Origin of the sequence: Rhodopseudomonas sp. (assembly GCF_013377015.1) — a bacterium.
GTDB lineage: Bacteria > Pseudomonadota > Alphaproteobacteria > Rhizobiales > Xanthobacteraceae > JARJEH01.
The window spans coordinates 1,233,895-1,348,444 of sequence record NZ_JACABA010000002.1 but is presented as its reverse complement, the minus strand read 5'-3'; the positions used below and the strand labels follow the sequence as shown (position 1 = coordinate 1,348,444).

100 protein-coding genes (2 of these 100 running past the window's edge) are annotated in these 114,550 nt (G+C 64.2%); 47 read left to right on the top strand and 53 right to left on the bottom strand.

Going from position 1 to position 114,550, the window contains the following annotated elements; translation table 11 throughout:
• The 6 genes from glyS to HXX15_RS14795 form a co-directional block, all read right to left on the bottom strand.
• A protein-coding gene (glyS, locus tag HXX15_RS14820; RefSeq protein ID WP_296516820.1) for a glycine--tRNA ligase subunit beta crosses the window boundary here: on the bottom strand, positions 1 to 970 show its beginning. 1,271 nt of this gene lie to the left of the window's left edge; 970 of the gene's 2,241 nt are visible here — the first part of the coding sequence; its start codon is at positions 968 to 970; the stop codon falls past the left edge of the window.
• Positions 970 to 1,902 (bottom strand): glycine--tRNA ligase subunit alpha, encoded by a 933-nt coding sequence (locus HXX15_RS14815; protein WP_296516819.1) that lies wholly within the window; start codon positions 1,900 to 1,902, stop codon positions 970 to 972. Before HXX15_RS14815 ends, glyS begins: the two co-directional genes overlap by 1 nt.
• Positions 1,903 to 2,325: 423 nt before the next feature.
• Positions 2,326 to 2,517 (bottom strand): hypothetical protein, encoded by a 192-nt coding sequence (locus tag HXX15_RS14810; RefSeq protein ID WP_296516818.1) that lies wholly within the window; start codon positions 2,515 to 2,517, stop codon positions 2,326 to 2,328.
• A gap of 101 nt (positions 2,518 to 2,618) precedes the next feature.
• Positions 2,619 to 3,530 carry a S49 family peptidase gene (locus tag HXX15_RS14805; protein WP_296516817.1) on the bottom strand — a complete coding sequence of 304 codons (912 nt, stop codon included), beginning with the start codon at positions 3,528 to 3,530 and terminating at the stop codon, positions 2,619 to 2,621.
• A 273-nt stretch (positions 3,531 to 3,803) separates the two neighbouring features.
• Positions 3,804 to 4,568 carry a methyltransferase gene (locus tag HXX15_RS14800; RefSeq protein WP_296516816.1) on the bottom strand — a complete coding sequence of 255 codons (765 nt, stop codon included), beginning with the start codon at positions 4,566 to 4,568 and terminating at the stop codon, positions 3,804 to 3,806.
• Positions 4,561 to 4,788: a DUF2007 domain-containing protein gene (locus HXX15_RS14795; protein ID WP_296516815.1), complete on the bottom strand. Its 228-nt coding sequence runs from the start codon at positions 4,786 to 4,788 to the stop codon at positions 4,561 to 4,563. The genes HXX15_RS14800 and HXX15_RS14795 overlap by 8 nt, the downstream gene beginning before the upstream one ends.
• 237 nt (positions 4,789 to 5,025) lie before the next feature.
• On the opposite strand from HXX15_RS14795, the gene HXX15_RS14790 reads away from it, so the two are divergent.
• Positions 5,026 to 6,036, top strand: coding sequence for a polyprenyl synthetase family protein (locus HXX15_RS14790; protein WP_296516814.1), 1,011 nt, complete (start codon positions 5,026 to 5,028; stop codon positions 6,034 to 6,036).
• 34 nt (positions 6,037 to 6,070) lie between these two features.
• Here HXX15_RS14790 and HXX15_RS14785 read toward each other — a convergent pair whose 3' ends face one another.
• The 3 genes from HXX15_RS14785 to HXX15_RS14775 form a co-directional block, all read right to left on the bottom strand.
• Positions 6,071 to 6,961 carry a 4-(cytidine 5'-diphospho)-2-C-methyl-D-erythritol kinase gene (locus HXX15_RS14785; RefSeq protein WP_296516813.1) on the bottom strand — a complete coding sequence of 297 codons (891 nt, stop codon included), beginning with the start codon at positions 6,959 to 6,961 and terminating at the stop codon, positions 6,071 to 6,073.
• Positions 6,962 to 6,974: 13 nt separating this feature from the next.
• A complete protein-coding gene (locus HXX15_RS14780) occupies positions 6,975 to 8,753 on the bottom strand; it encodes a tetratricopeptide repeat protein (protein ID WP_296516812.1) in 1,779 nt (592 codons plus the stop codon).
• 249 nt (positions 8,754 to 9,002) lie between these two features.
• On the bottom strand, positions 9,003 to 10,661 hold the full coding sequence (locus HXX15_RS14775; protein WP_296516811.1) for an electron transfer flavoprotein-ubiquinone oxidoreductase: 1,659 nt from the start codon (positions 10,659 to 10,661) through the stop codon (positions 9,003 to 9,005).
• A 234-nt stretch (positions 10,662 to 10,895) separates the two neighbouring features.
• Between HXX15_RS14775 and HXX15_RS14770 the strand changes: the two genes are divergently transcribed.
• Positions 10,896 to 11,735 carry a uracil-DNA glycosylase gene (locus tag HXX15_RS14770; RefSeq protein WP_296516810.1) on the top strand — a complete coding sequence of 280 codons (840 nt, stop codon included), beginning with the start codon at positions 10,896 to 10,898 and terminating at the stop codon, positions 11,733 to 11,735.
• 3 nt (positions 11,736 to 11,738) lie between these two features.
• Here the strand turns inward: HXX15_RS14770 and HXX15_RS14765 are convergent, their stop codons facing one another.
• The 3 genes from HXX15_RS14765 to HXX15_RS14755 form a co-directional block, all read right to left on the bottom strand.
• Positions 11,739 to 13,250: a glycosyltransferase family 39 protein gene (locus HXX15_RS14765; protein WP_296516809.1), complete on the bottom strand. Its 1,512-nt coding sequence runs from the start codon at positions 13,248 to 13,250 to the stop codon at positions 11,739 to 11,741.
• A gap of 76 nt (positions 13,251 to 13,326) precedes the next feature.
• Entirely contained in the window at positions 13,327 to 14,061 is a 735-nt protein-coding gene (locus HXX15_RS14760) for a ribonuclease HII (RefSeq protein WP_296516808.1), read from the bottom strand.
• A gap of 79 nt (positions 14,062 to 14,140) precedes the next feature.
• The gene (locus HXX15_RS14755; RefSeq protein WP_296516807.1) at positions 14,141 to 15,301 is read right to left on the bottom strand and encodes a PA0069 family radical SAM protein; all 1,161 of its coding nucleotides are present in this window, start codon (positions 15,299 to 15,301) and stop codon (positions 14,141 to 14,143) included.
• A 164-nt stretch (positions 15,302 to 15,465) separates the two neighbouring features.
• Between HXX15_RS14755 and HXX15_RS14750 the strand changes: the two genes are divergently transcribed.
• The 4 genes from HXX15_RS14750 to HXX15_RS14735 all read left to right on the top strand — a co-directional run bounded on the left by HXX15_RS14750 (position 15,466) and on the right by HXX15_RS14735 (position 20,753).
• A complete protein-coding gene (locus HXX15_RS14750; protein WP_296516806.1) occupies positions 15,466 to 17,394 on the top strand; it encodes a hypothetical protein in 1,929 nt (642 codons plus the stop codon).
• 15 nt (positions 17,395 to 17,409) lie between these two features.
• On the top strand, positions 17,410 to 19,035 hold the full coding sequence (locus HXX15_RS14745; RefSeq protein WP_296516805.1) for a PEP/pyruvate-binding domain-containing protein: 1,626 nt from the start codon (positions 17,410 to 17,412) through the stop codon (positions 19,033 to 19,035).
• Positions 19,036 to 19,165: 130 nt separating this feature from the next.
• Positions 19,166 to 19,729: a glycosyl transferase gene (locus HXX15_RS14740; RefSeq protein WP_296516804.1), complete on the top strand. Its 564-nt coding sequence runs from the start codon at positions 19,166 to 19,168 to the stop codon at positions 19,727 to 19,729.
• A gap of 97 nt (positions 19,730 to 19,826) precedes the next feature.
• A complete protein-coding gene (locus HXX15_RS14735; protein ID WP_296516803.1) occupies positions 19,827 to 20,753 on the top strand; it encodes a helix-turn-helix domain-containing GNAT family N-acetyltransferase in 927 nt (308 codons plus the stop codon).
• A 66-nt stretch (positions 20,754 to 20,819) separates the two neighbouring features.
• Here HXX15_RS14735 and moaB read toward each other — a convergent pair whose 3' ends face one another.
• Both moaB and HXX15_RS14725 read right to left on the bottom strand, forming a co-directional pair.
• Positions 20,820 to 21,380, bottom strand: coding sequence for a molybdenum cofactor biosynthesis protein B (moaB, locus tag HXX15_RS14730; protein ID WP_296516802.1), 561 nt, complete (start codon positions 21,378 to 21,380; stop codon positions 20,820 to 20,822).
• A gap of 72 nt (positions 21,381 to 21,452) precedes the next feature.
• Complete coding sequence (locus tag HXX15_RS14725) at positions 21,453 to 22,385, bottom strand: neutral zinc metallopeptidase (RefSeq protein WP_296516801.1); 933 nt, start codon at positions 22,383 to 22,385, stop codon at positions 21,453 to 21,455.
• 402 nt (positions 22,386 to 22,787) lie between these two features.
• Between HXX15_RS14725 and HXX15_RS14720 the strand changes: the two genes are divergently transcribed.
• Both HXX15_RS14720 and HXX15_RS14715 read left to right on the top strand, forming a co-directional pair.
• The gene (locus HXX15_RS14720) at positions 22,788 to 23,921 is read left to right on the top strand and encodes a site-specific DNA-methyltransferase (RefSeq protein WP_296516800.1); all 1,134 of its coding nucleotides are present in this window, start codon (positions 22,788 to 22,790) and stop codon (positions 23,919 to 23,921) included.
• 194 nt (positions 23,922 to 24,115) lie between these two features.
• Positions 24,116 to 24,796 (top strand): glutathione S-transferase N-terminal domain-containing protein, encoded by a 681-nt coding sequence (locus HXX15_RS14715; protein WP_296516799.1) that lies wholly within the window; start codon positions 24,116 to 24,118, stop codon positions 24,794 to 24,796.
• 3 nt (positions 24,797 to 24,799) lie between these two features.
• Here HXX15_RS14715 and HXX15_RS14710 read toward each other — a convergent pair whose 3' ends face one another.
• From HXX15_RS14710 to mutY, 3 genes are all read right to left on the bottom strand, one after another.
• Positions 24,800 to 26,128: a methyl-accepting chemotaxis protein gene (locus HXX15_RS14710; RefSeq protein WP_296516798.1), complete on the bottom strand. Its 1,329-nt coding sequence runs from the start codon at positions 26,126 to 26,128 to the stop codon at positions 24,800 to 24,802.
• Complete coding sequence (locus tag HXX15_RS14705) at positions 26,091 to 26,627, bottom strand: PAS domain-containing protein (RefSeq protein ID WP_296516797.1); 537 nt, start codon at positions 26,625 to 26,627, stop codon at positions 26,091 to 26,093. Before HXX15_RS14705 ends, HXX15_RS14710 begins: the two co-directional genes overlap by 38 nt.
• Before the next feature lie 179 nt (positions 26,628 to 26,806).
• Positions 26,807 to 27,931, bottom strand: a complete 1,125-nt coding sequence (gene mutY, locus HXX15_RS14700) for an A/G-specific adenine glycosylase (RefSeq protein WP_296516796.1) — start codon at positions 27,929 to 27,931, stop codon at positions 26,807 to 26,809.
• 6 nt (positions 27,932 to 27,937) lie between these two features.
• On the opposite strand from mutY, the gene HXX15_RS14695 reads away from it, so the two are divergent.
• From HXX15_RS14695 to HXX15_RS14655, 9 genes are all read left to right on the top strand, one after another.
• Positions 27,938 to 28,438 (top strand): DciA family protein, encoded by a 501-nt coding sequence (locus HXX15_RS14695; RefSeq protein ID WP_296516795.1) that lies wholly within the window; start codon positions 27,938 to 27,940, stop codon positions 28,436 to 28,438.
• Positions 28,439 to 28,570: 132 nt separating this feature from the next.
• On the top strand, positions 28,571 to 29,239 hold the full coding sequence (locus HXX15_RS14690) for a DsbA family protein (protein WP_296516794.1): 669 nt from the start codon (positions 28,571 to 28,573) through the stop codon (positions 29,237 to 29,239).
• 556 nt (positions 29,240 to 29,795) lie between these two features.
• Positions 29,796 to 33,260 (top strand): chromosome segregation protein SMC, encoded by a 3,465-nt coding sequence (gene smc, locus HXX15_RS14685; RefSeq protein ID WP_296516793.1) that lies wholly within the window; start codon positions 29,796 to 29,798, stop codon positions 33,258 to 33,260.
• Positions 33,261 to 33,445: 185 nt separating this feature from the next.
• Positions 33,446 to 34,417, top strand: coding sequence for a small ribosomal subunit Rsm22 family protein (locus HXX15_RS14680; protein ID WP_296516965.1), 972 nt, complete (start codon positions 33,446 to 33,448; stop codon positions 34,415 to 34,417).
• A gap of 85 nt (positions 34,418 to 34,502) precedes the next feature.
• Positions 34,503 to 34,883, top strand: a complete 381-nt coding sequence (locus HXX15_RS14675; protein WP_296516792.1) for a hypothetical protein — start codon at positions 34,503 to 34,505, stop codon at positions 34,881 to 34,883.
• 257 nt (positions 34,884 to 35,140) lie between these two features.
• Positions 35,141 to 35,698: a LemA family protein gene (locus HXX15_RS14670; protein ID WP_296516791.1), complete on the top strand. Its 558-nt coding sequence runs from the start codon at positions 35,141 to 35,143 to the stop codon at positions 35,696 to 35,698.
• Positions 35,699 to 35,872: 174 nt separating this feature from the next.
• Positions 35,873 to 37,048 (top strand): M48 family metallopeptidase, encoded by a 1,176-nt coding sequence (locus HXX15_RS14665; protein WP_296516790.1) that lies wholly within the window; start codon positions 35,873 to 35,875, stop codon positions 37,046 to 37,048.
• Between the two features lie 324 nt (positions 37,049 to 37,372).
• Positions 37,373 to 38,149 carry a hypothetical protein gene (locus tag HXX15_RS14660; RefSeq protein ID WP_296516789.1) on the top strand — a complete coding sequence of 259 codons (777 nt, stop codon included), beginning with the start codon at positions 37,373 to 37,375 and terminating at the stop codon, positions 38,147 to 38,149.
• A 57-nt stretch (positions 38,150 to 38,206) separates the two neighbouring features.
• Positions 38,207 to 38,875, top strand: a complete 669-nt coding sequence (locus HXX15_RS14655) for a hypothetical protein (RefSeq protein WP_296516788.1) — start codon at positions 38,207 to 38,209, stop codon at positions 38,873 to 38,875.
• A 194-nt stretch (positions 38,876 to 39,069) separates the two neighbouring features.
• Here the strand turns inward: HXX15_RS14655 and HXX15_RS14650 are convergent, their stop codons facing one another.
• Both HXX15_RS14650 and HXX15_RS14645 read right to left on the bottom strand, forming a co-directional pair.
• Positions 39,070 to 39,615 (bottom strand): adenine phosphoribosyltransferase, encoded by a 546-nt coding sequence (locus tag HXX15_RS14650; RefSeq protein ID WP_296516787.1) that lies wholly within the window; start codon positions 39,613 to 39,615, stop codon positions 39,070 to 39,072.
• 135 nt (positions 39,616 to 39,750) lie between these two features.
• A complete protein-coding gene (locus tag HXX15_RS14645) occupies positions 39,751 to 41,913 on the bottom strand; it encodes an anthranilate synthase component I (protein ID WP_296516786.1) in 2,163 nt (720 codons plus the stop codon).
• A gap of 420 nt (positions 41,914 to 42,333) precedes the next feature.
• Between HXX15_RS14645 and HXX15_RS14640 the strand changes: the two genes are divergently transcribed.
• Positions 42,334 to 44,607 (top strand): ATP-binding protein, encoded by a 2,274-nt coding sequence (locus tag HXX15_RS14640; protein ID WP_296516785.1) that lies wholly within the window; start codon positions 42,334 to 42,336, stop codon positions 44,605 to 44,607.
• A gap of 81 nt (positions 44,608 to 44,688) precedes the next feature.
• The gene (locus HXX15_RS14635; protein WP_296516784.1) at positions 44,689 to 46,353 is read left to right on the top strand and encodes a potassium channel protein; all 1,665 of its coding nucleotides are present in this window, start codon (positions 44,689 to 44,691) and stop codon (positions 46,351 to 46,353) included.
• 108 nt (positions 46,354 to 46,461) lie between these two features.
• On the opposite strand, the gene HXX15_RS14630 is transcribed toward HXX15_RS14635, so the two are convergent.
• Positions 46,462 to 47,091 (bottom strand): class I SAM-dependent methyltransferase, encoded by a 630-nt coding sequence (locus HXX15_RS14630; protein WP_296516783.1) that lies wholly within the window; start codon positions 47,089 to 47,091, stop codon positions 46,462 to 46,464.
• A gap of 279 nt (positions 47,092 to 47,370) precedes the next feature.
• Between HXX15_RS14630 and HXX15_RS14625 the strand changes: the two genes are divergently transcribed.
• On the top strand, positions 47,371 to 47,547 hold the full coding sequence (locus tag HXX15_RS14625; protein WP_296516782.1) for a hypothetical protein: 177 nt from the start codon (positions 47,371 to 47,373) through the stop codon (positions 47,545 to 47,547).
• A gap of 9 nt (positions 47,548 to 47,556) precedes the next feature.
• On the opposite strand, the gene HXX15_RS14620 is transcribed toward HXX15_RS14625, so the two are convergent.
• From HXX15_RS14620 to HXX15_RS14605, 4 genes are all read right to left on the bottom strand, one after another.
• The gene (locus HXX15_RS14620; protein ID WP_296516781.1) at positions 47,557 to 47,775 is read right to left on the bottom strand and encodes an alkylphosphonate utilization protein; all 219 of its coding nucleotides are present in this window, start codon (positions 47,773 to 47,775) and stop codon (positions 47,557 to 47,559) included.
• A gap of 148 nt (positions 47,776 to 47,923) precedes the next feature.
• The gene (locus HXX15_RS14615) at positions 47,924 to 48,613 is read right to left on the bottom strand and encodes an OmpW family protein (RefSeq protein WP_296516780.1); all 690 of its coding nucleotides are present in this window, start codon (positions 48,611 to 48,613) and stop codon (positions 47,924 to 47,926) included.
• A gap of 160 nt (positions 48,614 to 48,773) precedes the next feature.
• Positions 48,774 to 49,037: a hypothetical protein gene (locus HXX15_RS14610; protein ID WP_296516779.1), complete on the bottom strand. Its 264-nt coding sequence runs from the start codon at positions 49,035 to 49,037 to the stop codon at positions 48,774 to 48,776.
• Between the two features lie 110 nt (positions 49,038 to 49,147).
• On the bottom strand, positions 49,148 to 51,058 hold the full coding sequence (locus tag HXX15_RS14605) for a propionyl-CoA synthetase (RefSeq protein WP_296516778.1): 1,911 nt from the start codon (positions 51,056 to 51,058) through the stop codon (positions 49,148 to 49,150).
• A 271-nt stretch (positions 51,059 to 51,329) separates the two neighbouring features.
• Between HXX15_RS14605 and HXX15_RS14600 the strand changes: the two genes are divergently transcribed.
• Positions 51,330 to 51,623 carry a hypothetical protein gene (locus HXX15_RS14600; RefSeq protein ID WP_296516777.1) on the top strand — a complete coding sequence of 98 codons (294 nt, stop codon included), beginning with the start codon at positions 51,330 to 51,332 and terminating at the stop codon, positions 51,621 to 51,623.
• The gene (locus tag HXX15_RS14595; RefSeq protein ID WP_296516776.1) at positions 51,617 to 52,384 is read left to right on the top strand and encodes a sulfite exporter TauE/SafE family protein; all 768 of its coding nucleotides are present in this window, start codon (positions 51,617 to 51,619) and stop codon (positions 52,382 to 52,384) included. Before HXX15_RS14600 ends, HXX15_RS14595 begins: the two co-directional genes overlap by 7 nt.
• Positions 52,385 to 52,723: 339 nt before the next feature.
• Here the strand turns inward: HXX15_RS14595 and HXX15_RS14590 are convergent, their stop codons facing one another.
• The 4 genes from HXX15_RS14590 to ftsH all read right to left on the bottom strand — a co-directional run bounded on the left by HXX15_RS14590 (position 52,724) and on the right by ftsH (position 59,325).
• Complete coding sequence (locus HXX15_RS14590; RefSeq protein WP_296516775.1) at positions 52,724 to 53,842, bottom strand: helix-turn-helix transcriptional regulator; 1,119 nt, start codon at positions 53,840 to 53,842, stop codon at positions 52,724 to 52,726.
• A 49-nt stretch (positions 53,843 to 53,891) separates the two neighbouring features.
• Positions 53,892 to 55,010, bottom strand: a complete 1,119-nt coding sequence (locus tag HXX15_RS14585; RefSeq protein ID WP_296516774.1) for a helix-turn-helix transcriptional regulator — start codon at positions 55,008 to 55,010, stop codon at positions 53,892 to 53,894.
• Between the two features lie 285 nt (positions 55,011 to 55,295).
• On the bottom strand, positions 55,296 to 57,335 hold the full coding sequence (locus HXX15_RS14580) for a protein-L-isoaspartate(D-aspartate) O-methyltransferase (protein WP_296516773.1): 2,040 nt from the start codon (positions 57,333 to 57,335) through the stop codon (positions 55,296 to 55,298).
• A 148-nt stretch (positions 57,336 to 57,483) separates the two neighbouring features.
• Entirely contained in the window at positions 57,484 to 59,325 is a 1,842-nt protein-coding gene (gene ftsH, locus HXX15_RS14575) for an ATP-dependent zinc metalloprotease FtsH (RefSeq protein WP_296516772.1), read from the bottom strand.
• 170 nt (positions 59,326 to 59,495) lie between these two features.
• On the opposite strand from ftsH, the gene HXX15_RS14570 reads away from it, so the two are divergent.
• Positions 59,496 to 59,714 carry a ChaB family protein gene (locus tag HXX15_RS14570; protein WP_296516771.1) on the top strand — a complete coding sequence of 73 codons (219 nt, stop codon included), beginning with the start codon at positions 59,496 to 59,498 and terminating at the stop codon, positions 59,712 to 59,714.
• Between the two features lie 93 nt (positions 59,715 to 59,807).
• Positions 59,808 to 60,425, top strand: coding sequence for a hypothetical protein (locus HXX15_RS14565; protein WP_296516770.1), 618 nt, complete (start codon positions 59,808 to 59,810; stop codon positions 60,423 to 60,425).
• 4 nt (positions 60,426 to 60,429) lie between these two features.
• Here the strand turns inward: HXX15_RS14565 and HXX15_RS14560 are convergent, their stop codons facing one another.
• From HXX15_RS14560 to HXX15_RS14535, 6 genes are all read right to left on the bottom strand, one after another.
• A complete protein-coding gene (locus HXX15_RS14560; RefSeq protein ID WP_296516964.1) occupies positions 60,430 to 61,155 on the bottom strand; it encodes a tetratricopeptide repeat protein in 726 nt (241 codons plus the stop codon).
• A gap of 49 nt (positions 61,156 to 61,204) precedes the next feature.
• Entirely contained in the window at positions 61,205 to 62,008 is an 804-nt protein-coding gene (locus HXX15_RS14555; protein WP_296516769.1) for an SDR family NAD(P)-dependent oxidoreductase, read from the bottom strand.
• A gap of 72 nt (positions 62,009 to 62,080) precedes the next feature.
• The gene (locus tag HXX15_RS14550; RefSeq protein ID WP_296516768.1) at positions 62,081 to 62,455 is read right to left on the bottom strand and encodes a DUF1850 domain-containing protein; all 375 of its coding nucleotides are present in this window, start codon (positions 62,453 to 62,455) and stop codon (positions 62,081 to 62,083) included.
• Positions 62,452 to 64,566, bottom strand: coding sequence for a TRAP transporter permease (locus HXX15_RS14545; protein WP_296516767.1), 2,115 nt, complete (start codon positions 64,564 to 64,566; stop codon positions 62,452 to 62,454). Before HXX15_RS14545 ends, HXX15_RS14550 begins: the two co-directional genes overlap by 4 nt.
• 204 nt (positions 64,567 to 64,770) lie before the next feature.
• Positions 64,771 to 65,718: a TAXI family TRAP transporter solute-binding subunit gene (locus tag HXX15_RS14540; RefSeq protein ID WP_296516766.1), complete on the bottom strand. Its 948-nt coding sequence runs from the start codon at positions 65,716 to 65,718 to the stop codon at positions 64,771 to 64,773.
• 194 nt (positions 65,719 to 65,912) lie between these two features.
• Positions 65,913 to 66,392, bottom strand: coding sequence for a hypothetical protein (locus tag HXX15_RS14535; protein WP_296516765.1), 480 nt, complete (start codon positions 66,390 to 66,392; stop codon positions 65,913 to 65,915).
• Between the two features lie 239 nt (positions 66,393 to 66,631).
• Between HXX15_RS14535 and HXX15_RS14530 the strand changes: the two genes are divergently transcribed.
• Positions 66,632 to 66,940 (top strand): hypothetical protein, encoded by a 309-nt coding sequence (locus tag HXX15_RS14530; RefSeq protein WP_296516764.1) that lies wholly within the window; start codon positions 66,632 to 66,634, stop codon positions 66,938 to 66,940.
• Between the two features lie 35 nt (positions 66,941 to 66,975).
• On the opposite strand, the gene HXX15_RS14525 is transcribed toward HXX15_RS14530, so the two are convergent.
• A complete protein-coding gene (locus tag HXX15_RS14525) occupies positions 66,976 to 68,052 on the bottom strand; it encodes a hypothetical protein (protein ID WP_296516962.1) in 1,077 nt (358 codons plus the stop codon).
• 220 nt (positions 68,053 to 68,272) lie between these two features.
• Positions 68,273 to 68,902, bottom strand: coding sequence for a CoA pyrophosphatase (locus tag HXX15_RS14520; protein ID WP_296516763.1), 630 nt, complete (start codon positions 68,900 to 68,902; stop codon positions 68,273 to 68,275).
• Between the two features lie 76 nt (positions 68,903 to 68,978).
• On the opposite strand from HXX15_RS14520, the gene HXX15_RS14515 reads away from it, so the two are divergent.
• Positions 68,979 to 69,404, top strand: coding sequence for a PaaI family thioesterase (locus HXX15_RS14515; RefSeq protein ID WP_296516762.1), 426 nt, complete (start codon positions 68,979 to 68,981; stop codon positions 69,402 to 69,404).
• Positions 69,405 to 69,489: 85 nt separating this feature from the next.
• Here HXX15_RS14515 and HXX15_RS14510 read toward each other — a convergent pair whose 3' ends face one another.
• The 3 genes from HXX15_RS14510 to HXX15_RS14500 form a co-directional block, all read right to left on the bottom strand.
• The gene (locus tag HXX15_RS14510; RefSeq protein ID WP_296516761.1) at positions 69,490 to 70,233 is read right to left on the bottom strand and encodes an HAD-IA family hydrolase; all 744 of its coding nucleotides are present in this window, start codon (positions 70,231 to 70,233) and stop codon (positions 69,490 to 69,492) included.
• A gap of 373 nt (positions 70,234 to 70,606) precedes the next feature.
• Positions 70,607 to 72,001 carry an FAD-binding oxidoreductase gene (locus HXX15_RS14505; RefSeq protein WP_296516760.1) on the bottom strand — a complete coding sequence of 465 codons (1,395 nt, stop codon included), beginning with the start codon at positions 71,999 to 72,001 and terminating at the stop codon, positions 70,607 to 70,609.
• The gene (locus tag HXX15_RS14500) at positions 71,998 to 72,414 is read right to left on the bottom strand and encodes a nuclear transport factor 2 family protein (protein WP_296516759.1); all 417 of its coding nucleotides are present in this window, start codon (positions 72,412 to 72,414) and stop codon (positions 71,998 to 72,000) included. The genes HXX15_RS14505 and HXX15_RS14500 overlap by 4 nt, the downstream gene beginning before the upstream one ends.
• A gap of 205 nt (positions 72,415 to 72,619) precedes the next feature.
• Between HXX15_RS14500 and HXX15_RS14495 the strand changes: the two genes are divergently transcribed.
• The gene (locus HXX15_RS14495; RefSeq protein ID WP_296516758.1) at positions 72,620 to 74,131 is read left to right on the top strand and encodes an aldehyde dehydrogenase family protein; all 1,512 of its coding nucleotides are present in this window, start codon (positions 72,620 to 72,622) and stop codon (positions 74,129 to 74,131) included.
• 12 nt (positions 74,132 to 74,143) lie between these two features.
• Positions 74,144 to 74,932 (top strand): sulfite exporter TauE/SafE family protein, encoded by a 789-nt coding sequence (locus tag HXX15_RS14490; protein ID WP_296516757.1) that lies wholly within the window; start codon positions 74,144 to 74,146, stop codon positions 74,930 to 74,932.
• A 30-nt stretch (positions 74,933 to 74,962) separates the two neighbouring features.
• Here HXX15_RS14490 and HXX15_RS14485 read toward each other — a convergent pair whose 3' ends face one another.
• A complete protein-coding gene (locus HXX15_RS14485) occupies positions 74,963 to 76,492 on the bottom strand; it encodes a PLP-dependent aminotransferase family protein (RefSeq protein ID WP_296516960.1) in 1,530 nt (509 codons plus the stop codon).
• 230 nt (positions 76,493 to 76,722) lie between these two features.
• On the opposite strand from HXX15_RS14485, the gene HXX15_RS14480 reads away from it, so the two are divergent.
• The 7 genes from HXX15_RS14480 (at position 76,723) to HXX15_RS14450 (ending at position 84,954) form a co-directional block, all read left to right on the top strand.
• Positions 76,723 to 78,366, top strand: a complete 1,644-nt coding sequence (locus tag HXX15_RS14480) for an amidohydrolase (protein WP_296516756.1) — start codon at positions 76,723 to 76,725, stop codon at positions 78,364 to 78,366.
• Positions 78,363 to 79,322, top strand: coding sequence for a CobW family GTP-binding protein (locus tag HXX15_RS14475; protein ID WP_296516755.1), 960 nt, complete (start codon positions 78,363 to 78,365; stop codon positions 79,320 to 79,322). Before HXX15_RS14480 ends, HXX15_RS14475 begins: the two co-directional genes overlap by 4 nt.
• 89 nt (positions 79,323 to 79,411) lie before the next feature.
• Complete coding sequence (locus tag HXX15_RS14470; protein WP_296516754.1) at positions 79,412 to 81,004, top strand: ABC transporter substrate-binding protein; 1,593 nt, start codon at positions 79,412 to 79,414, stop codon at positions 81,002 to 81,004.
• A gap of 29 nt (positions 81,005 to 81,033) precedes the next feature.
• Positions 81,034 to 82,014 (top strand): ABC transporter permease, encoded by a 981-nt coding sequence (locus HXX15_RS14465; protein WP_296516753.1) that lies wholly within the window; start codon positions 81,034 to 81,036, stop codon positions 82,012 to 82,014.
• A complete protein-coding gene (locus HXX15_RS14460) occupies positions 82,011 to 82,913 on the top strand; it encodes an ABC transporter permease (protein WP_296516752.1) in 903 nt (300 codons plus the stop codon). The genes HXX15_RS14465 and HXX15_RS14460 overlap by 4 nt, the downstream gene beginning before the upstream one ends.
• Positions 82,914 to 82,915: 2 nt before the next feature.
• Positions 82,916 to 83,914: an ABC transporter ATP-binding protein gene (locus HXX15_RS14455; protein ID WP_296516751.1), complete on the top strand. Its 999-nt coding sequence runs from the start codon at positions 82,916 to 82,918 to the stop codon at positions 83,912 to 83,914.
• Complete coding sequence (locus HXX15_RS14450; protein ID WP_296516750.1) at positions 83,911 to 84,954, top strand: ABC transporter ATP-binding protein; 1,044 nt, start codon at positions 83,911 to 83,913, stop codon at positions 84,952 to 84,954. Before HXX15_RS14455 ends, HXX15_RS14450 begins: the two co-directional genes overlap by 4 nt.
• A 127-nt stretch (positions 84,955 to 85,081) precedes the next feature.
• Here HXX15_RS14450 and HXX15_RS14445 read toward each other — a convergent pair whose 3' ends face one another.
• The 3 genes from HXX15_RS14445 to HXX15_RS14435 form a co-directional block, all read right to left on the bottom strand.
• A complete protein-coding gene (locus tag HXX15_RS14445) occupies positions 85,082 to 85,471 on the bottom strand; it encodes a cysteine rich repeat-containing protein (protein ID WP_296516749.1) in 390 nt (129 codons plus the stop codon).
• 164 nt (positions 85,472 to 85,635) lie between these two features.
• Positions 85,636 to 86,859 (bottom strand): OpgC domain-containing protein, encoded by a 1,224-nt coding sequence (locus HXX15_RS14440; protein ID WP_296516748.1) that lies wholly within the window; start codon positions 86,857 to 86,859, stop codon positions 85,636 to 85,638.
• Positions 86,860 to 87,226: 367 nt separating this feature from the next.
• A complete protein-coding gene (locus tag HXX15_RS14435; protein WP_296516747.1) occupies positions 87,227 to 88,918 on the bottom strand; it encodes a glycosyltransferase family 39 protein in 1,692 nt (563 codons plus the stop codon).
• 727 nt (positions 88,919 to 89,645) lie between these two features.
• On the opposite strand from HXX15_RS14435, the gene HXX15_RS14430 reads away from it, so the two are divergent.
• Together HXX15_RS14430 and HXX15_RS14425 are read left to right on the top strand one after the other, a co-directional pair.
• Positions 89,646 to 90,830: an OpgC domain-containing protein gene (locus HXX15_RS14430; RefSeq protein ID WP_296516746.1), complete on the top strand. Its 1,185-nt coding sequence runs from the start codon at positions 89,646 to 89,648 to the stop codon at positions 90,828 to 90,830.
• A 420-nt stretch (positions 90,831 to 91,250) separates the two neighbouring features.
• A complete protein-coding gene (locus HXX15_RS14425) occupies positions 91,251 to 91,667 on the top strand; it encodes a hypothetical protein (RefSeq protein ID WP_296516745.1) in 417 nt (138 codons plus the stop codon).
• Between the two features lie 81 nt (positions 91,668 to 91,748).
• On the opposite strand, the gene HXX15_RS14420 is transcribed toward HXX15_RS14425, so the two are convergent.
• On the bottom strand, positions 91,749 to 92,315 hold the full coding sequence (locus HXX15_RS14420; protein WP_296516744.1) for a hypothetical protein: 567 nt from the start codon (positions 92,313 to 92,315) through the stop codon (positions 91,749 to 91,751).
• A 168-nt stretch (positions 92,316 to 92,483) separates the two neighbouring features.
• Here HXX15_RS14420 and HXX15_RS14415 point away from each other — a divergent pair, with 168 nt between their 5' ends.
• Together HXX15_RS14415 and HXX15_RS14410 are read left to right on the top strand one after the other, a co-directional pair.
• Positions 92,484 to 93,224 carry a response regulator gene (locus HXX15_RS14415; RefSeq protein ID WP_296516743.1) on the top strand — a complete coding sequence of 247 codons (741 nt, stop codon included), beginning with the start codon at positions 92,484 to 92,486 and terminating at the stop codon, positions 93,222 to 93,224.
• A 16-nt stretch (positions 93,225 to 93,240) separates the two neighbouring features.
• A complete protein-coding gene (locus tag HXX15_RS14410) occupies positions 93,241 to 94,587 on the top strand; it encodes an ATP-binding protein (RefSeq protein ID WP_296516742.1) in 1,347 nt (448 codons plus the stop codon).
• 34 nt (positions 94,588 to 94,621) lie between these two features.
• On the opposite strand, the gene HXX15_RS14405 is transcribed toward HXX15_RS14410, so the two are convergent.
• A complete protein-coding gene (locus tag HXX15_RS14405; protein ID WP_296516741.1) occupies positions 94,622 to 94,948 on the bottom strand; it encodes a hypothetical protein in 327 nt (108 codons plus the stop codon).
• 66 nt (positions 94,949 to 95,014) lie between these two features.
• Complete coding sequence (bamA, locus tag HXX15_RS14400; RefSeq protein ID WP_296516958.1) at positions 95,015 to 97,477, bottom strand: outer membrane protein assembly factor BamA; 2,463 nt, start codon at positions 97,475 to 97,477, stop codon at positions 95,015 to 95,017.
• Positions 97,478 to 97,978: 501 nt separating this feature from the next.
• Between bamA and HXX15_RS14395 the strand changes: the two genes are divergently transcribed.
• Positions 97,979 to 98,359 (top strand): hypothetical protein, encoded by a 381-nt coding sequence (locus tag HXX15_RS14395; RefSeq protein ID WP_296516957.1) that lies wholly within the window; start codon positions 97,979 to 97,981, stop codon positions 98,357 to 98,359.
• Positions 98,360 to 98,416: 57 nt separating this feature from the next.
• Here HXX15_RS14395 and HXX15_RS14390 read toward each other — a convergent pair whose 3' ends face one another.
• Positions 98,417 to 99,085, bottom strand: a complete 669-nt coding sequence (locus HXX15_RS14390; RefSeq protein ID WP_296516740.1) for a TetR/AcrR family transcriptional regulator — start codon at positions 99,083 to 99,085, stop codon at positions 98,417 to 98,419.
• Positions 99,086 to 99,337: 252 nt separating this feature from the next.
• Between HXX15_RS14390 and HXX15_RS14385 the strand changes: the two genes are divergently transcribed.
• The 6 genes from HXX15_RS14385 to HXX15_RS14360 all read left to right on the top strand — a co-directional run bounded on the left by HXX15_RS14385 (position 99,338) and on the right by HXX15_RS14360 (position 107,300).
• Positions 99,338 to 100,846, top strand: a complete 1,509-nt coding sequence (locus HXX15_RS14385; protein WP_296516739.1) for an efflux transporter outer membrane subunit — start codon at positions 99,338 to 99,340, stop codon at positions 100,844 to 100,846.
• Positions 100,847 to 100,898: 52 nt separating this feature from the next.
• Positions 100,899 to 102,098 (top strand): efflux RND transporter periplasmic adaptor subunit, encoded by a 1,200-nt coding sequence (locus HXX15_RS14380; RefSeq protein ID WP_296516738.1) that lies wholly within the window; start codon positions 100,899 to 100,901, stop codon positions 102,096 to 102,098.
• 3 nt (positions 102,099 to 102,101) lie between these two features.
• A complete protein-coding gene (locus HXX15_RS14375) occupies positions 102,102 to 104,072 on the top strand; it encodes a MacB family efflux pump subunit (RefSeq protein ID WP_296516737.1) in 1,971 nt (656 codons plus the stop codon).
• A 256-nt stretch (positions 104,073 to 104,328) separates the two neighbouring features.
• Positions 104,329 to 105,051 carry a Spy/CpxP family protein refolding chaperone gene (locus HXX15_RS14370; RefSeq protein ID WP_296516736.1) on the top strand — a complete coding sequence of 241 codons (723 nt, stop codon included), beginning with the start codon at positions 104,329 to 104,331 and terminating at the stop codon, positions 105,049 to 105,051.
• A 228-nt stretch (positions 105,052 to 105,279) separates the two neighbouring features.
• A complete protein-coding gene (locus HXX15_RS14365) occupies positions 105,280 to 106,011 on the top strand; it encodes a response regulator transcription factor (protein ID WP_296516735.1) in 732 nt (243 codons plus the stop codon).
• On the top strand, positions 106,008 to 107,300 hold the full coding sequence (locus tag HXX15_RS14360) for an ATP-binding protein (protein ID WP_296516734.1): 1,293 nt from the start codon (positions 106,008 to 106,010) through the stop codon (positions 107,298 to 107,300). The genes HXX15_RS14365 and HXX15_RS14360 overlap by 4 nt, the downstream gene beginning before the upstream one ends.
• A gap of 1,657 nt (positions 107,301 to 108,957) precedes the next feature.
• Here the strand turns inward: HXX15_RS14360 and HXX15_RS14355 are convergent.
• Positions 108,958 to 109,485 carry a hypothetical protein gene (locus HXX15_RS14355; protein ID WP_296516733.1) on the bottom strand — a complete coding sequence of 176 codons (528 nt, stop codon included), beginning with the start codon at positions 109,483 to 109,485 and terminating at the stop codon, positions 108,958 to 108,960.
• A 442-nt stretch (positions 109,486 to 109,927) separates the two neighbouring features.
• Here HXX15_RS14355 and HXX15_RS14350 point away from each other — a divergent pair.
• A protein-coding gene (locus tag HXX15_RS14350) for an IS5 family transposase (protein WP_296516732.1) occupies positions 109,928 to 110,685 on the top strand; the annotation gives its coding sequence in 2 pieces (ribosomal slippage) (positions 109,928 to 110,267 and positions 110,267 to 110,685; 759 coding nt in all).
• A 12-nt stretch (positions 110,686 to 110,697) separates the two neighbouring features.
• Here HXX15_RS14350 and HXX15_RS14345 read toward each other — a convergent pair.
• The 5 genes in view from HXX15_RS14345 to flgE are tightly spaced (at most 24 nt apart) and all read right to left on the bottom strand, a layout consistent with a single transcriptional unit that may run on beyond the window.
• A complete protein-coding gene (locus HXX15_RS14345) occupies positions 110,698 to 111,609 on the bottom strand; it encodes a flagellin (RefSeq protein ID WP_296516731.1) in 912 nt (303 codons plus the stop codon).
• Positions 111,610 to 111,624: 15 nt separating this feature from the next.
• On the bottom strand, positions 111,625 to 113,394 hold the full coding sequence (gene flgK, locus HXX15_RS14340) for a flagellar hook-associated protein FlgK (protein WP_296516730.1): 1,770 nt from the start codon (positions 113,392 to 113,394) through the stop codon (positions 111,625 to 111,627).
• A gap of 24 nt (positions 113,395 to 113,418) precedes the next feature.
• Positions 113,419 to 113,883, bottom strand: a complete 465-nt coding sequence (locus HXX15_RS14335; protein ID WP_366558586.1) for a flagellar protein FlgN — start codon at positions 113,881 to 113,883, stop codon at positions 113,419 to 113,421.
• Positions 113,883 to 114,167, bottom strand: a complete 285-nt coding sequence (locus tag HXX15_RS14330) for a hypothetical protein (protein ID WP_296516729.1) — start codon at positions 114,165 to 114,167, stop codon at positions 113,883 to 113,885. The genes HXX15_RS14335 and HXX15_RS14330 overlap by 1 nt, the downstream gene beginning before the upstream one ends.
• Before the next feature lie 2 nt (positions 114,168 to 114,169).
• A protein-coding gene (gene flgE, locus HXX15_RS14325; RefSeq protein WP_296516728.1) for a flagellar hook protein FlgE crosses the window boundary here: on the bottom strand, positions 114,170 to 114,550 show its 3' portion. The gene runs 885 nt beyond the window's last position; the window shows 381 of its 1,266 coding nt (coding positions 886-1,266); its start codon lies off the right edge, out of view; it ends in the stop codon at positions 114,170 to 114,172.

The following is a 114,550-nucleotide window of genomic DNA, read 5'->3' as shown; positions in this document are numbered from 1 at the left end:
CGTTGCCGGCGATGATCGCCGCGCCGCCGTCGCTGGCCTCGATATTGGCGGTCAGAATGAATTTGTTGGTGAGCCTGCCGGTCGCGGGATCGTTCACCACAAAGCATTTCTGATTGTTGCGAATGGTGGCGCGGATCACATCGCCGGGGATCGACAGGAATTCTGCGTCGAACGAGCCCATCAGCACCACCGGCCATTCGACCAGCCCGGCGACCTCGTCGAGCAGCACATGGTCCTCGACCAGTTCGTAGTTCTGCGCCTGCGCCAGCGTGCGGGCATCGGCGAGGATGATGTCGCGGCGGCGTTGCGGATCGAGCACGACCTTGGCGTCGAACAGCTTGGCCTCGTAGTCGGCGAAGCGGCGCACGGCGATCGGCGCCGGCGCCATGAAGCGATGGCCATAGGTGGTCTGGCCCGAATTGATGCCGCTGAGCTCGAACGGCACAACTTCGGGCTCTTCGGTATCGATGCCGAAGGTGGCGGTGATCGCATGCAGCGGCCGCACCCATTGCAGCGCACTGGATTTCGCCGAGCGCTCGCCCCAGCGCATCGATTTCGGCCACGGGAAGGTGCGGACGATCAGCGGGATGATCTCGGCCAGCACGTCGAGCGTGGGGCGGCCGGGCTTCTCGATCAGCGCGATGTAGAAATCGCCCTTCTTCGGGTCGCGCTGGATTTTGGCGTCGTCGAGCGAGGCCAGACCGGTGGCCTTCAGAAACCCCTGGATCGCGGCATCCGGCCCGCCGACCCGCGGCCCCTTGCGCTCTTCCTTGAGGTCCGACTGCCGCGCCGGAATCCCGTGCACGGTCAGCGCCAGCCTCCGCGGCGTCGCGAACGCTTTCGCCCCGTCATAGACCAGCCCCTCGGCGACCAACCTACCGGTCACCATCCGGCGCAGATCCTCGGCCGCCTTGGCCTGCATCCGCGCCGGGATTTCCTCGGAGAATAGTTCGAGCAGAAGATCGGGCATTACGCGGCTCCGCCGGCGTCAGTATGCAGCCAGGCTTCGCCGCAGGCTTTGGCGAGGTCGCGGACGCGGCCGATGTAGCTTTGGCGCTCGGTCACCGAGATCACGCCGCGGGCGTCGAGCAGATTGAAGACGTGGCTGGCCTTGATGCACTGGTCGTAGGCCGGGAGCGCCATCAGATGCCACTCGCGCTTGCCGTCTTTCCAGCCCGCCTCGAGATACTTCTGGCAGGCGGTCTCCGCCATCGCGAATTGCGCGAATAGCATCTCGGCATCGGAGTGTTCAAAATTGTGTTTCGAATATTCCTTCTCGGCCTGCAGGAAAACGTCGCCATAGGTCACCTTGTCGGCGCCGTCGCGGCCGTTGAAGTTGAGATCGTAGACCCGGTCGATGCCCTGCACATACATCGCCAGCCGCTCGAGGCCGTAAGTCAGTTCGCCTGCCACCGGGGCGCATTCGACGCCAGCGACCTGCTGGAAGTAGGTGAATTGCGAGACTTCCATGCCGTCGCACCAGCATTCCCAGCCGAGGCCCCAAGCGCCCAGCGTTGGGCTCTCCCAGTCGTCCTCAACAAAGCGGATGTCATGCAGCGCGGCGTCGACGCCGATCGCCGCCAGCGACTTCAGGTAGAGATCCTGCAGATCCGGCGGCGACGGTTTGATGATCACCTGGAACTGGTAGTAGTGCTGCAGCCGGTTCGGGTTCTCGCCATAGCGGCCATCCTTCGGCCGCCGCGACGGCTGCACATAGGCGGCGCGCCATGGTTTCGGCCCGAGCGCGCGCAGCGTGGTCGCCGGATGGAAGGTGCCGGCCCCAACCTCCATGTCGTAGGGCTGCAGGATCACGCAGCCGTAATCGGCCCAGAACCGCTGCAGCGTCAGGATCAGGCCCTGGAACGAGCGTTCCGGGCGCATGTGCGGAGGCATTGAGTCCATGATCGGCTTTGAGATTCGCGAGGATTGTCGGGCGCGCGGGACCGTATCGGCGCGCCACCGCGGAATCAAGGCAATGTCCTCGCCGCGGGCGGCCGTAGCTCCCGCTAACCCGGCGTTAACCGCCGCAACAGCCGCGCCGCGCGGCGCCGGAAATCGTTAGGAATTGAACGATTATCGTCACCTGCGCTTAAGCGCGATCCGGCTCAGGCCGGCCAACGGCGTCACATTGGGAGCCCGAAATGATTGCGTTTCAGACCATCGGTGCGGTGATCATTGTTCTCTCGATCGCACCCCTGCTCAGCAACGGCCGTCGGGCTCGCCGCTGAGAACTAGCCTCCAAAATCGCTCGTCGGCTCTAACGGGCGGTGCCCCGCCCGAAGGCCGGCGCAGCTATTTTGAGGTCCGGCAAAAGCCGAAACGGATCTAGCCCGGTCGGTAGGCGCCGGTCACCGGATCCTGCCGCAACGTCGGAATCTCGGTTCTGCGGTTGGCTTCAGCGAGGATCGATCTCCGCGCGTCGTCCAATTCCTGGTTGATCCTCTTGGCGGTCCGGTACGCCCAGCGAATCACGGCTATGCCCCCAAGGGCGCCTGCGAATGCAATCAGCGGCGGCATCGTTCGATCCTCTTCTCTCTCGCATCCCCACCATATCCTCGCGCAAGCGCGGCTGCGCCGCAATCGGATCATGCGAGGCGAAATGGCGCGGGCGCTACCTCTCAAAAGCCATATTTGGCCCAGATCGCGCGCGACTCGAGCGCGGAAATCAACCCGTCTGGAAGGCCCGCAAGACCGTCGAGCGAGCCGACGATTTCAGCGCCGCCTGACTTGCGGCCGAGCAGTCCCGCCAACATCCCCGACGACGGCGCGATCACCGGAGTTAGAACCTTGTCGCCGAATCGCGCCCGCAGCACCGAGCGGAGGTCGCCGAGGCTGTCGGCAAGGCCCAGTTTCACCGAGGTTTCGCCGGCCCAGTATTCGCCGGAGAACAGTTCGTCCTCGGCGCCCTTCAGCCGCGCGCCGCGGCTGTCCTTGACCAGCGAGATGAACAGCGCGTGGATCTCCCGCTGCAGCGCCTTGACCCGGGCTACGTCGCCGGGATCTTCCGGCAGGAACGGATCGAGCTGCGCCTTGTGCTCGCCGGCGGTGTAGATGCGGCGCTCGACGCCGATCTTCTTCAACAGCTCGGGAAAGCCGAAGGTGCCGCCGACCACGCCGATCGAGCCCAGGATCGACGACGGATCGCAATAGATCTCGTCGGCCGCGCAGGCCAGCATGTAGCCGCCGGACGCCGCGACGTCCTCCACGAAGGCGATCACCGGCAGCTTCTTCTCGGCGGCGAGCTGGCGGATCCGCAGATAGATCAGCCGCGACTGCACGGGCGAGCCTCCCGGAGAATTGATCGCCAGCGCCACCGCTTTGGCGTGGCGGGTGGAGAACGCGCGCTCCAGCACACGGGCGACCCCGGCCAGCGACATCCCCGGCCGCAAGGGTGTAACCGCACCGATCACGCCGGAAAGCCGCACTACCGGCACCACCGGAACGCCGGGCCGCCAGCGCCGTGGAATCAATTTGATCAGGCCGTCCAGCAAGCCCGCGGATTCGTGATCGGCCGTTGTCTGATCGCTCATGGCGTTATCCTCAGATTAACCATTATTTTCTACCCAACATGCGTGGCCGGCTGGAACGTCTCTTGCAAAGCGCAATTTATATAAGCATTGGCTGCAACGAAGCAGCGGAGAGCAAGATGAAAATCTACCTGCTGATGACGCTAATCGGCGCGATTCTGACCGCGGTTCATTTCACCACGGCGCCGGAGCAGAAATCGAAAACGCTGCCGCAATAATCAGGCTGCCTAATTTCCGCGCGAACCAGCGCGAAGTTCCATCGCAAAGCCGCCGCGCTCAGAGCGTCGCCAGCGGTAGGAGCTGCTGCCCGCTCAGCACCGCCTGCGCCGCCGGACTTTGCACCCCCCATGCATCGTTCAGCATCAACCCGGGATAGATCGCCAGCGGCGCCCGTCCGCCCTTGACCGCCCGAACCAAGATCCGAATCGCCGGCTCCCCCGCCTTGCCGTGAACCGGCAATACCACAACGCTGCCGAAGCCGCGCTCCAGCGCCGCGAGCACGTCGGCGAGACCGTCGGCGCGCCAGATCATCGTCAGCACCCCGGCTGATTTCAGTACCCGACGGGCAGCATGCACCCAAGCTTCCAGCGTAGTCGCGGTCGCCACATGAGCAATCTGCCGGGCCGCGTCCGGCGATGACCGATGCCGCGACGCGTCGTTGAACGGCGGATTCATCAGCACCGCATCAGCGTTGTCCGGGAAAAACCGGACAGCGGCGAAGGCGTCGGCGCCGGATGCGATATCCAGCACGCAGACCTCGGCCGGCAGATTGTTGCGGGCCGCGTTGCCGCGCGCGAGATCCGCGAGATCCGGATCGATCTCGACCAGCACCAGCGCGATCGCCGCGACGCGCGACGCCACTGCCAGACCCGCGGCGCCGACGCCGGCGCCGAACTCCACCACGCGATCGCCCGGCCGCGCCGATGTCGCGGCCGCCAGCAGCATCGCGTCATGGCCGGCGCGATGCCCCGACTTCGGCTGCCGCAACCGCAGCCGTCCGCCGAGAAATCCGTCCTCGGTGAGTTCCGCCGAGTCAGTCATTGGCACGAAGTTCGTGGGCCAGACCTGCATCCGTCAAAACCTGACGCGCAGCTCTGTTGTCGTCGTCGTGGACGAGAATACGGCGCGGAATCACACCAACCGAGCCTTCGAGAATGCTCATGTTCTGATCCAGCACCAGATGGTGGATGTTGGCGCCATCGAGCAGCGCGCCGATCGCCGACACCAGCACCACGTCATTGGTCCGCACCAGTTCCCGCACGCTTGCTTCTCCCTCAATCCCTGCATTATAGCTCCCGCTCGATCGGCGCGGTTCGAACGCGTCGCCTCGTTACACGGTCGTTCGCATGATATAGTGTGAACTTCGACGACGACGGAGCGAAATGGGCAGCGGATTATACCGTCCGCCCGGGTTTCGCCCCGAGCTTTGGAATCAGGGCTGTTTTCAGCGAGCCGCGCTCGTCTTGCTCGAAACGCTCCCGAAATTTGGAGACCCAGCGTGGCCGTTATCGTACCCTTCGAGGGCCCCTCGACTGCCTCGATAGATCAATTGGTCGAACTTGTCGCCGCGGACATGGAACGCGTCAACGCGACCATTCTGTCGCGGACCGGCTCCGAAGTCACGATGATACCGGAAGTGGCGAACCACCTGATCTCCTCGGGCGGCAAGCGGCTGCGCCCGATGCTGACGCTGGCGATGGCCAATCTCACTGGTTATACCGGCGACGGCCACATCAAGCTCGCGGCCTCGGTCGAATTCATGCACACCGCCACGCTGCTGCATGACGATGTGGTCGACGAAAGCGAATTGCGCCGCGGCAAGCTGTCGGCGCGGATGCTGTGGGGCAACGAGGCCAGCGTGCTGGTCGGCGACTTCCTCCTCGGCCAGGCATTCCGGATGATGGTCGAGGTCGGCAATCTGCGCGCGCTCGATATTCTGTCGTCGGCCGCGGCGACCATCGCTGAAGGCGAAGTGATGCAGCTGGCGGCGGCAAAAAACACCGCCACTACCGAAGACGAATATCTCGCGGTGATCCGCGGCAAGACCGCCGAACTGTTCGCCGCCGCCTGCGAGGTCGGCCCGGTGATCGCCAACCGTCCGAAAGCCGAGCAGACCGCCTGCCGCTCGGTCGGGATGAATCTCGGCATCGCATTTCAGCTGGTCGACGACGTGCTCGATTACGGCGGCAAGGCCGCCAAGCTCGGCAAGAATGTCGGCGACGATTTCCGCGAGGGCAAGATCACCCTGCCGGTAGTACTGGCGTTCCGCCGCGGCAACGACGCCGAGCGCGAATTCTGGGTGCGCGCGCTGGAGCGCGGCGAAATCGCCGAGGCCGATCTCGACCAGGCGATCGGCCTGATGACGAAGCACCGCGCCCTGGAAGACACCATCAATCGCGCCCAGCACTATGGCGCGATGGCAGTCGACGCGCTGGCGCTGTTCCCGTCGTCGCCGATGAAATCCGCGCTGGAGCAGGTGGTGGCGTTCTGTCTGGCGCGGTCGCACTAAGCGGCAGCGCCGTCCCCGGCGATTGAGGGCTTGGTCAGCTCAGCATCCCCGCATGCACCCACCAGCGCGGGTGCGCGGTGCGGATCGCTTGCCCTGCGGCCTGCGCGTCGGCATCCGAGCCGAAAATAGCAAAGCAGGTGGCGCCGGAGCCGGACATTCGCGCCAGCAGCGAACCGGGCGCGTGGCGCAGCGCCTTGAGCACATCGCCGATTACGGGCTCGACCTTCAGCGCCGGGGCTTCGAGATCGTTGCTACTCGCGGCAAGCTGTTCGACCCATTGCGCGACCGAGGCAGCGCCTCGCGGCCAGATCGGCGCCGCGACGTGATCGGCGGCACCGGCCAGCAACTCGCCCTTGCCGAGACCGAGTGCGGCGAACACGTCCTTGGTCGCCACCGCGACGCGCGGATTGACCATCACACAGGGCAGTTCCGGCAGTTCGAGCGGCGTCAGGCTCTCGCCGACGCCGGCCATGATGCAGGCCGCCGATGCGACGCAGACCGGCACGTCGGCGCCGGTCAAACGCGCCACCTCGATCAGCCGGGCGTCGTCGGTCGCCAGCTCGTTGGCGCGGGCCAGCAGCCGCAGCGCCGCGGCGGCATCCGCCGAACCACCGCCGATCCCGGCCGCGACCGGCAGATGCTTGTCGAGCGCGAACGCGCCGGCGCGCAAGCCTTCGACCCGCTCGGCCAATAGTCGCGCCGCCTTGATCACCAGATTGTCGGCACTGTCGCCGCAATCGACGGCACCGGGACCGGTGGTGGTGAGATGGAGTTCTGGGCCCGGCTGCAGCGTCAGGCGGTCGGCGCAATCAGCGAACGCCACCACACTTTCGAGCTCATGATAGCCGTCGACGCGGCGGCCAAGCACCCGCAACGTCAGGTTGACCTTGGCGCGCGCCCGATCGGTCAGGGCAGGACTCGGCATTCCGTCACTCAACTCAGCCGCCCTTGCCGTCTTCTTTTTTCTTGTCCGCGGAGGCCGCCGACGAGGTGTCTTCCGACAGACCGTTAGCGATCTTGGCCTCGATCTTCGGCAGTTCCTCCGGATCCGGCTTCAGATCACGGGCATGCGCCCACTGGAAATTGGCTTCAAGGATGCGGCCGATCCGCCAATAGGCGTCGCCCAGATGATCGTTGATGGTCGGATCTTCCGGCTTCAGCTCGATCGCGCGTTCGAGGTTCTTGACCGCTTCCTGGAAGTTGCCGATCCGGAAATAGGCCCAGCCCAGCGAGTCGACGATGTAACCGTCGTCCGGACGTTGATCGACCGCGCGCTTGATCATCTTCATGGCGTCGTCGAGATTGATACCCTGATCGATCCACGAATAGCCGAGATAATTGAGGACATGCGGCTGCTCCGGCTGCAGCTCCAGCGCCCTCTTCATATCGACTTCGGCCTTGGCCCACTGCTTGGAACGCTCCTCACAGATGCCGCGGAAGTAATAATACACCCAGTTGTTCTTCTCGGCGCCCGACAACGCGTCGATGCCCTGCGAATAGGTCACCGCGCAATCGGCGAACTTCTTGCGGCCGCGCTCGATGTTGCCGAGCGCCATGATTGCCTCGAGGTCGCGCGGATCTTCCGCGGTAACGCCCTTCAGGATCTTGATCGCCTCTTCGCTGCGATCGGAAGCATCCAGATCGGTCGCGAGCTGGATCTGCGCGTTGCGCTTCAACGGCGAAGTGGCCGGCACCCGTTCATAGGCCTTGATCGCCATCTGCGGCTTCTTCACCGCCTCGTAGAGATCGCCCAGCGACAACAGCGCCAGCGCGTGACTGGGCTCGAGATAAAGTGCGAGCTGCAGGTAGACCAGCGCGAGATCCTCGCCGCCGCGGCGGGTCAGCGACGCGCCGATGCCGTACAGCGCTTCGGCGGCGCCGGCCTGCGGGCCGTCGACCAGCGGCGGCAGTCTCTTGCCGGCCTTGGTTTCGCGAATGCCTTCGAGCACCAACGGATGCCGCGCCAGCTTCTTGTCAAAATTGTCATAGACCGCAGTGGCGGCCGCGGCATCCTTGTTGCGCGACAACCAGCGCGCATAGGCGTCCGACACCCGCAGGGCGGAATCGTCGAGCTTGTAGGCCCGCTCCAGCCTGGCGCCGGCGTCCTTCTGCTTGTCCGCCAGCTCTAGGATCATGCCGGAATGCAGATCCTTGAAGATCGGATACCATTCTGGCCCCGCCAGCTTGTCGATGTTGGCGACCGCGCCCTTGGTGTCGCCGGCGCCAAAGCTGGCCCAGCCCGCCAGCAGCGTCGCCACCAGATCGGTGATCGGACCGCGCACCGACTGGTTGATGTTCGACAGCGCCGCCGGATATTTCTTGTGCTTCAGATCGCGCACGCCGACCACCAGCCGCGCCACCCGATTGGCTTTGTCGATCTTCAGAAGACGGTCGGCGAGCTTCACGGCTTCGTCGATATCGCCATCCGCGAGCGAGGAGATGAAGGCGCGATCGAGCAATTCGTTGTTGGCCGGATCACGGCGCAGCGCCGAGCGATAGAACGTCGCCGCCGAGCTGGCGTCGCGCTCAACGCTGGCATGGCGCGCAGCGAGATAGCTGCCGGCCGTGGTCAAGGCTCGCAAATCCTGACTGGTTGGGAATTGCGCCGAACTGTCGGTGGGGTGATCCGGGGTCTGGGCCAGGACCTGACCCGAGATCGGCAGCGCCATTAGCGCGACGGCGGCAATCATCGAGCGACGAAATCGAATGAGAAACATCAAGGTTCGCCTAGCTCCAGGATTTGCGGAACGCTCGGTGGGCCCAAAGGCCGAGCCGACTGCATCAAGCCGGTGACAATGCCGCGTTTGCGGTTCAACCGCAAGGATAGGGCCGGGAATCGATCGGAGACAAAGCCGTCGGACAGGCCGGCGGCGCGGTTCCGCCGGCTCGATTGAGACGGCCGCAGTATGGCAGCATCGTGACCTGCGGCGATTTGCCGGCTACGCCGCCGCTCACGAGATCGTGGGTCACATGCCCTGATAATTCGGGCCGCCGCCGCCCTCCGGCGGCACCCAGGTGATGTTGCCGTTGGGGTCCTTGATATCGCAGGTTTTGCAATGAACGCAGTTTTGCGCGTTGATGACGAAGCGCGGTTCGGCGGTTTCATCGACCCATTCATAGACCCCCGCCGGACAATAACGACCGGAGGGGCCGGCATAGACGTCGTGCTCGGAACTCTTCTGCAGGCTGATGTCCGCGACCTTGAGATGAACCGGCTGGTCCTCCTCGTGATTCGTATTGGACAGGAACACCGACGACAGCCGGTCGAAGGTCAGCTTGCCGTCCGGCTTCACCGGCGGGAACGGCTTGTATTCCTTGGCGGGCTTCAGCGTGTCGCGGTCGCGCTTCGAATGCGATAGGGTTCCGAACAGCGAGAAACCCAGCGTCGAACACCACATCTCGAACCCGGCCAGCATCACGCCGACTCTGGTGCCGAAATTCGACCATAGCGGCTTAATGTTGCGGACTCTGAACAGGTCCTTGCCGACCGCGGAACCGCGCCAGGCGTTTTCATATTCGACCAGTTCGTCGTTGGCGCGGCCGCTGGCGAGCGCGGCGGCTGTGTGTTCGGCCGCCAGCATGCCGCTGCCGATCGCATTGTGCACGCCCTTGATGCGCGGCACGTTGACGAAGCCCGCGGCGCAGCCAACAAGCGCGCCGCCCGGGAAGCTCAGCCGCGGCACCGATTGATAGCCGCCCTCGGTGATGGCGCGGGCACCGTAGGAGATCCGCTTGCCGCCTTCAAAGATGCGGCTGATCGAGGGATGGGTCTTGAAGCGCTGGAAATTGTCGAACGGCGACAGATAGGGGTCGTCGTAGTTCAGATGCACCACGAAGCCGACCGCCACCAGATTGTCCCCATAGTGATAAAGGAACGAGCCGCCGCCGATGGTGTTGCTGAGCGGCCAGCCGAACGAATGCGCCACCAGACCCTTCTTGTGCTTCTTCGGATCGATCTGCCAGACTTCCTTGAGGCCGATGCCGAATTTCGCCGGCTCGCTGTCCTTGTCGAGCTGGTATTTGGCGATCAGCTGCTTCGACAGGCTGCCGCGCGCGCCTTCGGCGAACAGCGTGTACTTGCCGAGCAGTTCCATGCCGCGGGTGAAGGAATCCTTCGGCTGGCCGTCGCGGCCGATCCCCATGTCGCCGGTGGCGATGCCGCGGACTTCGCCGTTCTCGCCGTATAACACTTCGGTGGCGGCGAAGCCGGGATAGATCTCGACCCCCAGCGCCTCGGCCTGCGGCGCCAGCCAGCGGCATAGATCGCCGAGCGAGCCGATGAAGTTCTTGTGGTTGTTCAGCATCGGCGGCACCAAGAAGCTCGGCACCTTGAACGACGTCGCGCCCGTCATCACGAAGAAATGGTCGTCGGTGACGTGCGTCTTCAGCGAACAGTCAGCGTCTTCGCGCCAGCCCGGCAGCAGCTTGTCGAGCGGCGTCGGATCGATCACCGCGCCTGACAGGATATGGGCGCCAACTTCGGAGCCCTTCTCAACAACGACCACCGTGAGTTCGGGATTGATCTGCTTCAGCCGGATTGCAGCCGCCAGACCGGAGGGTCCCGCACCCACGATGACGACGTCGAATTCCATGGACTCGCGGGGCGGCAGCGGTTCTGCACTCATGTTTTTTTCTCGCACAGGCACTTCGGAACGTTTCCAGGGGGTGTTGTTTCCGATTTTTCCCGGAAGGACAACCACCCAAATGTACCGGGCGAACAACTGCCGGCTTTCGCCGCGCTGCGTTCTGGTCCAGAGTTACTGTTGGCCGGACACAGCAATGGCCGGCCGCGTTGAGACCTTCGGCCTCGGAGTTCTGAGCCGTCGACGATGGCGACAGCTCAACTTGACACTTGAAACATGACACCTGACCGCGCACCGAGCGTGCATCAATTGCTGGCGTTCTATCTCGAAGCCGGCGTCGATTGCGCACTGAACGACGAACCGGTCAGCCGGATGACCGACGAGGTTGCGGCCGCCGCGGAGCCGCGCCTGGCGTACACCGGCGCGACCGCGCAGCCGGCTATGAAATCGCCGGGACCGATCGCGGCTCCGACCGGTGTTCCGGCACCCGCGCCTGACGCTGCGATCGCCTCGGCGCGGGACGCAGCAGCGACCGCGCCATCGCTGGAGGCGCTGCGCGCCCTCATGGAGAGGTTCGACGGCTGCGCGCTGAAAGCCACCGCGACGCGACTGGTGTTTGGCGACGGCAATCCGAAGGCGCGGGTGATGTTCGTCGGCGAGGCGCCCGGGCGCGAGGAGGATATCGAGGGACTGCCGTTCGTCGGGCGCTCCGGAAAACTGCTCGATCTGATGCTGGCGGCGATCGGGCTGAACCGCGGCAATGCCTACATCGCCAATGTGATTCCGTGGCGGCCGCCCGGCAACCGGACGCCGACGCCGCAAGAGACCCAGATCTGCCTGCCGTTCATCCGCCGGCAGATCGAACTCGTCAATCCGGACGTGCTGGTGACGCTGGGCAATCCATCAACACAGACGTTGCTGGCGACCCGCGACGGCATCATGCGGACCCGCGGGCGCTGGTTCGACTACGACACCGGAACCCGCGAGATCCGCGCGCTGCCGACGTTTCACCCGGCCTACCTGCTGCGCTCACCGTCCTACAAGCGGTTGGCCTGGCAGGATCTGCGCGCCATCGCCACCGCGCTGGCGGAGAGCCCAGGCAAGGACGGCGTGTAAGGGCTACGGCGTTTGTTTCGGCCGCACGATGGCCCAGCCGATCCGCAGCAAGGGCTGCCGACCGGCGATCATCCGTTCGAACGCGCGCGGCAATTCCGGAACGATGTCGGGAAAGCGCTGGGCGATGTCGTCAGGCGGTTTGCCGGCGGTATCGGCCGCGCGCCACACCACGACGCCGCCGAGTTCCCCGAACTTCGCCGGCGTCACCCATGGCGTGCGCTGCGGCGTCGCATCGAGAAACAGATGCGGACGCGACGGGCCCATCCCGATCAACCCGGCCAATTGCGGATCGCCGGCCACCACCTGCAGCGGCCGGTTGGTGCGGCGCTCGAAACTGTCGCTGAAATAGCGGGCGATGTCGTTCGCCGGCAGCGAGGTCGCCAGTTCGCCCTTGCCGGTCCAGGGCTGGATCACCGTGGTGGCCATCACCGCTAGCGCGGGAGCCGCGATCGCCGCCGCCCACACCGCGCGCAGGACGCGCTGGCGGCGCAGATAGACCAGGTCGCCCGTCGTCACGACCACTGCCAGTCCCGACATCAACAGCGCGATGCCCGGTCCGCCAACGACGTGATCCAGACCGAACATGCCGGCGACGAAGCTGCCGGCCAGCGCCGGCACCAGCGCGAAGACGTAGACGAACTGCCGCGCCAGCGGGTCGACCGGCGGACGAAAGATGATCGGGGCGTTTTCCGGCTTGCGGTGGAACCAGGCCGAATTGAGCACCACCAACACCACGATTCCGATCAACCCCAGCAGCAGCCCGCCGGACAATTCGCCCCACCGCAGCACCCGGTCCGGCAGTTCCGCGGTGGCGGGCCACGGCGGCAGCGCGAAGATATCGGCGCGGAACAACCAGATCGCATAGGGCAGCACCAACACCGCCACGACCAGCAGCGCGAACAACGGATCGAACGACTTGAGCGCGCGCCGGCTGCGCTCCGTGGCCAGCGCGAATCCGATCGGCAGCAACAGCAAGACTGGGGCAGCAACCGTGGTGAGCAACAGCAGGCCGGCCTCGATCGACAGCGCGAACCAGGCGCTGCGGCGGCCCTGGCCGATGATCAGCCAGCTGTGCAGCAGCACCAGCGCCCACAACGGCCGCGCCAGAATCAGCGGCCCGAATTCGACGCCGGGAGAGCTGAACGCGGTCACCGTCATGGTCAGCAGCACCGCGATTACGGCCTGCTGCGCCCCGACCACGGCGCGCGCCAACTGGTACAGTGCGTAGAACGTCACGATGAAGCACAGCTGCGACAGCAGATAGACGCCGACGACATGATTGCCGGCGGCGCGGAATGCGATATCGGCGAGCCAGAACGCCAATGGCGGGCCGAGATCGGAGCCGACCTGATATTCCCGCCCATAGGCCAGCACGGTCACCGTGTCGGTCGGCGGGCTGGAGTAGAAAATCACCGGCACCAGCAGCCACAGCAGCGCCTGACACATCACCACGAGCCAGAACACCAGCCGCGGCCGGGCGCGGATCAGTTCGATGATCAGGGAGGTGAAACGCATGCAAACCGGGGTCAGCGGGATTGAGTCCCATCCTGATAGAGCCCACGGGCCACTCAGGCAACCGGCTTGGCCTGGTTCAAAGCGCCGCTTCTATGATGATTAGGGCTTCCGCTTCACCCCGGTTACCCGCGCGCGCCAGCGCCTCGTGGCGCTCCCGCGCCGCTGCGACCGGCGCAAAGAAACGGCGGTGGTGCACGCTAGGACCGAGCCGAGCCAGCGCCTCGAGATGCTCCGGCACGCCATAGCCCTTGTGATTCTCGAAGCCGTAGCCTGGACAATCCAGCGCCAGCTTGCACATCAGGCGGTCCCGCGACACTTTGGCGATAATCGATGCCGCCGCGATCGAAAGCACCAAGCCGTCGCCGCCGATCACGGCATCGCAATCGCAGGAGATATCGAGCCGATCGCGACCATCGACCAACACGTGCTGCGGCATCTCCGGCAGCGCCTGCACCGCGCGGGCCAGCGCCCACAACGAGGCGCGCAGGATGTTGTCGCGATCGATTCGCGCCGGCGATGCATAAGCCACCGCGACCGAGGCGGTGGCGCAGATTTGCTCGAACAGCGCTTCGCGCTTCTCGGCAGTCAGCCGCTTGGAATCGTCGAGACCTTTGGGAATCCGCTTGGGATCGAGCACCACCGCGGCGGCGACCACCGGCCCCGCCAGCGGGCCGCGCCCGGCCTCGTCGCAACCGGCCACCGGCCAGACCCCGCGCTTGAGCAGCGCACGTTCCCGCTTGAAGCTCGGCGGCGCCACCGCGATCACGCCCTTGGCCGGCTTGGGCGGCAGTTTTTCCTGGTCCCGAATCATGCCGGGATGCTGCGGGCCGGCCACGGCACGCGCAACCGGAAAATCCGCGCCATGCCCGTTATTCAGCGGCGCGCGGTCGCTAGAACAGACTCAATTGCTGGCCGCTGCGCTCCGGCCGGGAGAAATGGTCGGTGGTCAGCTTCGAGCGCCGCTTGTTCAGGCCGAGCCGGGTGCAGGCGATCTCGAACCGCCGCCCGATCATCCAGGCCATCGGCCCGGTGCCCTTCATCCGCGTGCCCCATTGCGAGTCGTAGTCACGTCCATCGCGCATCTCGCGGATGAGGGTGAAGACGTGGCGATAGCGGTCGGGGTAATTCGCCATCAGCCATTCCCGGAACAGGTCGCGGACTTCCAGCGGCAGCCGCAGCAGGATGTAGCTGGCTTCCTTGACCCCGGCATGGGCCGCGGCGTCGAGAATCCGCTCAATCTCGGCATCGTTCAGCGCCGGAATCACCGGCGCCACCATCACGGTGGTGGGAATTCCAGCCTCCGACAATTGCCGCAGCGCCTCCAGCCGCTTTGCCGGCGCCGAGGCGCGCGGCTCCATGCTGCGGGCGAGTTTGGGGTCCAGCGAGGTCACCGAGATCGCCACCTTGGCGAGATTGCGCTTCGCCATCCGCGAGAGAATATCGATGTCGCGGGTGACCAAAGCCGACTTGGTGACAATGCCGACCGGATGCGAGGCGCGCTCCAGCACTTCGAGAATCCCGCGCATGATGTTGTGGTCGCGCTCGATCGGTTGATACGGATCGGTATTGGTGCCGATCGCGATCATCTTCGGTTCGTAACCCTGCGCCGCCAGTTCCTTCTCCAGCAGCGCCGGCGCGTCCGGCTTGGCGAACAGCTTGGATTCGAAATCCAGCCCCGGCGACAGTCCCAGATAGGCGTGGGTCGGCCGCGCAAAGCAGTAGACGCAACCGTGCTCGCAGCCGCGATAGGGATTGATCGAACGGTCGAAGCCGATGTCCGGCGACTCGTTGCGGGTGATGACTTTGCGCGCGGTGTCGAGCGCGACGGTCGTCTTGAACGCCGGCAGGTCGTCGAGGCTCTGCCAGCCGTCGTCGAACGCCACCCGGGCCTCGGCCTCGAACCGGCCGCAGCCGTTGGACTGCGCGCCGCGACCGCGGCGGCGTTCGCGGTCGATCGCAACCTCGATCGCCGGAAAGGGAGTAGTCGCGCCCGCCGGTTCGGAGGGCGCCGTGACCGGCGGGCGCTTGAGGGCAACGGATGCTCTGCTCATATTGGAGACGATAGCAACCATCTGGAACAAATCAAGAACAAAATCCGCAGGCGATGGTTCATGGCGTCCGACCGCCGCGACTTGCTGGAACCTGATCCAACGCAATCAAACGGTCGCGGAGTCGGCGCATAGAGCTATCGTCGAAGCCCCGGGGGCGGACCGCCATGAAGTCGCAGATCATCGAACAGCTTGGCCAGACCGACATGCTGCTGCCGACGCTGGTGGCAGAGGGATTGGCCGCCAACGACCGCGTCAAGGTGCGGATGAGCGCCTTGCAGGCCGCGGCGCAGCGCGCGCGGCAGCCGGATCGTCCGGCGCCGGACCTGCAAGCCGAATGTCACGCCGCCGGGATTGCGCCCGCCACCGTGGCGACGCTGATCGCCGATGCCCACCTCGCCGGCGACGGCCGCATCACCGCGCCGAACCTGGCGCGATTGATCAAGGACATTGTCGACGACGTCGGCGCCATGATCCGCGCGGTGAAGGCGGGCGACGCGGGCGCCGGGGCGACCATGGAGGCAAGGCTCGCGGCGCTGGTGGCCGGCGGCGCTCTGGAGCCCGGCAACGAGATCGAACTGGCGCGGATCGCCAATCTCACCGGAATCGCAGAGAACGGCACCGACGGCCTGCATCGCCTGGTGATGGACCTGCACAAGGCGTTGAACCGCCTGGCGGCGGGGTGCGCCGAGGAGACCGTCGCCGGCGCCAAGGCCTTTGGGCTGCGCCAGGAAGATCACGGCGCGGTGGAAAGTTTCATGCGCGGGCTGGACCAGACCCGGGCGCTGAAATTCAACCACCCCGGCCTCGACACCATGGCGACGCGGTCGGGACCGCGGCTGTTGATCCAAAACGATATTGGCACCACCGACGCGCATGTGGTGGTGATCGCCGTCAAGAAGAACGCCGTCACCGTCACCTACACCGACATCCATCGCGCCCGCGCCAAATTCTTCGTCGGCGAGTTCGAGGATTTTCCGGCGAAATGGAGCGGGCTCGATCGCCACGTCGCCGAAGGGCTCGGCAACGACGGCACGCTTTATCTAGTGACTGGACAATTGCACGCCGACAGCGCCAAGGAACGCGACGCCTTCCTGGCCGCGATCGGCGCGGCGTTGGTGTTCCTGATCGACTGGAACAAAGCGCGCAAATTGCTCCGCACCTGGGTGGCGAAGAACGACGCCACCGCCATCCTCAAATGGGCGGCGCGGGACCGGATCGGGCACCGCGGCTTCCTCGAACTCGGCGGCGACCAGTTGATCGGCTCCGCGGTGCGCAACGCCGCGCCGACCCGGATCGGCTTCGGCGAACGGCTCGATCAGGCGCTCGGCCGCGACGCCGCGATCGATTTTCTGAAGACCGCGATGCGGGTGTCCTCCGAAGCGCTGACCGCAGGACGCTCGGTGCGGCTGGTACGCGACCAGATCGAAGCCGATCTGGTCCGGCATCTGGAGCGGGTGGACAGCGCGCTACTGGCAATCGTGCTGCGTCAGATCGGGCTTGCCCACGATCTCGCCGCGGCTCTGGCGCATCATATCGCCGGCCTACAAGCGGGCCGCGCGGTCGATGGCAAGCAGCTCACCGCCCGCGCCGTCCGCATCGAACAGAAGGCCGACCGCATCGCGATCGAAGCCCGCAAGGAAGTGGCGCGGCTCAACGCCCGGCCGCTGCTGGAGCGGTTGATCGACCGCGCCGAGGACGCCGTGGACGAATTGGAACAGGCCGCCTTCATCACCTCGCTGGCGCCGGCCGGGATCGATCCGGCGCTGCTGGCGGCGCTGGCCGGGTTGTGTGCAAGCGCGGTCGCCGGCACCGAGGCCGCGGCGTCTGGCCTCGCCGCCGCCGCCGAAGTCCAGGAGGGACGCCGCAGCGATTCGGATGATGCGCTGGCCTGCATCGTTAGCCTGATCGACCTCGAACACGGCGCCGATCTGCGCGAGCGCGAGGTCACCGCCCGGGTCTTCGCCGGGCAATTCGATGTCGCGACCTCGCTCTGCGTGCTCGAACTCGCCCGCGCCATCGAGCGCACCACCGACCGCCTGTCCAGCTTCGGCCATCTGCTGCGCCGCTGCATCATCGCGGATCTGTCGGTCTGACCAGGGAGCGGCTCCATGCATATCGTTCGAATCGGCGGTAACTCGACCGAACAGCCAGATGCCGACGCGATCGGCGCCAAGGCCGCCAATCTGGCGCGGATGGCGGTGCTGGGATTGCCGGTCCCGCCGGCCTTCGTGCTCCCGGTGGCGCTGTGCGCCGCCATCATCGACAACCACCGCCATGCCGAACGCCACCTCCGCGACGGGTTGAAGGAGGGGATCGCGTTCCTGGAAACCACGACCGGCCGGCAGTTCGGCGACCGGCGGCGGCCACTCTTGGTATCGGTGCGCTCGGGGGCGGCGCGCTCGATGCCGGGCATGCTGGAGACCGTGCTCGATGTCGGCTGCACCTCCGCCGCGGTGCAGGGGTTGATCCGTTCGACCGGCCGGCCCCGGCTGGCATGGGATTGCCGGCGCCGCCTGATCGAAAGCTATGCCGAAACCGTGCTCGGCCTCGACCCCTCGCCATTGGTGGCCAGGGTCGCCGACCTGGTCGCCAGCGAATGTGCCGCCAGCGACCGCGATCTCGACAGCGAGGCGCTCGAACGCCTGGCCGCCGACGAACTGGCCTTGATCGAAGGCCATGACGACGGCTGGTCCGAGGACGCCATGGTGCAGCTCGACAGCGCCGCGCGGGCGGTGTTCCGCTCCTGGACCAGCGAGCGCGCCCAGACCTACCGGCGCCTGCAAGATCTCGACGACCTCAAGGGCACCGCGGTCACGGTGCAGGCCATGGTGTTCGGCAATGGCGGGCTGACGTCCGGCGCCGGCGTGGCGTTTTCGCGCGATCCCTCGACCGGGCGGCCTGAGCCGATGATCGACCTGGTGCTTGATGCCCAGGGCGAGGACGTCGTCTCCGGCCGCCGCACTCCCGATACCGAACAGTCGATCGCCCGCGCGCTGCCGGCGATCGCCAACGAACTCGGCGCCATTCTGAAGCGACTGGAACAGGATTTTGGCGACGTCCAGGATGTCGAGTTCACGATCGAGGACGGCAAATTGTGGATTCTGCAAACCCGCTCGGCGAAGCGGACCCCGCGCGCAGCGCTAAGGATCGCAGTCGATCTGGTGCGCGAGGGGCTGATCGCGCCGCATGAGGCGCTGGCGCGGATCGATGGCATCGACCTCGCTACGCTGGCGGACACTTCACTGGTCGGCGCCGGCGCCCCGATCATCTGCGGGATCGGCGCCTCCGGAGGCATCGCGGTCGGCCGCGCGGCGTTCCGCACGGACGGGGCGCAGCGGCTGGCCGGTTCCGGCGATCCGGTGATCCTGATGCGACCCGATACCAGCACCGCCGATGTCGCCGGCTTTGCCGTCGCCGCCGGGATCGTGACGGCGGTTGGGGCGCGCACCGCGCATGCGGCGCTGGTGGCACGGCAACTCGGCAAGCCCTGCGTGGTCGGATGCAGCGAGATGACGGTCGATGCCGCGGCCGATCGCGCCACGCTTAAAGGCACGGCGATTGCCGAGGGCGACTGGATCTCGATCGACGGCGACCGCGGCAATATCTATCTCGGGCAGCGCGAGATCGTGGTGACCCGGCCGGAGGCGGAACTGACCGAAATCGCGCGCTGGCGCAAGGACGCCGAGGGGTCTGGCCATCGCCGATCGACCGGCAAGCAGAAAGCCCATCGATAGAATTGCCGCGCCGGGCACCGCCTATCGGCACCGCCGCGCCGGTCGCCGGAACGAGGCAAAAATTCGCTGATTTAATCGTGACAAGATGATAACGGTGCGGCGGTTCGTTGTGAAAGGCTCGCCAAGCTCAATGCTGAGCGTCATCATCCCCACCGAAGGCGTCGAACGGGACGCGGTCGCCACGCTGGCGGCTTTGGTGCCCGGAGCCGCGGCCGGCGTGGTGAGCGACGTGGTGCTGGTCGACCGTGGCGGCAGCGACGTCATCGAGCGGGTCGCCGATATCGCCGGGTGCCATTTTCTCGCCTTCGAGGGATCGCGGACCGCGGCGCTGGCGGCGGGCGCCCGGCAGGCGCGATCGCCGTGGCTGATGTTCCTGCATGCCGGCGCCGTGCTGGATTCCGGCTGGATCGAAGAAACCACCCAGTTCATCCAGCGGGTCTCGTTCAGCGGCACACCGCGTGCCGGAATCTTCCGCTATGCCCGCTCGCCCTATGCGGAATCCAACTGGCGCGACGGATTCAATCTGCTGCGCCGTGCCATCACCGGCCCGATGGCGGACCAGGGCCTGCTGATCGCGCGCGAGCATTACGACCGGCTCGGCGGTCACGACGCCCGCCGCTCAGAAGCGCGGCTGCTGCGCCAACTTGGCCGCTCGTCGCGCACCATGCTGCGCAGCCGGATCATCGTCGCCTGACTCCGTCGACCGGACACCACGCTGCGGATCAGAGCCGCGCCAGGATACTTGCTAAAGTCAAATATTTAGTTGACAATGACAAGTATCGAGGTGGGTGATGTCACAGCCAGAATCCGAGGCTTCCGTCGCCACGGTGCGGGCGTTCAACCGGTTCTACACCGCCAAGCTGGGCGTGCTGAAACAGCATTTGCTGAACAGCCCGTATTCGCTGACCGAGGCGCGCATCCTCTACGAACTGGCGCAGCGCCAGCGGCTGACCGCGAAGGTGATCGGCGCCGAACTGGGACTGGATCCCGGCTATCTCAGCCGGATCATCCAGAGCTTTCACGACGCCGGCCTGATCAGCCGCACCGCGTCGCCTGCGGATCGGCGGCAAGTTCTGCTGGCGCTGACCGCAAGGGGCCGCGCCGCCTTCGCCAAACTCGAGCGCGCCTCGCGTGACAACGTCGCAGCATTGCTGCGTACGCTGCCACCCGGCGATGGCGCACGGTTGCTGCGGGCGATGGCGACGATCGAACGGCTGCTCGGCGAGCCGCAGCAGCCACGACCGGTGACGCTGCGCCATCCCCGCCCCGGCGACATCGGCTGGGTGGTGCAAAGTCACGGCGCGCTTTACGCCGCCGAATACGGCTTCGATTCGTCATTCGAGGCGCTGGTGGCAGAGATCGCCGGCAAGTTCCTGGCCGCGTTCGACCGCTCGCGCGAACGCTGCTGGATCGCCGAGCTTGACGGCGCGCCGGTCGGCTCAGTGTTTCTGGTCAGGCACACCGATCAGATCGCCAAGCTACGGCTGCTGCTGGTCGATCCGGCCGGGCGTGGCCAGAAGCTTGGTCACAGGCTGGTCGGCGAATGCATCGGCTTTGCCCGACAATGCGGCTATCGCGGCATCACGCTGTGGACCCAGAGTATCCTGACCGCCGCGCGAAGAATCTACCAGGACGCCGGCTTCGTGCTGGTCGCGACCGAGCCGCACCGCAGCTTCGGTCAGGACCTCATCGGCGAGACCTGGGAGCTGACGCTGTGAACCAGACCGCGCGATCCGCGGCCGGTGTTACTGTCAAAACGAACCGCCGCGCACGCGGCTGCCGCATCAGGCCGAGTCCTTGGCCTTGCCGCGACGCAGATGCTCGTCCAGCCGCGGCATGATCTCGACGAAATTGCACGGCCGGGTGCGGTAATCGAGTTGCGGGGCGAGAATGCCGTCCCAGGCGTCGCGGCAGGCACCGGGCGATCCCGGCAGGCAGAAGATGTAGGTCGCGCCCGCGACACCGGCGGTGGCGCGGCTCTGGATCGTCGAGGTCCCGATCTTGGCGTAGCTCAACATTTGAAACACCATCGAAAAGCCGTCCATCCGCTTCTCGAACAACGGTTCGATCGCCTCCGGAGTGACGTCGCGGCCGGTGAAGCCGGTACCGCCGGTGGTGATGATGACATCGACGCCCGCGTCGGCGATCCAGCGTTGGACCACGCCGCGAATCCCCTCGACGTCGTCGGTGACGATCTCGCGCGCCGCCAGTCTGTGACCGGCGCCGGTGAGCCGCTCCGCCAGCGTCGCGCCGGACTTGTCGTCGTCGAGCGCGCGGGTGTCGGATACAGTGAGCACCGCGATGTTGAGCGGGATGAAATTCTTCGGCTGGTCGATGCTGGCCATGGATCTGCGCCTCAAGATATGTCGGAGCACCCCTCTCCCCGCGCGCGGGGAGAGGCGAGGATGACGACGTGGCTACAGCCGCTCCGCCCCAAAGGTATTGCAGGCCTGCACGGTGCCCTGCTGAAAGCCGGTCATGAACCAGCGCTTGCGCTGTTCGGCCGAGCCGTGGGTGAAAGAGTCCGGAACCACCCGGCCGGTGGCCTGGCGCTGCAGCGTATCGTCGCCGATCGCGCTCGCGGTCGTTAGCGCGGCGTCGATATCGCCCTCTTCGAGGAAGTTCGGGCGCTTCTTCTGCTCGCGATTGACCCAAACTCCGGACAGGCAATCCGCCTGCAACTCCACCTTCACCTGCAACGCGTTGGATTCGGCCTTGGAGCCGGATAGCTGCTGCAGCCGGGTCACCCGCGGCAAAATGCCGAGCAAGTTCTGGATGTGGTGTCCGGCCTCATGGGCGATGATGTAGGCTGCGGTGAACTTGCAGGCGCTGCCGGAACAACCGTGGAACCGGGTCTCGACCTGGCGGAAAAATCCGGTGTCGAGAAAGATCTGCTTGTCCGGCGGACAATAGAACGGTCCCATCGCCGCCTGCGCCATGCCGCAACGGCCGCCATTGGTGGCATTGCGGAACAGCACGATGCGCGGCCCGGAATAGGACTGTCCGCTGTCTTTGAAGATTTCGCTCCAGCGATCGTCGATCTCGCCGAGCACGCCGGAGATCATGCTGCCCATCTCGTCGGTCGGCGCGCCTTCCTTGGCCGGGCTCGACCTGCGATCGGTCTGATAGGTCGGCGCCTGATTGCCGCCGGTCAGAATTTCCGCGCCGCCGATCAGAATCCGCGGATCGATGCCGAACGCCCAGCCGAGCAGACCCAGCACAATGACGGTGCCGATGCCAAGTCCGCCGCCGCCCATCGGCAGGCCGAAGCCGCCGCCGCTACCGCCACTGCTATCGTCGTCGCGTCGGTCCTCGACGTTATCGCTGCGACGGAAGTCATCGTAACGCATCAGCTTTCCCTCGGTTCAGTTCATCGGCGGTGGACGCCGATCGCACAACGCGGCTCGCCGAAAAAATTTCCATGGCAATTAGCATTAACCTGCCCGGCAATTATTGCCTAGTCTGCAAGTTGACGGCGCGGTTGCCGGCGACGCTCACCGCGCCGACCAATCGATCATTCGAAATCGCATTGAAATCATTGGACCTGCGCGATCCGCGACTGGCTCGCAAATCCGGATGGCCGCGTCGCGAGCCACTTGCCCGCATCTCCGCGACCATTCGGCGCGGATTTGAATACAGATCGAAGCGCATTTCAATTAAGTCGATTTTTACTTTGCCGGGTCAATGTACGGCCAGTCGGTTGTTTAGTCCCGCGTCGCCGACAGCGTCGCCTGAGTCAGAGTATTTGAGTCATGGTTGTGTCGCGTCGCGGGGCGTCTGCAAGGGCGCCCCGCACTAAATTCGAGTCCCATCCGGACAGCCGCATCGTCGTTGGCGATTGCGTCGCCGAGATGTCGAAACTGCCATCCGGATCCGTCGATCTGGTGTTCGCGGACCCCCCCTATAATCTGCAGCTGAAGGGCGATTTGAAGCGCCCGGACGAGTCCCACGTCGACGCAGTTAACAACGACTGGGACAAATTTTCCTCCTTCGCCGCCTATGACGACTTCACCCGCGCCTGGCTGTTGGCCTGCCGCCGCATCATGAAGCCGTCGGCGACGCTGTGGGTGATCGGCTCCTATCACAACATCTTTCGCGTCGGCTCGATCATGCAGGACCTCGGCTTCTGGGTTCTCAATGACATTGTCTGGCGCAAGACCAATCCGATGCCGAATTTCCGCGGCCGCCGTTTCACCAACGCGCACGAGACCATGATCTGGGCGGCACGCGACGAGAACGCCAAGGGCTACACCTTCAACTACGAAGCGCTGAAGGCCGCCAACGAGGACGTCCAGGCGCGCTCCGACTGGCTGATTCCGCTGTGCACCGGCGACGAGCGCCTCAAGGGCAGCGACGGCAAGAAGGTGCATCCGACGCAGAAGCCCGAAGGCCTGCTGGCTCGCGTGCTGCTGTCGTCATCGAAGCCCGGCGATCTGGTGATCGATCCGTTCAACGGCACCGGCACTACCGGCGCGGTCGCCAAACGGCTCGGCCGCCGCTACATCGGCTTCGAGCGCGACCGGGTCTACGCGGATGCCGCCGAGGCCCGGATCGCCGCGATCGAGCCGCTGCCCGACGCAACCTTGGCGCCGTTCATGACAGCGCGCAGCGCGCCGCGCGTGGCGTTCTCCGAACTGATCGAACGCGGCATCATTTCGCCAGGCACCAAACTGGTCGATTCGAAGAAGCGCCATGGCGCCTTGGTGCGCGCCGACGGCGCCATCATGCTGGGTGACAAGGTCGGCTCGATCCACCGCATCGGCGCGGTGGCGCAGGGCTCGGAAGCCTGCAACGGCTGGACCTTCTGGCACATCGAGACCAAGAAAGGCCTGCGACTGATCGACGAGCTGCGCGCCGAAATCCGCAGCGAGATGGCGGCGGGCTAACGACCGCTTCGCGCTCCACCGAGCAATCGTCCTTCAAGACAACCGCATCGTGTTCGTCGTCGCGCGACGTTACGCGCGACCGCTCACAATTTCGTCGTTTGCACTTCCCGTGGAACCCAAGCACGGGAGTGGGCAGCCGCATTCCGTCCCTCCGCACGCGGTCGCCTCGCCAACAAACTGACTAGGAGTTCTCGATGCTGAAGTTCTACTTCAACGGCTCGCCGAATCCGACCAAGGTCGCGCTGTTTCTGGAAGAGGCCGGGCTCGTCTACGAGCCGGTGCCGGTCGACACGAGGGTCGGCGACCAGTTCAAGCCGGACTATCTGGCGATCAATCCGAACGCCAAGGTGCCGGCGATCGACGACGACGGCGTCATCGTGTTCGACAGCAATGCCATCCTGCTCTATCTCGCCGAGAAGACCGGCAAATTCCTGCCCGCCCCGGCCTATCGCGGCGAGCTGCTGAGCTGGCTGATGTTCGTCGCCACCGGCGTCGGTCCGTTCTCCGGCCAGGCGGTTCACTTCAAGCACTTCGCGCCGGAGAAGGTCGACTACGCGCACAACCGCTACCAGTACGAGGCGCTGCGGCATTTCGAGATTCTCAACGACCACCTCGCCGGTCGCCGCTACATGGTCGGCGACGCCTACAGCATCGTCGACATGGACGTCTGGGGCTGGGCGCGGATGGTGCCGTTCATTCTCGGCGACGACGCGTTTCCGAAACTGCCGCACGTCAAGCGGCTGGTCGACGAAATCTCGGCGCGGCCCGCCACCGCAAAGGCGATCGCGCTGAAGGATCGGTTCAAGTGGAAGACCGAAATGGACGACGAGGCGCGCGCCAACATGTTCAAGCACCTCGCCACCAAGGCGGCTTGATCGTTACGCCGCAGCGTGCGCCTGATCGACCAGGTCCTTCCTGACCTGGTCGAGATAGCCGCGGATTTCGTGGGTCAGGTGCCCCGACTGCGACGACAGATCGGTCGAGGCCGACAGGGTCGATGCCGCATAGCGTTCGGTATTCTCAGCGTCCCGTGTGATCGCATGAATATCGACGGCGATGTCGCTGACCACCGCGAACGCTTGGTCGATATTCCGCGCGATGACGGCGGTCGCGTTCGACTGGGCTTCGGCCGCCTGGTGAACCTTTCCGGTGATGGCGTCGACCTCCGCGATCACCGCGCCGATCTCCGCGATCGAACTGCCGACGCTGTCGGCCGCGGCCTGGACCTCTCCGACCTGAGTCTCGATCTCGGCGGTGAAGTCGGCGGTCTGCGTCGCCAACGCCTTGACCTCGTGCGCCACCACGGCGAATCCGCGGCCGGCTTCGCCGGCGCGGGCCGCCTCGATGGTGGCGTTGAGCGCCAGCAGGTTGGTCTGGCTGGCGATCACGTTGATCGCCTTAACGACTTCGTTGATGCGCTCGGCGACCTTACGCAACACGTCGACATTGGTAGCGGCTTCCGCCACCCGCGTCACCGCTCGTCCGACGATCTGCGCGGAGCGATCGATATCCGCACCCACGCCGCTGGCGCTGGACGACAACTCCGCCGTCGCGGAGGCCACCGAGCGCATGCTCGCCGTCGCCTGTTCGGAGGCCACCGCGACCGAGCTCAGCCGCTGCCGCGTGGTCGATGCGCCTTTCTGCAGGCTGCCTGCGGTGTCCTTCATCTCGGCGGACCCGCTGTCCAGCGCTCCGACGATGGAACTCACCGCATTTTCGAGACTCGAGGTTTGCTCCTGAAAGCTCTTGATCCGCTGTTCGATGCTTTCGGTTGCGGCGTTGATGGTGTTAGCCCCCTGCAACAGCGCGCCGTGCAGCCCGCCCGGCAGGATGCGGCGGAAATATTTGTTGCGATGAACCGCGGCCATCGCCGCCGTCGCCTCGCGCACGAAGGCGTCGCAGCCATCGATCATGTCGTTGACCGCGTTGAGCAGGTCTCCGGTCCGGCCGTTATCTGGGATCGACAGAATCCGCGCCTCGAAATCGCCGGCGGCGATCCGCACGCAGACATCGCGGGCCTGCTGGATCAGCCACGTGGTCTGCATCATGTTGTAAAGCGCGACCGCAGAGGACAGGATTGCGGTGGCTTGGATCGTCATCGCCGCGGTTCGAAAATCGAACGCCTCGAGTACCAGCGCGATCGCCGACACCACGATGACGATGGCGATGTTAAGCTGCGCTTTGGAGAGAGAACACAAGTTCGTCATAGCCGACTTTCTGCGATGCGACGAAATCAACCAGCGCCTTGTGGCCGGCGGCGAGGGCGTCTTTGCCATTGGTGTGGCTGTTCTCGATCCGCAGCACCTCGGCGTAGAGCGGGATGATCGCGGTTTCGAGAACCTTGCGGTTCGGCACTCGGCGATTGGAGTGATAGCCGACGATCGCGCCATTGGCGCCGAACGACGGCGTGACGTGGGCGAAGACCCAATAGTGATCGCCGGAATGCGCCAGATTCTTCACATAGGCGAAGATCTCCTGGCCGGTCTCGATGGTGTCCCACAACAGCTTGAACACCGCGCGCGGCATGTCGGGATGCCGGATGATACTGTGCGGCTGGCCGATCAGTTCGGCTTCGGTGTAGCCCGCGACCTTGCAGAACAGCCGGTTGGCGTAAGTCAGGCGTCCCTTCAGGTCGGTCTTGGAGACGATCATTTCGCTCGCCGGAAAGAACGATTCACGGCCGCTCGGTTTCACCTTCTCCACCACTACTCACTCCGCCAGCGTACAACACACGTCGTCTGTTATTAGAAACCCCGATTAAGTTTGACTTAAGAAGCCAGCATTGATGGCCCAGTTGCGCGCTAAAATTTGCGGCATGCAAAACGATCCGTAATTGTGCTGATTACTTGACACTGAACTGTTGGATTGTCTTTACACACAGTTCGTCAACTGCCGAGACCGTGCGCGATCACCTTGCGCATCAGATTGGGCAGCGCTTCGGCGTGCAACGTTGCGACATCGATCCAACGCATGCCGTCCGGCGCGCGGGAACGACCGGCGACGCGCGTGACGTAGACCACGAGTTCCAGCGGGAAATGCGTGAACACGTGGCTGATCACGCCCGACTTGCGATGCCAGCGCGCGCGCGCCTGTAACACGGGGGCCTGCCGCAGCGCGGCTTTGTCGTCGTGCGCGGCGAGCCAATCGGAACTCGGAACCTCTGTCATGCCGCCGAGCAGACCCTTTTCGGCGCGGGTGCGGACCAGCAGCTGGTCGCCGCGCGTCACCACGAAGGCAGCGCCGCGCCGCAGCGCGCCGGTCTTCTTTGCCGCCTTGCGCGGAAAGGTCTCGGAGTCGCCGCGCAGCCGCGCGACGCAACCATCGTTGAGCGGGCACAGCGCGCAGGCCGGTTTTCTCGGCGTGCAGATCGAGGAGCCGAGATCCATCAGCGCCTGGGCGCTGTCGCCGGCGCGCGTTGGGCCGAGCAGCGTTTCCGCGAGTTGCTGGATCTGCGGCTTGGCCTTCGGCAAAGCCTGTTCCACCGCGAACAGCCGCGACACCACGCGTTCGATATTGCCGTCGACCGGCATGGTCTGGCGGCCGAACGCGATCGCGGCGATCGCCGCCGCAGTATAGGGTCCGATCCCCGGCAACGCGCGCAGACCTTCCTCCGTGTCTGGAAACGCGCCGCCATGGTCGTTCCGCACTGCGACCGCGCAGGCGTGCAGATTGCGGGCGCGGGAGTAATAGCCGAGCCCGGCCCACATCCGCAGCACCTCATCCTGGGTGGCGGCGCCGAGCGCGGCGACATCCGGCCAGCGCGTCAGAAATTTTTCGAAATACGGGCCGACCGCCTGCACGCTGGTCTGCTGCAGCATGATCTCCGACAGCCACACGGCATATGGATCGGCGGCGACTCCCGGCGCCGGCCGCCACGGCAATTTGCGGCGGTGGCGATCGTACCAGGCGAGCAGTGCCGCCGGCCGCCGCGCCAGCATCTCGTCCCGCGCGGAGGCCGGGGATTGCTTGACCGATTGCTTTCGTCGTGTCGCCGCGCCTGCTAGACTCATAGTGTCATGGTCGCAAAGCCGCCTCCCATCTTCAAGCCCGGTGCGATGTTCGCCAAGCCGCTGTCGGTGCTGCTCGGCGACGTCTTTAACGACGCCTATGCGCGGCAGGGTTTCGCGGCGCGGGAACTGGTGACGCGCTGGGCCGAGATCGCCGGCGCCGAGGTTGCCGCGCATTCCGAGCCGCTGAAGATCCAGTGGCCGCGCCCGGTCGAGGGCCAGCAGCAGGAGCCGGCGACGCTGGTGCTGCGGGTCGAAGGCCCGATGGCGCTGGAAATCCAGCACGCCTCCGATGCGATCCTGCAACGCGTCAACCGCTTCTTCGGCTGGAGCGCGGTCGGCCGGCTGGCGCTGCGGCAGGCGCCGCTGTCGCACCGGCCGGGGAAGAAACCGCCCGCAGCGCCCGACCCCGCCGCGGTGGCCAAAGTCGCCGCCACGCTGGATTGCGTCGAGGACCAGGAACTGCGCGCCGCGCTGGCCCGGCTCGGGGCCTCGATCAAGCGCAATTGAGTTGTGTTGAAGCCGGCCGCCGCGGCCTGCCATTGCCACAATTCCGGTTTCAAGCTAGCCAAATAGTCCGTTCTGCGGCGCGACGCGCCGTTTGGTTGTTGCGGCGCCAGACGCCGATCCGGGAGCCCTTCGATGATCACGCGCCGTGCCTTTACCGCCACCCTGTCGCTGACTGGACTTGCCGCCCTCGCCGGCCTGTCGCCGCTGCGCCTGATCGACGCGGCCTTCGCCCAGAGCACCGCCGCGGCGAGCGCCGCCGAGGTCGCCAAGCCGGTGTCGCTGCCCGACATGGCGCTCGGCCCCGCCGATGCCGCGGTCACCATCACCGAATACGCCTCGATGACCTGCTCACATTGCGCGGCCTTCAACGAGCAGGTGTTTCCGCAGCTCAAGAAGGAATTCATCGACACCGGCAAGATCCGCTACATCTTCCGCGAGTTCCCGCTCGACCTGAAAGCCGCGGCCGGCTCGATGCTGTCGCGCTGCATCGCCAAGGACGACGCCGGCAAATATTTCGCCGTCAGCGACCTGTTGTTCAAGCAGCAGAGCGACTGGGTGATGAAGAACACCACCGAATCGCTGAAGCTGATCGGCAAGCAGGCCGGCCTGTCCGGCGAGGCGGTGGAAGCCTGCCTGAAGGACCAGGCGCTGCTCGACAAGATCGCCGCCGACCAGAAATACGCCAACGAGGTGTTGAAGGTGAATTCGACCCCGACTTTCTTCATCAATGGCGAAATGCTGAAGGGCGAAACCTCGTTCGAGGAATTTTCCAAGCGGATCAACCCGCTGCTGAAGAGCTGAAGCCGTTGCACTGAAGCCGCGCGTTCTTCTCCCTCCCCCTTGCGGGGAGAATGACCCGGCGAAGCGCAGCGAAGCCGGGTCGGGTGGGCGATACGCGCGTCGCGCGGCAACACCACGAGATCACGGACGGCGCTACATCATCAACTGCCGTCATCCCGCGACAGCGGGGATCCAGTATTCTAGAGCGCTCCTGAATCATCACTGCCACTCTGGAGTACTGGGTCGCCCGGTCAAGCCGGGCGATGACCGAGGAAAATGCTGAAGCCAGCTGCGCCTCACGCCTCCTGGATTGCATGCCGAGTTCGCCGCGATCGTCGCTGATTCTTAGCCGCCACAGGATTGCCCTCCTCGCCGAGAGGCGAGTCGTCCCACCCCCTAAACCTCTGGAAAAGCCCGGTTCCACGGTTGCCCTGCCGCCTTCGCCTCGCCATTGTCGGCCCTCAACAGAGCCGCAGGCGGCGGACCGAATCTGACCCGGGCACACCAGATATGGTATTGTCAGGGTTGAGAGATTCGTAGGCAGCCGACAGAATCGCGGCCAACCGAGCATCGCTTTATGAAACTCACGCGCCTTCGCCTGCATGGATTCAAGTCCTTCGTCGAGCCGACCGATTTCGTCATCGAGCCCGGCCTGACCGGCGTGGTCGGGCCGAACGGCTGCGGCAAGTCGAACCTGGTCGAGGCGCTGCGATGGGCGATGGGCGAGACGTCCCATAAATCTCTCCGCGCCGCCGACATGGACGCGGTGATCTTCGCCGGCTCCGGCAATCGGCCGTCGCGCAACCACGCCGAAGTGGTGATGACGATCGACAATACCGACCGCACCGCGCCAGCGGCGATGAACGATGCCGAGATTCTGGAAATCTCCCGCCGGATCGAGCGCGAGGCCGGCTCGGTCTATCGCATCAACGGCCGCGATGTCCGCGCCCGCGACGTGCAATTGCTGTTCGCTGATGCCGCCACCGGCGCGCGCTCGCCGGCTCTGGTGCATCAGGGCAAGATCGGCGAGATCATCCAGGCCAAGCCGGAACAGCGCAGGCGCGTGCTGGAAGACGCCGCCGGCGTCGCCGGGCTTCACGCGCGCCGGCATGAGGCCGAGCTGCGGCTGAAGGCGGCGGAGACCAACCTCACCCGCGTCGAGGACGTGATCGGCCAGCTCGCCGGGCAGATCGACGGGCTGAAGAAGCAGGCGCGGCAGGCGATCCGGTTCCGCGAAGTCGCCGCCAAGGTGCGCAAGGCCGAGGCGATGCTGTTCCATCTGCGCTGGCTCGAGGCCAACGCCGAAGTGGTGGAAGCCGCCAGGATCCACGACCTCAACGTCCGCGAACTGGCCGAGCGCACCCGCGAGCAGGCCGAATCCGCCCGCATCCAGGCCGACCGCGCTTCGGCGCTGCCGTCGTTGCGCGAGGCCGAGGCCCGCGCCGCCGCCGGATTGCAGCGGCTCACCAACGCCCGCGAGACGCTGGACCGCGAGGAGCAGCGCGCCAAGGATCGCGTCGCCGAACTCGATCGCCGGCTGCTGCAGTTTGGCGCCGACGTCGAGCGCGAGCAGCAGCATGCGGCCGACGCCGACGTCGCGCTGGCGCGGCTCGAGGTCGAGGATACCGAGCTGAAGGACGAAATCCGCCAGCGCGTCGAGCAGCGCGGCGGCGTCGATGAGCGCGTCGCCGAAGCGGAGGCAACGCTGGCGGATTCCGAGCGGCTGTTCGCCGAGCTCACCACCGCGCTGGCGCAGCTCACCGCGCGGCGCAATCAGTTCGAGGCCGGCGTGCGCAGCCACCGCGATCGGCTGGCGCGGCTGGATTCGGAAATCGCCGGCGTGCTCGGCGAAGTCGACAAATTGGCGCAGCAGACCATCGCGGCCGGCGATCTCGACGCGCTGACCGCGGCGATGGAGAACGCGCAGCAGACCCTGGCCGAATCCGAAGCCGCCGTTGCGGCGTTCGAATCCGCCCATGTCGAGGCGCGCCAGCAACTGGAATCCGCCCGCGCTCCGTTGTCGGAAGCCGACAAAAGGGTACAGCGGCTGGAGACCGAGGCCCGCACCATCTCCAAGCTGGTCAATGGCGAGAGCAAGAATCTGTGGCCGCCGATCATCGACGGCATCAGCGTTGCCAAGGGCTACGAGAAGGCGATCGGCGCCGCGCTCGGCGACGATCTCGACGCTCCGGTCGATCCCTCGGCGCCGATGCGCTGGACCGATGTCGGCGTGCAGGACGGCGATCCGGCGCTGCCGCATGGCGTCGAATCGCTCGCGACCCACGTCACCGCGCCGCCCGAACTGGCACGGCGGCTGGCGCAGATCGGCGTCGTCGCCAAAGAGCGCGGCAACGAATTGGTCGCAAAGCTGGCGACCGGGCAGCGGCTGGTGTCGCTGGAAGGCGACGTCTGGCGCTGGGACGGCTTTGTGGCCGCGGCGCATGCGCCGACCGGCGCGGCGCGCCGGCTGGCCGAACGCGCACGGCTGGTCGAGATCGAGAACGAACTGGAGCAGGCGCGGATCGACGCCGCCGCCAAGCGGCAGGCGCTGGATGCCGCCGAGTCCGAGCTGAAAGCCGCCGCCGCCGCCGAAACCTCGGCGCGCGAAGCGCTGCGCGCCACCCGCCGCGAGGTCGACGCCGCGCGCGAGCGTCATGCCGCCACCGAACGCGAGATCAACCGCCACGCCTCGCGCAAATCGGCGCTGGCCGAAGCCCATAGCCGCGTCACCGCCGACCGCGCCGAGGCGCAGGCGGCCTATGAGAGCGCGATCGCGGCGATCGAGGAACTGCCGCCGAGCGACGAGAACGAGGCGCGGCTTGCCGCCGTGCGCGGCGATATCGACGGCCGCCGCCGGCTCGCCGCGCAGGTCCGCGCCGAGGCGCAGGCGCTGGCGCGCGAGGCCGAACTCGCCGACAAGCGGCTGCAGGCGATCGTCGCCGAGCGCAGCGCCTGGCACGGCCGCAAGCAGAGCGCGGCGTCGCAGCTCGCCACCATCGAGGCTCGGGTTACCGAACTCGGCATCGAACGCGCCGAGCTCGACAACGCACCGGCGATCTTCGCCGAGAAGCGCAGCGCGATCATCACCGAGATCGAATACGCCGAGACCGATCGCCGCGCCGCCGCCGACGCGCTGGCCGCTGCCGAGCAGGCGATGGCGGAGACCGACCGCGCCGCCAAGATCTCGCTGGAAGCGCTGTCCAGCGCGCGCGAAGCCTGCGCCCGCGCCGAGGAACGGATGGAGGGCGCCCGCCGCCGGCTCGACGACATCGAGCGCGAGGTCCGCGACATGCTCGAGGTCGAGCCGCAGGGCGCAGCGGCGCTGGCCGAGATCAAGGAAGACGCCGAATTGCCGGCGCTGGCCGAGGTCGAGGAGAATCTCGACAAGCTGCGCCGCGACCGCGAGCGGCTCGGCGCCGTCAATCTGCGCGCCGAGGAAGAACTGCACGAGGTCGAGGCCCAGCATACCGGGCTCACCACCGAACGCGACGACCTGGTCGAAGCCATCAAACGGCTGCGCCAGGGCATCCAGAGCCTGAACAAGGAAGCCCGCGAGCGGCTGTTGACTTCGTTCGACATCGTCAACGGCCATTTCAAGCGGCTGTTCGTGGTGCTGTTCGGCGGCGGCGAGGCCGAATTGAAGCTGATCGAAAGCGACGATCCGCTGGAAGCCGGACTCGAGATCATCGCCAAGCCGCCCGGCAAGAAGCCGCAGACGCTGTCGCTGTTGTCCGGTGGCGAGCAGGCGCTGACCGCTTTGTCGCTGATCTTCGCGGTGTTCCTGACCAATCCGTCGCCGATCTGCGTGCTGGACGAAGTCGACGCGCCGCTCGACGATCACAACGTGGAGCGGTTCTGCGACCTGCTGCACGAGATGACCTCGACCACCGACACCCGCTTCATCATCATCACGCATAACCCGATCACGATGGCGCGGATGAACCGGTTGTACGGCGTCACCATGGCGGAGCGCGGCGTCTCGCAACTGGTCTCGGTCAATCTGCAGGACGCAGTCAACATCCTCGATCAGCACGTGGCGTGACTTCACCCTCCCCTGGAGGGGGAGGGTGAAGTGAGCGCAGCGAACCGGGGTGGGGTGATCGCCGCCGCGCATTGCGCGAATTGATTGGATCAAATGAGCATCGGCGTGGCCCCACCCCACCCCGCCTGCCTGCGGCAGGCGACCCTCCCCCTCCAGGGGTGGGTGACGATTCCCTCGCCGCCGCGATGATATCTCCCGCGCTGCCCGCCGAACTGACCATCGCGCTGGACCGCGCGCTGCATGGGCTGTCGCGCAACGACGCCGCGGCGCGGGCGGCATCGATCTCGCAGACCTATCGCGACGGCGGCGGCTCGCAGGCGATCCGCAGCGCCACCGACGCGCTGGCCTATGCGGCGGCGAGGATGCCCGCGACCTATGCGGCGGTCGCAGCTTGCCTGAACGCGTTGAACGAGGTGCGACCGGATTTCGCGCCGCAGACGCTGCTCGATCTCGGCGCCGGTCCCGGCACCGCGAGCTGGGCTGCGGCGACGGCGTTCGCCTCGCTGCGCGGCTTCGAGCTGATCGACGCCAATGCGGCGCTGAGCGCGCTGGCGCTGGAGCTGGCACGCGACACCCGGCTCGCGGCGATGCGCTACCGGCGCGGCGAAGCGCTGGCGCTACTCGCCGAGGCGCCGGCCGCCGATCTGGTAATCGCCAGCTACATGATCAACGAGCTGAACGATGCCCGGCGCGAAAAATTCGCCGATCTGGCATGGCGCAAGACCAATGACACGCTGCTGATCGTCGAGCCCGGCACGCCGGCGGGCTATCAGCGTGTTCTGGCGTTGCGCCGGCAATTGATCGCGCAAGGCGCGCACGTGATCGCGCCGTGCCCGCATGACGACGAATGCCCGCTGGCCGCGCCGGACTGGTGTCACTTCACCCAGCGGCTGCCGCGCTCCCGCGCGCATCAACACCTCAAGGCCGCCGAACTTCCCTATGAGGACGAAAAATTCATTTACGTCACCCTGACCCGCGCGCCGCCGCCGCAACGGCCATCGCGGGTGTTGGCGCAGCCCGAGCTGACCAAGATCGCGGTGACGGCGAAACTCTGCACCGCTCACGGCATCGTGCGCGCGGGGGCGCCGCGCCGCGACAAGCCGCACTACGCGCGTTTCCGCAAATTGAGCTGGGGCGACGCGGTGTTCGACGAGTGATGGGGACGGCGGAATAATTCGCCAGCGGCGGCGTTTGTCTCATCGACGCCTCCGCGTCCGCGCCATTTCATCAGGAGTAACACCGATGTCCAGATCGTTCGCCGCCATCGCGGCTCTGACTTTCATGCTTGCGTCATCCGCCGCCTCGGCGCAGATGCTGAAGACCGCCGACACGCCCAAGGGCAAGGCCTTCGTCGATGCCAAGGGCATGACGCTCTACACCTTCGACAAGGATGCCGGTGGCAAGTCGATGTGCAACGGCCCTTGCGCCGAGAACTGGCCGGCGCTAATCGCGGCGGACGACGCCAAGCCGACCGCCGACATGACCATCGTGGTGCGCGACGACGGCAAGAAGATGTGGGCCTACAAGGGCAAGCCGCTCTACACCTTCAAGAAGGACACCGCCCCCGGCGAAACCAATGGCGACGGCTTCCTCAACGGCGCCTGGCATATGGCCAAGCCGTAGGCAGCCGAAGCCGGAGCCTCATGGTGAGGAGGCGCTCTTGCGCCGTCTCGAACCATGAGGCTGCATGCCCTCATCCTTCGAGACGCCGCGAAGACGCGGCTCCTCAGGATGAGGGCGCGCACCTTCGCCCTTCCCGCTGAACTTATCCGGCTCCCGCGACGACCAAGCAATGCCGCATCGCTCCCGCGGCCCCTGCCCCGTGGCCGCGTTATGGTCTACAGTCAGGGTCGTCGTCGTCTCATCAGGAGTCGCTTGTCATGTCCGGCTGGATTTTTCTTGGGCTCATCGTCGCGCTCGTGCTGTTCGCGTTCGCGGCCTACAACCGCCTGGTGGCGCTGCGCCAGCGCGTCGACCAGGCCTTCGCCGACATCGACGTGCAGCTGAAGCAACGCCACGATCTCATCCCCAACCTGATCGAGACCGTGAAGGGCTATGCGGCGCACGAGCGCGGCACGCTCGACGACGTGGTCAAGGCGCGCAACGCCGCGCTGTCGGCGCAGGGCCCGGGCCAGGTCGCCGCCGCCGAGAACATGCTGAGCGGCGCGCTCGGCAAGCTGATCGCGTTGTCGGAGGCCTATCCCGACCTCAAGGCCAACGCCAATTTCCAGCAGTTGCAGTCGGAGCTGTCCGACATCGAAAACAAGATCGCCGCCAGCCGGCGCTTCTTCAACAACGCCGTACAGGAATACAATACCGGGATCCAGCAGATGCCGGCGGCGCTGTTCGCAGCGCCCCTCGGCTTCACCCACAAGGATTTCTTCGATCTCGGCGAAACCCGCAGCCAGGTCGAGCAGGTGCCGCAGGTCAAGTTCTGAGCCACCTGTCATTCCGGGGCGCGAGCAGCGTCAGCTGCGCGCGAGCCCGGAATCTAGCGGCCAGGCCGCAGCGCCTCGTTCTGCGGCGAGATTCCGGGTTCGCTCGCCTAGCGGCTCGCGCCCCGGAATGACGACCGTGGGATTGCAGGTACGACTCTCCAGGAGCCAGCCATCATGGCCGCGTATGGTCTCTACACTCACATCGCCTCGAACAAGTTTCGTTCGATGCTGCTGCTCGGCGGGCTGTTTCTGCTGATCTACGTGCTGGTATTCGCCGGCGCGCTGATCGCCGAGGTGCTGATCAACAGCGACGCGCCGATCGACTATTATCTCGCCGCCGCGACGCGCGATCTGGTCAAGGCGTTCCCGTTCGCCACCCTAGCGGCGGCGCTGTGGATCGTGATCGCGTATTTCTTCCACCAGAAGATGATCGACGCCATCACCGGCGGCCGCGACGTCACAAGGCAGGAGCAGCCGCGGCTGTATAATTTGCTGGAGAACCTCTGCATCTCGCGCGGCATCCCGATGCCGAAGCTGAAGGTGATGGACAGCGAAGCGCTGAACGCCTTCGCCACCGGACTGAACCCGAGGCAATACGCCGTCACCGTGACCTCGGGCCTGCTGGCTGCGCTGAACGATCAGGAGATCGAGGCGGTGCTGGGCCATGAACTGACCCACATCCGCAATGGCGACGTGCAGATGATGGTGATCGCGGTGATCATCGCCGGTGTGGTCGGATTCGCCGGCGAGCTGATGTTCCGGCTGTTCTTCAACTCGAGCTGGAATTTCGGCGGCGGCTCATCCTCCTCGTCATCATCGTCGTCGTCCTCGAGCGGCGACCGCAAGGGCGGCGGCGGGGCGATCCTCGCGGTGCTGCTGGCGGTGGTACTGATTGCGCTGGCCTGGGCGCTGTCTCAGGTGGTGCGGCTGGCGCTATCGCGCTCGCGCGAATTCCTCGCCGACGCCGGCTCGGTGGAGCTGACCAAGAATCCCGACGCCATGATCACGGCGCTGCGCAAGATCGAGAACCGCGGCGAACTCAACGGCGCCACCTCGGCGGTGATGGAAATGTGCCTCGACAATCCGCGCGAGGGTTTCGCCGACCTGTTCGCCACCCACCCCTCGGTGGATTCCCGGGTCGCCGCGCTGGTCAAATTCGCCGGCGGCCACGATCCCGGTCCGCTGCCGCTGCCGTCGGAGCCGACCGCATCGGACGACGACGCCGAACCGGCCGGCGATCCGACGCAGGCCGGTGACGCGGGCGATCCCCCCGGCCCCTGGAGCGCTCCCAAGCCAGCAGCGCCCGCCCGTAAGGGTTTCCTGCGCGGCCCCTGGGGCAAGCGGGCGTAAGCGCGCCCGAACGCCGAACGCCAGCGATCCAGTCATTCCGGGGCGCGAGCGGCGCGAGCCGCGAGCGAACCCGGAATCTTGCGGGCAGGTCGTGTGGCGAGATTCCGGGTTCGCTCGCAAGTGCTCGCGCCCCGGAATGACGGATCTTTGCCTCCTTCGCTTCCCGATCCCGCACGATTTTGTTGAGATTTTGCTCGGCCGCGGCCGCGGCAATTGAATTATCCCTTGTTTCTGCCATGTTCGCGCCCAAAGCAGTCAGGGCAGTCCGCCCGCGTGAGTCTCGCTCGCGCCGGCGCGGATTAATTTGGCCCAAAAAGGAATCTCATGGCGAAGCCAGCAGTCATCGTAGTGGGTGCCGACAAGGGCGGCGTGGGAAAGACCACGGTGTCGCGAACCTTGCTGGACTATTTCAGCGCCAACAACGTGCCGACCCGCGCCTTCGACACCGAATCGCCGCGCGGTACCTTGAAGCGCTTTCATCCGGAGATCACCGAGATCGTCGACATGACGTCGACCGCGGACCAGATGAAGATCTTCGACACGCTCAACAACAACGTGCCTTCGGTCACGGTGATCGACGTCCGCGCCGGCCTGCTGTCGACGGCGCTGGCGAACCTGCGCGACATCGGCTTTCTCGACGCCGCCAAAAGCGGCCAGATCACCTTCGCGGTGTTCCACATACTGGGCCCCTCGATCGCCTCGCTGGACGAGATCGCCGAGACCGCCGGCTTCATGCAGGGCGCCAAATATTACCTGGTGAAGAACTTCATCAACAACACCAGCTTCTTCGAATGGGACCAGGCGACCTACAACTCGTATTTCCACCGCATCAAGGATGCCGTCGAGCTGACGATTCCGAAGCTCAACGAGATGGCCTATGAGCAGGTCGAGGTCTCAAAGGTGCCGTTTCTGAAATTCGTCGCCAACAAGGGCGTCGATGACGAGGCCGCGAACTATTCCTTCGTGCTGCGCGGCTACGTCCGGCACTGGCTTGCCAATGTCTGGAGCGAGTTCGACCGCATCAAGCTCACCGACCTGGTCGGCAAGGAAAAATCCGGCCGCGCCCCGACCCCGTCGGGCGGCGGCGGCAGCGAGAAATAATTCGCATCGGCGCCGATTTTGGCTATATCGGGCGGAACACCCGCCCGATATGGCCCCATGCCCCGCACCCCGGTCTACATCATCTGCTCGCCGCGGCCGTTCGTCGGCAAGACCCTGATCGCGCGGCTGCTGTCGGAATTCCTGCTGCTGCAGCGCGGCTCGGTGGTGGCGTTCGACGTCAACCTGAAAGAGCCGTCGCTGCTCGACTACCTGCCGCGGATCACCGAGACCGCCGAGGTCGACGACACCTTCGGCAAGATGGCGCTGATGGACCGGCTGATCGTCCACGACGACGTGGCCAAGGTGATCGACCTCGGCTTCCACGCCTTCGACGAATTCTTCCGGATGACCGACGAAATCGGCTTCATGAAGGAGGCGGCGCGGCGCCAAGTGGCGCCGATCGCGCTGTTCGTCGCCGACACCGACCGCGCCTCGGCGCGCGGCTACGAGATGTTGCAGGAACAGATCCCGCCGCGCGCGCTGGTGACGATCGACAACGAACAAGTGCTGCGCGGCGAATTGCCCCAGGCGTTTGCACGCGGCCGGGTCGTGAAAATTCGCGCGCTGCCGTCGTTCCTGAAGACCTATATCGATCGCCAGTCGTTCTCCTTCACCGGCTATCTGCGCACCGAGAAGGATCCTTCCACCGAACTGCACCAGTGGATCCGGAAGAACTACACCAGCTTCCGCGAGTTGGAGCTGGAGCTGACGCAAACCCGAGCGTGACGCGGCGTCGCGAGGGAAGCCCGACGGTCACTCACCTGTGCACTGAGCCCTCATGGTGAGGAGGCGCGCAGCGCCGTCTCGAACCATGAGGCTGTTCATCTCATCCTTCGAGACGCGCGTCCTTTGGACGCGCTCCTCAGGATGAGGTCATCATGCACTGCGAGCGAGGCCGGACGCAGCGGCTGCACCTCCACTCAATGTCCCCCGAACGCCATCAGGGTGCGCACCGGGACGCCCATGGCGCGGATCTTGTCGGCGCCGCCGAGGTCGGGCAGGTCGATGATGAAGCAGGCGGCGACCACTTCGGCGCCGATCTGGCGCAGCAGCTTGATGGCGCCCTCGGCGGTGCCGCCAGTGGCGATCAGATCGTCGACCAGGATCACCCGCTCGCCGGGCTTGATCGCATCGACGTGAATCTCGATATGGTCGGTGCCGTATTCCAGCGCGTATTCCATGCTGACACAAGTATGCGGCAGCTTGCCCTTCTTGCGGATCGGCACGAAGCCCGACGAGACCTGATGGGCGATCGCGCCGCCGATGATGAAGCCGCGCGCCTCGATGCCGGCGACCTTGTCGATCTTGGAGCCGGCCCAGGGCTGCACCAGTTCGTCGACCGCGCGGCGGAACGAGCGGGCGTCGCCGAGCAGCGTGGTGATATCGCGGAACATGATGCCGGGTTTCGGATAGTCCGGAATGGTGCGGACGCTGGCCTTGAGATCGTGGGCGAGTTCAGGGGTCATCGGGCTCTCTGATCGGTTGCGATGTGCTCGGTGGCTCGGTTCGTCATTTCGAGCGCAGCGAAGCAATCCAGAGCGCCGCGCACTGGGCTGCTGGATTGCTTCGTCGCTTACGCTCCTCGCAATGACAGTTTCATGTCAATTGGCCGGAAGGCCAAGCCGGAACGCGTTCTCGACGATCCGCAGCCCGACCTCGCCGCCCAGCGACATCAGCGATTCGGGGTGAAACTGCACGCCGCCGACCGGCAGGGTCTTGTGCTCGATCGCCATCGCGACGCCGTCCGCAGTCGACGCCGTCACCTGCAGTACCTCGGGCATGCCGTCGGCTTCGACGAACAGCGAATGGTAACGGCCGATCACGATCTCGTCCGGCAGCCCGCGCATCAGCGTGCCGCCGCGGACCTGGATTTTCGACGGCCGGCCATGCGCCGGCTGCGCCAATTGCCCGAGCGTGCCGCCGAAATATTCGCCGATCGCCTGCACCCCGAGGCAGACCCCGAAGATCGGCATGTTCTTGGCGAGGGCCGCGTCGATGGTCGCCTTGATCTTGAAATCCGTCGGCCGGCCCGGCCCCGGCGACAGCACCAGCAAATCGTAGCTGTTGTCTTTCAGCATCTGCAGCGCGTGGATGTGGCGGACCACGCTGACGCTGGCGCCGACCTGGCGGAAGTAGTCCGCCAGCATGTGGACGAAAGAGTCGTCGTGATCGATCAGCAGCACGTGCTTGCCGGAGCCGGTGGCGTCCGGCGCCACGGCGGAGAGCCGCTTCGGCGGATCGCCGCGCAGCGCCTGGAACAGCGCCGCGGCCTTGACCTGGCATTCCTTGTCCTCGGCGACCGGATCTGAGTCAAAGAGGCAGGTGGCGCCGACCCGGACCTCGGCGAGGCCGTCCTTCATCCGGATGGTGCGGATGGTGAGCCCGGTATTGATGCTGCCGTCGAAATTGACCACGCCGAACGCGCCGGCGTACCAGCGCCGGCTCGAGCGCTCGTTGTCCTCGACGAATTGCATCGCCCACAATTTCGGCGCGCCGGTCACCGTCACCGCCCAGGCGTGGGTCAGGAAGGCGTCGAGCGCGTCGAAGCCCGGCCGCAGCATGCCCTCGACATGATCGACGGTGTGAAACAGCTTCGAATAGGTCTCGATCTGGCGCCGCGCCAGCACCTTGATGGTACCCGGCACGCAGACCCGCGCCTTGTCGTTGCGGTCGACGTCGGTGCACATGTTGAGCTCGAATTCGTCCTTCTCCGAATTCAGCAATTTCTGAATCTGCTCGGCGTCGCCGATCGCGTCGGCGCCGCGCGCGATGGTGCCGGAGATCGGGCAGGTCTCGACCCGGCGGCCGTCGGAGCGCACGAACATTTCGGGCGAGGCCGAGACCAGGAATTCACCGTCGCCGAGATTGAGCAGCCCGCCGTAAGGCGAAGGGTTGATCCGGCACAGCCGCTTGAACACTTCCGCCGGGGTGCGATCGCAGGCCTCGCCGAACAATTGCCCGGGCACCGCCTCGAACAGATCGCCGCGCGCAAACGCAGCGCGCGCCTTTTCCACCACCGCCGGATATTCGCCGGGCGCGTGATCGGCAAAACCCTGGCGGCCGGTCTTGGCATAAACACTGTCCGGGGTGGCGGTCGGCAGGCCAGCGGTCGAGGCGCCGTTCCAGGCGAATTCATAAGCGATCTGGACGCCGCGGCCGGTGGCGCGGTCATAGGCTAACAGCCGATCCGGCACGTAGAGCACGATGTCGCGCTGGTCGGCTTCGCGGGCGCGCTTCTGCACCAGATCCTCGATCTGGAACACCAGATCATAGGCGAAGGCGCCGAACAGGCCGAGCATCGGATCGGCCGGCGACGCGAAGGCGGCGACCAGCGCCCGCACCAGCGACATCGCGCTGGCGCGTCGCGTGCGCTGGTCCTCCTCGACCGGTGCCTCGCCGCGCACGATATGGCCCTCGATCCGGGTCGCGGTCCGGCTGTCGATCACCGCGCAGGGCTCGGCCAGAGTGTCGCCGAGGAAGGCGATCAGCACGTTGCCGCGCGCGTTCAACGCTTCAAGCGAAAACGCCGTGCCGTTGGTTTCCAGCACCAGCGGCGGGTCGGCGAAGCCGAGGTCGAAGCTCTCGTAGCGGCCGGGCACCGTGGTGCCCGATGAAAGCACCACGCCGCGGCGGCGATCCAAGAGGTCGATCAGATTGTCGAGCGCATCGCCGCCGGTCAGGCTCTGCACCGCGCGCGACACGGTGAGGCCGGCGGCGGTGCGGTAATCGGCCTGCGGCGGCAGTGCAAAAACGGTCCTGTTCATGTGATCCTCTTACGAAACTTGCCGGAGGAACGCCACACAGGACAACAAAAGGCCGCCATGTGCGGCGGCCACTGACGATTGAAAACGCAAAATCGCACCAGCCACCTTCAGGAGGTGGGCCACCAATAACGGCTCGGGCGGGACAGGTTGCGCATTGGGCTAAACCAGCATTTTGCGGCGGGGGATGTCAAGGGCGGTGGAGGCGAGACTAAAGGGGGAGGACTGCCCTGCAGCCGCGCATTGCGCATCGCCGCACTCCGGCTACGCTGCCCGGAGCAATGGACTCGCCTGACGCCGCGGACCATGTCGAGACCCAACTAAGCTTGAGTGGAGGCTCATCGACATCATCGTGAGGGGTGCCCACGACAGCCGACCGAGGACAGTAGACGGCTGGCGAGGCAAATGCAGCGAGGGATTGCCATGGATCCAGCCAAGGCCGATGACATCGTCACTGCAAGGAATGTCGACCTTTCGACGTGCGACCGCGAGCTGGTGCAGTTTCCGGACGCGATCCAGCCGCACGGCGCCATGCTCACGGTCGACGACCAGTCGAACCTCATTTTGCACGCCAGCGCCAATTGCGCCGACTTCCTCGGCAAACCGCCGGACGCCGTGGTCGGCTCGACGATCGCCGCGGTGCTGGGCCCGTCCTGGCGCAATCTCACGGAGACGCTGCACCGGATGCCGCTCGACAGCGGGCCGGTGACGATCGCCCGCGAGTCATTCGTCGGAACCGAGCGAGGCTTCAATCTGTTCGCCCATCGCTGCGGCGGACTGATCATCCTCGAACTGGAGAAGTCCTCCGCCGCCGGCGCCGCTCCCAATCTCTATTCGCAGGTGCGGGCCGATCTTGCGCGGCTGCAGGACGTCAAGGGCCTGAAGGACTTCTTCGACGTCGCGGTCGAACGGATTCGTGCGTTCACCGGCTACGACAGGGTGATGGCATACCGTTTTGACGAGGACGGCAGCGGACACGTCGTCGCCGAGGCCAGGCGCGACGACCTCGAGCCCTATCTCGGGCTGCACTATCCGGCGAGCGATATCCCGGCCCCGGCGCGGCGGCTGTTTTCGCTGAGCTGGGTGCGGCATTTGCCGGATGTGGACTACACTCCGGTGCCGATGATCGCGGCGACGAACCGCCCGGCCTCCGGCCCGGTGGATATGAGCTTCGCCAGCCTGCGCAGCGTTTCGGTGATGTACACCGGCTACCTCAAGAACATGGGTGTGCGTTCGACCCTGGTGATGCCGCTGGTCAAGGAGGGCAAGCTTTGGGGGCTGATCTCCGCCATGCACCACGCTGCGCCGCGCCACCTCACGCACGAGACCCGCATGGCGGCCGAATTCCTGGCTCATACATTGTCTCTGCTGATGTCCGCCAAGGAGGACGCCGAGCTGTTCGGCCGGATCAAGGCGATGAAGGCCACATCGGAGCGGCTGATCCAGGCGCTCGCCGTCGAGGCCAACGTCGTCAAGGCGCTGCGCGCGCCGGATACGCTGCAACTGCTCGCGACCCGGGTCGAGGCCGGCGGCTTGGCGCTCGTTTCGGATCACGACGTCACGTCGACCGGCAAGACACCGTCGCACGACCAGGTCCGCGACCTCGTTCGCTGGCTTGCGGACCGTGCATCGCCTTTGTTCACTACCGACCGGCTGTCATCGCTCTACGAGCCGGGCCAGGCATTCGCCCGCGATGCCAGCGGCGTGCTGGCGGTCCGGATCTCGCCGAAGCTGCCGGAATTCGTGCTGTGGTTTCGTCCCGAGCAGGTCGAGACCGTTGCGTGGGCCGGAGATCCCCACAAGCCGGTCGAAGTCAGCGAATCCGACGGCATGTTGCGGCTAAGGCCGAGGAATTCGTTTGCGCTGTGGAAGGAGAGCGTCAGGAACCGCTCGATTCCCTGGCGGGAGGACGAGAAGGAAGCGGTTGTCCGCCTCGCCGCGGCGATCGGCGACATCATCGCCGAACGCGCGACCAGGGTCGAACGGATCAGCCGCGAGCTTGGCGCCTCGCGATCCGAACTCGGCCGCTACGCGGACACCGCGTCCCATGAACTCAAGGAACATTTGAGGGGCATCCACCACCTCACGACGGCGCTGCGACGGCGACAGGGAGACGTGCTCGACGAGGAAGGCCAGCAGCAGGTCGCGACCATCCTGAAGCTGACACAACGGATGGACAGTCTCGTCGACGCCCTGCTCGAGCAGGCGGAGATTGGTCGATCCGAGCTATCGCTGCAGACGGTGGATCTGGATGCCATTGTCGATGCGGCGCTGCTCCCATTCGCCCGCCAGCTCGCCGAGCACAACATCGAAGTCCGCCGTCCAGCGTCGCTGGGTTCGGCGACCTGCAACCGCGAATGGGTCAGCGAGGTGTTCGCCAATCTGATCGCCAACGCGATCAAGTACAACGACAAACCCGCGCGATGGATCGAGATCGGCGTCGAGCAAGGCCATCCGGCCCGCTACTATGTCCGGGACAATGGAATCGGCATCGCGGAGACCGATCAGCAGCTTGTTTTCCAGATGTTTCACCGTCTGAATGAACCTGAACAATACGGCGGAGGCGCAGGCGTCGGCCTGGCGATGACGCGAAAGATCATCGAACGTCACGGCGGCCGCATCTGGGTCCAATCCAGGCCCGGCGATGGCTCGACCTTCTACTTCACCCTCAGCCCCGATGACGACATCCGTCCATGATCAAACCCTATCAACCGGAAACTGGTTCGCTCGATCCGGCAATCGCTGCCGTCACCGGTACCGGCGTTCGGGAGCGTGTCGGTGGGTAACGTCACGTTCATCACGCTGCGGCGGCTGCGCGCTCCCTTGATCCTGATCGCCCTGGTGTTCGCGCTGTCGACGCTGGGGCTTGTCCTGATCCCCGGCGTCGACGCCGAAGGCCGGCCCTGGCGAATGACGCTGTTCGAGGCGTTCTATTTCGTCACCTACACCGCCACCACGATCGGTTTCGGCGAGCTTCCCCACGCTTTCACCAACCAGCAGCGCGTGTTCGTGACGGCGATCATCTATCTGTCGGTGGTGGGGTGGGCCTATCTGCTCGGTTCTCTGCTGAGCCTCGTCCAGGAGAAGGCATTCCAGCAGGCGCTGGTCGACCGAAGGTTTCGCCGGGCCGTCGCCCGGATTGCCAAACCGTTTTATCTCGTCTGCGGTCTTGGCGACACCGGCATGACCGTCGTCCGTGCGCTCCAGCAACTCGGCTGCCGCGTCACCGTGATCGACAAGGACGAACGCAAAATTCAGCAGCTCGAGATCGACGGTCAGTCGAACGACGTGCCCGCCATTGTGGCCGACGCCAGATCCCCCGAAACACTGACGGCCGCGGGCCTGCTGAAGCCGGAATGCAAGGGCGTGCTGGCGCTGTGCAACGACGACGAGGCCAATTTGGCCGCCGCGATCTCCGCCTCCATCTTGCGCCCGGGGCTTCCGGTGATCGGACGAGCCGACACGCCGGAGATCGCCAGCTCGATGGCTTCGCTCGGCACCTTCCGGGTGATCAATCCGTTCCGCGAATTCGGCGGGCATCTGGCGCTCGCGATGCGGGCGCCGGACGTCTACCGGCTGATCACCTGGCTGACCAGCGCGCCGGGCGCCTATCTGTTTCCAAGTTCTCCAGCCCGGATTCCGGTCGCGCCCGGGCATTGGATCGTTTGCGGCTACGGCAGGTTCGGCCACGAAGTCGTGGCTGCCGTTCAGCAGGGCGGCTTTACCGTAACCGTGGTCGATCCGGCCGGCTCACGGGTCGAGGGCCATCACGCCATCAGAGGCCGCGGCGCCGACATCGCCGTTCTTCGCGAAGCCGGCATCGACAAGGCATCCGGCATCGTCGCCGGCACCGACGACGATGCCGAGAATCTGGCGATCGGGATCGCGGCCCGCCGGCTCAAGCCGGACATCTTCATCATTGCGAGGCGCAATCTCCGCTCGAGCCAAATGCTGTTCACGAAATTTGCTGCGAATATCACGATGGTCCCCAGCGAGATCATCGCCAACCAATGCATCACGGCACTTCGTACCCCGCTGCTTGCCGACTTCCTCGACGCAATCCGAGCCAAGGACGATTTGTGGGCCTACGCGCTGTCCGAACGCTTGCGCGACGCGGTGGGCAACGAAACGCCGCGGTTCTGGAGCGTGACCCTCGATCGTCACGAGGCGCCGGGCCTGCTCGCCTTTCTGGATGGCGATCAGCAGCGAACGATGACCATCGACGATCTGGCGAAAGACAGGTTCACCAAAGAGGCCGGATCGCAAGGGAGCCGGCACCCCGTGGTGATTCTCAGGGTGCTGCGCGCCACCACCATCGTGGAGCTTCCGGACCCGGATTTTGAACTGCTGGTCGGAGATCAGTTGCTGTGTGCGGGTTCGGCGGCGGCTGAAGCCACCCAGCAAGGCTTGCTGCGGCGGTCCCACGCTCGGACCTGGGCCTAAAGCGATCGGATCGAACCGGAAGATCGGCTCTGGAGAAGAATTGCCAAGGAATTCGGGCTGGGGAAGTGAGCTGTGGCGAACATGCTCCTGAGCGGATTTGACCTTGTCCTAATTGAGCGGGCCGGGCTTGCGGGCCACGATGTAGGGGCCGTGGGGGTTGGCGCCGAAGATGCGCTCGTCTTCGATCCTGAAGCCGGCGTCCAGAATGCTCTGGCGCAGTGCGATCTTGGTCAGCGCGTTGACGGGCGGGAACAAGCCTATGCTGCGCAGCACGACGAACAGGCCGCGAAGCGCGAGCCCCATATCGGCGAAGCACCAGGTCTTGGCGATCAGCAGCCCGCCGGGTTTCAGATGCGCGTGGATGTGTGCAAGCGTGCCGGGGAGATCGTCCACCAGATGCAGCACCTGGAATGCGGCGATCGCATCGAACGGGCCGCCGTCGAAAGCGCTGTGCGCGTCGGTGAGGACGAAGCGGAGATTGTCCGGCGCGGGCTTGGCGCGCGCGATCCGCAGCATCTCGGGCGAGAAGTCGGTCGCAATCCACTCCGCCACGTGGGGCGCGAGCCGGATCGCGGTCGAGCCGGTGCCGCAGCCGATTTCCAGCACCCGGTCGGTGGGGCGCAGCCGAGCGGCGGCGGCGGCCAGCATCGCCTCGTAGGCGGCCGGGTCCTTGAGTTGCCGCGCGGCGTAGCGCTCGGCGATCCTGTCCCAGAACTTGACGTGTCTGGCCTTGGCCATCGCGGGTCTTTCCAGCCTGACGGCTAAAGATGGGGTTAGATCTGCGCGCGCAAATCGACCGGCCCTCGTTGGCAAGCATATCGATGCTGTCGCGTAGCCGCCGGCAGGCGCCATCGTCTGTGACGTTGTCACTGCACCGGCTGTATGCCATTGGCCTGTGGACACCGGGGACAAGTCGGCCCCGATTCCGTCACCCCATTGACGCCCAATTCGGATGAAAATTCCGCCTCAATCGCGGGTGGAGATGCGGTCGGGACAATGGGTAATCGGGGATGGGCCGTGGGTAACAAGCTGGACAAGCAAATCGAGGAAATCGTCGCGGCGTGCGACGGCAGCGTGCAAGGCGCGCTGCGCGCGTTGATGCTGGTCAACGCACGCCTGGAATTCGAGGTCGAGCGACTGCAGACTGCGGTGATTTGCGGCCACGCCTGCAGCGCCGGACGGTCGCTGCACTGACGGCTTCCCTCACGCCTTCTTCAGAAACTCGGTGCGCAGCACCAGGCCCTTGACCTTGTCGGTGCGGCCTTCGATTTCGGCGGGGTCGTCGGTGAGGTGGATGCCCCTGATCACGGTGCCGCGCTTCAGCACGGTGGAGGAGCCTTTCAGCTTCAGGTCCTTGATCAGCGTGACGGTGTCACCCTCGGCGAGCAGCGCGCCGTTGGAGTCTCTGACCTTGATGTCCATGTAATGTTCCCGATCGCGCCCGCGCGCGGTGTTGGCATTGCGTTGCGCGGCACCAAAGCCGAACTCAAGCACGAACGCAATCGGCCCGGCCCCACTGAAAAGCAGGACGCGGGACGGATTTGCATCCGCCCCGCATCTGCGCTGACGATCAGAACTTGTAGGTGATGCCGGTGCCGATCAGCCACGGGTCGAGATTGACCTTGCCGGTGACCGGAAGCCCGCCGGCGACCCCGTTCCAAGACGGGCGCAGCCACACCTTCTTGACGTCGACGTTCCAGCCCCAGTTCTTGTTGAGCATGTAGTCGAAGCCGATTTGCGCCACGGGGGCGGCGGTGTCGTGCAGCTTGCTGGCCGTCACCACGCCGCCTGCCGCGCTCTGGCTGAAGAAGAACGTGTAGTTCACGCCGGCGCCGACATAGGGCTTGAACGCGCCGAAATCGGTGAGGTGATATTGCAGGGTCAGCGTCGGCGGCAGCAGCCAGGCCTTGCCGACGTCGATTCCGGTCAGCGTACCGGTGCCGCTGACGGAATGCTTGGTGACGCCGAGAATGAGTTCGGCGGCGATGTTGCGGGTGAAGAAATAGGAGATATCGAGTTCGGGAACCAAAGAATCGGTGGTCTTGAGGCCCGAGCCCGGCACCTGATCGACATAGCCGGAATCACGGGTCACGACGCCGAGGGCGCGGAGCCGGATCATCCAGGGATTCCAGGCTTCGGGCGGCTGCGCCTTGAAGTAGGGCGCGGCGGGCAGATCGGCCGCCTGCGCGACGGCGGCAAATCCAGTCAGGCCAACCGCCACCAGGAGCGACGAAGCCACGGATGTTATTGTTGTTTTCATTAGAGACCCTAATCTTGTCAGCGCGAACGAGCTCGGCCGACTGGTCAGGCACGAACGCCCGAAGGGGGTGCGAAGGGTTGATCTCGATCAAATTGGAAAAGCAACGGTGCCGATCACGCCGCACCTGTTGCCTCACAGACACAAGGCCTGCGCCGTGACGCTACGGCCGGCTCGGGTTGTTGAGCATGTATTCGCCGAGGTTGCGCTGGGCGCGGTCGGTACGGCCCTGCGCGTTCTGCCGCTGCACGTCGCGATCCTTGCGGCAGGCGACATAGTCGGGCGAGCCGACCGCGACACCCTTGCCCTGGCAGAATTCGTCGTCGTCGCCGAGATTGGCCGTCGACGCTTCGCGGCGCGAGGCGCAGCCAGACAGCGACAGCGCTACGAGCGCCAGCGCGAACAGGTGCTTCGAAGTGAGTGGCATCAGAGTCCTCAAATTTGTCATTCCGGGATGTGCTTCAGTCGGCGACAGCCGGCTGGAGCCGCAGGCCCGGAATGACAACTTCTAACGAGGAATCCGGCCTTTGTCAGTCCTCAGCCATGCCCCTTCAGGGCGTCGGTGATTTCGTCCAGCACCTTGGGGTCCTCGATGGTGGCGGGCATCGCCCAGGCGTCGCCGTCGGCGATCTTCTTGATGGTGCCGCGCAGGATCTTGCCGGAGCGGGTCTTCGGCAGCCGCGGCACGGTGATCGCCAGCTTGAACGCCGCAACGGGGCCGAGCTTGTCGCGCACCAGCTTGACGATCTCCTTCTCGATCTCGGCATGGTCGCGGGTGACGCCGGATTTCAGCACGATCAAGCCGCACGGCACCTCGCCCTTGATCGGATCGTTGATGCCGAGCACGGCGCATTCGGCGACGTCGGGATGCGATGCGAGGATTTCCTCCATGCCGCCGGTCGAGAGCCGGTGGCCGGCGACGTTGATGATGTCGTCGGTGCGGCCCATCACGAAGACGTAGCCGTCCTCGTCGACATAGCCGGCGTCGGAGGTCTTGTAGTAGCCCGGATAGTCGGCGAAGTAACTTTCGCGGCAGCGCTCGTCCTGCTCCCACAGCGTCGGCAAATTGCCCGGCGGCAGCGGCAGCTTGATGACGATCGAGCCCATGGTGCCGGCCGGCACCGGCTTGGCGCCCTCATCGACCACTTCGAGCTTGTAGCCCGGCATCGGCACCGTCGGCGAGCCGTGCTTCACCGGCAACAGCCCGAGCCCGACCGGATTGCCGGCGATGCACCAGCCGGTTTCGGTCTGCCACCAGTGATCGATCACCGGCACCTTCAGTTGCTGCTCGGCCCATTCCACCGTCGGCGGATCGGCGCGCTCGCCGGCCAGAAACAGCGTGCGCAGTTTTGACAGATCATATTTGCGAATGAAGGTGCCTTCGGGGTCTTCCTTGCGGATGGCGCGGAAGGCGGTCGGCGCGGTGAACAGCGCCACCGCCTTGTGTTCGGAGATCACCCGCCAGAACGCGCCGGCGTCCGGCGTGCCGACCGGCTTGCCCTCATACATGATCGAGGTCGCGCCGTGGATCAGCGGCCCGTAGATGATGTAGCTGTGGCCGACCACCCAGCCGATGTCGGAGGCGCACCACCAGGTCTCGCCGGGCTTGACTCCGTATAGATTAAACATCGACCATTTCAGCGCGACCAGATGGCCGCCATTGTCGCGCACCACGCCCTTCGGCTTGCCGGTGGTGCCGGAGGTGTAGAGAATATACAGCGGGTCGGTGGCCTCGACGGCGACGCAATCCGCCTTCTTGCCGGCGGCGATCGCGGCGTCGCGCAGCGTCCTCCAGTCGTGGTCGCGGCCGGCGGTGAGCTCGCACTTTTGCTGCGGGCGTTCGAGGATGATGCAGGCGCCCGGCTTGGCGCTGGACAGCCGGATCGCCTCGTCGAGCAGCGGCTTGTACTGCACGATGCGGCCGGGCTCGATGCCGCAGCTCGCGGAGAAAATCAGCTTCGGCTTGGCGTCGTCGATCCGGGTCGCGAGTTCCTTCGCCGCGAAGCCGCCGAACACCACCGAATGCACCGCGCCGATCCGGGCGCAGGCCAGCATCGCCACCATCGCTTCCGGCACCATCGGCATATAGAGCAGCACGCGGTCGCCCTTGGCGACGCCGAAATCCTGCATCACCGCCGCCATGGTGGCGACCTCGTGCAGCATTTCGGCATAGGTGTATTTGGTGATGCTGTTTGTCAGCGGCGAATCGTGGATCAGCGCGAGCTGGTCGGCGCGGCCACCGGCGACATGGCGGTCGAGCGCGTTGTAGCAGGTGTTGACCAGCGCGCCGGCGAACCAGCGGCCATACAGGCCCAATGAACCGTCGAACACCTTGTCGGCCGGTTTGATCCAGTCGATCTCGCGCGCCGCCTCGGCCCAGAACCCCTCGGGGTCGGCGAGCGAGCGGGCATGAACCTCGTGATAGCGGCTTTGGTCATGGATAGTCATGGCGTCGCGCTCCCAAAAAATCGCCGGCGGTTTGCCGCCATGTCCCGCTTTTAGCCGGGCATGACAACCCCGCCTTTGTTCCTAATCAAGGAAATTCGGGGCACCGAGGCCCGGAGAACCGAAGACCGCAGACGATGACCGCCGCCTGATCCAACGAATAACATCTTTCAAAAGACCCGTCTCCGGCCACATGCCGCCCCGTCCGGCGCTGCGGAAACAATGACCCAAATGGGGGATGACCGCGAAAAGCGGATCGGCATGATCCGTTGCCATGCAACAGCAACACCTCAGGCTGATCAAGACGGACCGGAACGCACCGCGCAAACTGGCGCGAACGCCATCGCCGCAGGCCGCGGACATGCCCGCGGTCAGCCTGCTGCAACGCGTCATACAAGCTTGGCGCCGCAGCGCGCAGCGGCAACTCGATATGCAGCTTCTGCTGTCGCTGCCGGCGCCGCGCGCCGAGGCCTACTACCGGGGCATGCGCGACCGGCCGCAGGCCGCTCGCCCCGATGCCGGCGCAGCAACATCGAACTCCCCGGCGAGGAAAGGAAATTCATGCTGACCGAGATCCTGTCGTCCTCCTCGCTGACGATCATCGTCATGGTGATGTTGTGCCTGATCGTCGCGGGCCTGATGAAAGGCATCATCGGCGTCGGAATGCCGATCGTGGCGCTGCCGCTGGTGTCGATGTTCATCGACGTGAAAGCGGCGGTGATGCTTTTGACCGTGCCCCTGGTGCTCAGCAACATCCCCCAGGCGCTGGAAGGCGGCGAGACGCTCGAATGCCTTGTTCGCCTGATTCCGGTGCTGGTCGGAATGATGCCGGGGATTCTGATCGGCGTGCTGGTCCTGCTGAAGTCCGATCCATCGGTGGCGAAGACCGTCGCGGGGATGGCGGTGATGCTGGTCGCAGTGCTCACCCTGCTGGCACCGAAATTCCGGCTGCGCGAAAGCCTGCAAATGCCGGTCGGAATCGCCGCCGGATTCCTGGGCGGCGCGCTCGGTGGCGTCGCCGCGATGCCCGGCCCGCTAGTATTCACCTTTCTGCTGTCGAAAGGATTGCGCGGCAAGGACTTCACCAAGGAAGCGTCGCTGTTCCTGGTGCTGTCGGCGGCGCTGCTCGCCGGTACGCTGGCGTCGAGCTATAAATTCGACTGGGTCGATCTGGCGATCTCGGCGCTGGCGCTGGCGCCGGTGGCGGTCGGGATGTTCTTCGGGCAGAAGCTGCGCGACATGATCGACGAGCAGGCGTTCAAGAAGATCGTGCTGCTGGTGGTGCTGGCGTCAGGCGCCGGATTGTTGCTCAAAGGGCTTTCATCGTGAGCGCGGCGCGACGTGCTTACCAGGCGACGTACCAGCCGGTCGCTACCGCCGCGAGCGACAGCAGCAAACCAGCCGCGCAGAACGCGGCAATGGCAAGCAACTGATCGCCCGCAGCGGGGACGCTCGGACGTGGGGGCATCCTGGCGACACCGTCCGAACGTGTGCGCGAATCAGGATTGCTGGTGGGCAACGCCACCATGACATGCGGTCGCCAGGACCCCGGCGACGAGGGGCGATAGGGGCGCGGTCTAATCATTGACGGACTCCAGGCTCCGCGTGACTGTGCGGGTCGCGGCCTGTGCCGTCAGCCCCCATTTGGGGTGGGATACGCGTGTTTGCCTAGCGCAGCACCAGCCTGGTCAGCAGCGCGGTGAGTTCGCTCTGCCGCGAGACGCCGACCTTGGAAAACACCCGCTTCAGCGCGGTACGCGCGGTTTCCTCGCCGATCCCGAGCCTTACCGCGGCTTCGCGCGGCGGCAGGCCGGAACCGACCAGAGCCGCCACCCGCGCTTCGCCGAGGGTGAGGCCGAACACGTCGCGGACCAGAGCGGGGTCGGCGGGCTCGCCGGCTTTCGGATCGATCACCAGCAGGATAGCCCGCGTTTGGGTCAAGAACTGTTCGACCGGACGGACCGCCGATGAAATCGGCAACAGGTAGAAAACCAGCGGCCGTTCGGACGACGAGCGATGCAGAATGAGGGGCTCGACGGTCTGGCCTGCATCCTTCTCGACGCTCAAGGCTCGCCTGATCGCGGCCTCGATCGCCGGTCTCGACGATGAATCGGCAATCCGAAGTTTGCCATCCCTGATGCTGAGATTGACGCCGAGCAATCGCTCGGCGGCGGCGTTGAGAAAGACAACGCGGCCGAGTGAATCCAGCGCAAACACGCCGACGCCGATTCGCGCCAGCGCATCCGTCAGACCAAGATTGCTGAGTTCGGTGTCGAGCAGCCGCAGCGACAATCTCAGCGACTTTTCCGCGACTGCTCCAAGCTGAACCAGCGTATCCAACTCATGGTCGCTGAAAGGCGGCTTGTTCAGGCTGCGCTGCACATTCAGGGACACGAACGTATTGAAGTTCGGGGAGATGAATGTCCCCGCGACCCACTTCAACCCATGGCGAGCGAGGAAATCGGTGTAGATCGGATGATTCTCGATCTCGTCAGGCGAAGCGACATGTCGGTCGGTCAAGGCCCATCCGGAATGCAGTGCCAACCGTTCGGACGAGCGGCTGGCCCGAATATCGCAACTCCACCAGTTGGCCTGGTAATCGGCCATGCTGGATTCCAGACCGGGTGAGACGATCACGCCAAAGCTTTGATCGTCTTTCCGCCAGAGCAAATTGGCGCCGACGTCGTCGAAAACGTTGGCGATCGCCTGCAACGCCATCGGCCAGCGCGACGGATCGGGCGCGGCATCGTAGATCGCTTCGACGGCCGTCGAGAAGCTGTCTCCCATTCTGAACCGCTCGATCCATTGAACACGGCAATATCCGCGAGTTTCGCCTCTAGCGCAGCACCAGCCTGGTCAGCAGCGCGGTGAGCTCGCTCTGCCGCGACACGCCGACCTTGGAAAATACCCGTTTCAGCGCCGTGCGCGCGGTTTCCTCGCCGATCCCGAGCCTTACCGCGGCTTCGCGCGGCGCCAGTCCGGAGCCGACCAACGCCGCCACCCGCGCTTCGCCGAGGGTGAGGCCGAGCACGTCCCGCACCTGCGCCGGGTCCGGCGGGCCGCCGATATCCGGCTGGATCGCCAGCACGATCGCTCTGGCGTGGGTGAGGATCCGCTCCTCCGGCCGATCTCCTGACGCGACCGGCAAAATGTGAAGCGCCAGCGAACGCTGTCCGTCGGCGCGGCTCACCACCATGGATCGCGCCGCGATGGCGCGCGCGGCGCCCTGACTTGAAACCGCCTGTTCGATCGCGGCTTCAATGTCGCCGCGCTCCGGGCAGGCCCAGATCTTGAGCCGATCATTGGAAACGCTGAGCCCATATTCCTTCAATGCGGCGCCTGCCGGATTGACGAACAGAACCCGCGCCAGCGAATCGAGGACAAAGACCCCGATCCCGACGCGCCCCAGCGCCTCCCCCAATCCCTGCTCGGCGATCTTCAGATTGATCAGTTGCAGACTAAGGCGCAGCGCCTTCTCGCAATGCCGGCCGAGCCGGGTGACGGCAACCATCTCGTCGTCGCTGAACGGCGGCCGGTCGATCGCGCGCTGGACCGCGATCGACGCGACAATATGAGGGTCCGGCGAAATCGGGATGCCGGCGAAATAGCGCAGGCCGTGCCGCGCCAGCATCCCGTAGAACGGGTGGGTATCCATTTCGTGCTCGGAGACGACGTCGCGATCTGTCACCGCGTCCTTGGCGATGAAGACGCCGCGTTCGACGCCGCGAAGCGCCCGCAGATCCCTGCCGCCCCAGGTTTCGGCATATTCGCGCATCAACGCATCGATGCTGGGCGAACCGATCGCGCCGAAACCGCCATCGTCGCGCTGATACGACAGCACGGTTCCGACATCGCCGGTGACGTCGGCGATCGCCTGCAATGCGATCGGCCAACGCGACGGTTCGGGGGCTGCATCGTAGATGGCCTCGACGGCCGCGACAAAAGCGTCTTGCATTCCAATTCCGATTCCAGCCCACCGCAAGGCGCCACGGCCAAGCGTGCATATTCCTCAAGATAGAACTAGTTCGTAACTGCAATAGGCGCAGGCTAGGCAGCGTGAAAAATCGTGTCAATGCTTGTCCGGAACAGGACTTGCTGGCCAAGAGCATCTTAATACCGGTCCACGCCGGTTAGCTGCTTCAGCCGCGCCTGGATGATCCTCTCGGCATCGTCGGGAGCCGCTGCCGTGACGCCCGGCGCAGGCACCAGCATCGCCGTCCCGCACAGGGGGCGCGGGCGCTCACACCCCGAACGGATAAGTATCAGGCAGCCCTGCCAGCTCCTTGGTGTCGAACGGCGTGACCGCGCTTGTGCTGTCGAACCAGATATATTCATCGAATTGCTTCGGCAGCACTGCCTGGAAATAGTGGCTGGCACGCTCGGTCTCAGGCCGGTAGATCACGCCGATCGCGCGCTCCAGCTTCGGCTTGCCCAAGCCCTGCGCGCCGATCAGCTCAGGGCGACCGCGCAAGCCGAGCATGAAGCGAGCCAGCCCGGTGGCATGGCACAATTGCTCGTAACTGTTCGGCAGCGCCGGCTGCACCGTCTTGATTTCCATCGGCCCGCCCCATTCGGTTGCCGCGGCGACAGTGCCGTCATGGGTCCCGAACCCGACCAGATAAGCCTGATCGCCGAACTCCTTGCGACAGAGTTGCCCGAGATTATGCTCACCGCGCTCGGACATTTCGGTCGCCGCGGCATTGCCGATATGGGAATTGTGCGCCCAGACCACCGCCTTGCTGTCCGGACCGTGAAACGCCAGCAGGTTCTGCAGCGTCGCAAACATGTGACTGTCGCGCAGATTCCACGAGGCCCGCGAGCCGTAATACATGATCCGGTAGTAGCGCTCGGCATTGGCGACCAGGCGGGCGTTCTGCTCGGCGTCGAGGAACCGTTCGCCGTCATGCTCGGCATAGGCCCGGCGCTTTGCCAACAGATCGGTCAGCGTTCGCACCACATCGGCTTCGCAAGTCGGATAGGAGCCGGTCAGCGCGGCATGACCATAGGTCGCCGGGTCGCGCTGCCAGGGCGTGAGGCAGCCGTAACGCTCGCGCGCCACCTTCGCGGATTTCGGGTCGACCTCGTCGAGATAGTCGAGAACCGAGCGGATCGAATCATACAGGCTGTACAGATCGAGCCCGTGGAACGCGACGCGTTGGTCTCGCTCCACCGTGCCGTTGTGCTTGCGCAGCCAGCTGACGAAGTCCCGCACTTCGTTGTTGCGCCACATCCAGGTCGGAAACCGCGCGAACGCCGTCCATTCCGAAGGCGGGAACTGGAAGTGCCGGACGTAGTGATCGACCCGCGCGGCGTCGGGCCAGTCGGCTTCGATCGCGACGAAACGAAAGCCTTTCTTGACGATCAGGTCGCGGGTAATGCGCTCGCGCATCCGGTAGAATTCGGAGGTGCCGTGTGAGGCTTCGCCAAGCAACACGATGCGGGCCGAGCCGATCCGCTGCATCAGCGGATTGAGGTCGGCGCCTTCGATCGACGGGAACGGTTCCGCGGCGTCGGCCAGCTGTCGGACCAGCATGTCGTGTTCGGAAGTGACTGGCTTCAGCGGCCGGTGCACGCGCGCCGAGTCTTGCTTCGGACCCGCCCAGCCCTCCTCACCGACCAGCGGCACGAAGCGGACATCCGCGAGATCCTCGCTGCGATATTCGTTCTCGGAAATGCGCGTGACCCGGACCAGTTCCTGGGTGCGCTGATCGGCGCCGACAGGAATCACCAGCCGGCCGCCTATCTTCAACTGCGCCTTGAGCGATTCCGGAACCTGCGGTCCCCCCGCGGCAACGACGATCGCATCGTAGGGCGCATGTTCCAGCCAACCGCGCGTGCCATCGCCATGCGAGACATGAACATTGTCGTAGCCGAGGTCGGCCAATGTCGCGGCGGCCTTCTCCGCCAATTGGCCTAGACGCTCGACCGTGTAGACGTGGGCGGCAATCTCCGACAGCACCGCGGCGGCGTAGCCGGATCCCGCACCGATCTCGAGGATCTTCTCGCCGCCCTTCAGCAGCAAGGCCTCCGCCATAAAGGCGACGATATAGGGCTGGGAAATGGTCTGCTCGCCGGCGATCGGCAGCGGCGCATCCTCATAGGCGAATTCGCGCATATTTTCGGGCAGAAACAGCTCGCGCGGCACCTTGCGCATCGCATCGAGAACAAGCTCGTCGCGGACGCCGCGCGCCGCAATGTTGCGTGCGACCATTTCGTCGCGGAGCGAAGCGAACGGCTTCGACTTGCCAGGCTGGTCTTGCTCCGGGCTCCGAGATCCCATGACGGCCTCCGCACCATTTTGACTTTGAAAGACTTCGCTTTTTCAAAGCCTAGCGGCGGACCGGATTCGACAGGTTGATCGAAGTCAACAACGCAACGCACGGACGCAGGAAGCCATCTTCAGCGTCATTTTCCGCCGGCGAGGATCCTCACGCGTCCAGCTTCTCAGCGGCGCGCGGGGTCGCGCGCAGCGGTGTGAACTCCTCCGCGGTCAACGTCTCCTTGGCGATCAGCAGTTGGACGCCGGCGTCGAGATCGCCGCGGCGGCGTTCCAGGATCTCGCGCGCGCTGGCGCCGCCGGCCTCGATCAGATCGCGCACCGCCAGATCGATCTCGCGCGCGGTGGCCTCGGCGGCGCTGACGACCGTGTCCTGCATCGCCGGCAGGAAACTCTGCGGTCGCGGCGCATAGGTGCGCTGGCCGACTTTTCCGTCCATGCCGTATTTCGTCACCATCTCCACCGCGATTTCGGTGGCGCGCTGCAGGTCGTCGGCGGCGCCGGTGGAGACATCGCCATCGAAGATCAGCTGCTCCGAGGCGCGGCCGCCCATCAGCACAGCGATCCGGTTGTTCAGTTCGCTTTGAGTCAGCAGGAAGCGATCCTCGGTCGGGCGCTGCATGGTGTAGCCGAGCGCGCCGACGCCGCGGGGAATGATCGACACTTTCTGCACGGGGTCGACCCCCGGCAGGCTCGCCGCGACCAGCGCGTGGCCCATCTCGTGATAGGCGACGCGACGGCGCTCCGCCTTGCTGAGCACCCGGCTCTTCTTTTCGAGGCCGGCGACGATGCGCTCGATCGCCACGGTGAAGTCGTCGAAGCCGACCTCGCCGGCGCGGCGCCTTGTCGCCGCGATCGCGGCCTCGTTGATCAGGTTGGCGAGATCGGCGCCGGTAAATCCGGCGGTGAGGCTCGCGATCTTGTCGAGATCGACGTCCTTGCCCGCCTGAATCTTGCGGATGTGGACCTTGAGGATCGCCACCCGGCCGCTGCGGTCGGGCCGGTCGACCAGCACCTGACGGTCGAACCGGCCGGCGCGCAGCAGCGCCGGATCGAGAATCTCCGGCCGGTTGGTGGCCGCCAGCAGGATCACGCCGACGCTGGGATCGAAGCCGTCGAGCTCGGATAGCAGCTGGTTCAGGGTCTGCTCCTTCTCGTCGGTGCCGCCGAAGCCACCCGGCATGCGGCTGCGGCCGAGGGCGTCAAGCTCGTCGATGAAGATGATGCAGGGCGCCGCCTTGCGCGCCTGCTCGAACAGGTCGCGCACTCGCGCGGCGCCGACGCCGACGAACATCTCGACGAATTCCGAGCCGGAAATCGAGAAGAAGGCCACCCCGGCCTCGCCGGCCACCGCGCGGGCGAGCAGCGTTTTGCCGGTGCCGGGCGGCCCGACCAGCAGGATGCCCTTCGGCACATGGGCGCCGAGCCGACCGTAGCTGGTCGGATCCTTGAGGAAGGACACCACCTCCTGCAGCTCGAATTTCGCCTCATCGACGCCGGCGACGTCAGCGAAGCTCACCTTCACGTCGGTCTCGACATAGACCTTGGCGCGCGACTTACCGATCGACATCAGCCCGCCGAAACCCTGGCGGTCGGCGAGGCGGCGGCCGAAAAAGATCCAGAGCAGATAGAACATCAGCGCCGGCACCACCCACGACAGCGCAGTCTGGATCAGGCCGCCGGACGGCACCCCGGTGACGGTCACGCCCTTGGCGGCGAGCTTCTCGGCGAGCGCGGCATCGACGCGGGCGGTGACGAAGGCGGATTTTCCGCTCGGCAGCTTGTCCTTGAGCTTGCCCTGGATCATGTCTTGGCCGACCGAGACTTCGGCGACATTGCCCTGGTCGACCAACTGCTCGAACTGGCTGTAGGGGATGGTGTCGATCTGACCGTAGGTCGCCAAGGCCCATTGCAGCAACAGCATGGCGATGCCGGCGGCGACGAAATAGCCGATGGCCACAGTCTGCTTGCGCGATGACGGATCGGATTCCATGCGCTTCTCCATTCCACCGCTGGTTCGCCGCCACCGTGGCGTCGCCCGTATAGGTCGATCAACCGGATATTGTTACCCGCCCCGCCCCGCGACGGCTTGCTCTGAATCAAGCCGACGACGCCGCGATGCCCTAGGCTGTCATTGTCCGTCACGATGCCGGGATGTAGCGCATGCCCTATGCCTCGGTCGAGGATCTCCCCGCCACGCTGCGGAACCGTCTGCCGCTGCACGCGCTGGAAATCTATCGCGGCGCCTTCAATGCCGCGTGGCGGCAATATGACGACCGCACACCGGCCGAGCGCGAGGAAATCACCCACCGGGTCGCCTGGGCGGCGGTGAAGCGCAAATACGAGAAGATCGGCGACCGCTGGGTGCCGCGGGCGGACTGAGCCGGCGACGGCGCGATCAGTGGTCGGCTTGATCCCGATCAACACCGTGGCGGCGCGACCGTGTCGGATAGCGGCAATGGAGAAAGACCCATCATGATCGGAATCACGTTGAATTCGGAGCAGATCCGCCAGGCGCCGCAGGAGGTGCGACAGTGGATCGAGCGCGAGGTGATCGCCTCGCTCGGGCTGCAGATCCAACCCGCGGCCGAGCCGCAGAGCGAGCATCTGGCGTCATGCAGCGCCGACGAAGTGGCGGCGATCCTCGCGCAAATTCAGGGCGTGCTGCCCGCGGTCAACGTGTTCTTCGAATTCGGCCGGGCGGGCCTCGCTGTGCCGCAGGCGCAACTCGCGGCGTTCCGGCTGCTCGACATTGCCCATCATACAAGGCTGCAAGACGCAAAACAGGTGATCGCCTGCATCAACATGATCAACGAGGCGCTGGGGCGGGTGCGTGGCGATCCCCGCGCCAGCTTCTGCGGCTTCGACCGCGAGGGTCACTGCTTCGTCGCCGTGGAAACCCAGCTCAACATCCGGCGGCTATGGCAGAGCGTGATCGCCGCCCCGTCGCCGGGGCCAGGCCCCGAGGCAGAGGCCACGGTGCCCGGGCTCGGCGCTGCCACCACTCCGGCGGCGCCCTCCGTCGTCAGTGGCCCGGTCGGCGCCCACCTCGGCAACAGCCTGGAGCGCAGCGACAGCGGCGCGCAGCCGTGATCCGCTAGTAACCATCGACGCCGGTCAGCTGCTTCAGCCGGGCCTGCATCGCGGCTTTCAGATCGTAGCCGGCGCGACCGAACGCGGCGTTGCGCGCCGCCAGAAATTCCTCCTGCGCGCGCTGCAGCGCGCGCGCTGTGGCCGGCTTGCCGGCGGCTTCGCGCAGCACCAGGCTGTGCATCGCGTTGATCTCGCGGTCGAGAGCGGCGAGCCCGGGATCGGCGCAGATCGCCTTTTCCACCGCGCGCTTGGCGGTGGCGCAATTGAAGCTCGGCTTGCCGGCGACCGCCAGCAGCGCGCCGAGCCGCTCCAGCTCCTGCGCCAGCGTTTTGTGGTTGCTGCGCGCCGCCAAATGATCCGGATCGAGCCGGAGCGCGGCGGCGAAATCCGCCAGCGCGCGGCGCCGGTCGCCCTGCTTGCGCCAGAGCTCGCCGCGGGCGTTGAGGATATCGGGCTGCAGCGGATCGAGCCGCAGCACCGCGTCGTCGTCGCCGATGGCGCGGTCGATCATGTCCTTGCGTTGGTAGGCGCCGGCGCGCGCGATCAGCGCCTTGATGCGGTCCGGCTTCGCCGTCTTGTCGTTGTCGATCAACGCGCCGCAGGTGGCGATGATCCTGTCGGCGTCGTCGGAGGCAGCCGCGGCGGCCAGGCACGGCGCCGGGTCGACGCTGAGGTCCGCCGCCGGCTCGCTGTTGGCGGCGCGCGCCGCCGGCACGGATGCCAGCAGCATGGCGGTGATGAAGATCAGCGCTGAGAATACGGCGTGCATCGGGCCGACACTAACTCACCTTCAACGTCAGCCCGCCATCGACCACCAGTTCGATCCCGGTGATGTATTTCGATTCGTCGGAAGCCAGAAACAGCGCGGCGTTGGCGACGTCCCAGGCCTCGCCCATGTGACCCATCGGCACCTGGGCGTCGCGCGCGCGCCACATCGCCTCGACGTCGCCCCTGGCGTAACTCGCCACCAGCCCGGCGGAGTGCGCTACCATCGGTGTCTTCATCAGCCCGGGCAGGATGCAGTTGACCCGGATGTGCTGGCTCGCGAATTCCACCGCGCTGGTGAGCGTCATCGCGTTCATCGCCGCCTTGGAAGCCGCATAGGTGACGTAGGAGATGCCGAGATGACGGATCGCGGCCACCGAGGAAATGTTGATGATCGAGCCGCCGCCCTGCCGCTGCATCACCGGAACGACATGCTTCATCGCCAGGAAGGCGCTCTTCAGGTTGACTGCGAACACCCGGTCCCAGTCCGCTTCCGAGACCTCGACCACGCTTCCGGTCTCGGCGATGCCGACATTGTTGTCGAGCACGTCGATCCGGCCATAGCTGCGCAGACAGGTCGCCACCACCGCGTCGACCTCGTCGCCGCGCGACACGTCGGCGGTAAAGGCGGAGGCGATGCCGCCTTCTGAAATGATGATGTCGACGGTTTCCTGCGCGGCCGTGCCGTTGCGGTCGACGCAGAATACGTGCGCGCCCTCGCGCGCGAAGGTCACCGCGGTGGCCTTGCCATTGCCCCAGCCCGGCCCGATCGAACCGGCACCGAGCACCAGCGCGACTTTGCCCTTCAGACGATGCATGTGATCGATGTCCCGCTTGTTCTTGAATTGCCCGCCGCTTGTAACCCGAAAGAAGCGCCGGCGAAATCCGGGCTACGGCTCGCAGACACTCATTTTGGTGACATCGACGCCGACCGGGTGGCCGAGAATCTCCGACAGCGTGCGGCAACGGCCACCCTCGCACAGCCGCCATTCGCCGGCGGCGGCGGAATTACCGAGCAGCAGTTCCGGCAGCGGCGGCCGAAGCACGTCCCACTGAAACCAGCCGTCGAGCAATCGCGCCTCGGGCGGCGGCTCCATACCGGCGCCCGAGCCCTTGACCCGCGCCCGCAGCAATACGAGTCCCTGCGGCGTCACCTGCCAGTCCTCCTGCCAGTCGACCTTTTCGATCGAATGAGTCCACACCAGCGTGAATGCCGCCAGCGCCAGCGTCTTGATCGCACCCGCCGAGGCGAGGCAGAGGCTCAAGCCGCCACCGCGCCGCGCGGCCGCAGCCGCCACTGCCACAGCAGGATGGCGAGCCCGAGCGGATAGCCTACCCAGTCGCTATAGGGAAATTCGCCGAGCAGCAGCAGGCCGGCCGCCAGCGCGACCAGCCGCTCCAGCACGGACATCCGAGTGAACAGGAAACCGATCGCCGCCATACCGAACAGCCCGATCGCGGCCAGCGCCTTGACGCTGGCGTAGACTACCGCGCCATAAAAGCCGATCTTCGCTGTCATCGGGTCGCCGGGTTGCAGCATCAAGGCCGGCGAATACACCGCGATGAACGGGATGACGTAGCCGGCGAGCGCGATCCGCATCGCCTCCCAGCCGATCTTGTCAGGACTTTCCTTGGCGATCGGCGCGGCCGCCAGCGCCGCCAGCGCCACCGGCGGCGACAGGTCCGCCATGATGCCGTAGTAGAACGCGAACATGTGGCTGACCAGCAGCGGCACGCCGAGCTTGGCCAGCGCCGGCGCCGCCAGTGCGGCGGTGATGATGTAGGTCGGGATCGTCGGAATCCCGGTGCCGAGCAGGATCGATAGCAGCATCGTCATCACCAGCGCCAGGAACAGGCTCTTCTCGCCGAGCCCGATCACCCAGCCGCCGAAGATGGTGCCAACGCCGGTCTGCGTCATCATGCCGATGATGGTGCCGACGATGGCGCAGGCCATGCCGACGGTGAGCGCCGATTTGGCGCTGTCGGCGAGCGAATCCCGGCAGTCGACCAGCGTCTTGCGGCCGCCGCGGCTGACGGCGCTGAACAGTACCAGCACGCCGACGATGCCGGCGACGGCGAAGATGTTGAGCCCGTCGCGCAACACCGCGCCGGCGATCAGCGCCAGCCCGATCCAGAAGATGAAGCGCACCGCGTTGCTGGAGAAGCCCTGGACGATACTGGCGCCGAGGATCAGCGCCACCGTCAGCGACAGCCCGATGCTGCCGGCGTAGAGCGGGGTGAAGCCCTCGAACAGCATGTAGACCAGCGCCGCCAGCGGCAGCACCAGGAACCAGCCATTGACCAGCGCCTTCCAGGCGCTCGGGATCTCGGCCTTGCTCATCCCGACCAGGCCGTGCTTGCCGGCCTCCAGATGCACCATCCAGAACGCCGAGGCGAAATACAGCAGAGCCGGGATCACCGCGGCCTTGACGATCACCGAATAGTCGACGCCGAGCGTCTCCGCCATGATGAAGGCGACCGCGCCCATCACCGGCGGCATGATCTGGCCGCCCATCGAGGCGGTGGCCTCGACCCCGGCGGCGAAGGCGCGGCGATAGCCGAAGCGGATCATCAAGGGAATCGTGAACTGTCCGACGGTGACCACATTGGCGACGCCGGAGCCGGAGATCGTGCCCATCATGCCGGAGGCGAACACCGCCACCTTGGCCGGGCCGCCGCGGGTGCCGCCGAACAGGCCGAGCGAGACGTCGGTGAACAGCTGGATCATGCCGGCGCGCTCGAGGAACGAACCGAACAGGATGAAAAGGAAGATGTAGGTCGCCGAGACGTAGATCGGCACGCCGTAGAAGCCTTCGGTGCCGAACGACAGATGGGTGATCACCTGGTCGAAATCATAGCCGCGATGGTTCAGCGGCGCCGGCAGATACTGGCCGAAGAACCAGTACAATAGACACGCGCCGCACATCAGCGGCAGCGCCAGGCCCATCAGCCGCCTGGTGCCCTCGAAGATCAGCACCGCCAGCAGCGTGCCGACCGCGAGGTCGAGCCGGGTCGGATCGCCGTCGCGCGCGATCAGGTCGGCGTAGAAGATCCACTGATACAGGCCACAGAGAAATCCGACACCGCCGACGATCCAGCCGAGCGCGCGGCCGAATCCGGTCTTGGCGGTGAAGTTGCCGATCAGCCCGAAGGTCAGCAGGATCAAGAAGCCGACGTGAACGCCGCGCACCACCTGACTCGGCAGCACGTTCCACGCCGCGACCACGAGCTGGAACGTCGCGAAAGCGATGCCGACTCCATACGCCAGATGCCGCCAGCCGCGCGGGCCGAAGCCTTCCGGAAAGCCGTGCTCGAAATTGTCGAACGGAACCTTGACGGCGGCGTGGTGATCGATCGTCGTCTCAGGCTGCAGCATCGAGAATCGTTTCCAGAGCGCGAGATGTTTGCACGTCGTCACCCCTTGTTGGACGTCGTGCGCGGGCTCGACCCGCGCATCCATCACATCATAATTTGAACAAGACGATGGATGGCCGGGCTTTCGCCGCGACGATGGGGCTTCGGCCCCGCAGGCGGGTCAAGCCCAGCCATCACACCCGCGAAACATCTCACCCGATCGAGCTTACTTGATCAAGCCTTTTTCCTTGAAGTAGCGGATCGCGCCGGGGTGCAGCGGCACCGGACTTCCGGTCGCGGCGGTCTCCAGCTTGATCTCGCGGCCGGCGGCGTGCGAGTTGGCGAGTTCCGGCAGCGCATCGAACACCAGCTTGGTCATCTGATAGGCCAGATCGTCCGACACCGCCGTGCTCGTGACCAGATAGTTCACCACCGCCGCGGTCGGGACATCCTTGTCCTGGCCCTTGTAGGTGCCGGCGGGAATCGTCGCCGCGACGAAGGGCGGGCCGATCTTGTCGACGACGTCCTTGGGCACCGCCACCACGGTGATTTCGGCCGAGTTGCTGAGATCCTTCAGCGAAGCAACGCCGAGACCCGCGGACTGCAGGGTAGCGGCGAGCTGGCGGTTCTTCATCAGGTCGACGGATTCGGCGAACGGCAGATACTCAACCTTGCCGATGTCCTTGTAGTCCATCCCGGCGCCTTTCAGGATCGCCCGCGAATTCAGCTCGGTGCCGGATTTCGGCGCGCCGACCGACAGGCTCTTGCCCTTCAGATCGGCGATGGTCTTGATGCCGCTGTCGGCGGTGGCGACGATCTGGATGTAGTTCGGGTAGATCGCGCCGATCACCCGCAGCTTGTCCAGCTTCGCCTTGAAGCCGGCCTCCTCGTCGCCGGCCCAGGCCGCCTTCAGCGAGTCGCCGAGGCTGAAGGCGATCTCGCCGCGGCCCTGCTGCAGCAGCACCAGATTCTCCACCGACGCCTTGGTCGCCTGGACCTGGGTCTTCACGTTCGGAATCTTGTCGCTGTAGATCTTCGCGATCGCCACCCCGAGCGGATAGTACACGCCGGAGGTTCCGCCGGTCAGCACATTGATGAATTGTTGGGCACGCGCCTGCGGTGCGGACAGAACCAGAGCAGCGGCAGCGGCAATAGCGAACAATCTCGGCTTCATGAGCGAATGACTCCCCCTTCTTATTTGCACGGAAACTGGACGGGCGAGGCGCCGCGGTCAACCCGTCAAATCGACCAAAGATCGAGCAAATCACGGAACCGGCCGGCATCGCTCCGTTTACCGACGGAAATGCGCCGAGCCGTTGCTGCAATGCAGGATGTTGGAACCGCCCGGGTGCGGCGGTGACGAAGCCGCTATTCGAAATTCATGTCGACACATTTCGACATGTCGGAGCCGAGACCGGACGCGATGGTGATGCAGCCACGCACCTTTTTCGCGACGTCGTCGCTGGCCCACACCGAGTAGCCGCCCGGCCCGAAAAATGAATTGGTGTTCGGCGGCTCGGTCTCGGTGGCATCGAACGAATAGTTGGAGTCGGTCTCGAAGATCCGGGGCTTCTTGACGCAGCTGCCGTCGGCCTGGACGTTGATGATTTCCTTGTTGTCACGGGTCAGCGCCAGGCTGACCTGGCAGCGGAAATATTCCGAGGTCTTGACGTTGAACAGATAGGCGTAGGACTTGCAGGTCGCGGTATTGAGTTTGCCCGGCGCCAAACCGCGGCTGCAGGAGATCCGCTGATTGTTGCTGAGCTTGAAATCGTCCGCCTTCGCAGCCGACGTCAGCGCGAGCGCCAACAGTCCGGACAGCAGCACGCTCTTGGTCGTTTCAAGCATCGAATCATCCCCTTCGCCGGCATTTCGCGGCGGCCGGCTTTTAGTTCGAAATCGCCCCCGGTGAAAGATAATCGCGAAGCCCAAGCGATGGAATGACGAACTCGCGTCCGCGACGGTGCCGCGTGACCGCCGGTCGTATTGACGTGCAAACCCCGTTCGTGATTTGTTCAAAATCGATGCGGCATGGCTGCGATCGATCGCCCAACAACTCGTCTGGAAATGATTTGGAGACGGCAGACATGACCACACCAACCATCAAGATGCTGCTCGCGACGGCGGCATTGAGCGCATTTGCGACGTCGGCATTCGCTGCGGCCGAAGCGCCGATGCCATGGGTGCTGGCGCCCGACCGGGGCTATGGCTACGACAGCGACGGCAAGACCTTCAGCTACAAGATGGGCACCAACAATGCCAAGGAGCTGTTCAAGGGCGCCAAGAAGGTGCCGAAAGACACCCTGTTCTTCCTCGGCGCCAACGGCCAGCTCTACATGCGCAAGGGACCGTTCCTGGGCGACGACGGCAACTTCAAGTTCGGGCCGGAGCAATAGGCCGGCGTCGCGCGCGGCTCGATCCCGATCGAGAGCTAGAACGCCGCGGCGAGATCGCGGGCGCCCTGCTGATTGCTGTTGGCGTCCATCCGGGCATCGGTGACCGCCAGCAGCTTGGCCACGGTATTGTGGCGGATCGCCACTGGATTGCGCTCGTAGCCGGAGCGCTGGAAGAAATTCGCGGTCGGCACCTGTTCGCGCATCGACAGCGGCATCGTCACCATGTCGAGCCCGGTGCCGTCGCCGGTCAGATTCATCATCTCCAGTTCGGCCGCGGTGAGCGGGCGATTGTGGCCCTTCTGCTGCGCGAAGATCACCGAGGTCAACAGCTTGTGGGTCTGCAGTAAGGGGCCGACGTCGAGATCCAGCACCATGGCGTGCACCGCCCAGCCCTGCGGCGTGTCGGCCAGCCTGGCATGCGCGGCCCATTCGTCCGGCACCGTTCGGGTGAACGCCACCATCCGCTTCAGCACCGCGATCTTGTGATCGAGCGCCTTGCGTGCTGCGCCGGAGAGTTGCGCGGCCTTTTCGCTTAGCGCCTTGACGAAGTGATGGCCCTGTTCGGCGATCAGCTCGACACTATTGGTGGTAAGCAACTGATTGTAGCCGATCGCGGTCGAGATCGCGCGCGATCCCGGGCGCGAACTCAGGCCCGACTGCATGTCGTGGCTGCCATTGCCGCCGGTCTCGAACGCATAAACCCGAACCGCCTGCTGCGGCGTCAGCCCCGCCGCCCTCGCCACGCGGGCATAGGCGCGCTTGAAGTCGAGTTCGTTGGCCGGGCGCTGCGGCCTGAACTGGAAATGGTCGGCCGCGGCCTGCAGCAGATCGGCGACCACCGGAATCTCCTTACGTTCGCGCGGCGGCTGTTCCGACGGCTCCGGATCGACCGGTCGCTTCGGGCCGGTATAGAGAGGTGGCTGGGTCAGCACGTAGTCGTCGAGCGTCAGCGCCACATGGTCGCGGCGCTTGGCGTTGCGGGTGCGGCGCTTGTCGGACACCGCGCTCCAATAGGCGCCGGCCTCCTCGTCGAACGCGGCGCGGGCCTCCTGATATTCCCGCAGCTTGCGACGATACTCGGCAATCGCCTGCGGTGAAGTGGCTTGCGCCATCGCGTCGGCAATCGTTGGCAGCAGCCGTGCCGCGTCGCCGGCAAACGCCGGCTGCGCGATCAGCGCGAGCGCGAGCGGCAGGTAGATGGGCCAATGGCTAGACAATCGATGGAACATGGGCGCCTCGAAATCTCGGTCCATCGTGATGCCAGTGTTGGTTAAACAAAGCCTAACGATTCACCGAGAATTGTTCGCGGCACCCGGTCGCATGGTGGTCGCGCTATTTCCAGGCGAATACCGGCTGTTCCAGCTCGGCGACGCGGGTGGTACGGCCGGCCAGCAGTTCGCGGAACTGATAGATCAGCGCCGCGGTCGGCGCATGGATGAAATCGCCGGCATAGCGGAACCGGATCACCCGCCGCGCGCTTTCCGGTATCGTGGTGAAATCGAACGCGTCGGCGTGCGCGATGTCGCGGAGCGCGATTCGGTGCACCGAGGCGACCTCGTCCGGGTTCGGCGCCAGCGCCGAGCCGGCCGGCGCCCACGCCACCACCGGCGTGATCAGATAGCCGGACCGGGTCGGGTAATCGTCGAGCTGGCCCAGCACGTCATCGGCCGACAGCGCGAGCCCCAGTTCTTCGTGCAATTCGCGCAACGCAGCCGCAACCGCGGTCTCGCCGGGGTCGCAGCGCCCGCCGGGCAGCGCCCATTGATTGCTGTGGGCGCGCAGGCCGGCGGCGCGCAGCGTCAGCAGCAGAGCGGCGCCGTCGGCATCGTCGGTCTCGACCAGAGTGATCGCCACCGCGGCGCGCTTCAGCCCGGCATGGGCGTCGTCGGTCACGAGCCGCGCGAACGCCGCGCAGCCTGCGGCGATCCGGATGCGGGTGGCGTCGTCGTGCGAATGGCTCATCCCGCTTGACTACACCGGCGGCGTGACTGAGGAAACCGTGAGCCGCGGCTGATGCGGCCCGAACGAGGGACGATGCATGGCCGATGCGGTTGCCAAGACACTGAAAGCCGCGGGCTGGACGGTGGTCCACGACGAAGGTTTCATCGATCTGGTCGGGCCGCTATATGAGCGCAACGTCGACGGCGTGCATGAATTCGCACTGGTGGCGCAGGACAAGCACCGCAATCGCCGCGGGCTGGTGCAGGGCGGGCTGCTGATGACGATGGCCGACCGCACCTCCGGAATGGCGGCGCGTTACATCTCCGGCGCGCCGAATCTCGCCACGGTGCAAATGGACACCCATTTCGTCGACGCCGCGACAATCGGCGAGATCCTGATCTCGAAGCCGCGGGTGGTGCGCAGCACCAAGAGCCTGATCTTCACCTCGACCGAAATCAGCGTCGAGCGCCGCTGCATCATTCTCGCCCACGGCGTGTTCAAGGTCGTCCGCGCGCGACATTAGCTGCCGGGCTGCAGCACCGACTGCGGTCAGCAAACTATGCCGAGGTCGGCGCCTGGATTGATCGTTTGAGGATCCGGCCTGGGTTTCAGATCGCCGCGATCCAGCGCGACAGCACGTCGAGCGTCACCATGGCGTCATCGGCCCCGGCGCCGGCCAGATGGCGATACGGCGCTTCGGGCTCGCCGAGATTGCTCAACACCGCTAGCGCGCCGGCGAAATCGTCGCCCTCGGTGTAGATGCCGGGAGTGACGATGGTGGGAATCCCGGCGCCGCGCGCGGATCGCACCCCGTTGCTGGAATCCTCGAAGGCGACGCAATCGGCGGCGTCGAGCGCCAGCCGCTCCAGGACATAGTGATAGATCTGCGGCGACGGCTTCTTCGCCCCGACCACATCGCCGGCGCCGATCACCGCGAAGGCGTCAAGCGCATCGTCGCCGAGCGCGGCGCACAACAGCGCCTCGACATTCGGCAGGCTGGTGGTGGTGGCAATGGCCAATGCCACGCCGGCCGCGCGTGCTTCCGCAATCAGCCGCGCAACGCCCGGCCGCAGCAAAGCGCCCTGAGCAACCAGCGCGGTGTAGCGCCGAGTCTTGGCGGCGTGCAGGTCCGCGATTTGGCCGGCGTCCAGTCGGACGTCTTCGGCGATCGCTAGGAAATGCGCGATGCGCTCCTTGCCGCCTGCGACATCCAGAAGCCTGCGGTAGGTCGGGGCGTCCCAATGCCAGCGCAATCCGGCGGTCGCGAAGGCCTCGTTGAAGGCCTGCCGGTGCAGTTCCTCGGTTTCGGCCAAGGTGCCGTCGACATCGAAGATCAACGCGGTTGGCTTCATGGATTCCTCATCCCGAGAGTAGAGTTGCAGGCAGATCGCAATACACGCCATTAACTAAGTGATGAATATTCAGGCCTGACTAAGTGGCGGGCAAAGTGTAAAGTCCTCCTAACAGATTCCCTTTCGATTGATCGCATTTATGATGATCCTTCCCCCGGCTTCCGATCCGTCATCACGCAGCTGCGAAAAATGCGGCAACGAGATGAAGCTGCTCGGCCGGCTTCCGCGCCGCCGCCAGGCCCCTCCCAAGACGGTATTTCGCTGCTACAATTGCGATCATGTGATTCAGGACGAAAACGACACCGGACCGTGGTCCTGATAACCGCGTCACTCGGTCAAGGAATCCTAGTCGAGCCGACAGGACCGGCCCGGGTCAGACCGCCTCGTCGCGGGCGTGATACCAGCGATACAGCATGCGCTGCCCGAGCCGGCGAAACGGCGCGAAGCTGTGGGCCGGTAGCGGTGACGTAAAGATCGGCAGGTCCTGCCCGGCAAATCCCCGTCCGCCGATCATCTGCGCCATCCGGCGTCCAGCCTGCGCCGAATACGACACGCCATTGCCGCCATAGCCGAGCGCGTAGAACAAATTGCGCTGCGGGTCGGGCCGGAAGATGCGCGGCATCATGTCATGGCTGACGTCGACCCAGCCCCACCACGAGTAGTCGATCTCGATGCCCTGCAGCGCCGGAAACTTGCGATGCAAGCCGTCGACCAGCACCTGAAGGTGTCGCGGATGGCTGGCGTCGGCGCCGGTGATGGCACTGCGGCTGCCGATCTGGACGCGGTTGTCCGGCAGCAGGCGATAATAATGCCGCAGCGTACGGGTGTCAGTCAGTACCAGCCTGGTGCGGAATCCGGTGGCGTCGAGCTCGGCCGCGGTCAGCGGCCGGGTCACGATCGAATTCGACAGGATCGGCATCAGGCGCCCGCTCAACGCCGGCGTCAGGCCGGCCGCCGTATAGGCCCCGGTAGCGACGCCGACCGCGCGCGCCCGCACCGTGCCGCCCGGCGTGCGCAGATGATACGCGCCGTTGTTGTATTGGATCTCGGCGACCGGACTCGCCGGATGAATCCGCGCCCCCAGTTCGCGCGCCATGCGTTGATAGCCGAAGGCGAGCTTGGCCGGATGCACCCCGGTGCCGAGCGGCTCGAGCACCGCGCCGACCGCCTCGGCTTCATCGAGAAAATCGCGACGCAATTCCTCCGCGCTCACCACGCGGGTGGCGTCGCCGAACTGATCGTTGAGCAGCTTCGCCTCGGTGGTGATCTTTTCGAGATAGCGCTGGCGATGCGCGATATAGAGGTGTCCGCCGCGCTGCGGCTCGCAGTCGATCGAGCCGCTACTAACCAGCGCCTCGAAGGTCTCGAAGCCGTCCCGCACCTCGGCATGCAGGCGCCGTGCGATATCGAGACCCCAGCGCGCGATCCATTGCGACCGCGACAATCGACCGGCCGCGTTCTGCGCCTGGCCGCCATTGCGGGTGCTGCAGCCCCAAGCGACGCGATTGGCCTCGAGCACCACCGCCTTGATGCCGAATTCGCGCGCCAGGAAGATCGCGCAGGCAAGGCCCGTATAGCCGGAGCCGACGATCGCCACGTCGCAGTCGATGTCGCGCGCGATCGGACCGTCGTCCTGCGGCAACGCGCCGGCGGTTGCGTGCCAATAGGTCGGCGCGTAGTCGCGATTGTGTCCCGGGCCGTCGCTGACCAGCGGATCATAATGCGGATCGTAGGCGCCGAGCGGCGGCAGCTTGGTCGGCATGTTCATGACGCCGCCGCCTTGGCCGTCGTCGCCGGCTGCGGCGGCCGGTCCTTGCGGAACGCGCGCTTGCCGCAGATCAGTCCGCCGCGGAAGTCGAACAGGTCGCAGCCCTCGGCCTCGATCCGCGTGCCGTCTTTCACCGTCGCGCGAAAAATCCATTCCGACAGGCCGCGATCGCCGAACACCGCGTGCCGGGTGCATTCCCAGCTGACGTCGGGAAAATCCGCAAACGTGCGCTCGAACGCGGCGCTGACCTCGGCCGCGCCGGCGAAGCGGCGGCCATGCATTTCGGGTCCGGCGGCGGCGTCGAACACGATGTCGTCGGTCATGCAGGCCACCACGGCGGCGCCGTCGTGGCGGTTGAACGCTGCGAACAATTGTTCCAGCAGCGCGGCGCGAACGGCGTTGAGGTCAGGCATGCAAATCCCATCATGATGGCGGGCGATCAGCGGCGCGATACTCGCGCGGGATCGGCCGACGTTTGTCGTGAGCCAAATGGCACGTGGCACGGCGCCGGCCGTAGAACCAGATCGGGCGATGTCTGCGGCCAGAACGGCGGCTGGCCCAACGGCTTGGTGTCGGCTGGACCTTCGCGGTCGGGCGCGACGCCGGCAGGGTGGCGCGATGATCAATATCGCGACCCGCATCGACCCCGCCATCGCCGCCGCCGTGTCAGAGCTGTTGCAGCAGCTCGCCGGTCGTCATCTGATCGGCAACGCACTGGTGACCGCCGTCGCCGGGGCAACGCTCGACGTCATCGATCCGGCGACGGGGCAGGTACTCGGCCGCGCGCCTGCGGCCACCTCGGATGACGTTGCCAAAGCGGTCGATGCCGCTTCAGCCGCCTATCCGATCTGGGCCGCCACCCCGGCGCGACAGCGCGGCAGGCTGTTGGCGCAGGCGGCGCAGCGCATCGCGGAAAGATCCGAGGTAATCGCCGCGGTGCTGGCGCTGGAAACCGGCAAGGCGCTGCGCACCGAATGCCGCGGCGAGATCGCGGTCGCGATCGACATTATCACCCTATATGCCGGCCTCGCCTCCGAGCTGAAAGGCGAGACGCTGCCGTTCGATCCGCAGGTCCTTAGCTTCACCACCCGCGAACCGCTCGGCGTCGTCGCGGCGATCCTGCCGTGGAACGTGCCGCTGGTGCTGATGATGCTGAAGATCGCGCCAGCGCTGGTGGCGGGCAACACGGTCGTTGTGAAAGCCTCGGAAGAAGCGCCGTTCGCCACTATCGAGGCCGCGCGACTGATCGCCGAATTGCTGCCGCCCGGCGTGCTGAACGTGATCTGCGGCACCGGCCGCGACTGCGGCATGACACTGGTGGAACATCCCAACGTTGCCAAGGTCACCTTCACCGGCTCGCAGGCGGTCGGCGAACTGATCTATCAAAGCGCCGCGCGGAAAATCATTCCGGTCAGCCTCGAACTCGGCGGCAAGAGCCCGATGATCGTCTATCCGGACGCCGATCTGCCGCGCGCGGTCGCCGGCGCGGTCGCCGGGATGCGCTTCACCCGGCAGGGCCAGAGCTGCACCGCGGCGAGCCGGATCTACGTCCACGCCAGCCGCTTCGATGATTTCGTCGCAGCGCTGCGCGACGCGGTATCGACGCTGACGATCGGCGACCCGCTCGACGAGGCCACCGACATCGGCACAGTGATCTCGCAAAAGCAGAAGACCAAGATCGAATCCTACATCGCGCTTGGCGAAGCCACACCGGGGGCGACCACGCTGCGATGCGGCGCGCTGCCCACCGCCAGCCATCTCAAGGACGGCCTGTTCCTGCAGCCAACCATCGTCACCGGCTTGCCGGAGGACAGTCCGCTGATGCGCGAGGAGATCTTCGGACCGGTGGTCTGCGTGCAGTCCTGGAGCGACGAGGACGACGTGCTTGCGAAGGCCAATGACAGCGATTTCGGGCTCGCCGCGACGGTGTGGACGATGGACCTGCGCACCGCGTTGCGCGCCACAGCGCGGCTCGACGCCGGCTACGTCCAGGTCAACCAGAACCTGACGATCCAGCCCAATCTGAGCTATGGCGGCTTCAAGAAGTCCGGTCTCGGCAAGGAGGCCTCGCTCGAGGCCATGCTGGAGCACTTCACCCGGAAGAAGACCATCGTCATCGATATGCGATGACCGGACATCAGCATGGATGACCCGATCGCGGCGGCGCACGCCGCCTTCGCCGCAGCATCGCTGACGCCGATGATCGTCGGCAGCACGCTGGCGGTGGTGCTGATCGCAGCCTTGCTGCGCGGCTTCACCGGCTTCGGCTTCGCGCTGGCGGCGGTGCCATTGCTCGGCGTTTTCATGGCGCCGGCGCAGGCCGTTCCGGTCGCCGTCGCGCTGCAGCTGCTCGGCGGCCTCACCGATCTGCGCGGCGCCTCGCGCGATTGTCATTGGCCGTCGCTGCGCTGGCTGATCGCAGGCGTGGTGATCGGCTCGCCGCTCGGCGCGCTGGCGCTCAGCGTCGCGCCGGCGCCGGTGGCGCGGATCGTGATCGCGATGATCACCGCCGGCGCGGTCTGGCTGCTCGGCCGCGGCTTTGCGCTGGCCGCAATCCCGGACCGGCCGATCACCGCCGCGGTCGGCCTAATCGCCGGCCTGTTCAACGGGTTGGCGGCGATGCCCGGGCCGCCGGCGGTGGTGTACTACATGTCCGGACCGTTCGGCCGGGTCGCGGCGCGGGCCTCGCTGCTGGTGCTGTTTCTCGCCACCTCGATCGCGGCCTTCATCAGCGAGACCACGGTCGGACTGGTCGGCGCCCGGGTGCTGTGGCTGGCGGCGATCGCCTGGCCGGTGATGCTGCTCGGCACCATGATCGGCGAATACGGCTTTCGCCGCGGCAGCGACGCGCTGCACCGTCAAGTGTCGATCGCAAGCCTCGGACTGATCGCGCTCGGCAGCGCCATCAAGGGGATCAGCGAATTGATGTGACGCGGCGCGTCGGCGCTCAGCCGTCGCAGCCTAGGACCGCCGTTGCCGCGCCAGCACCTGACCGAGCCGCTCGATGCCTACCTCGATGCGGTCGGTGCGGATCGAGGAGAAGCCGAGCCGGAAGCAATGCCGGCTGGCATTCTCATCCATCGAGAATACGTCGCCCGGTTCGATCACCACGCCTTCTTCGAGCGCGGCCCGCGCCAGGCTGGTGGCGTCGATGCCCGGCGGGCAGGAAATCCAGTAATTGGTACTGCCCGTACCGCGCGACCAGGTGCAGTCCGGCAGATGCCGCGGCAGCAACCGGTCGAGGATCCGCGCGCGCTCCAGCAACACGCTGCCGACCTGCTGCAGATGCGACCGATAATGGCCGAGGCCGATAAACAGCGCGGCGACGCGCTGATTGTTGAGCGGCGGATGACGCAGCATCAGCCGCCGCAACGCGCGCAATTCGCGGATCACCGGCGCCGGCGCCACGACGTAGCCGAGCCGCAGTCCGGGCGCGAGCGCCTTCGACAGGCTGCCGACATAGAGCACGTTGCGGTGGCGATCGAGACTCATCAACGGCGGCAGCGTCGCCGCCTCCGGCATCAACTCGCCCTCGTAATCGTCCTCGATCACGACGACGTCGCCATCCTGCGCCGCCTTCAGCAACGCCAACCGCCGCGCCAGCGGCATCACCACCGACGTCGGGCATTGATGACTTGCGGTCACATAGGCCAGCGCGCAGCTTGCGAAACTCGCATCGGGCACCACGCCGTGGGCGTCCGAACGCAGCGGTACCACATTCGGCGTCAGCATCCGGAAGATGTTGCGGGCGTCGGGATAGCCCGGCTCCTCGATCCCGACCCTGGTGTCGGGTTTGATCAACAAGGTGGCGATCAGATACAGCGCGTGCTGCGCGCCCATCGTGATCATGATCTCGTCGGAGCGGGCGTGGATGCCGCGGCGCGGCAGCACTTGAAGCTGGAGTTGCTCGATCAGCGCCGGATCGTCGCCATCGATCAGGTCGCGCGCCCAATTGTTGATTTCCGAGACGCTGAGCGCGGCGCGGGCGCTTTCACGCCAGTCATTGGTCGGAAATAGGCTGGGGTCGAACTGGCCGAAAATGAATGGGTAGGGATGGGCCTGCCAGTCGAGCGGCTTGACGATATTGCGGTAGGCCGACGGCCGCAGCGCGAAGCGCGAGGTCCATTGTTCGTCGCCGCGGCTCGCCGCCTCAAAGGGCTGGCGCGCGGCGGTTGCGAACTTCTTTGGCAGACCGGCGACGAAATAACCGCTGCGCTGGCGCGACACCAGGAAGTTCTGATCGACCAATTGCTCGAAGGCGATCACCACGGTGTTGCGCGACACCTTGAGCACCGCGGCGAGATCGCGGCTCGACGGCATCCGCATCCCGAGCGGCAGCCTGCCATCCTCGATCGCGGTGACGATGATTTGCCTGATCTGTAACTGCAGGAACGATCCGCCCCGATTCAGGCCCTGGAACAGCGCGCCCCAGAACAATGCGTCGTTGTTGCCGGGGGCGGCGGTAGAACCTGCGGCGTTCCGAAATGTCAGCTGTGCGAGCTTGCCCAAATCGATCCCCCTGCAAATCCGACGGCCGCGTTGATCGCCGCCGGTTTCGGATGTTGCCGCTGATGCATTCGATATGCAAGAAGCAAGCCATTAACCGCGACCGAGCAGCGACATTAAGCGAACCGCTGGCCCTATTCGTGCTTGGCATCTGGCGCTAGTCTGGCACGGTGGATCGCTTCACGCTCGCAGTCGCAAGTTTGAGGGGACACAGCGTGAGCCACGACACCGTAGTCTTTGCGGCCCGCAACATCATCACGATGAATCCGTCGCGGCCGAGCGCGACGCATGTCGCGGTACGCGACGGCCGCATCGTGGCGACGGGGACAGCCGCGGAGCTTTGCGTCGGTGGCGCCAGACTCGACGAGCGCTTTGCCGACAAGGTGCTGCTGCCCGGCTTCGTCGAAGGCCACAGCCACATCATGGAAGGCCTGATGTGGCTGCTGCCTTACGTCGGCGCGTTCGACCGCCGCTCGCCTGAAGGCCGCACCGTTCCCGGAGCACCCGACATCGATGCGATCGTCGCCCGGCTGCAACAGGCCGAGGCGGCGATGACCGATCCGGAAGCGCCGCTGTTCGCCTGGGGCTTCGATCCGCTGCATATCGGCAGCAAGATGCTGACCCGCCAGGATCTCGATCGGGTCTCGACCACGCGATCGGTAATGGTGATCCACGCCAGCTTCCATATCAGCAACGTCAATACCCAGGTATTGGAGCTGACCCAACTGTTGCGCGCCACCGACATTTCCGGCGTCGTCGCCGGCGCCGATGGGCTGGCGAGCGGCGAGCTGCAGGGCATCGCCGCGCGGCTGCGGGCGTTTCGCGCGCTCGGACGCAATCCGCAATCCGGCAACCTGACAAAGAAGGACGTCGCGCGCTACGCCGCGTCCGCCTGCGTCCAGGGCGTCACCACCATCACCGATTTGCACAACGACCTGACCGACCAAACCCTCGAAGTCTATCGGGCCGCAACCGAGGACTCGGAGTTCGGCGTCCGGCTGGTGCCGGCGCTGGCCTCGGTGTCGCACACCCCGCAGCAGGCGATCGCCAAGCTGGCGGCGCTACGCGCCGACGGCAATGACAAGCTGCACTACGGCATCGTCAAGCTGGTGGTCGACGGCTCGATCCAGGGCTTCACCGCGCGGCTGCGCTGGCCCGGCTATCACAACGGCGCCGCCAACGGCTTGTGGTATATCGCGCCGGAGGAATTGCCGCGGCTGGTCGAAGCCTATCACCGCGCCGGCGTTCAGTTGCACATTCATACCAATGGCGACGAGGCGACTGAACTCGCGCTGGATGCGATCGAAGCGGCGCAGATCGCGGCGCCGCGGCCGGATCATCGTCACACCCTGCAGCATTGCCAGATGGCCGACGCCGCGCAGTTCCGGCGCATGAAATCGCTCGGGGTCTGCGTCAACCTGTTCGCCAATCACCTGTACTACTGGGGCGACGCGCATTACGAGCTGACCATGGGACCGGAGCGCGCCGCCCGGCTCGACGCCACCGGTACCGCGCAACGGCTCGGCGTGCCCTATGCGATTCATTCCGACGCGCCGGTGACGCCGCTGGCGCCGCTGTTCACGGTGTGGTGCGCGGTCAACCGGATCTCGTCGGGCGGGCGCGTGCTCGGCCGCGACACCGAGGCGCTGACCGTGGAGCAGGCGCTCGGTGCGGTCACCATCGGTGCGGCCTATACGCTGAAGCTGGATCACCTGGTCGGCAGCATCGAGACCGGCAAGTTCGCCGATTTCGTGGTGCTCGAGGATGACCCGTTGACGGTGGCGCCGGAGCGGCTGAAAGATATTCCGATCTGGGGCACCGTCGTCGGTGGCCTCGTCAAGGAGGCGCCTCGCGCATGACGGGATCGTCCGCGACCATTCCAGTCACGGTGATCGGCGGCTTTCTCGGCGCTGGTAAAACCACTTTCCTGAATCATCTGCTCGCCGCCGGCGCTCCACGTAGCGCGGTGCTGGTCAACGATTTCGGCGAGATCAATATCGACGCCTCGCTGATCCAGCGCCACGACGGCGCCACCATGACGCTGACCAATGGCTGCATCTGTTGCAGCATCGGCGGCGGCTTCATCGAGACCATGAGCCGGGTGCTCGACGCCGAAACGCCGTTCGAGCACATCGTCATCGAGGCCAGCGGCGTCGGCGATCCGTGGCGGATCGCCGAGATCGCGCTGGTCGAGCCGACGCTGCGGCTCGACCGCGTCATCGTCATAGCCGACGCCACGCGGATCGCCCGGCTGTTGACCGACCCGCGTGTCGGCGACACTGTGCGCGGCCAGTTCGAGCGCTGCGACGTCGTTCTGCTGAACAAGAGCGATCTAGTTGATGCCGAGACACTCGATACCGCCCGCAAGGCGCTGATCGCGCTGCGGCCGGAGCTGCGCATCGTGGTGACGTCGCGCGCGACGATGCCGACGCTGGCGGCGCTGGGCGGCACCGCCGCCGCCAATTTCATCTGCGCCGAAACCACGCCATCCGACGTGCCCGATCACGACGCCGAATTCAGCCGCTGGGCCTATCGGCGCGACGGCGCATTCGACCGCAACCGTTTCGCCGGCGCGGTCGCCGCGCTGCCGCCGCAACTGCTGCGGCTGAAAGGATCGTGCCGCCTCGACGGCGACGCCGACGCCAAGGTGTTCCAGATGGTCGACAAGGTCTGGACGCTGTCGTCGCCAACGCCGGATCAGCCGGCGACGACGCCGGGCATCGTGCTGGTCGGCGTCGGCACCAGCGATTTGCCGCCGCCGGCCGAACTCGACGCCATTCTCGACCGGGCGCTCGCGCCCCGGGCTCTGTCGTGAGAGCCGTCCTGCCTGCCGCGCTTCGTCGGCACCCGCGTGGTGCCGATCGGTCCACGTCATCCTTCACCCTTCAGAGCGGAGTCCTGCCCATGTTGTCGAAGCGATCCCTCCTCGTCACAGCCCTCGGGGCCGCCGTCATGCTCGGCCTGCCGGGGCCATCGCGCGCCCAGACCGCGGGCGGCACCGTGGTGATCGGCAGCACGCAGGTGCCGCGGCATTTCAACGGCGCGGTGCAATCGGGTATCGCCACCGCGATGCCGAGCGCCCAGATCTTCGCCAGCCCGCTGCGCTACGACGACAACTGGAATCCGAAGCCGTATCTGGCGGAATCCTGGAAGGTGTCGCCGGACGGGTTGTCGGTGACCCTGAACCTGGTCAAGAACGCCGTGTTCCACGACGGCCAGCCGGTGACTTCGGAGGATGTCGCGTTCTCGATCATCGCGATCAAGGCCAACCACCCGTTCCAGACCATGCTGGCCGCGGTCGACAAGGTGGAGACGCCCGATCCCTATACGGCGGTGATCAAGCTGTCGCACCCGCATCCGGCGCTGCTGCTGGCGATGTCGCCGGCCTTGATGCCGATCCTGCCCAAGCACGTCTATGGCGACGGCCAGGATATCAAGACCCATCCGGCCAATCTGAAGCCGGTCGGCTCCGGTCCGTTCCGGCTGACCGAGTACAAGCAGGGCGAATTCTACACCCTGGAGAAATTCGATCGCTTCTTCATCAAGGGCCGGCCGAAGCTCGACAAGATCGTGGTGCGGCTGATCTCCGATCCCAACGCCATGATGGTCTCGGCGGAACGCGGCGAGGTCAACATCGTGCCGTTCGTCAGCGGCGTGCGCGACATCGCCCGGCTCGAGAAGTCCCCCAACCTCACCGTCACCGACAAGGGCTTCGCCGGCATCGGTCCGCTGAACTGGCTCGCCTTCAACACCAAGAAGAAGCCGCTCGACGACGTCCGGGTGCGTCAGGCGATCGGCTTCGCCGCCAATCGCGACTTCATCATCGACAAGCTGATGGGCGGCAAGGCAACGGCGTCGACCGGCCCGATCGCGCCGGGATCGCTGCTTGAGGAGAAGAAGGTCGAGACCTACAAATTCGATCTTGCCAAGGCCACCAAGCTGCTCGACGAAGCCGGGCTCAAGCCCGACGCCGAGGGCACCCGCGCCACGCTGACCATCGACTATATTCCCGGAGCCGACGAGCAGCAGCGCAACATCGCCGAATATTTGCGCTCGCAGCTGAAGAAGGTCGGACTCAAGATCGAAGTGCGGGCGGCGTCGGATTTCCCGACCTGGGCGCAGCGCGTCGCCAATCACGATTTCGACCTCACCATGGACACCGTGTTCAACTGGGGCGATCCGGTGATCGGCGTCGACCGCACCTATCTGACCTCCAACATCCGCAAGGGCATCATCTGGTCCAACACCCAGCAATACAGCAACCCGAAGGTCGACGAGATCCTCGCCAAGGCGGCCACGGAAACCTCGCCGGAGAAGCGCAAGGCGCTGTATTCCGAGTTCCAGAAGATCGTGGTGTCGGACGCGCCGATCTACTTCGTCAACGCGACGCCGTTTTATAACGCCTTCAGCAAGGGGCTCTCCGGCCTGCCGACCACGATCTGGGGGGTGATGTCGCCGCTCGACGAACTGTACTGGGCGACGCCGCCGAAGACCTGACACCGCCGCTCGGCACGCAAAGGCGCACCATGAATCTCGTCGCGCATATCCTGGGGAAATTGGTCAACGCCGCGGCTTTGCTGCTCGCGGTGTTGGTGCTCAATTTCTGCCTGATCCATCTTGCACCGGGCGATCCGGTGCAAGTGATCGCCGGCGAGATGGGCGGCGCCTCGGCGGAGGTGGTGGCGGCGCTGCGGGCCAAATACGGCCTTGACCGCACGCTGTTCGAACAACTGATGACCTATCTGCACAACGTCGCCGGCGGCGACTTCGGCTACTCGTATTACTTCAACGAGCCGGTGCTCGGCCTGATCCTGCAACGGCTGCCGGCGACGCTGTATCTGGCGTTCTCGTCGCTGATCGCCGCCGTGCTGGTCGGCACCATGCTGGGCGTAGTCAGCGCGCGGCGGCCCAACGGCCTGCTCAGCCACGGCGTCACCGTGCTGTCGCTGGCCGGCTACGCCGCGCCGATCTTCTGGACCGGCCTGATGCTACTGCTGCTGTTCGGGTCGGTGTGGCCTATCCTGCCGGTCAGCGGCATGGCCGACGTGGTCAATCCCAAGACCGGCTTCGCCTATCTGCTCGACGTCGCCAAGCATCTGGTGCTGCCGTCGCTGACGCTGGCGCTGGTGTTCATCGCCCAATACAGCCGGCTGGCGCGGGTCAACATGATCGACGTGTTGTCGGCGGACTACATTCGCACCGCGCGCGCCAAGGGGCTTCCGGAAACCGTGGTGATCGTCAAGCATGCGCTACGCAACATGCTGATCCCGATCGTCACCGTGGTCGGGCTGCAGTTCGGTAACCTGTTCGCCGGCGCGGTACTGGTAGAGACGGTGTTCAGCTGGCCCGGGATGGGGCGACTGGTGTTCGATTCGATCCTGCGCCGCGACTACCCGACGCTGATGGCGGTGCTGTTCTTCTCCGCCATGATGGTGATCGCCGCCAATATCATCACCGACATCGTGTATCGGCTGATCGATCCACGAATCCGCGCGGGGGCCAGATGAGCACGCTCGATCCGTCGCTGATCGTGGCTGCGGCGCCGGCGGCGCTGCCGGCCGCCAAGGCGGCGTCGCCGACCAAGGCCGCGTTCCGGCAATTCCTGCGCAGCCCGTCGGGCGTCGCCGGCGCCGCGATGCTGCTGGTGCTGGTGCTCGGCACATTGTTCGGGCCGCTGGTCTATCCGGTCGACCCGCTCGACATCGCCGGCCTGCCGTTCACCCCGCCCTCCGCCGATGCGCTGCTGGGCACTGACTATCTCGGACGCGACATCCTGGCCGGCCTGATCCATGGCGGCCGCGCGACGCTGATGGTCGGCGCGGTCGCCGCATTGATCACCATCAGCATCGGCGTCACCGTGGGCGCGCTCTCCGGCTTCTTCGGCGGCTGGATCGACAGCGCGCTGGTCAAGATCGCCGAATTCTTCCAGGTGCTGCCGCCGCTGCTGTTCGCGATGGTGCTGGTGACGCTGTTCGGCCAGAAGCTCACCACCATCACGCTGGCGATCGGCGCGGTGAGCTGGACCGCGGCGGCGCGGCTGACGCGCGCCGAATTCATGCGGCTGCGCGACCTCGATTTCATCAAGGCGTCGCGTGCCGCCGGTGCCGGCAACGCGCATCTGATCCTGCGGGTGGTACTGCCGAACGCGCTGCCGCCGATCATCGTCTCGGCGACGCTGGCGATCGGCGTCGCCATCCTGTTCGAGGGCGGGCTCAGCTTCCTCGGCCTCGGCGACCCCAACACCATGAGCTGGGGGCTGATGATCGGACAGAACCGCAACTACGTGCTCGACGCTTGGTGGGCGGTGACGTTCCCCGGCGCGGCGATCTTTCTCGCGGTGCTGGCGATCAGCCTGGTCGGCGACGGCGTCAATGATGCGGTCAATCCGCGCCTGCGACGGAGGTGACAATGGCCCCGGTGCTTCGCGTCGACGATCTCAGCGTCAGCATGACGAGCCGCACCGGCGAGCTGGTCCCGGTGCTGGAGAATCTGTCGTTCACTGTCGACAAGGGCCGCACCATCGCGCTGGTCGGCGAATCCGGCTGCGGCAAGAGCATGACCGCGCTGGCGATCATGCGGCTGCTGCCGGACGGCTTCGTGATCACCGGCGGCCGGGTGCTGCTCGACGACGAGGACGTGCTGACGGCGCGGCCGCGGCGGCTGAGGGCGCTGCGCGGCAATGCGATGTCGATGGTGTTCCAGGAGCCGATGACCGCGCTCAATCCGCTCTACTCCGTCGGCGACCAGATCGCCGAGGTGCTGCGCTATCACCGCCGGCTCGGCCGCGCCGACGCCGCCGAGCAGGCGGTCGGCTTTCTCAAGGCGGTGCAAATTCCCGCCGCCGAGCAGCGCGCTCAGGCCTATCCGCATCAATTGTCCGGCGGCATGCGGCAGCGGGTGATGATCGCGATGGCGCTGGCCTGCAGGCCGAAGCTGTTGATCGCCGACGAACCCACCACCGCGCTCGACGTCACCGTGCAGGCGCAGATCTTCGATCTGCTGGCGCAATTGCAGGACGAGACCGAGACCGCGATCGTGCTGATCACCCACGATCTCGGCGCCGTCGCCGAACTCGCCGACGACGTCGCCGTGCTCTATGCCGGCCGCTGCATCGAGACCGGACCGGCGCAGCAGCTGGTCGACCGGCCGCGTCATCCCTACACCAGCGGCCTGCTCGCCTGCGTGCCGCATCTGAGCGTCGGCACGGCCCGGCCCGAGCAATGGGTCGACCTCGGCGAGATTCCCGGCATGGTGCCGTCGCTCGGCGCCCGCGGGCCGGATTGCGCGTTCCTGGCGCGCTGCGCCAACGCCGGCGCGATCTGCCGGTCGCGGCCGCAGCCGCCGCTGCACGACATCACGGCGGGACATGCGGTGTCGTGCTGGCGCGTCGCGGAGATCGCAGCATGATCGTTCAGGACAGCATGTGGCCCGTCGCGGGCAGTCCGTATCTGCTCGACGTCAACGACCTGGTGGTGCATTTCCGTACCGGCCGGCAACGGCCGTGGTCGAAGCCGTCCTTCGTCCATGCCGTCGACGGCGTCAGCTTCCGGGTCCGTCGCGGCACCACCTTCGGCATCGTCGGCGAGAGCGGCTCCGGAAAATCGACCACCGCGCAGGCGATCCTGCGGCTGGTGCCGGTGACCTCCGGCCAGATCGTGTTCCGCGGCGAGGACGTGATGCCGCTGACCGGCGAGCCGTTGCGGCAGGTGCGCCGGCATCTGCAGATCGTGTTCCAGGATCCGTTCTCGGCGCTCGATCCGCGGCGGCGCGCCGGCGACCAGGTGCGCGAGCCGCTCGATCTGTTGCAGATCGGCACCCCGAGCGAGCGCGATGCGCGCGTGCTGCAATTGCTCGCCGAGGTCGGCCTGCCGCCGGAGGCCGCCGACCTGTTTCCGCACCAGTTCTCCGGCGGACAGCGGCAGCGGCTGTGCATCGCACGTGCGCTGGCGCCGGAGCCGGAGCTGATCGTCTGCGACGAGGCGGTGTCCGCGCTCGACGTCGCGATCCAGGCGCAGATCCTCAACCTGCTGAAGAAGCTGCAGCGCGAGCGCGGGCTGACCTACATCTTCATCTCGCACGATCTCGGCGTGATCCAGCATTTCTGCGACGAGATCGCGGTGATGTATCTCGGCAAGATCGCCGAGCAGGCGCCGGCGTCGGTGCTGTTCACCGAACCGCGCCATCCCTACACCTGGTCGCTGGTCGCCGCCGCGGTGCCGCCAGGACCGCTGCGCGACGAATTGAAGGCGCGCTATCTGGTCAAGGGCGATCCGCCGTCGCCGGTCGATCCGCCGCCCGGCTGCCGCTTCGCGCAACGCTGCCCGTTCGCCGTCGATCGCTGCCGCGAGGAATCGCCCTATCTCGACGCCATCGGCGCGGAGCACTTCGTCGCCTGCCACCGCAAGGACGAGATCCCCCCGCCGGAATTCGCTGTCAGCCAGGGCTGAGCGGCGGATGGCGGATGCCGTCGGCCCGCAACTGCCCCTCGCGCTTGACGCGCGCAGGCCCGGCACCGTTTGTTCGCATCGCCGTGACGGCCCTGACGATCTGCGATCGCGGGCCGGGCTCTGCTTGCTAGAGATCCCCGCGGCCCAGCAGCTTCCTGCCCGACGCGGCGCGGGACATCGCATCCTTGCAGGGGTCCTTCACTTCCGCGAGGTGCGCTTTCACGCAGGATCTGACACCGCCGGTGCCGCGCACCACGCCGGCACAAAGACTAGCAACATCGGCCGCACAGACCTTTCCGGCCACCGCCACGGTGAGCACGCGATCCTCGCAGGCCGGCGACAATTCGCTCAGATGCGATTTGATGCAGGCCTTGATCCGGCCATCGCCCGGCGCGATGCCGGCACATAGTTTCTTGATATCGCCGGCGCAGGGCTTGCCCGCCTGCTCCGCCACGGCGACCGACCCCGACAGCAGCAGTGCCGTCACCATTGCAAGCCCAAATCGCATTCCAGCCATCTCAAATTCCTCTGCGTGATTCAAAAAACAGCCGTTGCGAGACTATCCAAAAGCCGGCCGCGACGCCAGACGGCGACCTCCGGCGCGGCATCCGGCGCGTCACGGTCGCGCAGAGGCGGCGGGACGACCCGGCGCTGCTGCGCGCGTGGACGGCCGCGCCAGCGTCAGCGACCTGCGCCATTCTTGTCGATCCTGAATTTGAACCACGACATCGACCAGGCCACGGCGGACAGGATGGCGATTCCAACAACGCCAACCAGGGCATGGAGCGCGAGCCCCGCACCCGTCTCCGTCAGCACGAAATATCCGACAAAGGCCAGGGCGACGCCGAGGCAGAAGATCTCCAGCGAACGTTGCCCGCACAGGATCATTGGCGCGAGCCAGGGCGACGTCAGGCCGGGCCACCCTGCCGGCACCAGCCGCACGGCAACCACCCCGAGCGCGAGAAAATGCAAGAACCTGAGCAGGTCGAGATCGGTCTTGCCAATCGGATAGATCCATCGGCCCAGCCCATCCGGTACGACGCCTTCCAGCTGCGGGAAATACCAGGTCATCGTCAGGCCGAACGACGCGAACAGATAGGCAAGCGCGACCCACAGCGTGATCGGCGATGCAATCAGTCGCGACATCCATTTTCCGGGGTCACCCAACGCGCACCATGCGCCGAACACGAACAGCAATTGCCAGGCAAAGGGATTGAAGGTCCAGACTCCGCCCGGATAGGCCGTCAGGTTCAAATGATATTGCCGGGACAGCGCATAAAGCAAGACGGAGGCTGCCAGCGTGAGATTGGCGCGCCACGCGATCAGCTTCAGGATCAACGGCAGGAACGCCATCAGAACGATATAGAGCGGCAGGACATCCATATTGAGCGGGCGATATCTCAGCAGCAGCGCCTGGACCATCGCGGGGCCGGGCTGATCGAGGAACGGCCCGATCACCACCTCCTGCGCATAGAACGGCTTTCCGAGGATGACGGCAACGTAGGACACCTCGGTAATCAGAACCGCGAACAGCAGCACATGCGCGGCATAGATCTGCCAGACCCGCCGCATGATCCGCGCGGTCGCAATCACGATGCCGGATTTGACCATGGCCCGGCCATAGACGAAGGCCGCCGTATAGCCGGACACGAAAATGAAAATCTCCGCGGCGTCGCTGAAGCCGTAACTGCGGATGGTGAACCAAGTCAGGACATCGGGTGAGACGTGATCGATGAAGATCAGCCACAGCGCCAGACCGCGAAACAGATCGAGCCGCAACTCGCGCACGGCCACCTGCGGCGCGAGCGTCCTGGAGTGCGGGTCGGTCGCAGACGCGGGATCCCGCGCGCCGGCTTCGGCGGCGCTCTTGAGCGGTGGAGCGGTCTGATCGATAGCCAAGCTCATCGCCCCCGTCTCGGGAGCGGATTTCTTCGCTGATGAATGCGATCAGCCCGGCCGCGGGCGGCGATTGCGGTCCTCATCTGTCAAGAGCCCGCGGCGACAAGCCAATCCAGCCGCACCGACGAGACCGCGATCGACACATTCATTCGGGGCCCCCCATGATTGCAGGACCGGATAATTGAACCGCGCGAGCCGGGCCTTCAACGCGGCACAAGGTGTTCGCATCCTGTCTCTGGGAACGTCGCATAATGGCTGGCAATATCAACTGGAGCTTGGCGCCAATCTGGTTTTATTCGCGCCGCCACAGCCCGGCCTGGCGGGACTGGATCCAGCCAGCGCAGTCGCCGATCGGACAATCGGACCTCACGCGCTAGGGCCCCGCCATGGTCGGCCGGGTCTTGGCGCGCTGATCCTTGACGTAGCCGATCGGCACACCCATGCGCTCGATGGTCACGGCCACCTTGGCGTCAATATCGCGGTCGCAGTTCATGTGGGTCGGCGCGATAAAGAAATCCGCCGTCTCCCAGTCCTGCGCCCAGCGCAAATTGGCCGGCGCCTTGCGCAGGAATGAATCCCGCTCGCCACACAGCGACACGGTGTAGACCCGACCGGTCGTTCCGGGGGGATCGGTCCTGGCGATATAGGCCGCCAGCCGGTCGACGGCCTCCGGCATCATCGTAAACCAGTAGTCGGTGTCGTATCGACGCGACGCGCCCTGCAGCCCGCCGACCAGCTCATTGTAGTACAGATACTGATAGGGATGCAGCCGGTACATCGTCGCCCCGTTCCACGATAGGCCGGCCGCGATCAGCCCGAACGTCATGGCGCCCAGCGCCGCGCTCCGCATTGTTGTCGCCCGGACCACGACATCGAGACCGATCCCCGCCAAAATCGCGAGCGGCGGCAACACGAACAGAAAATGCCGCGGACCGCAGAAGGCGGGGCCGCCGATCACCACCTCGCAGAGCACCGGAAACAACGCGGCCACCGCGACGATGGCGGTGTCGCGCGGCGCCTGATCGGGCCGGACCCATCCGGTCGGGCGAGGCACCGCCAGGGTCCCCAGCGCCAGCGCCGCCCCCGCCAGCAACAGCAGCGGGATCTTGATCGTTAGGTAGACCGGGACGTACCACCGTGGCACCGTTGCCATCAGGTAGATTTTCCCGGCCAGCAGAGTTCGGATATCGTAGTCGAGCATTTCGAACGTCAGCAATGCGCGCAGCGGATTGAGCGGCGCCAGCGCCGCCCAGGGCCAGGTGACGATCATGATCGGATAGGCGATCAGCAGCGCCGGGACGAAGCCGAGCAGCGAGCGGGCGACCCGATCGGTCAGCTGGCGCCAATTGCGTCCCGCCAGCGACGGAACATTGAACAGCACGGCGACGCCGATGTAGCACACCAGCAGCAGCCCGAGCACCCTGACGCCCAGCGCGGCACCGGTCAGCACGCCGAATCCGACCACGAAGCGCAATTGCGGGGCCGGACAATCGCGGGCGGCGCGGATCAGGAAGTACAGCGCGCCAGCCATCGCGGCGCCGAGCGGGACATCCTTGGTATGATGGAACATGGCGCCATACCAGAGGCCGCAAGCGGCCAGCGACGCGCCGGCCAGCAATCCCGCGCGCGCACCGGCGATCATCCGCGCGGTTGCGATCGCGGCGCCAATGCCGGCGACGCCGATCATGGCGCTCATCAGGTGCCTGATGTCGAACGGATCGAGCGCGGACACCCCGCCGAGCAGCACCGCCACGACGTCGAACAACCCGCCATACAGATAGAGATTGTCGAATTCGAAGACGGCGCGATCGGTCAAGCCGCTCTTGTAATAGGCGATGATGAGTTCGCCGTAGCGCTGCTGCACCCATTCGTCGTTGGTAATGGCGTAATCGCGGAAGGTCGCCAGGACCAGAACCGCCAGAGCGGCCAACAAAAAGAGAGATGCCAGGTCGAACGGATCAATCGCGGCCGAGCGGCCCGTCACCCGCTGCCACGGCAGGCCGCTTGCGGACGACAATCCGGCTTGCCGGGCATCGCCAACCTGATCACGGGCCAGATCGGTCATCGGCTGAGACCAGGCATCGAGACACGCACCGACAATTGCCATTCCATCCGCGGCCAGGGCCCCGGAATGCCCAATACCTGACCAACAGGAATCTACGACAACGAATCCACGCTGGCAAACGGCTAGCTCAGCAGCGGTGCCGGTGCCGCTGCGCGTGAGCCCGCCAATCGACACAACGTCTGGCAGCCGACAGGCGCGCGGGTTCGACCGACGCGATGACGAAAATCAAACAATTATAATGGGGTACCCGGCAGCCGTTTGGGGTAGCCGTTTCCGATCGGCACTGCCGGCGCACTCATTTCTGCCGGCTCCGCCACAGCACCATTGCTGTTGCCGGCGGAGAGAGTTGACCTTTCCGGGGGAATCCGGAATGTTACTTTGTTACCGGTCATCGGATGGCGGCGATGCAACGCCGGGATGACTGCCCGTATCCGCACGGTGCCGTCCGGCGCCCAGGCAGGTCGCCCGGGCGTCGCGACGGGACACATTCAACAGTTTTCAAATCGAATGCGATTGATACAATTCACAATGCTGCTTGTCGAACGCTCCCCGCTGATCGAGGGGCGGTGACGGCAACGCAAATTTTGGAGTGGACGGGTTTTCGACGCATAGCGCGGCTGATGACGCACGACGTCCATGCGCCGCCAGTCATTCCTCCGATCGACCATAGGCTCAGGCTCAAGCGGAACTGCTGGCGTTCGCTCGCGAACAAAGACGGGGGGGAACTATGACAAATGGGTTCGCGGCGCCTCTGGCGGTTGGCGTCGAACGTGATCTCCGGTTCGATCTGCTCCGGGGGATCGGGTTGTGGATGATCTTCCTCGACCACATCCCCGACAACATCGTCGCCTGGCTGACCCTGCGCAATTATGGCTTTTGCGACGCCGCGGAATTCTTCGTTTTCATTTCCGGCTATCTGGCCGGCTACATCTATGGCCCGATCGTGCGCGGCGGCCTATTTCTCGCGGCCACCAAGCGGCTGTTGACGCGCGCCTCGCAGATGTACGTCACCCACATTCTGCTGTTCCTGATCTTCACCGCGCAGGTTGCGCGGGCGGCCCGGAAATTCGACAATCCGATGTACAAGGACGAGTTCAACGTCGCCAGTTTCCTCGAGAACCCCGACATTCTGATCGGCCAGGCGCTCACCTTGCGCTACAAGCCGGTCAACCTCGACGTTCTACCGCTGTTTATCGCGCTGATCGTGGCGACTCCATTCATGCTGTGGTGCCTGGTCCGTCGTCCGAACTGGACGCTGGCGGGATCTTGCATCCTCTATGCCGTGGCGCGCTGGTTCGGCTGGAATTTTTCGTCCTACCCGCCCGGGACGACCTGGTACTTCAACCCCTTCGCCTGGCAATTGCTGTTCGTCTTCGCGGCGTGGTGCGGCATTGGCGGAGCATCCCAGCTTCAGTCACTGGTCAAGTCCCGCGTCGTTCAGGCCATCGCATTCGCATGGATCGTGTTTGCGCTGGTGGTCGTGTTGAGCTGGCAGATCGAGTGGCTGGATGCCCTGATTCCGCAGTGGATGCGAAAGGCGATCTATCCGATCGACAAGACCAATCTGGATCTGATGCGTCTCACGCATTTTCTCGCTCTGGTGATCGTGATCGCGCCATATCTGCCGCGCGGCGGGCCGCTGACCTCCAAATGGCTGCAGCCGTTCATCCTGTGCGGTCGACACTCGCTCACGCTGTTCTGCCTTGGCGTCTTCCTGTCGTTCGGCGCGCATTGGATCCTGATCCAGCAAGGCAACGCAATCTGGCAGCAGATCGCCGTCAGCGCGGCCGGAATCCTGATCATGATCGCCGTGGCGTGGTTTCTCGACCGCGCCAAGACGGTTCCGAATCTGTTCGTCAATGTGGCCGATCTGGAAACCTCCGAGGCGGCCCCGAAATCAGGCATCGCCTAGTATCGCTTGGGGCGATCATTCGGTCGCCTTTGTCGATGCCGTGACGGAGTCGGACAGCATGATCCGGATGACCGGGTCATTCGGTCCGGCCTCGGCCCGAAAGGCCAAGCCACTCCAATGCTTCGCAAATCTGATCGGAAATGGTGCGCCATTCAGCATAAAACTGCGAACTCATATGTTATTGAAATAGCGATATAATTTGGCTTCGCCTGATCGCGACGCTCTAATGAGTGCCGCTTTTGGCGGCGGGTTCAACTGGTCAGCGCAACACGCCAATCTTTTAGCAAGATGGACTGTGGGCCATGAAACAACCTCGCATCTACTATTCATCAGCGAGACCGAGTTTTCACTCGGCCTGGTCCGCACGCAGTTGTTGCGGACATCGAAAATGTGAAGAAGATATAGGCTGGGTATCGCGCCGTGCCGCTGTCGAAATTTCTCGGAAAGCCTTCGCCGGATGCCGACGCCGTCGATCTGTGCGTCGCGCAGATCGATTCGAGCAACGCGTGCGGGAATTTCCTCGCGGTCAGCCGGGTGTTCCAGATCGACAACGAGGTGTCGGAGCAGAGCGCGCTGGTGACCGCCGAAGTCGAGATGGTGGTGCTCTCGCCGTTTTCGGTCTGCAGTCCGGTCGCCTCGAACTGCACCGGCACCTGCTGGGATCCGAAGACCGGCAGGCCGAGGCCGGGACAGGCTAGCCGCGAAAGTTTTTCGGTATCGCACCGGGTCAGGATCGAGAAGACGTTCGCGTTCCAGAAGGCCGACGGCGGCGGCTGGCGCTGCGGTACGGCATCGCTGCAGCCGGTCGACTACGGCGTCGCGCTGAGCGGCCCCTAAGGCCGGGCCGGGACCGGCCGATCATCCTTCCCTGCAGAAGGGGGATGGCGGGTCGATGTACCGGCCTGCGCCAGCCCGAAATCAGCTCTTGTAGTCGAGCAGCACTGCCGATAGCGACGAACTGCTGTCGGCGGACGTGCCGGTGCTGCCGGTATCACTGTAGGACAAAGCCGATGAGGTCGACGAGGCCGATTTCAGCGCCTTGATGAGTTCCTTCAAGAGGTCGGCGGCGCTGGTGGTGCTGCTCGAACTGCTTGAATCGCTGCTGGAGGACGAACTGTCGCCGCCCGGCGGAGGTCCAGGCGGCGGGCCTCCCGCGCCACCAGGACCGCCGCTACCGAAAGCCGCCTTGAAGACGCCCTTCAACTCGGCGGCCTGGTCGCTGGTCAGCTTGCCGCTGGATACTTCGCCGTCAATCAGCTTGTCGATCTTGGACTTCACGTCTCCGGCGCCGGATTGGCCGCTGCCGGAGGAATCGCTGGCCCGGCTGCTCCGCAGCGAGGTATCGATGTCCTTCAACGCGGAAGACAGCGCCGTCTGATCGGAAGAACTGATGGCGCCGGAAGTTACTTCCGCCTGCAGCTCAGCCTGAAGCTTCTGCAGAGGGCTCTGATAGACGCTGCTGGAGGTCGCGGAGATTGAGGTCATGATGACTCCGAGGGTTCTTGTAAGCGCCCCGGCGTTAGGTTTAATGATCTTAACAGAATGTTCTGATTGGCCAGCCGGCATGTTGCCCGATGTTGCGCCGCGAGTCTCAGAAACATCCGGAAATAAAAATCCTGCATCAATTTTCCAGAATCAGCGACAAAGGTCCGCATGGCCGTGACAGCACCGAATATTCTTGTCGTCGAGGACGACCGCGAGACGCGATTGCTGATCGCCAAATACCTGCGCAACAACGCCTGCCATGTGACCACCGCGGCCGACGGCCGCGAGATGGCCAGGGCGATGACCGACCATCGCGTCGATCTTCTCATTCTCGACGTCATGCTGCCGGGCGAGGACGGCCTCAGCCTGTGCCGCAAGGTCCGCGCGGAATCGCAGATGCCGATCATCATGCTGACCGCGCGCGGCGAGGACGTCGATCGCATTCTCGGGCTGGAGATGGGCGCCGACGACTACCTCGCCAAGCCGTTCAATCCGCGCGAATTGCTGGCGCGGATCAACGCGGTGCTGCGGCGGCAGGCCACCGCCCACACCGCCAGCGCCATCGACGACGCTACCGTGCTCTTCTTCCAGGGCTGGCGGATCGATTTGCGGCTGCGCGAGCTGCGCAATCCGGCGGGCGCGCGGGTCGCGATTACCAGCGCCGAATTCGACCTGCTGCGGACCTTTTGCGAGCGGCCAGGCCGCGTGCTGTCGCGTGACAGCCTGCTCGACCTCACGCAAGGCCGCAACGCCGGTTCGTTCGAACGCAGCATCGACGTGCTGGTCAGCCGTATCAGGCGCAAGATCGAACCCGATCCGCAGGACGCCACCATGATCAAGACAGTGCGTTCCGGCGGCTATATGTTCACTCCCACCGTGGATGCGGTCGCGCCGGCGACCAACGGCTGATCATGAAGCCCTCCTCATGAAGCTCTCCGGCTTTCTCAACCTGAAGGGTATCAGCGGCCAGATCGCAGCGCTGGTGGTCACCTCGATCGTCGCGATTCATCTGATCCTGACCGCGACCTTCCTGATTCATCGGCCGGACCAGTTCGAGCCGTCGCCCGACCATGCCCGTGGTCAACTCGCCGCGGCGGTGCAGCTTCTCGCCGCGGCGCCCGCGGTCGAACGGCCAAGGCTTTTCGACGACATCGCACGGGCCTTCCCGCAACTGGAGATCAAGAGCCTCATCAAGAACCCTGCGCCGGATGCCGCATCCGCGGCGGGCGAAGCGGACGACCGGGATCTGCGCGATCTGCGCCGGCAACTCGGCAACAATTACCTGATCTTTCCATTCGCGCCGGCGGATGGCGGCCAGCGGGTCGACATCGCGCTGCCCGACGGCGCGATGATCTCGGCGAAGATCTTGCCGGACCGGCGGCAACCTCCGTTCTGGGCCGGCCCCTGGATGATGACCCTGCTGTTCGTCGTCATCAGCGTCGCTCTTCTGGGCCTGTGGGCGGCCCGCGCCCTGACGGCGCCGCTGTCGTCGTTCGCCAGGGCCGCCGAAAGCTTCAGCCTGAACGGCGCCGCGGCGCCGTTGCCCGAGCGCGGCCCCGAAGAGATCCGCTCGGTGGCAAGGGCGCTGAACCGGATGCGGCAGCGGATCACGGCGCTGATGGACGACCGCACCCGGATGCTGGCCGCGATCAGCCACGATCTGCGGACGCCGATCACCCGGATGCGGCTGCGCTCCGAATTCATCGAGGACAGCGCGCACCGCGACCGCATGCTGGGCGATCTCGACCAGATGCGGTCGATGCTGGAGCAGGTGCTGTCCTTCCTGCGCAACGACCGCAATCTCGAATCCATGACGCTGGCCGATGTCGCGACCACGCTGCAGCTCGTCGCCGATCAATTCGCCGATTTGGGCAGCCGGGTCGTCTATGACGGCCCGGAACACGCCTTGGCCATGGTCCGGCCCGACGATCTGCACCGGAGCATCACCAATCTGGTCGAGAATGCCGTCCGCTACGGCGTTGAAGCCACCATCCGTCTGATTTCGTCACCCGACGACATCACGATCGAAGTCGAGGACGACGGTCCCGGCATTTCCGATGCGCGCAAGGACATCATGCTTGAGCCGTTCGTGCGCGGCGACGATGCCCGCAACATGGATGAAGCGGCAGGCTTCGGTCTCGGGCTCTCGATCGCGCGCGCCGTCGTGCTGGCGCATGGCGGCGAATTGTCGCTGCGTGACCGGCAGCCCCATGGACTGATCGTTCGCATTCAACTGCCGGTTCGCCAGCCGAGCCGTCAGTCGGCCGCCTGAGCGCGCGCCGCTCGAGTTGTAAATTCGGCATGTTTCACCGCATTCGAACTGCCCCCGCATTTCGTTTGGCGAAATAATGACGATACGAATTTTCTCTTTTTAAATCACGTCGTCCTTCGATTGACGCCGCCGCCATCTCAGGTTGCATCGCCGCAGATCCGTTAGAGATCATTGGGAGGAATGCATGAAACGCAGCATCGTGCTTGCCGCTGGCGTTGCCTTGCTCGCTCCGTTCGGAGCCAGCGCTCAAACGACCGATCAACTGGTCAAGGGCGCGACCGACACGTCGAACGTCCTGAACTACGGCATGGGCTATAATCTGCAGCGGTTCGTCCTGATGATCGTCGCGCGGCTGGCTCACGGATTTCCCGTTTCGCCGCTTTGGCCGCAACAGGCGCCTGACAAAAGCTGGTTTTCAGGCCGGGGATCAAAACGATGTCCCGCCTCCGAACTTGAACTGCTGCACCCTGTCGTACTTCCCCTTGGTCAACGGGACAGCATAGTCGAACCGCAGCGGACCGAACGGCGAGGCCCAGATCAGCCCGACGCCGACGGAACTGCGGATTAGACTGCTGTCATCGTACTGCAATCCGCATTTCGGACAACTGGGTGAGTTGACTTCCCCTGTTGCGGTCCACGACGTAGGGCCCTGATAGCCCCACAGCGAGCCGGCGTCGGCATAAACCGAACCCTTCAATCCGACTTCCTTCGGCAAGAACCAGAATGGCATCTGCAACTCGGCCGAAGCACCCCAGTATTTCGTACCACCCAGCGCATCGCCCGTCGCCCCGAAGGCCGCATAAGTGATGTCTCGTGGTCCTATACCGTTGGAGGCGAAGCCTCGGACGAGGTTCGGTCCCATCTGAAAATGGTCGAGCATCCGAATATTGCTGTCTCCCACACTCGTCAGAATGCCACCCTGTGTATGAACAAGACCGACGATATCGGCGACCAACGGCATATAGTACTTGGTATCGAACGCGGTCTTCAGATATTTCACGTCGCCGCCGACGCCCGCAAAATCTTGTCTGAAATCGATCAGCAAGCCATCGGTTGGATTCCTGGTGTTGTCCAGCGTGTTGTAGTTCAGAGTGTACCCGACCATGGACGTCCAGGCTGCGCCGCTCGCGAGCTCTTTGCGTACCGGCAGAGCCGATTCACCGTCGCCATAGCATCCGTATCCGTAAACCGACGAACTCGACGCGTTGGTCGGATCTATACCCCCCAAAACACTATTGATGTAGGCTGGGGTTGGATTGAATGCGAGCGTTGAATTTGACGGGTCATTGTTGCAGTTATTGTATGCGCTCGTTAGCGTAATCTTCTGCTGATAAATCGAATATCGAAGCTGCAGCGAAAGGTCTTCGCGCAAAGCCAACCCCAGTCTGGGTGAAAATCCAAAGGTCGTGGTGCCGTAGCTGGTAGTACTGGTTGGCAGCTGTTGCTTGTAGTAGACATCGAGCCCTAGCGCCACGCGATAATCAAGCAGGTAAGGCTCGACGAATGAAAGCGAGGCACTCCTTGAATATTGTCCGTAACCGACCGCCGCCTTCGCGTACAGGCCGCGCCCCAAGAAATTTCGCTCGGAAACGCTGACCTCGCCCAGTGCGCCGTCGCTCGTCGAATAGCCGCCCGACACCGAAAAATCGCCGGTCGATTTATCTTCGAGATCGACAACGAGGATCACCCGATCGCTCGATGAGCCGGGCTCGGTCACGATCTTCACCGACTTGAAGAAGTCGAGGTTATTGAGCCGGCGCTCGGCGCGGTCGACCAGCGCGCGATTATAGGCGTCGCCTTCCGAAATATCGAACTCACGACGGATCACGTAATCCCGGGTCCGGGTATTACCGCGAATGTTGATGCGCTCGATGTAGGTGCGCGGGCCCTCTTCGATCGCGAACACGATCGAGACGGTATGGGCGTCGAAATTGCGGTCGCCGCGCGGACGCACCGTCGCGAACGCATAGCCGCGCCGCGAAGTCTCGATCTGCATTTCTTCGACCGACTTTTCCAGCGCCTCGGCATTGTAGAGCGAACCGACATTGACGCGCGAGAAGCTGCGGAGCGAGTTGCCGTCCAAGGTCGCGATGTTGGACTGGAACTCAACCGAACCGACGCGGTATTGCTGGCCTTCCTCGATCTTGAAGGTGACCAGGAATCCCTTCTTTTCGGGATCGTATTCGGTCAGCGCGGCGACCACCTGCACATCGGCGAAGCCGTGCTTCAGGTAATAGCGGCGGATCAGGTCGCGATCGGCTTCCACCCGGTCCGGATCGTACAGATCGCCGGACGCAAGGAAGCTCAGGAAATTCGACTCGTGGGTCTTGATGATGTCCTTCAGGCGATAGGACGAGACCGCATTGTTGCCGATGAATTCGATCGACCGCACGCCGGTCTTGGCGCCTTCACTGACCGTGAAGATTAGATCGACGCGGTTGTTTGGCTGCTCGATGATTTCAGGGGTAACGCTGACGTCGTAGCGTCCGGACCGTCGATAGATTTCAGCGATCCGCAGCGCGTCGGATTGCACCATCGGCCGCGACAGCGTGCCGCGCGGCTTGGACTGGATTTCAGCGGACAGCTGCTCGTCCTTGACCTTTTTGTTGCCTTCGAAAGCGACCCGCCCGATCACCGGATTCTCGACCACGGTCACCAGCAGCCGGCCGCCGGCCTGGTTGATCCGCACGTCCTGGAACAGGCCGGTTTCGATCAGCGCCTTCAGTCCGTCGTCGATCGCTGCCTGATCGAGCCTGCCGCCGGGACCGGGCTTGAAATAGGAGCGAATGGTTTCGACTTCGACGCGGCGATTGCCTTCGACCACGGTCGACGCCGCGGTCTGGGCGGCAGCCGGAGCCAAAGGAACTATCGTGCCGAACGACACGACCATCACGATCAGGGCGGCCAACAAGCCTCCCCGCACTCTTATTCCGGCATTCATCTCATGCGCCCCATCAATTCGATGGTCGACCGTACGGTGCGGATGTGGCGATGAAATCTCCGAAATGTTGCGGGTTATTTTGAAATGTTGCTCGAACTTGCCAATGACGTTTCCGCAACCGTCGATCTGTTCGACACGGGCTCGTCCCCACGCGCATGATCTGCGAGGGGCCTTACAGATGTAAGCGCCTACACATTCGAGGCCGAACGTTGCCGCGGCTTCGAATGTTGCCGTGCGACGTCAATTCTTTTTGATCGCCCCCATCGTCGTCCGGTCGTCGTTCATATGTTTGACTGGCTGCCGATGTTGACGGCGCGCACCGGCCTTGTTTGTCGACGCCAAGCAACGCTCGGCAATATTTGCGTGCTTTACTTTCAATCATTTTCAAACATGGTGGCCACCGACACCGCTTGCAGCGTTAAGCCAATGCGCTCCGATCAGGAAACCGCGATGAAGCTGAAGTTCAATTCCGCGACGGAGCTCGCAGCGTTGCTTGCCGCCGCCGCTATTATCTCAATCGGCATCGACACAACTCAATCGCACGCGGCCCCCAAAAAGAAGCACGACGACCGCGGCCGCATCTATCATTATGGCCTCAATGGTCCAAACATATCCTATCAGTCAGGGCCGCATACTCGCATCTACGTAACCAAGCGCTCATGGCTGGATGCCGGCACGGAAGTACTTCCGGGGGACCGCCAGTTCACCGATTACGCGTTTCCACTCGGATATTCGTTCGGACAAGAAAATATGAATCGTCCGCTTTACCGACAGCCTCTCAATCCGCCGTCCGACATGGGTGGATTTCCACGATTGATCCCCTTGTACTAGACCAGCCTTAGGCCGGTGGAGCTGGAAGGATCGAAAAGCAAGGCAATGTCAGTCTCATCATCGGCCACAGGATCGCAGACTGACGCCGTTCAGGAAGACATCAATGCATCGGTGGATATAGTTTCGGCGCTGGTTGCGATCGAGCCTCCTCGGCGGGCCACCTGGACGAATAGCCAGGCCTCCGAAGATCATGTCCATCAGTATGCCGGCATCGCTTTGAACGTCATCCGATGCAATAACTCCGCGATCTCTTTCGAGAGCGAGCCTATCGGCCAGCAACCGCCGGGATTTCTCTACAGCGTCCCGACGAAGCATGTCGCCGATCTTCGGAAATTGCCGGATTTCGGTCACGACGAGATGGATAAACGCCCAGCGTCTGCGCTCGAGACTCGGTTCGATATCAATCCAGAAGATCGATGCGAGCGCATCGGCGAATGGACGGTCGTCGCGATCGCAAGGCAGATCGAGCATGGTTCGGCGGTGAGCGACGATTACGGCCTGGAATAGCTCGGTCTTGCTCGAAAACACTTCGTAGAGCGTGCGTTTCGAAATTCCACAACGAGCGGCGACGATATCCGTCGTCGTTCCAGCGTAACCAAGCTCGAGAAAGACATCGAATGCCGACTCGATAATTTGATCTCGCCGCGTTTCTTCGCTAACTGCCCTCGGCCGGCCACGTGGGCGCGACGGCTTGCCGGCAGCGCTCTTTATCCGCCTTTGTTTCATTTTGTTGCTCGTACTTCATGCAGAAATATTCCTGCGGTTGACAACAGAGCTGTATGCTTTTTATTGGTACTTATGAGTTTTGTAAATAGACAGGTCGACCTCGGCGATCGTCGGTCTTTCGCGAGCCTGTCTGCGGCGCTTCAGTCGAGGCGGCGCCGTCGAAATCAGCGAGGTCAAGAACGCGTGCAATTTTGTCCGCAAGGACAAGCGGGTAGCCCATATCGCCTGAAGTCAGCGGTCGGGCTCGCGGCCATGTTCGGCCCGGCCATACTGAAGGTGATCCGCGACTGGCGGTTGTTATCTGAGCTGATGGTTGCCACCGTACTACTATCGGGGTGTGCCGTTGGCCCGGATTACCGGGCCCCAATTGTTAATGTGCCGGCACGTTGGAGCAGCGATCAGACAAGGCAGGCGCCAGGTCCAGCGCATCCCTCCCACTGGTGGAGCCGCCTCAACGATCCGCGGCTTGATGCCCTCATCGAAGAAGCGACCGCCTCCAATCTCGACGTTGCAACATCGAAGGCCAAGATTCGGGAAGCGCGGTATTCGCTGCAACAGACGACTACCGGACTGTTTCCGTCGATAACAGGCTCCGGCTCGGCGACGCGGAACAAGAGCAGTACATCCTCCGTCGGCAACGATTCAGTCGGCATTAGCGGCGATCCTTACAATCAATTCCAGGCAGGTTTCGATTCCAGCTGGGAGCTTGATCTATTCGGAGGCACCCGGCGCGGCGTAGAGGCTGCGACGCGAAACCTCGAGGCATCGGAAGACGATCTGCAGACAACCCTCCTTACTCTGGTCGGCGATGTTGCCGCGTACTATCTCGATGCTCGCGGTTATCAAGCCAGGATTGCCCTCGCGCGGCGGACCGCAGCGTCACAGCGCGAGACCGCAGCGCTGACGCGGACCAAGTTTGAGGCGGGCAGCGCTTCCGCCGTCGATGTGGCAAAGGCCGTCGCGCAGGCCAGTAGCACCGAGGCCAACATCCCATCCTATGAAGCCGCTTACTCCGCGGACCTGCATCGCCTTGGTATTTTGCTGGGTCGCGAGCCACTCGCGCTTGCGCAGGCCCTCGCTCGCACGGCACCGATCCCGACGCCACGAATGCCATTGCCGAAGGGAATTCCAGCCGATATTCTCTTGACTCGCCCGGACGTCCGGGCAGCCGAGCGGCGGCTCGCGCAGGCCACGGCGAAAATTGGTCAGGCGGAATCCGCGCTCTATCCTAGCGTCAGCCTGACGGGCTCGGTTTCGACGTCCCCGCTGAAAATAAGCGATCTCGCCAAATATTCTTCCGTCAGCTGGTCGTTCGGCCCATCGGTCACAGTGCCCATTTTCGATGCCGGGAAGCTACGCGCAGCGGTTGGCGTCTCCCAGGCCCAACGCGATCAGTATCATGCCGCATTTCACGCCGCTGTCTTGACCGCGCTGGAGGACGTTGAAAATGCCATCGTCTCATTGAACAGCGAACGGACGAAGGTCCGCCGGCTTATGGACGCCGCGACCAATTATCGGGAGGCCACGAGATTATCCCGTTCGCTCTACCAGAACGGATCATCGAGCTTTCTTGATGTACTGGATTCGGAGAGATCTCTCTACTCATCCGAGGACTCCCTCCTGCAAAGCCGAGTCGCCGTTGCAAAGGACTACGTCGCGCTTGCCAAGGCACTGGGCGGAGGATGGGACGGCGCCATCGACAGCACCAAGCCGGAGGTGGTCGATGCGGATACCGGCCCCCATGTCCCGCCATCATTGTAAGAGAAAAGGAGCCCTCATAATGTGGAATGCTCGGCGCCCAACCGTTGTCACCATGGCGGTCGCCATCGCCATTGGTGGGGGTTGGATGCTGAAGACAAAGCTGTTTCCGAAGCAGACTGCGAACTGGACTTCGGCGACGGTCGGGTTCGCTGACATCGAAGAGACGGTGCTGGCGACCGGGATCCTGAAGCCCATCAAGATGGTTGCGGTCGGAGCTCAAGTCTCCGGGCGCGTGATCTCGCTGAACGTCGCTATCGGCCAAACCATCAAGCAGGGCGATCTGATCGCCCAGATCGATCCCGTGACCAAACAAAACGACCTGCGCACGGCCCAAGCGGCACTGGAAAACATGCGCGCGCAACGCTCCGAAAAAGAGGCGACGTTGGGTCTCGCGGAAGCTTCCCTCGCGCGTCAACAGATCACTTTTTCGCAAAAAGCTTCATCGCGTGCCGATTACGAAACCGCGGACGCGACCGTCAAACAGACGCGCGCGCAAATCGTAGCACTCGATGCACAGATCACCGAGGCGATCGTTTCCGTCGAGAATGCCCGCGTCAACCTCGACTATACCCGAATAACCGCGCCGATCGATGGCACAGTGCTCGCAGTAGTGACCCAGGCAGGTCAAACCGTGAATGCCGTTCAATCCGCGCCGACGATCGCAATCATCGGTCAGATCGAGATGATGACGATCCGTGCCGAAATATCGGAAGTCGATGTGATCAAGACGAAGCCCGGCCAGGAGGTCTATTTCACCATTCTCGGCGACCCTGTCCAACGCTACACGGCGACGCTGGATTCCATCGAGCCGGCGCCGGAATCCGTCAAGAACGACAGCAGTTTCAGCAGTTCATCATCGAGCACCACGTCGTCCACAAATTCGTCGTCGTCAACCTCCTCCACTACTTCGGCGATTTACTACAACGGCGTATTCACCGCGGCGAACTCCGATGGACGGCTGCGCACCTACATGACCACGGAAGTGCACATCGTGGTCGCCCGGACAAAGAACGCCCTGACGATTCCGTCAGCGGCGATCTCCGAGCGCAATAGCGACGGAACCTATCGTGTCCAGGTTCTCGATCCGAGAGGCACGGCGTCTCCCCGCAACGTGAGGATCGGCCTTAACAACAAATTGACAGCGGAGGTATTGCAGGGCCTCAAGGAAGGCGAGCAGGTCGTCACCGGAAAGGTGAGCGCCGATGCCGGAGGATCGCAGAACCAGATGGGCGGTCCGCCCATGGGGTTCTGAGCGATGTCCAATCCCGTGATCGTTCTAAGCAAATTGCGCCGGGAGTTTCCATCCGGCGGGGGAAGCGTTGTTGCCCTGAAGGACATCGATTTGACGATCAGGGCCGGCGAAATGGTGGCCATAACGGGCGCATCGGGATCCGGTAAATCGACGTTGATGAACATCCTGGGCTGTCTGGACCGTCCGACCTCGGGCAGCTACCGGATTTCCGGACACGAAACGGCCTCGCTCACTGCCGATGAACTGGCCGCCTTGCGGCGTGAACATTTCGGATTCATCTTTCAGCGCTATCATCTGCTGACGGAATTGTCCGCGGTCGGCAACGTCGAAATCCCCGCGATCTACGCCGGCGAGGCGCGTGAGAAACGTCGCGCCCGAGCCACCGAACTGCTTGCCCGGCTGGGCATGTCCGACCGCGCAGGCCATCGGCCCAACCAGTTATCCGGCGGACAACAACAGCGGGTCTCGATTGCACGGGCGCTCATGAACGGCGCCACCGTGATTCTCGCCGATGAACCCACCGGGGCTTTGGACAAAAACAGTGGCGAGGAAGTCCTACGGATTATCGACGAGTTGCATGCCGAGGGCAAGACGATCATCATCGTAACTCACGACGCAGCTGTCGCCGCGCGGGCCGGCCGCATCATCGACCTGAGCGACGGGATCATCGTTTCCGACCGGGTGACGAAGTCCGTCGCCGCAGAGACGATGAGGTCCGGGGCGAGCGCGGCAGGGCAGATCGTCCGGACGCCCGCGCTTTGGTCCTGGCGACTGCTGGATCACATCACTGAAGTGTTCCGCATGGCCACGCTCTCCATGGCCGCGCACAAGCTCCGTACCTTCCTGACCATGCTCGGCATCATTATCGGCATTGCGTCCGTGGTCTCCATCGTCGCGCTCGGCAGCGTTGCCAAGCAAAAAGTGCTTTCCGACATCAGCAGTCTGGGCACCAATACGATCGAGATATTTCCTGGCAAGGATCTGGGGGACGTGCGCTCCACCAAGGTCAGGACCCTGGTCATCGCGGACGCCAAGGCACTGCTGCAGCAGGCCTACGTCGACGGGGTAACGCCGACCGTTTCCACCAGCACCACGCTGCGTTCCGGGCCGCTTGAAGCCAGCGCCCTCATCAACGGCGTCGGCGAACAGTATTTCAGCGTCAAGGGTACCAAGCTGGCGGCGGGCGCGTTTTTCGATGCGGCCGACGTGCGCGACATGAAGCAAGACGTTGTCATCGACGAGAACACCCGCCAGACGTTTTTCGGCGATGACCCCGACGGTCCGATTGGGAAAGTCATTCTGGTCGGCAAGGTGCCATGCCGCGTCATCGGGGTCACGCAGCAGCAACAGGGCGGGTTCGGTTCAAGCCAAAACCTCTCAGTCTATCTACCCTACACCACCGTCCAGGCCCGGTTTCTCGGCAGTTCATCGCTACGCAGCATCCTGGTGCGGGTCAACAACAACGCCGCCACCGACGATGCCGAACAGGAAGTTATTCGCCTCCTGATGTTACGGCACCGCCTGAAGGATTTCGTAATCCTCAATACCGACGACATACGCAAGACGATCACCAGTTCAACCGAAACGCTGACTCTGATGATTGTGGCGATTGCCGTCATCTCGCTTCTCGTGGGCGGCATCGGTGTCATGAACATCATGCTGGTAACTGTTTCCGAGCGCATCGGAGAGATAGGCGTCCGCATGGCAGTAGGCGCCCGTCGAAGCGACATTTTGCAGCAGTTCCTGATCGAGGCGGCGATCGTATGTTTCGTCGCCGGCGCGCTGGGCGTCAGCGTCGCCCTGGGTTTTGGCGCGGCGTTCAATGCTCTCGTCCCGAAGTTCCAACTGAGTTTTTCCTGGATCTCGATTGTCGCTGCGTTTCTGTGCTCGACTGGAATTGGCGTGGTCTTCGGTTACCTGCCGGCGCGCCAGGCGTCCTTTCTCGATCCCTCGGCCGCCTTATCCAGGGATTAGCGGATACCACGAAGCGCGATGGGCAAAAGACACTTTTCACCTCGTCGCCTCACGAAAATCAGCTTGTCATCGGAACCTTGCTTTGCCGCAACGCAAAAAACTATCAGGGCGATCCATGGCCCCTGAAGAGATGAAGAATGCTACCCGCAACGGGCGACAGCTCCCCAAAAGCCGTTCTCATACTGCAATAAATGAGAAAAACTGCAGAAACGTAATGACGACAGATTAGCGCATGACAGTAGCAGGAGAAGCAGTCATGCTGGGACCAAATGAAGATACTCGCTACGCTCACTTACCAGTGATGCTCTTCCTCGGCGTCATTGCATTTCCCATCATCGCAGGGGTTGTCGGAGCCACACCGCTTCCAGATGACATGCTCGGTCTTCAACAACAACTAATTGCCTCGAAAGACGGGGCGCGCCTCAGAGATGATTCATCTGTTAGAGCCGGCGATGGCGGCTCCAGCTCTTCGGAGAACGTACCGCGGGAGGCTTCGAGCAAAAGCGATAAAATCAGGACGGTCCAATTCATGCCCCGGCCGGATTTTCCGGAAGGTCGCCTCGCCGGCGTGATGGGCCGTCCGCTATTTCCGGCCGGTGCACCCGGACTTCCCGAAGGACCTCCACCGAAGCTTGCTCCCAGAACAGCTTGTCTTGAAGACATTAACCGACAGATGGGCATCTACGGTTACACAAAAAGCAAGCTTCAGCTTTCCGATAGCCAAAAGGTGGCATGGAAGGCCGTCGAGGATGCTCTGGATGTGTCGATCGGAAAATTGCGCGCCATATGCGAAACCCTACCGAATGAAATCGCCGGACCCCCGGGCATCATTGAGCGTTCCGACTTTTTGGAGAAGCAACTCGCTGCCAGACTTGATTTGATACGCGCGATCAAGACGCCAATGCAGCAGCTGGTCGGACAGCTTACGCCCGACCAGCGTACATCGCTTGACGCACCGCCCCCGTTTCCGCCGTTTTGATTGGCTCGACGAAATTGGCAAGCCTGGAGGTTGCACCGCGAGTTCGGCGCTGCAGCCTCCTTTGCCTTAAGGGGAACAGTTTTATCGGATCTGTTTGAGAAAAAGAGCCCCCGCCGCCCCTTATTGTTTCTAAATATTGCTGAAGCGCGAATGGACCTCCCATCATTGGCCTTAGTTGTCGGGTAGATTTTGGCGCCAATCAAACCCGAAAGTCATGGTTGAAGCGTCATGAGCGAAAAACGAGAATCCCACATCCTGGTGGTGGACGACGACCTTGAGATCCGCAATCTGCTGGGTAAATATCTCGCGAGTCAGGACTTCAAGGTTTCCCTGGCTCCGGATTTGAAGAGTTTCCGGAAGGCCGTGGCCTCAAGCACGATAAATTTGGCAGTCATGGATGTGATGCTTCCGGATGGCTCCGGCCTGGATATGTGCCGTGACTTGCGGGCGCAAAGATCCACCCTTCCGATAATCCTACTTACGGCACTCACGGAAGACGTCGATCGCATTCTGGGGCTTGAGTTCGGCGCGGACGACTATCTCGGGAAGCCCTTCAATCCACGCGAACTGGTCGCACGTATCCGCGCTGTACTGCGGAGACAGCAAGACATCGCCGGAGCTCCGGCAGACAATCGGGTCTACAAATTCGCCGGCTTCGAAGTGGAAGTGGTGCGGCGTCGCATAACCAACGGCAACCGGCAAGAGATCAATCTGACCGGCGCTGAATTCGATCTGCTGCACGCTTTGCTCTCCCGCCCGGGGCGGCTGCTGTCTCGCGAACAATTGCTCGACCTCACTGGCGGGCGCAATTCGGACCCATTCGACCGATCGATCGATGTTCTGATGAGCCGGATTCGCTGTAAACTGCGAGATAACGGCAGCGAGGACGTGATCAAGACCGTGCGCAATGGCGGCTATCAGTTTAGTGCGTCGGTAGAGATCGTCGGGGCGCAATCGTGAATAGCTTACGGATACGGATTGCTCTTGTCCTCGTTATTTCAATTGTCGCGGTCGTCGGACTTGCTACATCCGCGACAATCTTTGTCATTGGCCCGCGCGAGCCGGAAAAATTCGCTCAACCGACTGCGCTGCAGATCCGGATGCTGATTCCACTTTTTGAGAGCCTGCAATCCAACACCTCGCATCCAGCCGGACTATTGGATGCGCCGACAGAAGGTGCGCAGCGTGAATTAACTACACAGATTCTTCAGAAAACGCTTCGAGATAAGGGACTCTATAACCGGGTCGTTGTAACCAAACCTGCGGACCGCGATTTGGCGGCAGTGTCGGTCGAGCTGCCAAGTCATCGCTGGTTCGAGCTGCCGATCCCCGATGAACCACATTTCGGTGCGCCTTGGTTCGCTTTGGGCAGTTGGATCAGCCTTATCATTACCGGCGCAGTTGCCATCGCCCTTGCAGTTGCTCATTGGGTGGCCCGCCCACTGGCACTGCTGGAAGGCGTTGCAGGCACGATTTCCCAGAGCGGGCAGATGGCAGTCCTTCCCGAAACCGGGCCTGCCGAAGTGAAGGCCACAGCGCGCGCGCTCAATCGCCTGACCGCCAACTTGAAAGCAGCGATGGAAAGCCGTATGCGACTGGTCGCAGCAGCAGGACACGACTTGCGAACGCCAATCACCCGGATGCGGATCCGAGCGGAATTCTTGCCGGACCAGGAGCAATCCGCATGGTTTCGGGACTTGGATGAGCTTCGTCGCATTGCCGATAGCTCGATCCAACTCGTTCACGAGGAAGTCGGAGGAAAAAGCGACGAATCGGTAAGATTTGACAAGTTGACGGAGACTGCCGTCGAGGAATTGGCTGCGACCGGTCTGACGATTGAACTTGTCGACTCTACACCGGCGCTCATCCGAGCCGCGCCCCTCGCAATCACTCGCGTGCTCAGAAATGTTCTAACCAACGCCGCGACCCATGGCAAAGGTTGCAAGGTTTTTGTTGAGGCAAGACAAGATTGGGCCATTGTCGTGATCGAGGACAACGGACCGGGAATTCCCGCCGCGGTCATTGACCGGGTTTTCGAACCGTTCTTTCGTATCGACCCGGCCCGACAACAGCCCATTCCGGGTGCGGGTCTCGGACTTGCAATCGCCAAGGAGATCGTTGGACGCCACGGCGGCGAAATTATTCTAACAAACAGAGCCTCCGGAGGTTTGCGGCAGGAAATCAGGTTTCCCCGATGCCTTGAGCAGCAATCGCAGGCTGTCGGACGAATGTTCACGGATGCCGCCTAAGCGCCGGATCGCGACCAAATCCCCCTGATGCCCGGTGAAGCCCCGATCATCCGCCCTTCGGGCAGGACGATCAAAGCGGCAGCGCGTCACGAGGCGGTCAGGCCTGGTAATTCAACAGCAACACGCTCAGGGATGCCGAGGTCGAACCGTTCGCTCCGCAGGTGGTCGCCGATGATTGCGACTCCTGCAGGAGATTCAGAAATTCTTTCAGGATATTGCTGACGTCCGACTTGGTGCTTGTAGAGGACGAGCCGTTAGTGGACGACGAGCCATCCGTTGGTGATGAACTGCTCGTTGACGACGTGCTGCAAGACGACAACAGATCGGCAACCGAAACGGCCGCCAGATGTCCGGAATATTTCCGGCCACTTTGAAATCTTGCGCGGTTGTCGTGCCCGATAGCAATTCCGTCCTTCCCTTCTGCTCAGCTTGTCAATCATGTGGTCGCTGTCCACGCTGTGAGGAACTCCATGCGCAGACCACGAAGTGATGGAAGCGGTACTCAACTCTGCAAAGGGCTCCCGTGCTGGTTGTTGCTATATGCGGAATTGAGCCGACTCAGGCGCATCCGCGCCCAAACGAAACACTGCGATAGGCCCTGCCTCGCGAGGGCCGCGCATTCGACCCAATCGACCCATGTTGCCGGTCGTCTCCTAAATCGCTGCTTACCCAGCACTTAACTGTTCAGCGTCACAGAATGGCGATGACGCGGCAACCAAGTGGTAACAGAACGAACCCCTCGGAAATCAGGGGCGACAATTCGTTAAGAATTTCCCCTTGAGGGGCACGACGCTTTGAGTTGTTATCGCTCAGAACCCGCACTCAATGGACCTCTAGTGTTCAGAAATTTTCGAAACCCCAACTCGAAAGAAGAATGGCAGTTCCATCTGCCAATGTTCGGTGCAGCGCCATTACCCGACGGAACCTCAACCTGTGACCTCGTCATGAGATGCAAACTCGACGACAAATGGGTCTATCGGCGCGCGACGGCCGAAGAAGAGGCGGATTACGTATCCCGCGAGGCTTGGTAGCGACCGAGTGGCTCCAACAAAACCATCTTTGGTGCTTGCCCCCCTTCGGGTTGCTTCAAACAATTCGCGCCAAGAGTAGATTCTAATCGCGTATACAGCGGGAGACTTCGGAGAGATGGGGAATTTTCAACGTATCCCGCTGATTGCATTGGCGACCCTGCTATCAGGCGCGCTCTCGTGCTTTGGCGCAAACGCACAGACGGTAACGATAGAACAATTTCAGCATCCGAAGATGCTGAGCGAGATTTGAATTTCAACAAGGCATATTTCGAAGGAATAAAGGACGGGCTCGTCGCCTACAACATGTCGTTAGAAGACAAGCTATTTTGCTTGGGTGGAATGCCGCCAGTTCTGACTTTTGAGCGGGCGAGCGACGTTGTGATGCGTTGGGCACGCAAGAGGGGCGCCGACGCAGGGGGTTCGCAGCTCGCACTTTCGCTGCTGTATAGCCTAAAGGAGGCTTTTCCCTGTAATAGCGCTCCGCGGTGAAGGATTTCGACCGCTGATCGGTTCAACCATGCCAAGACGTTGATCGAAAGCGGCGCTGAACGGTCCCTGAAAGACGCTACATGTTCACGGTCTCGCAGGAACCGTCGGAATGCCTCCCAAGCAGACTATCCGCCCGCTCATTTTTGGTCCCGGAAAAGGTCAATAGAAACCTGCGAAACCCACGCTCCAGGCGATTCCATGACAAATGATTGACGATTCGCCTTTGTTCGGACTGTCAGCAAGGCAGTGATCGTATCGCTCTCGACCTTCGCCTCGATAAGACCGTTATCGTTTTTTCCCGAAATCTTGCCGCCTTGGCGATACTGGCTTTCAAACCAGTTACCCGAAAGCATATTGCCAATTTGATCAATATTGGCGCTCAACTCCATTTTGTAAGCATCGCTGGCACAGCGCAGATTCAATTTTACAGATTGACCCGCATTCTTGATGATGTAGTCGACTTTGCACCGGACCCTCTCACGCGGCCCATCCGAAGGCTTCATTGAGCCGCTGCCTGACCAGGAACCCGCGACGTTATCGAAACTCTGCTGCGCGCACGCCGGCGAGATCAACAACATTGTTATCGAGATCGCGCACTGAAGAATGCGGCAGATGATTGCTCCAGACCGAAACATTGATTCTATCCTCGCAGGCGTGATGTTCACCGGTCAGTCTCCAGTCCGGAAACACAAACACCTGGCGGATGCCGATGCAAGCATCCGAGCAGCAAGAGAAACAAAAACCATCCAGGGAAACGAAACTCGTTCGGCTTAGGCAGGCCAGACACGGAAAATGACTAAACGTCGCGGAGCGGCAATATCCCAGAAACAGGGACCCGTTACGGTTGGTTCGCCAAACGTCTAAACCCCTTGACGTTCGGTAACGAAGCCCGATGCGCATCGATTCCCAGTCATTCAAGCGCATCGGGCCATTCGCTCGGCGCTTTTCGCCGCGGCGCCATGCACATCACCGCAGCCGAAATCGGCGCCGATGATCATCCCGTTCCGAAACACCAGCTGCAATTGCCACGACAACTAGGGGGAGAACTCATTAATTTTTCTGCTGTGACAATACGATACTGATTCTCTTTAGGGAAGGATTGGGATCGTGAGCGGGAATTTGTTTTGGCTGAGCGACGAGCAGTGGCAGCGGATCGAGCCTCACTTGCCAACCGATGCGCGTGGCGTCGAGCGACAGGAGGATCGCCGCATCATTAGCGGCATCATACACGTGCTGAAAAGCGGCTGCCGCTGGTCCAATTGTCCTGAAGCCTACGGGCCTCCTACGACAGTCTACAATCGCTTCGCTCGGTGGGCGCGGCGCGGCATATGGGAAAATCTGTTCCGGGAGCTCGCCGGCAATGGTCGAGCGACGGACACGCAGATGATCGACTCCACCCACGTCAAAGCGCATCGCTCGGCATCGGGCGGAAAAGGGGGGAGCAGAAGCAGGCTTTTGGCCGTTCGAGCGGAGGGCGCAACACGAAGATACACGCACTCGCAGATGCTAAGGGGCGCCTGATCGCCATTCTGTTGACCGGCGGTGAAGCGCACGACTGTCCGGTCGCAGAGCGCCTGATCCGCAGGGTCAAGCCGTCGAAGCGCATACTCGGCGACAAGGCTTACGACAGCGCCGAATTGCGCGAGGAGCTGGATGAACACGGAACCAAGCCGGTCATCCCAAACCGCAGCAATCGCAAGCAACCGTACAGCTTCTCAAAGCGCCTCTACAAGCTACGCTGGCGCATTGAGAGTGCCTTCAACAGGCTGAAGGACTACCGCCGCATCGCAACCCGCTACGACAGGCTGGCGCGAAACTACCTCGCCTCTGTCTGCCTCGCCGCAGCTCTGGTATGGTGGATTTAATGAGTCTGCACCCTAATGCAGATAGCTCGCGAGGTTCAGACTCTGGATCTTCGAGATCGCGCTGTAGGACGCCGTCAATTGCGTGTGATAGGTCGACAACTGGGCTGTGACGGCGGCGACGTCGACACTGGTCAGACTGCTGCCGAGATCCTTGGCAAAGGATTGGTAATCCGTCTGATGCGAACTGGCCGTCTCGATCGACGAGGCCGAATTGGCAATCCCGCTCCGCACCACCCCGACGGCATCGACCGCGCTGGTGGTCAGATCCAACGCTTCGCTCAACGTGGTGCTCGACAGCGGCGAATTGTTGGCGACCAGATTCATGGCGCGCAGCCCCTGCTCGAATGCGGTATTGTCGGCCGATACCCCGTAGTTCACGGTCTGTCTGTCGGACACCCGGACCGACGCGAGTTGGTCGTCGCCCTGGTAGTAGCTGGTGTTCACGGAGGATGGCGACGTCGAGGTGGCGTAGGTCGCGCTCGAGACGTCCACCGGTGCCTGATCGGCCCGCGAACCGCCGAACAGGTAGGCGCCGTCGTATTGGGTGTTCAATAGAGAACTCATCTGCGTGAGCATATCCTGCGCCGACTGTTTGACGCTCGCGGAATTCGTACTCGCGGAGTTGGAAGCGCTGGTCAGCAAGCTCCGGAATTCAGTGAGCAGGTCGGCGATCGAACTCACCGTCGACGACATGACCTGAAGCTTGCTGTCCGCTTGCGTCGCAGCGTCGATGTAGGATTGCGACCTGGTCACGGAGACCTGGAGGTTGAGAATCTGCTGGGTCGATGACCCATAGCCGCCGAAATCCGACGAGACGGAGCCGGACGATTCCTGGGTCTGCTTCTCGGCCATGATACTCTGCGTCCGAAGCGCGGACGCAATCATCTGCTCGCTGATCCCGAAAGTGGCCACTCGCATCGCCATCGCTGATTGATCCGGTTAGTGGGAACTCTTGACGGCATCAAGTAGCGACGAGAACATCGCATTGATCGTCTTTATCAATTCCGATACCGCACTGTACTGATTCTGAAGGGTGCTGAGACGCGCGGTCTCCTCGTCCAGATTGACGCCGGACTGCGACGACATCGCACTGGAGAATGTCGATTGGGCAGTCTCCTTTGAAGTATAGGTACTTTTCGCTTCCGACGCTTTCGACGCCGCGCTCGATACGATGGCGGACGCGTAGTCGGAAACCGACCCGCTGGTCGCGCCAAGTCCGCCGGCCGCGCCGTAACTGTTCGATGCCGTCAGCGAGGAATAGAGATTATCGACGACCTTGGTCGAGCCGGAGCTCAGCACGCTACGGCCGGTCGTCAGGGACGTCGACGAATCCAGGGTCGACACGGCCAGTCGGCCCGAATTGGAGAGAATATCGCTACGCACCGCGAAATTCGATGCTCCGGTACCGGTCACGAGATCGTTGAGACCGAGCGCATCGGAAAGGCCCGCGCCGCTCGAGCCGACCTTGCTCGACATTTCGTTGATCGCGACGCCGTTGCTGCTGCTGGTGCTGGCGATCACGACGTGCCCGTTCGAATCGATCGAGGCGCTCAACCCGGAAATGCCGTTGATGCCGGAAACCAGGTCGCCGACCGTCGAATAGGTCGACAAATCGAGATCCTGATAGGAGACGAGGTTTCCCTTCTGGTCCGCCATGGCGATCCGAACCGTCCCCGAAGCGGAGAGCGCCGTCGACGAACTCACGGTCGCCGTGCCGGTCAGCGTGGACGGCGGCGGAATCGAAGTGCCCTGATTGTGGACGGTATTCAAGCTGTCCGAAAGCTGATTTGCCAACTGGTCGAGCTGGGCTTGCGCACCCGTCAAAACCGTGTCGCGCAAGTTGATCAGGCCGCCGATTTTTCCCGACGTGATCTGCGATGTGACGTCGACGCCATTGACCGTGATGCCGCTCAGGCCGCTGGACGACGTCGCGCTGTAGGTCGTGCTCGCCGTCACCGAGGAAGCCGCCGTATAGCTCAATTTATGGGCGGAGCTGTCGACGAGCACCTGCCCGGACGTGGTGTAGACCTGCATATCGCCGCTGGAGGAAACGAAATAGCTCACATTCATCTTCGACGCCACATCCAGCATGGCGGTGTTCCGCTTGTCTTCGAGGTCGGCGGTCGATTGACCGGCCGCCTTGGTCTGCTTGATCTCCGCATTGAGATCGGAGATCGACTTCAGCTGTTGGTTGACGTCGTCGACCGAGGACGCGATGTCCTTGTCGGCGTTTCCGCGCAGATTCTGAATTTCGCTCGACGTCTCACGCAACTGGGAGGCTACGCTGTCCAGCGTGCTGACAACGTTGGACTGCAGCGACGCGCTGTTGGTCGTGCTGGACAGCGACGATATCGCGGCCTCTAGCGAGGCAATGGTGTTGGCGATGGAAGTTCCGGAACTGCTCGACGACCCACTGCTGCCATAGAGGTTCTGGAGTTGATCAAGATAGCTATTGCGGGTCTCGGCGGCGCCGAGGTCAGAGTTCGCCGCGGAGAGCGATTTCAGGAGCAGCTTGTCGACGTTGCTGGTGATCCCGCTGATCGTAGTCCCGGCCCCGGTTCCGACGCTGACAACGGACTCCTGGTTAGCGGCCTTTTCGGTATAGCCATTGGTATCGGCGTTGGAGATGTTCGCCGAAGCGACACTCATCTGCACCTGCGTCGTCATCAAGCTGCTGACGGCAATCCTGCTGGCAATATCGAGGGACACGCTAACTACTCCGGGTGCGTGAATTCAGATTTGTATCTTTATTCCATAGCAAGCCGAGTGAGCGTTGATGCGTCCTGTGGCATTGTACGGCGAGGATTCTGACATCTGTTCACGGAGTGCAGCCATGACCGCATCGATCCTACGCTGGCTTGCCGCGATTGCCGCTCGTAGCCGGATCACGTTCTCGTCCATTGCGACGCTCAGCGACCCGATCCGTTGCAGAACCCTCTCCTGCAGGGCCCTGTTGGGCGAACACAGCAAGACCTTGCGCATCGAAACGTCGATCACCCATTTTTCGAACTGATCGCCCAGCTGGATCTTCATCTGCGTATGGCGCGATTGCGATGCCGGGAGTCCTTTCGCAAGGGCAGCGTTTTCCTCGCTCACGACCGCTATCAGCGCGTCGATCAGCTTCAACAGATCTTCGATGCTGTCCCCGGGGCTAACCGGGACTTCCTGTCGCGACGGCGTTTGGTACATCATCTCCATTACTCCTTCGACTTGATCATCGTTTGCGCCTTGGACATTCCACGACCTAGGGTCGCGCAACGCGCATAGGCCGTGGCAGCATCGAACTGCGCGTTCGCCTCATTAATTTCGGCCGCTACCCGGTCAGACCTTCGCTTCAGCACCGTCAGAAGCGACAGCAAGTCGCTCTGCAGCGTCAGCAAGATCCTCCGGTCGCCGGAAGACGCGGCGGCCGTGACGTCCATCTCCAGGCGACGCAGCCTGAGCAGCAATTGTTCGTCGCTTTCGAGATTGGGCTGCTTCATGTCTACCGTACCGCCGAAAGCAGCGTGTCGAACATCTTGTTCGCGGTCGTGAGGACCTGCGACGCGGCCGAATAGGCCTGTTGCGCTGAGATCATGTTGCTGAATTCGGTATTGGTGTCCGTTGTGCTCGCCTCCAGCTCGCTGCCGTGGATCGTTCCGGCGCCGTTGCTGCCTGATTCTTGAAGGACCGCCCCGCCAGAATTGACTGTGGCTGAGTACACGCCGCCGGTTCCGGCTTGCATCTGATCCGGAGCGGTGAACGTCGCAACCGCAATCTTGTAGATCGCAATCGTCTGACCGTTTGAATAAGTCGCGTTGACAGTGCCGTCGTCGCCGACCTTGACGCTGCTGAGCTTGCCGTAGGCGAGGCCATCGGACGTGAT

Excerpts from the sequence above, each read along its gene's own strand:
- HXX15_RS14595 (WP_296516776.1), top strand. The coding sequence starts at position 51,617 with ATGCTGACCGAGATCCTGTCGTCCTCCTCGCTGACGATCATCGTCATG.
- HXX15_RS14435 (WP_296516747.1), bottom strand. The coding sequence starts at position 88,918 with ATGACCGATCTGGCCCGTGATCAGGTTGGCGATGCCCGGCAAGCCGGA.
- HXX15_RS14600 (WP_296516777.1), top strand. The coding sequence starts at position 51,330 with ATGCAACAGCAACACCTCAGGCTGATCAAGACGGACCGGAACGCACCG.
- HXX15_RS14755 (WP_296516807.1), bottom strand. The coding sequence starts at position 15,301 with ATGAGCAGAGCATCCGTTGCCCTCAAGCGCCCGCCGGTCACGGCGCCC.
- HXX15_RS14580 (WP_296516773.1), bottom strand. The coding sequence starts at position 57,335 with ATGGGATCTCGGAGCCCGGAGCAAGACCAGCCTGGCAAGTCGAAGCCG.
- HXX15_RS14495 (WP_296516758.1), top strand. The coding sequence starts at position 72,620 with ATGATCAATATCGCGACCCGCATCGACCCCGCCATCGCCGCCGCCGTG.
- HXX15_RS14370 (WP_296516736.1), top strand. The coding sequence starts at position 104,329 with ATGCTGGGACCAAATGAAGATACTCGCTACGCTCACTTACCAGTGATG.
- HXX15_RS14770 (WP_296516810.1), top strand. The coding sequence starts at position 10,896 with ATGACACCTGACCGCGCACCGAGCGTGCATCAATTGCTGGCGTTCTAT.
- HXX15_RS14805 (WP_296516817.1), bottom strand. The coding sequence starts at position 3,530 with ATGAGCGATCAGACAACGGCCGATCACGAATCCGCGGGCTTGCTGGAC.
- HXX15_RS14335 (WP_366558586.1), bottom strand. The coding sequence starts at position 113,883 with ATGGAGATGATGTACCAAACGCCGTCGCGACAGGAAGTCCCGGTTAGC.
- HXX15_RS14430 (WP_296516746.1), top strand. The coding sequence starts at position 89,646 with ATGACAAATGGGTTCGCGGCGCCTCTGGCGGTTGGCGTCGAACGTGAT.
- HXX15_RS14605 (WP_296516778.1), bottom strand. The coding sequence starts at position 51,058 with ATGACTATCCATGACCAAAGCCGCTATCACGAGGTTCATGCCCGCTCG.
- bamA (WP_296516958.1), bottom strand. The coding sequence starts at position 97,477 with ATGGTCGTGTCGTTCGGCACGATAGTTCCTTTGGCTCCGGCTGCCGCC.
- HXX15_RS14725 (WP_296516801.1), bottom strand. The coding sequence starts at position 22,385 with ATGCGTTACGATGACTTCCGTCGCAGCGATAACGTCGAGGACCGACGC.
- HXX15_RS14745 (WP_296516805.1), top strand. The coding sequence starts at position 17,410 with ATGCATATCGTTCGAATCGGCGGTAACTCGACCGAACAGCCAGATGCC.
- HXX15_RS14720 (WP_296516800.1), top strand. The coding sequence starts at position 22,788 with ATGGTTGTGTCGCGTCGCGGGGCGTCTGCAAGGGCGCCCCGCACTAAA.
- HXX15_RS14415 (WP_296516743.1), top strand. The coding sequence starts at position 92,484 with ATGGCCGTGACAGCACCGAATATTCTTGTCGTCGAGGACGACCGCGAG.
- smc (WP_296516793.1), top strand. The coding sequence starts at position 29,796 with ATGAAACTCACGCGCCTTCGCCTGCATGGATTCAAGTCCTTCGTCGAG.
- HXX15_RS14345 (WP_296516731.1), bottom strand. The coding sequence starts at position 111,609 with ATGGCGATGCGAGTGGCCACTTTCGGGATCAGCGAGCAGATGATTGCG.
- HXX15_RS14570 (WP_296516771.1), top strand. The coding sequence starts at position 59,496 with ATGCCCTATGCCTCGGTCGAGGATCTCCCCGCCACGCTGCGGAACCGT.
- HXX15_RS14810 (WP_296516818.1), bottom strand. The coding sequence starts at position 2,517 with ATGCCGCCGCTGATTGCATTCGCAGGCGCCCTTGGGGGCATAGCCGTG.
- HXX15_RS14665 (WP_296516790.1), top strand. The coding sequence starts at position 35,873 with ATGGCCGCGTATGGTCTCTACACTCACATCGCCTCGAACAAGTTTCGT.
- HXX15_RS14545 (WP_296516767.1), bottom strand. The coding sequence starts at position 64,566 with ATGCTGCAGCCTGAGACGACGATCGATCACCACGCCGCCGTCAAGGTT.
- HXX15_RS14750 (WP_296516806.1), top strand. The coding sequence starts at position 15,466 with ATGAAGTCGCAGATCATCGAACAGCTTGGCCAGACCGACATGCTGCTG.
- HXX15_RS14765 (WP_296516809.1), bottom strand. The coding sequence starts at position 13,250 with ATGCGTTTCACCTCCCTGATCATCGAACTGATCCGCGCCCGGCCGCGG.
- HXX15_RS14465 (WP_296516753.1), top strand. The coding sequence starts at position 81,034 with ATGAATCTCGTCGCGCATATCCTGGGGAAATTGGTCAACGCCGCGGCT.
- HXX15_RS14760 (WP_296516808.1), bottom strand. The coding sequence starts at position 14,061 with ATGATTCGGGACCAGGAAAAACTGCCGCCCAAGCCGGCCAAGGGCGTG.
- HXX15_RS14535 (WP_296516765.1), bottom strand. The coding sequence starts at position 66,392 with ATGCTTGAAACGACCAAGAGCGTGCTGCTGTCCGGACTGTTGGCGCTC.
- HXX15_RS14620 (WP_296516781.1), bottom strand. The coding sequence starts at position 47,775 with ATGGACATCAAGGTCAGAGACTCCAACGGCGCGCTGCTCGCCGAGGGT.
- HXX15_RS14520 (WP_296516763.1), bottom strand. The coding sequence starts at position 68,902 with ATGAGCCATTCGCACGACGACGCCACCCGCATCCGGATCGCCGCAGGC.
- HXX15_RS14585 (WP_296516774.1), bottom strand. The coding sequence starts at position 55,010 with ATGCAAGACGCTTTTGTCGCGGCCGTCGAGGCCATCTACGATGCAGCC.
- mutY (WP_296516796.1), bottom strand. The coding sequence starts at position 27,931 with ATGAGTCTAGCAGGCGCGGCGACACGACGAAAGCAATCGGTCAAGCAA.
- HXX15_RS14650 (WP_296516787.1), bottom strand. The coding sequence starts at position 39,615 with ATGACCCCTGAACTCGCCCACGATCTCAAGGCCAGCGTCCGCACCATT.
- HXX15_RS14380 (WP_296516738.1), top strand. The coding sequence starts at position 100,899 with ATGGCGGTCGCCATCGCCATTGGTGGGGGTTGGATGCTGAAGACAAAG.
- HXX15_RS14505 (WP_296516760.1), bottom strand. The coding sequence starts at position 72,001 with ATGAACATGCCGACCAAGCTGCCGCCGCTCGGCGCCTACGATCCGCAT.
- HXX15_RS14710 (WP_296516798.1), bottom strand. The coding sequence starts at position 26,128 with ATGACGAACTTGTGTTCTCTCTCCAAAGCGCAGCTTAACATCGCCATC.
- HXX15_RS14365 (WP_296516735.1), top strand. The coding sequence starts at position 105,280 with ATGAGCGAAAAACGAGAATCCCACATCCTGGTGGTGGACGACGACCTT.
- HXX15_RS14680 (WP_296516965.1), top strand. The coding sequence starts at position 33,446 with ATGATATCTCCCGCGCTGCCCGCCGAACTGACCATCGCGCTGGACCGC.
- HXX15_RS14395 (WP_296516957.1), top strand. The coding sequence starts at position 97,979 with ATGAAGCTGAAGTTCAATTCCGCGACGGAGCTCGCAGCGTTGCTTGCC.
- HXX15_RS14740 (WP_296516804.1), top strand. The coding sequence starts at position 19,166 with ATGCTGAGCGTCATCATCCCCACCGAAGGCGTCGAACGGGACGCGGTC.
- HXX15_RS14525 (WP_296516962.1), bottom strand. The coding sequence starts at position 68,052 with ATGGCGCAAGCCACTTCACCGCAGGCGATTGCCGAGTATCGTCGCAAG.
- HXX15_RS14420 (WP_296516744.1), bottom strand. The coding sequence starts at position 92,315 with ATGACCTCAATCTCCGCGACCTCCAGCAGCGTCTATCAGAGCCCTCTG.
- HXX15_RS14540 (WP_296516766.1), bottom strand. The coding sequence starts at position 65,718 with ATGAAGCCGAGATTGTTCGCTATTGCCGCTGCCGCTGCTCTGGTTCTG.
- HXX15_RS14655 (WP_296516788.1), top strand. The coding sequence starts at position 38,207 with ATGCCCCGCACCCCGGTCTACATCATCTGCTCGCCGCGGCCGTTCGTC.
- HXX15_RS14445 (WP_296516749.1), bottom strand. The coding sequence starts at position 85,471 with ATGGCTGGAATGCGATTTGGGCTTGCAATGGTGACGGCACTGCTGCTG.
- HXX15_RS14510 (WP_296516761.1), bottom strand. The coding sequence starts at position 70,233 with ATGAAGCCAACCGCGTTGATCTTCGATGTCGACGGCACCTTGGCCGAA.
- HXX15_RS14560 (WP_296516964.1), bottom strand. The coding sequence starts at position 61,155 with ATGCTGCTGGCATCCGTGCCGGCGGCGCGCGCCGCCAACAGCGAGCCG.
- HXX15_RS14695 (WP_296516795.1), top strand. The coding sequence starts at position 27,938 with ATGGTCGCAAAGCCGCCTCCCATCTTCAAGCCCGGTGCGATGTTCGCC.
- HXX15_RS14715 (WP_296516799.1), top strand. The coding sequence starts at position 24,116 with ATGCTGAAGTTCTACTTCAACGGCTCGCCGAATCCGACCAAGGTCGCG.
- HXX15_RS14785 (WP_296516813.1), bottom strand. The coding sequence starts at position 6,961 with ATGCCGAGTCCTGCCCTGACCGATCGGGCGCGCGCCAAGGTCAACCTG.
- HXX15_RS14565 (WP_296516770.1), top strand. The coding sequence starts at position 59,808 with ATGATCGGAATCACGTTGAATTCGGAGCAGATCCGCCAGGCGCCGCAG.
- HXX15_RS14630 (WP_296516783.1), bottom strand. The coding sequence starts at position 47,091 with ATGGCCAAGGCCAGACACGTCAAGTTCTGGGACAGGATCGCCGAGCGC.
- HXX15_RS14670 (WP_296516791.1), top strand. The coding sequence starts at position 35,141 with ATGTCCGGCTGGATTTTTCTTGGGCTCATCGTCGCGCTCGTGCTGTTC.
- HXX15_RS14645 (WP_296516786.1), bottom strand. The coding sequence starts at position 41,913 with ATGAACAGGACCGTTTTTGCACTGCCGCCGCAGGCCGATTACCGCACC.
- HXX15_RS14690 (WP_296516794.1), top strand. The coding sequence starts at position 28,571 with ATGATCACGCGCCGTGCCTTTACCGCCACCCTGTCGCTGACTGGACTT.
- HXX15_RS14800 (WP_296516816.1), bottom strand. The coding sequence starts at position 4,568 with ATGACTGACTCGGCGGAACTCACCGAGGACGGATTTCTCGGCGGACGG.
- HXX15_RS14375 (WP_296516737.1), top strand. The coding sequence starts at position 102,102 with ATGTCCAATCCCGTGATCGTTCTAAGCAAATTGCGCCGGGAGTTTCCA.
- HXX15_RS14555 (WP_296516769.1), bottom strand. The coding sequence starts at position 62,008 with ATGCATCGTCTGAAGGGCAAAGTCGCGCTGGTGCTCGGTGCCGGTTCG.
- HXX15_RS14455 (WP_296516751.1), top strand. The coding sequence starts at position 82,916 with ATGGCCCCGGTGCTTCGCGTCGACGATCTCAGCGTCAGCATGACGAGC.
- HXX15_RS14615 (WP_296516780.1), bottom strand. The coding sequence starts at position 48,613 with ATGAAAACAACAATAACATCCGTGGCTTCGTCGCTCCTGGTGGCGGTT.
- HXX15_RS14530 (WP_296516764.1), top strand. The coding sequence starts at position 66,632 with ATGACCACACCAACCATCAAGATGCTGCTCGCGACGGCGGCATTGAGC.
- HXX15_RS14640 (WP_296516785.1), top strand. The coding sequence starts at position 42,334 with ATGGATCCAGCCAAGGCCGATGACATCGTCACTGCAAGGAATGTCGAC.
- ftsH (WP_296516772.1), bottom strand. The coding sequence starts at position 59,325 with ATGGAATCCGATCCGTCATCGCGCAAGCAGACTGTGGCCATCGGCTAT.
- HXX15_RS14815 (WP_296516819.1), bottom strand. The coding sequence starts at position 1,902 with ATGGACTCAATGCCTCCGCACATGCGCCCGGAACGCTCGTTCCAGGGC.
- HXX15_RS14780 (WP_296516812.1), bottom strand. The coding sequence starts at position 8,753 with ATGTTTCTCATTCGATTTCGTCGCTCGATGATTGCCGCCGTCGCGCTA.
- HXX15_RS14775 (WP_296516811.1), bottom strand. The coding sequence starts at position 10,661 with ATGAGTGCAGAACCGCTGCCGCCCCGCGAGTCCATGGAATTCGACGTC.
- HXX15_RS14590 (WP_296516775.1), bottom strand. The coding sequence starts at position 53,842 with ATGGGAGACAGCTTCTCGACGGCCGTCGAAGCGATCTACGATGCCGCG.
- HXX15_RS14610 (WP_296516779.1), bottom strand. The coding sequence starts at position 49,037 with ATGCCACTCACTTCGAAGCACCTGTTCGCGCTGGCGCTCGTAGCGCTG.
- HXX15_RS14440 (WP_296516748.1), bottom strand. The coding sequence starts at position 86,859 with ATGAGCTTGGCTATCGATCAGACCGCTCCACCGCTCAAGAGCGCCGCC.
- HXX15_RS14490 (WP_296516757.1), top strand. The coding sequence starts at position 74,144 with ATGGATGACCCGATCGCGGCGGCGCACGCCGCCTTCGCCGCAGCATCG.
- HXX15_RS14475 (WP_296516755.1), top strand. The coding sequence starts at position 78,363 with ATGACGGGATCGTCCGCGACCATTCCAGTCACGGTGATCGGCGGCTTT.
- HXX15_RS14515 (WP_296516762.1), top strand. The coding sequence starts at position 68,979 with ATGGCCGATGCGGTTGCCAAGACACTGAAAGCCGCGGGCTGGACGGTG.
- HXX15_RS14735 (WP_296516803.1), top strand. The coding sequence starts at position 19,827 with ATGTCACAGCCAGAATCCGAGGCTTCCGTCGCCACGGTGCGGGCGTTC.
- HXX15_RS14410 (WP_296516742.1), top strand. The coding sequence starts at position 93,241 with ATGAAGCTCTCCGGCTTTCTCAACCTGAAGGGTATCAGCGGCCAGATC.
- HXX15_RS14675 (WP_296516792.1), top strand. The coding sequence starts at position 34,503 with ATGTCCAGATCGTTCGCCGCCATCGCGGCTCTGACTTTCATGCTTGCG.
- HXX15_RS14500 (WP_296516759.1), bottom strand. The coding sequence starts at position 72,414 with ATGCCTGACCTCAACGCCGTTCGCGCCGCGCTGCTGGAACAATTGTTC.
- HXX15_RS14330 (WP_296516729.1), bottom strand. The coding sequence starts at position 114,167 with ATGAAGCAGCCCAATCTCGAAAGCGACGAACAATTGCTGCTCAGGCTG.
- HXX15_RS14390 (WP_296516740.1), bottom strand. The coding sequence starts at position 99,085 with ATGAAACAAAGGCGGATAAAGAGCGCTGCCGGCAAGCCGTCGCGCCCA.
- HXX15_RS14385 (WP_296516739.1), top strand. The coding sequence starts at position 99,338 with ATGTTCGGCCCGGCCATACTGAAGGTGATCCGCGACTGGCGGTTGTTA.
- HXX15_RS14460 (WP_296516752.1), top strand. The coding sequence starts at position 82,011 with ATGAGCACGCTCGATCCGTCGCTGATCGTGGCTGCGGCGCCGGCGGCG.
- moaB (WP_296516802.1), bottom strand. The coding sequence starts at position 21,380 with ATGGCCAGCATCGACCAGCCGAAGAATTTCATCCCGCTCAACATCGCG.
- HXX15_RS14660 (WP_296516789.1), top strand. The coding sequence starts at position 37,373 with ATGGCGAAGCCAGCAGTCATCGTAGTGGGTGCCGACAAGGGCGGCGTG.
- HXX15_RS14470 (WP_296516754.1), top strand. The coding sequence starts at position 79,412 with ATGTTGTCGAAGCGATCCCTCCTCGTCACAGCCCTCGGGGCCGCCGTC.
- HXX15_RS14450 (WP_296516750.1), top strand. The coding sequence starts at position 83,911 with ATGATCGTTCAGGACAGCATGTGGCCCGTCGCGGGCAGTCCGTATCTG.